The organism is Providencia sp. PROV040, assembly GCF_032706145.1.
Classification (GTDB): domain Bacteria; phylum Pseudomonadota; class Gammaproteobacteria; order Enterobacterales; family Enterobacteriaceae; genus Providencia; species Providencia hangzhouensis.
The window spans coordinates 1614802-1730144 of the sequence record NZ_CP120530.1; the positions used below are offsets into that span (position 1 = coordinate 1614802).

110 protein-coding genes, 1 other RNA gene and 1 pseudogene (1 of these 112 running past the window's edge) are annotated in these 115343 nt (G+C 39.4%); 72 read left to right on the plus strand and 40 right to left on the minus strand.

What is annotated here, in order from left to right; genetic code table 11:
* The 17 genes and pseudogenes from P3L40_RS07295 to acnB all read left to right on the plus strand — a co-directional run.
* Positions 1–934, plus strand: the 3' portion of a protein-coding gene (locus P3L40_RS07295) for a hypothetical protein (protein WP_210852413.1). Its footprint begins 401 nt before the window's first position; only the last 934 of its 1335 coding nucleotides appear in the window; its start codon lies off the left edge, out of view; its stop codon occupies positions 932–934.
* A 16-nt stretch (positions 935–950) separates the two neighbouring features.
* Complete coding sequence (locus P3L40_RS07300) at positions 951–1274, plus strand: hypothetical protein (RefSeq protein ID WP_036959259.1); 324 nt, start codon at positions 951–953, stop codon at positions 1272–1274.
* A 569-nt stretch (positions 1275–1843) separates the two neighbouring features.
* On the plus strand, positions 1844–2995 hold the full coding sequence (locus P3L40_RS07305; RefSeq protein ID WP_232062769.1) for a hypothetical protein: 1152 nt from the start codon (positions 1844–1846) through the stop codon (positions 2993–2995).
* A 1-nt stretch (position 2996) separates the two neighbouring features.
* Positions 2997–3251: a hypothetical protein gene (locus P3L40_RS07310; RefSeq protein ID WP_004265621.1), complete on the plus strand. Its 255-nt coding sequence runs from the start codon at positions 2997–2999 to the stop codon at positions 3249–3251.
* 300 nt (positions 3252–3551) lie between these two features.
* A complete protein-coding gene (locus P3L40_RS07315; RefSeq protein WP_210852415.1) occupies positions 3552–3797 on the plus strand; it encodes a hypothetical protein in 246 nt (81 codons plus the stop codon).
* Positions 3794–4030: a hypothetical protein gene (locus P3L40_RS07320; RefSeq protein ID WP_004265618.1), complete on the plus strand. Its 237-nt coding sequence runs from the start codon at positions 3794–3796 to the stop codon at positions 4028–4030. Before P3L40_RS07315 ends, P3L40_RS07320 begins: the two co-directional genes overlap by 4 nt.
* 134 nt (positions 4031–4164) lie before the next feature.
* Positions 4165–4236, plus strand: a pseudogene (locus tag P3L40_RS25115) (dihydrolipoamide dehydrogenase); the annotation flags it as partial.
* Between the two features lie 290 nt (positions 4237–4526).
* Positions 4527–5891: a hypothetical protein gene (locus P3L40_RS07325; RefSeq protein ID WP_316928031.1), complete on the plus strand. Its 1365-nt coding sequence runs from the start codon at positions 4527–4529 to the stop codon at positions 5889–5891.
* Between the two features lie 8 nt (positions 5892–5899).
* Positions 5900–6265, plus strand: coding sequence for a DUF596 domain-containing protein (locus tag P3L40_RS07330; RefSeq protein ID WP_094962980.1), 366 nt, complete (start codon positions 5900–5902; stop codon positions 6263–6265).
* A 24-nt stretch (positions 6266–6289) separates the two neighbouring features.
* Entirely contained in the window at positions 6290–6421 is a 132-nt protein-coding gene (locus P3L40_RS07335) for a hypothetical protein (protein WP_272515333.1), read from the plus strand.
* 34 nt (positions 6422–6455) lie between these two features.
* On the plus strand, positions 6456–6818 hold the full coding sequence (locus P3L40_RS07340) for a hypothetical protein (RefSeq protein ID WP_136135332.1): 363 nt from the start codon (positions 6456–6458) through the stop codon (positions 6816–6818).
* 613 nt (positions 6819–7431) lie between these two features.
* A complete protein-coding gene (locus tag P3L40_RS07345) occupies positions 7432–7902 on the plus strand; it encodes a hypothetical protein (protein ID WP_136135330.1) in 471 nt (156 codons plus the stop codon).
* Between the two features lie 29 nt (positions 7903–7931).
* Positions 7932–8156: a hypothetical protein gene (locus tag P3L40_RS07350; RefSeq protein WP_004261965.1), complete on the plus strand. Its 225-nt coding sequence runs from the start codon at positions 7932–7934 to the stop codon at positions 8154–8156.
* 99 nt (positions 8157–8255) lie between these two features.
* A complete protein-coding gene (locus P3L40_RS07355; protein WP_228676988.1) occupies positions 8256–8600 on the plus strand; it encodes a DUF3969 family protein in 345 nt (114 codons plus the stop codon).
* A gap of 155 nt (positions 8601–8755) precedes the next feature.
* Positions 8756–9040 carry a hypothetical protein gene (locus P3L40_RS07360; RefSeq protein WP_210853544.1) on the plus strand — a complete coding sequence of 95 codons (285 nt, stop codon included), beginning with the start codon at positions 8756–8758 and terminating at the stop codon, positions 9038–9040.
* A gap of 130 nt (positions 9041–9170) precedes the next feature.
* Positions 9171–9521 carry a VOC family protein gene (locus P3L40_RS07365; protein ID WP_196731659.1) on the plus strand — a complete coding sequence of 117 codons (351 nt, stop codon included), beginning with the start codon at positions 9171–9173 and terminating at the stop codon, positions 9519–9521.
* 444 nt (positions 9522–9965) lie between these two features.
* Complete coding sequence (gene acnB / locus P3L40_RS07370; protein ID WP_210853546.1) at positions 9966–12563, plus strand: bifunctional aconitate hydratase 2/2-methylisocitrate dehydratase; 2598 nt, start codon at positions 9966–9968, stop codon at positions 12561–12563.
* 62 nt (positions 12564–12625) lie between these two features.
* On the opposite strand, the gene P3L40_RS07375 is transcribed toward acnB, so the two are convergent.
* A complete protein-coding gene (locus tag P3L40_RS07375; RefSeq protein WP_004261953.1) occupies positions 12626–13003 on the minus strand; it encodes a VOC family protein in 378 nt (125 codons plus the stop codon).
* Between the two features lie 190 nt (positions 13004–13193).
* Here P3L40_RS07375 and P3L40_RS07380 point away from each other — a divergent pair, with 190 nt between their 5' ends.
* The 4 genes from P3L40_RS07380 (at position 13194) to P3L40_RS07395 (ending at position 16307) form a co-directional block, all read left to right on the plus strand.
* Positions 13194–13559 carry a YacL family protein gene (locus tag P3L40_RS07380; RefSeq protein WP_004261949.1) on the plus strand — a complete coding sequence of 122 codons (366 nt, stop codon included), beginning with the start codon at positions 13194–13196 and terminating at the stop codon, positions 13557–13559.
* Positions 13560–13701: 142 nt separating this feature from the next.
* Positions 13702–14574: a small-conductance mechanosensitive channel MscS gene (gene mscS / locus P3L40_RS07385; protein WP_004261945.1), complete on the plus strand. Its 873-nt coding sequence runs from the start codon at positions 13702–13704 to the stop codon at positions 14572–14574.
* Positions 14575–14784: 210 nt separating this feature from the next.
* Positions 14785–15420, plus strand: coding sequence for an arginine exporter ArgO (argO, locus tag P3L40_RS07390; protein WP_096863177.1), 636 nt, complete (start codon positions 14785–14787; stop codon positions 15418–15420).
* A 152-nt stretch (positions 15421–15572) separates the two neighbouring features.
* On the plus strand, positions 15573–16307 hold the full coding sequence (locus P3L40_RS07395) for an oxidative stress defense protein (RefSeq protein ID WP_210853547.1): 735 nt from the start codon (positions 15573–15575) through the stop codon (positions 16305–16307).
* On the opposite strand, the gene P3L40_RS07400 is transcribed toward P3L40_RS07395, so the two are convergent.
* Positions 16304–17215, minus strand: coding sequence for a LysR family transcriptional regulator ArgP (locus P3L40_RS07400; RefSeq protein ID WP_004261934.1), 912 nt, complete (start codon positions 17213–17215; stop codon positions 16304–16306). The two genes, P3L40_RS07395 and P3L40_RS07400, sit on opposite strands and share 4 nt — an antisense overlap.
* A 203-nt stretch (positions 17216–17418) precedes the next feature.
* On the opposite strand from P3L40_RS07400, the gene rpiA reads away from it, so the two are divergent.
* Both rpiA and serA read left to right on the plus strand, forming a co-directional pair.
* Entirely contained in the window at positions 17419–18081 is a 663-nt protein-coding gene (gene rpiA / locus P3L40_RS07405; RefSeq protein WP_136135327.1) for a ribose-5-phosphate isomerase RpiA, read from the plus strand.
* A gap of 444 nt (positions 18082–18525) precedes the next feature.
* A complete protein-coding gene (gene serA, locus P3L40_RS07410; RefSeq protein WP_210853549.1) occupies positions 18526–19776 on the plus strand; it encodes a phosphoglycerate dehydrogenase in 1251 nt (416 codons plus the stop codon).
* Between the two features lie 38 nt (positions 19777–19814).
* On the opposite strand, the gene P3L40_RS07415 is transcribed toward serA, so the two are convergent.
* From P3L40_RS07415 to zapA, 3 genes are all read right to left on the minus strand, one after another.
* A complete protein-coding gene (locus P3L40_RS07415; RefSeq protein ID WP_210853551.1) occupies positions 19815–20408 on the minus strand; it encodes a 5-formyltetrahydrofolate cyclo-ligase in 594 nt (197 codons plus the stop codon).
* 120 nt (positions 20409–20528) lie between these two features.
* Positions 20529–20710: non-coding RNA, 6S RNA (gene ssrS / locus P3L40_RS07420), on the minus strand.
* 111 nt (positions 20711–20821) lie between these two features.
* Positions 20822–21151 carry a cell division protein ZapA gene (zapA, locus tag P3L40_RS07425; RefSeq protein WP_004913067.1) on the minus strand — a complete coding sequence of 110 codons (330 nt, stop codon included), beginning with the start codon at positions 21149–21151 and terminating at the stop codon, positions 20822–20824.
* Between the two features lie 139 nt (positions 21152–21290).
* Between zapA and P3L40_RS07430 the strand changes: the two genes are divergently transcribed.
* The 7 genes from P3L40_RS07430 (at position 21291) to gcvP (ending at position 31095) form a co-directional block, all read left to right on the plus strand.
* The gene (locus tag P3L40_RS07430) at positions 21291–21875 is read left to right on the plus strand and encodes a YecA family protein (protein WP_094962992.1); all 585 of its coding nucleotides are present in this window, start codon (positions 21291–21293) and stop codon (positions 21873–21875) included.
* Positions 21876–22074: 199 nt separating this feature from the next.
* On the plus strand, positions 22075–23397 hold the full coding sequence (gene pepP, locus P3L40_RS07435; RefSeq protein WP_004261898.1) for a Xaa-Pro aminopeptidase: 1323 nt from the start codon (positions 22075–22077) through the stop codon (positions 23395–23397).
* 34 nt (positions 23398–23431) lie between these two features.
* A complete protein-coding gene (gene ubiH / locus P3L40_RS07440; protein ID WP_096863174.1) occupies positions 23432–24610 on the plus strand; it encodes a 2-octaprenyl-6-methoxyphenyl hydroxylase in 1179 nt (392 codons plus the stop codon).
* A 26-nt stretch (positions 24611–24636) separates the two neighbouring features.
* Positions 24637–25866, plus strand: a complete 1230-nt coding sequence (gene ubiI, locus P3L40_RS07445) for an FAD-dependent 2-octaprenylphenol hydroxylase (protein WP_136135324.1) — start codon at positions 24637–24639, stop codon at positions 25864–25866.
* 523 nt (positions 25867–26389) lie between these two features.
* Positions 26390–27484 (plus strand): glycine cleavage system aminomethyltransferase GcvT, encoded by a 1095-nt coding sequence (gene gcvT, locus P3L40_RS07450; protein ID WP_096863171.1) that lies wholly within the window; start codon positions 26390–26392, stop codon positions 27482–27484.
* A gap of 45 nt (positions 27485–27529) precedes the next feature.
* The gene (gcvH, locus tag P3L40_RS07455; RefSeq protein WP_036958523.1) at positions 27530–27922 is read left to right on the plus strand and encodes a glycine cleavage system protein GcvH; all 393 of its coding nucleotides are present in this window, start codon (positions 27530–27532) and stop codon (positions 27920–27922) included.
* Positions 27923–28218: 296 nt separating this feature from the next.
* Complete coding sequence (gcvP, locus tag P3L40_RS07460) at positions 28219–31095, plus strand: aminomethyl-transferring glycine dehydrogenase (protein ID WP_136135323.1); 2877 nt, start codon at positions 28219–28221, stop codon at positions 31093–31095.
* Positions 31096–31196: 101 nt separating this feature from the next.
* Here the strand turns inward: gcvP and P3L40_RS07465 are convergent, their stop codons facing one another.
* The 3 genes from P3L40_RS07465 to ygfZ all read right to left on the minus strand — a co-directional run bounded on the left by P3L40_RS07465 (position 31197) and on the right by ygfZ (position 33953).
* The gene (locus tag P3L40_RS07465) at positions 31197–32093 is read right to left on the minus strand and encodes a YncE family protein (RefSeq protein ID WP_168697689.1); all 897 of its coding nucleotides are present in this window, start codon (positions 32091–32093) and stop codon (positions 31197–31199) included.
* Positions 32094–32337: 244 nt separating this feature from the next.
* Positions 32338–32958 (minus strand): HD domain-containing protein, encoded by a 621-nt coding sequence (locus P3L40_RS07470; RefSeq protein ID WP_136135321.1) that lies wholly within the window; start codon positions 32956–32958, stop codon positions 32338–32340.
* 11 nt (positions 32959–32969) lie between these two features.
* Complete coding sequence (gene ygfZ / locus P3L40_RS07475) at positions 32970–33953, minus strand: tRNA-modifying protein YgfZ (protein ID WP_112307213.1); 984 nt, start codon at positions 33951–33953, stop codon at positions 32970–32972.
* Between the two features lie 247 nt (positions 33954–34200).
* Here ygfZ and sdhE point away from each other — a divergent pair, with 247 nt between their 5' ends.
* Together sdhE and P3L40_RS07485 are read left to right on the plus strand one after the other, a co-directional pair.
* Positions 34201–34467 (plus strand): FAD assembly factor SdhE, encoded by a 267-nt coding sequence (gene sdhE, locus P3L40_RS07480; protein WP_004261864.1) that lies wholly within the window; start codon positions 34201–34203, stop codon positions 34465–34467.
* A complete protein-coding gene (locus P3L40_RS07485; protein ID WP_036958456.1) occupies positions 34448–34858 on the plus strand; it encodes a protein YgfX in 411 nt (136 codons plus the stop codon). The genes sdhE and P3L40_RS07485 overlap by 20 nt, the downstream gene beginning before the upstream one ends.
* Before the next feature lie 99 nt (positions 34859–34957).
* On the opposite strand, the gene fldB is transcribed toward P3L40_RS07485, so the two are convergent.
* Entirely contained in the window at positions 34958–35476 is a 519-nt protein-coding gene (gene fldB / locus P3L40_RS07490) for a flavodoxin FldB (protein WP_136135320.1), read from the minus strand.
* A 117-nt stretch (positions 35477–35593) separates the two neighbouring features.
* Between fldB and xerD the strand changes: the two genes are divergently transcribed.
* The 8 genes from xerD to P3L40_RS07530 all read left to right on the plus strand — a co-directional run bounded on the left by xerD (position 35594) and on the right by P3L40_RS07530 (position 48143).
* Positions 35594–36496, plus strand: a complete 903-nt coding sequence (gene xerD / locus P3L40_RS07495; RefSeq protein WP_210853553.1) for a site-specific tyrosine recombinase XerD — start codon at positions 35594–35596, stop codon at positions 36494–36496.
* 21 nt (positions 36497–36517) lie between these two features.
* Entirely contained in the window at positions 36518–37222 is a 705-nt protein-coding gene (gene dsbC / locus P3L40_RS07500; RefSeq protein WP_096863312.1) for a bifunctional protein-disulfide isomerase/oxidoreductase DsbC, read from the plus strand.
* Between the two features lie 9 nt (positions 37223–37231).
* A complete protein-coding gene (gene recJ / locus P3L40_RS07505; RefSeq protein ID WP_210853555.1) occupies positions 37232–38965 on the plus strand; it encodes a single-stranded-DNA-specific exonuclease RecJ in 1734 nt (577 codons plus the stop codon).
* 128 nt (positions 38966–39093) lie between these two features.
* Positions 39094–40195 (plus strand): peptide chain release factor 2 gene (gene prfB / locus P3L40_RS07510; RefSeq protein WP_096863166.1). Its coding sequence is split into 2 segments (ribosomal slippage): positions 39094–39171 and positions 39173–40195, totalling 1101 coding nucleotides; the frame shifts between segments, so codons are not numbered across the junction.
* 7 nt (positions 40196–40202) lie between these two features.
* Positions 40203–41720 carry a lysine--tRNA ligase gene (lysS, locus tag P3L40_RS07515; protein WP_004261800.1) on the plus strand — a complete coding sequence of 506 codons (1518 nt, stop codon included), beginning with the start codon at positions 40203–40205 and terminating at the stop codon, positions 41718–41720.
* A gap of 845 nt (positions 41721–42565) precedes the next feature.
* Positions 42566–43120 (plus strand): hypothetical protein, encoded by a 555-nt coding sequence (locus P3L40_RS07520; protein WP_094963002.1) that lies wholly within the window; start codon positions 42566–42568, stop codon positions 43118–43120.
* Positions 43121–43140: 20 nt separating this feature from the next.
* The gene (locus tag P3L40_RS07525) at positions 43141–47244 is read left to right on the plus strand and encodes a hypothetical protein (RefSeq protein ID WP_316928032.1); all 4104 of its coding nucleotides are present in this window, start codon (positions 43141–43143) and stop codon (positions 47242–47244) included.
* A 29-nt stretch (positions 47245–47273) separates the two neighbouring features.
* The gene (locus P3L40_RS07530; RefSeq protein ID WP_272691971.1) at positions 47274–48143 is read left to right on the plus strand and encodes an FKBP-type peptidyl-prolyl cis-trans isomerase; all 870 of its coding nucleotides are present in this window, start codon (positions 47274–47276) and stop codon (positions 48141–48143) included.
* 240 nt (positions 48144–48383) lie between these two features.
* Here the strand turns inward: P3L40_RS07530 and P3L40_RS07535 are convergent, their stop codons facing one another.
* The 3 genes from P3L40_RS07535 to P3L40_RS07545 form a co-directional block, all read right to left on the minus strand.
* Positions 48384–49202: a helix-turn-helix transcriptional regulator gene (locus P3L40_RS07535; protein ID WP_094962080.1), complete on the minus strand. Its 819-nt coding sequence runs from the start codon at positions 49200–49202 to the stop codon at positions 48384–48386.
* A 732-nt stretch (positions 49203–49934) separates the two neighbouring features.
* Positions 49935–50297 (minus strand): nitrous oxide-stimulated promoter family protein, encoded by a 363-nt coding sequence (locus tag P3L40_RS07540; RefSeq protein WP_004261780.1) that lies wholly within the window; start codon positions 50295–50297, stop codon positions 49935–49937.
* Positions 50298–50571: 274 nt separating this feature from the next.
* Positions 50572–50784: a DUF465 domain-containing protein gene (locus tag P3L40_RS07545; RefSeq protein WP_004261774.1), complete on the minus strand. Its 213-nt coding sequence runs from the start codon at positions 50782–50784 to the stop codon at positions 50572–50574.
* Between the two features lie 267 nt (positions 50785–51051).
* Here P3L40_RS07545 and eco point away from each other — a divergent pair, with 267 nt between their 5' ends.
* Positions 51052–51528: a serine protease inhibitor ecotin gene (gene eco, locus P3L40_RS07550; protein WP_196731808.1), complete on the plus strand. Its 477-nt coding sequence runs from the start codon at positions 51052–51054 to the stop codon at positions 51526–51528.
* Between the two features lie 211 nt (positions 51529–51739).
* Here eco and P3L40_RS07555 read toward each other — a convergent pair whose 3' ends face one another.
* Positions 51740–52177, minus strand: a complete 438-nt coding sequence (locus tag P3L40_RS07555) for a universal stress protein (protein ID WP_004261767.1) — start codon at positions 52175–52177, stop codon at positions 51740–51742.
* Between the two features lie 299 nt (positions 52178–52476).
* Between P3L40_RS07555 and P3L40_RS07560 the strand changes: the two genes are divergently transcribed.
* Together P3L40_RS07560 and P3L40_RS07565 are read left to right on the plus strand one after the other, a co-directional pair.
* Positions 52477–53406, plus strand: a complete 930-nt coding sequence (locus tag P3L40_RS07560; RefSeq protein ID WP_004261765.1) for a cation diffusion facilitator family transporter — start codon at positions 52477–52479, stop codon at positions 53404–53406.
* A 234-nt stretch (positions 53407–53640) separates the two neighbouring features.
* Entirely contained in the window at positions 53641–54681 is a 1041-nt protein-coding gene (locus P3L40_RS07565) for a galactose-1-epimerase (RefSeq protein ID WP_210852233.1), read from the plus strand.
* 85 nt (positions 54682–54766) lie between these two features.
* On the opposite strand, the gene P3L40_RS07570 is transcribed toward P3L40_RS07565, so the two are convergent.
* From P3L40_RS07570 to prpB, 3 genes are all read right to left on the minus strand, one after another.
* Positions 54767–56221 carry a bifunctional 2-methylcitrate dehydratase/aconitate hydratase gene (locus P3L40_RS07570; RefSeq protein WP_096863323.1) on the minus strand — a complete coding sequence of 485 codons (1455 nt, stop codon included), beginning with the start codon at positions 56219–56221 and terminating at the stop codon, positions 54767–54769.
* An 11-nt stretch (positions 56222–56232) separates the two neighbouring features.
* Entirely contained in the window at positions 56233–57396 is a 1164-nt protein-coding gene (gene prpC, locus P3L40_RS07575) for a 2-methylcitrate synthase (protein ID WP_094962084.1), read from the minus strand.
* Positions 57397–57457: 61 nt separating this feature from the next.
* Positions 57458–58345 carry a methylisocitrate lyase gene (gene prpB / locus P3L40_RS07580; protein ID WP_210852235.1) on the minus strand — a complete coding sequence of 296 codons (888 nt, stop codon included), beginning with the start codon at positions 58343–58345 and terminating at the stop codon, positions 57458–57460.
* Between the two features lie 245 nt (positions 58346–58590).
* On the opposite strand from prpB, the gene prpR reads away from it, so the two are divergent.
* Together prpR and P3L40_RS07590 are read left to right on the plus strand one after the other, a co-directional pair.
* A complete protein-coding gene (gene prpR / locus P3L40_RS07585; protein WP_136135508.1) occupies positions 58591–60207 on the plus strand; it encodes a propionate catabolism operon regulatory protein PrpR in 1617 nt (538 codons plus the stop codon).
* 561 nt (positions 60208–60768) lie between these two features.
* Positions 60769–61911: an MFS transporter gene (locus tag P3L40_RS07590; RefSeq protein ID WP_004261743.1), complete on the plus strand. Its 1143-nt coding sequence runs from the start codon at positions 60769–60771 to the stop codon at positions 61909–61911.
* 71 nt (positions 61912–61982) lie between these two features.
* Here the strand turns inward: P3L40_RS07590 and P3L40_RS07595 are convergent, their stop codons facing one another.
* Together P3L40_RS07595 and P3L40_RS07600 are read right to left on the minus strand one after the other, a co-directional pair.
* Positions 61983–62927: an ATP-grasp fold amidoligase family protein gene (locus tag P3L40_RS07595; protein ID WP_136135507.1), complete on the minus strand. Its 945-nt coding sequence runs from the start codon at positions 62925–62927 to the stop codon at positions 61983–61985.
* 373 nt (positions 62928–63300) lie between these two features.
* Complete coding sequence (locus P3L40_RS07600) at positions 63301–64398, minus strand: fatty acid desaturase family protein (RefSeq protein WP_196731805.1); 1098 nt, start codon at positions 64396–64398, stop codon at positions 63301–63303.
* A 556-nt stretch (positions 64399–64954) separates the two neighbouring features.
* On the opposite strand from P3L40_RS07600, the gene P3L40_RS07605 reads away from it, so the two are divergent.
* The 5 genes from P3L40_RS07605 to fghA all read left to right on the plus strand — a co-directional run bounded on the left by P3L40_RS07605 (position 64955) and on the right by fghA (position 68828).
* Positions 64955–65281 (plus strand): DUF1090 family protein, encoded by a 327-nt coding sequence (locus P3L40_RS07605; RefSeq protein ID WP_004261735.1) that lies wholly within the window; start codon positions 64955–64957, stop codon positions 65279–65281.
* A gap of 187 nt (positions 65282–65468) precedes the next feature.
* Complete coding sequence (locus P3L40_RS07610; RefSeq protein WP_136134908.1) at positions 65469–66386, plus strand: bestrophin family protein; 918 nt, start codon at positions 65469–65471, stop codon at positions 66384–66386.
* A gap of 192 nt (positions 66387–66578) precedes the next feature.
* Positions 66579–66851, plus strand: a complete 273-nt coding sequence (gene frmR / locus P3L40_RS07615) for a formaldehyde-responsive transcriptional repressor FrmR (RefSeq protein ID WP_004261729.1) — start codon at positions 66579–66581, stop codon at positions 66849–66851.
* Positions 66852–66868: 17 nt separating this feature from the next.
* A complete protein-coding gene (locus tag P3L40_RS07620) occupies positions 66869–67981 on the plus strand; it encodes an S-(hydroxymethyl)glutathione dehydrogenase/class III alcohol dehydrogenase (protein ID WP_004261726.1) in 1113 nt (370 codons plus the stop codon).
* Positions 67982–67991: 10 nt separating this feature from the next.
* A complete protein-coding gene (gene fghA / locus P3L40_RS07625; protein ID WP_136134907.1) occupies positions 67992–68828 on the plus strand; it encodes an S-formylglutathione hydrolase in 837 nt (278 codons plus the stop codon).
* A gap of 104 nt (positions 68829–68932) precedes the next feature.
* On the opposite strand, the gene P3L40_RS07630 is transcribed toward fghA, so the two are convergent.
* The 9 genes from P3L40_RS07630 to hemP form a co-directional block, all read right to left on the minus strand.
* Entirely contained in the window at positions 68933–69151 is a 219-nt protein-coding gene (locus tag P3L40_RS07630; protein ID WP_004261720.1) for a HEAT repeat domain-containing protein, read from the minus strand.
* Positions 69152–69416: 265 nt separating this feature from the next.
* Positions 69417–69629, minus strand: a complete 213-nt coding sequence (locus tag P3L40_RS07635; protein ID WP_004261718.1) for a HEAT repeat domain-containing protein — start codon at positions 69627–69629, stop codon at positions 69417–69419.
* A gap of 304 nt (positions 69630–69933) precedes the next feature.
* The gene (locus tag P3L40_RS07640) at positions 69934–70722 is read right to left on the minus strand and encodes a heme ABC transporter ATP-binding protein (RefSeq protein ID WP_036958448.1); all 789 of its coding nucleotides are present in this window, start codon (positions 70720–70722) and stop codon (positions 69934–69936) included.
* A 2-nt stretch (positions 70723–70724) separates the two neighbouring features.
* Positions 70725–71726, minus strand: a complete 1002-nt coding sequence (locus P3L40_RS07645) for a FecCD family ABC transporter permease (protein WP_210852237.1) — start codon at positions 71724–71726, stop codon at positions 70725–70727.
* Positions 71723–72544, minus strand: a complete 822-nt coding sequence (locus P3L40_RS07650) for a hemin ABC transporter substrate-binding protein (protein ID WP_094962091.1) — start codon at positions 72542–72544, stop codon at positions 71723–71725. The genes P3L40_RS07645 and P3L40_RS07650 overlap by 4 nt, the downstream gene beginning before the upstream one ends.
* Before the next feature lie 16 nt (positions 72545–72560).
* Positions 72561–73610, minus strand: a complete 1050-nt coding sequence (locus tag P3L40_RS07655) for a hemin-degrading factor (RefSeq protein WP_094962092.1) — start codon at positions 73608–73610, stop codon at positions 72561–72563.
* Between the two features lie 25 nt (positions 73611–73635).
* The gene (locus P3L40_RS07660) at positions 73636–75648 is read right to left on the minus strand and encodes a TonB-dependent hemoglobin/transferrin/lactoferrin family receptor (RefSeq protein ID WP_210852239.1); all 2013 of its coding nucleotides are present in this window, start codon (positions 75646–75648) and stop codon (positions 73636–73638) included.
* 52 nt (positions 75649–75700) lie between these two features.
* Positions 75701–75979 (minus strand): hypothetical protein, encoded by a 279-nt coding sequence (locus P3L40_RS07665; RefSeq protein WP_136134904.1) that lies wholly within the window; start codon positions 75977–75979, stop codon positions 75701–75703.
* 99 nt (positions 75980–76078) lie between these two features.
* Positions 76079–76252 (minus strand): hemin uptake protein HemP, encoded by a 174-nt coding sequence (hemP, locus tag P3L40_RS07670; protein WP_226617232.1) that lies wholly within the window; start codon positions 76250–76252, stop codon positions 76079–76081.
* A gap of 209 nt (positions 76253–76461) precedes the next feature.
* On the opposite strand from hemP, the gene P3L40_RS07675 reads away from it, so the two are divergent.
* On the plus strand, positions 76462–77091 hold the full coding sequence (locus P3L40_RS07675; RefSeq protein WP_004261694.1) for an NAD(P)H-binding protein: 630 nt from the start codon (positions 76462–76464) through the stop codon (positions 77089–77091).
* Positions 77092–77292: 201 nt separating this feature from the next.
* Here P3L40_RS07675 and P3L40_RS07680 read toward each other — a convergent pair whose 3' ends face one another.
* The 5 genes from P3L40_RS07680 to P3L40_RS07700 form a co-directional block, all read right to left on the minus strand.
* Positions 77293–78237 (minus strand): DUF1177 domain-containing protein, encoded by a 945-nt coding sequence (locus P3L40_RS07680; RefSeq protein WP_210852240.1) that lies wholly within the window; start codon positions 78235–78237, stop codon positions 77293–77295.
* The gene (pepE, locus tag P3L40_RS07685; RefSeq protein WP_136134902.1) at positions 78237–78962 is read right to left on the minus strand and encodes a dipeptidase PepE; all 726 of its coding nucleotides are present in this window, start codon (positions 78960–78962) and stop codon (positions 78237–78239) included. Before pepE ends, P3L40_RS07680 begins: the two co-directional genes overlap by 1 nt.
* Positions 78955–80160: an aminotransferase class V-fold PLP-dependent enzyme gene (locus P3L40_RS07690; protein WP_136134901.1), complete on the minus strand. Its 1206-nt coding sequence runs from the start codon at positions 80158–80160 to the stop codon at positions 78955–78957. The genes pepE and P3L40_RS07690 overlap by 8 nt, the downstream gene beginning before the upstream one ends.
* 17 nt (positions 80161–80177) lie before the next feature.
* On the minus strand, positions 80178–81806 hold the full coding sequence (locus P3L40_RS07695; RefSeq protein ID WP_136134900.1) for an OPT/YSL family transporter: 1629 nt from the start codon (positions 81804–81806) through the stop codon (positions 80178–80180).
* A 63-nt stretch (positions 81807–81869) separates the two neighbouring features.
* Complete coding sequence (locus tag P3L40_RS07700) at positions 81870–82583, minus strand: IclR family transcriptional regulator (protein WP_136134899.1); 714 nt, start codon at positions 82581–82583, stop codon at positions 81870–81872.
* Between the two features lie 494 nt (positions 82584–83077).
* Here P3L40_RS07700 and galE point away from each other — a divergent pair, with 494 nt between their 5' ends.
* The 10 genes from galE (at position 83078) to fhuB (ending at position 96594) form a co-directional block, all read left to right on the plus strand.
* Positions 83078–84103: a UDP-glucose 4-epimerase GalE gene (gene galE / locus P3L40_RS07705; protein WP_210852243.1), complete on the plus strand. Its 1026-nt coding sequence runs from the start codon at positions 83078–83080 to the stop codon at positions 84101–84103.
* 12 nt (positions 84104–84115) lie between these two features.
* Positions 84116–85180 (plus strand): UDP-glucose--hexose-1-phosphate uridylyltransferase, encoded by a 1065-nt coding sequence (locus P3L40_RS07710; RefSeq protein ID WP_112307229.1) that lies wholly within the window; start codon positions 84116–84118, stop codon positions 85178–85180.
* 68 nt (positions 85181–85248) lie between these two features.
* Positions 85249–86403 (plus strand): galactokinase, encoded by a 1155-nt coding sequence (galK, locus tag P3L40_RS07715; protein WP_004261683.1) that lies wholly within the window; start codon positions 85249–85251, stop codon positions 86401–86403.
* A gap of 35 nt (positions 86404–86438) precedes the next feature.
* The gene (locus P3L40_RS07720; protein ID WP_272693272.1) at positions 86439–87470 is read left to right on the plus strand and encodes a galactose-1-epimerase; all 1032 of its coding nucleotides are present in this window, start codon (positions 86439–86441) and stop codon (positions 87468–87470) included.
* A 153-nt stretch (positions 87471–87623) separates the two neighbouring features.
* Entirely contained in the window at positions 87624–88628 is a 1005-nt protein-coding gene (locus P3L40_RS07725) for a substrate-binding domain-containing protein (protein ID WP_004261677.1), read from the plus strand.
* 263 nt (positions 88629–88891) lie between these two features.
* The gene (locus P3L40_RS07730; RefSeq protein WP_272693273.1) at positions 88892–90523 is read left to right on the plus strand and encodes a sodium/sugar symporter; all 1632 of its coding nucleotides are present in this window, start codon (positions 88892–88894) and stop codon (positions 90521–90523) included.
* Between the two features lie 287 nt (positions 90524–90810).
* Positions 90811–92886: a TonB-dependent siderophore receptor gene (locus tag P3L40_RS07735; RefSeq protein ID WP_210852245.1), complete on the plus strand. Its 2076-nt coding sequence runs from the start codon at positions 90811–90813 to the stop codon at positions 92884–92886.
* A 48-nt stretch (positions 92887–92934) separates the two neighbouring features.
* Positions 92935–93717: an ABC transporter ATP-binding protein gene (locus tag P3L40_RS07740; protein WP_004261670.1), complete on the plus strand. Its 783-nt coding sequence runs from the start codon at positions 92935–92937 to the stop codon at positions 93715–93717.
* Positions 93708–94634: an iron-siderophore ABC transporter substrate-binding protein gene (locus tag P3L40_RS07745; RefSeq protein ID WP_210852247.1), complete on the plus strand. Its 927-nt coding sequence runs from the start codon at positions 93708–93710 to the stop codon at positions 94632–94634. Before P3L40_RS07740 ends, P3L40_RS07745 begins: the two co-directional genes overlap by 10 nt.
* Entirely contained in the window at positions 94624–96594 is a 1971-nt protein-coding gene (gene fhuB / locus P3L40_RS07750) for a Fe(3+)-hydroxamate ABC transporter permease FhuB (RefSeq protein WP_210852249.1), read from the plus strand. The genes P3L40_RS07745 and fhuB overlap by 11 nt, the downstream gene beginning before the upstream one ends.
* Positions 96595–96828: 234 nt before the next feature.
* Here the strand turns inward: fhuB and P3L40_RS07755 are convergent, their stop codons facing one another.
* Positions 96829–97809 (minus strand): LacI family DNA-binding transcriptional regulator, encoded by a 981-nt coding sequence (locus P3L40_RS07755; RefSeq protein ID WP_210852251.1) that lies wholly within the window; start codon positions 97807–97809, stop codon positions 96829–96831.
* A gap of 269 nt (positions 97810–98078) precedes the next feature.
* Here P3L40_RS07755 and P3L40_RS07760 point away from each other — a divergent pair, with 269 nt between their 5' ends.
* Genes P3L40_RS07760 through P3L40_RS07780 form a run of 5 tightly spaced genes read left to right on the plus strand, consistent with a single transcriptional unit; the run spans position 98079 to position 103564 of the window.
* A complete protein-coding gene (locus P3L40_RS07760; RefSeq protein ID WP_210852252.1) occupies positions 98079–98996 on the plus strand; it encodes a GNAT family N-acetyltransferase in 918 nt (305 codons plus the stop codon).
* A 27-nt stretch (positions 98997–99023) separates the two neighbouring features.
* The gene (locus P3L40_RS07765; RefSeq protein WP_210852254.1) at positions 99024–100274 is read left to right on the plus strand and encodes an MFS transporter; all 1251 of its coding nucleotides are present in this window, start codon (positions 99024–99026) and stop codon (positions 100272–100274) included.
* Between the two features lies 1 nt (position 100275).
* A complete protein-coding gene (locus P3L40_RS07770; RefSeq protein ID WP_210852257.1) occupies positions 100276–101352 on the plus strand; it encodes a Gfo/Idh/MocA family protein in 1077 nt (358 codons plus the stop codon).
* Positions 101349–102413, plus strand: coding sequence for a sugar phosphate isomerase/epimerase family protein (locus tag P3L40_RS07775; protein WP_004261652.1), 1065 nt, complete (start codon positions 101349–101351; stop codon positions 102411–102413). Before P3L40_RS07770 ends, P3L40_RS07775 begins: the two co-directional genes overlap by 4 nt.
* A gap of 11 nt (positions 102414–102424) precedes the next feature.
* Positions 102425–103564: a Gfo/Idh/MocA family protein gene (locus P3L40_RS07780; protein WP_210852259.1), complete on the plus strand. Its 1140-nt coding sequence runs from the start codon at positions 102425–102427 to the stop codon at positions 103562–103564.
* A 182-nt stretch (positions 103565–103746) separates the two neighbouring features.
* Here P3L40_RS07780 and P3L40_RS07785 read toward each other — a convergent pair whose 3' ends face one another.
* The 6 genes from P3L40_RS07785 to P3L40_RS07810 all read right to left on the minus strand — a co-directional run bounded on the left by P3L40_RS07785 (position 103747) and on the right by P3L40_RS07810 (position 109966).
* Positions 103747–105351, minus strand: a complete 1605-nt coding sequence (locus P3L40_RS07785; protein ID WP_172766923.1) for a DUF6056 family protein — start codon at positions 105349–105351, stop codon at positions 103747–103749.
* Positions 105344–106282 (minus strand): glycosyltransferase family 2 protein, encoded by a 939-nt coding sequence (locus P3L40_RS07790; protein WP_136134889.1) that lies wholly within the window; start codon positions 106280–106282, stop codon positions 105344–105346. The genes P3L40_RS07785 and P3L40_RS07790 overlap by 8 nt, the downstream gene beginning before the upstream one ends.
* Entirely contained in the window at positions 106279–106644 is a 366-nt protein-coding gene (locus P3L40_RS07795; protein ID WP_110592608.1) for a GtrA family protein, read from the minus strand. Before P3L40_RS07795 ends, P3L40_RS07790 begins: the two co-directional genes overlap by 4 nt.
* 294 nt (positions 106645–106938) lie before the next feature.
* Positions 106939–107271 carry a DMT family transporter gene (locus tag P3L40_RS07800; RefSeq protein ID WP_371021498.1) on the minus strand — a complete coding sequence of 111 codons (333 nt, stop codon included), beginning with the start codon at positions 107269–107271 and terminating at the stop codon, positions 106939–106941.
* A gap of 91 nt (positions 107272–107362) precedes the next feature.
* The gene (locus P3L40_RS07805) at positions 107363–108664 is read right to left on the minus strand and encodes an HdeD family acid-resistance protein (RefSeq protein WP_210852260.1); all 1302 of its coding nucleotides are present in this window, start codon (positions 108662–108664) and stop codon (positions 107363–107365) included.
* A gap of 27 nt (positions 108665–108691) precedes the next feature.
* Entirely contained in the window at positions 108692–109966 is a 1275-nt protein-coding gene (locus P3L40_RS07810) for an MASE1 domain-containing protein (protein WP_136134887.1), read from the minus strand.
* Between the two features lie 393 nt (positions 109967–110359).
* On the opposite strand from P3L40_RS07810, the gene P3L40_RS07815 reads away from it, so the two are divergent.
* Together P3L40_RS07815 and P3L40_RS07820 are read left to right on the plus strand one after the other, a co-directional pair.
* Positions 110360–111124, plus strand: coding sequence for a phage baseplate protein (locus P3L40_RS07815; RefSeq protein WP_136134886.1), 765 nt, complete (start codon positions 110360–110362; stop codon positions 111122–111124).
* Positions 111125–111265: 141 nt separating this feature from the next.
* Positions 111266–112360 (plus strand): glycosyltransferase family 9 protein, encoded by a 1095-nt coding sequence (locus P3L40_RS07820; protein WP_136134885.1) that lies wholly within the window; start codon positions 111266–111268, stop codon positions 112358–112360.
* Positions 112361–112423: 63 nt separating this feature from the next.
* On the opposite strand, the gene P3L40_RS07825 is transcribed toward P3L40_RS07820, so the two are convergent.
* Positions 112424–112990: a serine acetyltransferase gene (locus P3L40_RS07825; RefSeq protein WP_136134884.1), complete on the minus strand. Its 567-nt coding sequence runs from the start codon at positions 112988–112990 to the stop codon at positions 112424–112426.
* 374 nt (positions 112991–113364) lie between these two features.
* Here P3L40_RS07825 and tssD point away from each other — a divergent pair, with 374 nt between their 5' ends.
* From tssD to P3L40_RS07835, 4 genes are all read left to right on the plus strand, one after another.
* Positions 113365–113703: a type VI secretion system tube protein TssD gene (gene tssD, locus P3L40_RS25120; RefSeq protein ID WP_136134883.1), complete on the plus strand. Its 339-nt coding sequence runs from the start codon at positions 113365–113367 to the stop codon at positions 113701–113703.
* Between the two features lie 23 nt (positions 113704–113726).
* Positions 113727–113918, plus strand: a complete 192-nt coding sequence (locus P3L40_RS25125) for a PAAR domain-containing protein (RefSeq protein ID WP_210852261.1) — start codon at positions 113727–113729, stop codon at positions 113916–113918.
* A gap of 117 nt (positions 113919–114035) precedes the next feature.
* Positions 114036–114779: a hypothetical protein gene (locus tag P3L40_RS07830; RefSeq protein ID WP_136134881.1), complete on the plus strand. Its 744-nt coding sequence runs from the start codon at positions 114036–114038 to the stop codon at positions 114777–114779.
* Complete coding sequence (locus tag P3L40_RS07835) at positions 114769–115035, plus strand: hypothetical protein (protein WP_136134880.1); 267 nt, start codon at positions 114769–114771, stop codon at positions 115033–115035. Before P3L40_RS07830 ends, P3L40_RS07835 begins: the two co-directional genes overlap by 11 nt.
* The last annotated feature ends 308 nt before the right edge of the window (positions 115036–115343 follow it).

Here is a 115343-nt window from a genome sequence, read left to right on the forward strand (position 1 = left end):
AAATTTAAAAATTTCAGCAATCTTTAAATTTCGCACAATTGAAGATAGGGACAGGCTCCTCGCAGAGGATTTTGACGATAATATACCCGGTATACCGAGATTTCCTTTTGATAATATAGATCTATATATAGATGCGGTTAATAAGCGAGCTGACCGTGATGCTAGAAATCAATTGCTCGAAATTAAGAGACAACATAAAAGTATCACGGATAAAATTCAGTTTAATATAAAAGAATTAAATAAGCTGCAAATAGCCCAAAGTAGTGTATTTTCCGTTCCCACACCGAATGTTCCTACATTATCTCATGGCGTTGGTTTAAATACGCAAGTCACACAAACGGCAAACAGCAACATAGTAAAAGGTGTCGAAAAGACATTAGGCAATATTCGCGATGGCTTAGCTGAAACGTTTGATTGCTCTTTTGGTATGAGCTGCTCAAATGATATAGATAAAGCAGCAAAAAATTCAAATGTTGGGAAACCTCATACTGGTGGCGACCAAATACCCGAACAAGGAAAAATTGATACGGGTGGAAACCAGATACCTGAGCAAGGGCGGACGGATACTGGCGGAGATCAAATACCTGAACATATAGATAATACGCATATAACCCCACTGCCTAATCAGATTACAGTAGAAGATATTGCCTATTTATCTGAAAACAAAAATAATATTAAAAATAAATGGCATCAGGGTAGTTTTAACTCTCCTGACGAATCATTACAGAAGCATTATGAAAAACATGGAAAAGAAGTTGGAGCGGGTAGTGTTGAGCAGTACAGAAACAAAGCTGAAGAATTTGTCAAAAACTTAAAAGGTGCTAGAACAGTGAAAGTAAGAGGTGCGACTGATAATGTGACTCGTTATTATAAAAACGGGAAATATTTAGATAGAACATCCGAAGGGAAAATAATATCTTTTGGAAAACAATAATATAGAGGGATATGTTATGTGGCATGATTTAAATATTACAAAAGTGAGCTGTATAGAGAAAACAGTTGCTGAATTCACAGTTACTATGATCCCTATTTTGCCTTATGCCAAAATGAAGATAAAAATTTATGAAGATCAGTCGGGTTTTTTTACAGGTATGACGGATTTAGCAATAAAAAGAAAATTTGATGGTTGCCCCGAGTGCGCCATTGGACGTGGAAGTACCATTGAAAAAGCGTTAGAAGATACTATCCTCTATTTTAAAGAAATGTTGAGTCAAGATGGTTTTACTGAATTAACCGAAGATGATATTAGCTACGCAGAGTGGTCTGATTTTTAAAAGTTAAAAGATCCCAGTTCGGTACTGGGATCTCTGCTAACAATTTTACTCATCCTCAGCTAACTGGATGATTAGCTGTCCGGTTTGGCTGCTGAGATTTACGAAGGTAGCATTACTGATTTACCAAACGCAAAAGCGAATTGAAGCCAATGTGGAAACTCATTGGCTTTTTTTGTTTTTGTGAATATAAACAATCAGCCACATGTTTCTGTTCTATTATTGATTAAAATAGATATTAATCATTTTATAAGTAATACACTTTTAATTTTAAATGGTCGAATCTTTATTAATGATAACGGTTAGTTGACTATAAAAATATTAAATTCTAATTTCTTTATTCTGTTTTTTATAACTAATAAGGAAGTTAGTTTATGGATGGTGTGACAGACCTAGGTACAATAACTGTATGGGGAACTCGATTACCTGTTTAGAATAATACCGATTTATATTTCGGTGATGGATATTATGAAGGATATAACAGTTATCTTGAAAGTTATAGATATGATATTTCACCTGAATGGTATCATGCCCTAAATGATTTTATGGATTACATGTCATATTGTGAATACATGGCTACTCCTATAGATATTGAGTCTTTATTAGATAAAAATGGAAAGGTTGATTTATCATCAAAAGAAAATATTGAGACTAAAAAGGAAATAATTAAAGAGCATATCGAGAAACAAAAATTATTTTTGGAAAAAGTTGAAGGATTTAATGAATGGAAATTTTTAAATAATCCAGAGAAATACCCTTTTGTACAAGAGATAATGATATCTGGCAGATTAATCAGCAAAGAGTATAAAACCTCAGCTGAGCTAGATAGCTTTTTAATTGGGTATAATGAGAATACCTATCTAGACAGTTTGAATGACAATTATAAAGATGGAGATGGAGATGAAGAGATACTTGATAAGTCGGCAAGAGAAAGTATTACTTCTGTTAAATATTTACATAGCAGATTAATTAATGCCATTGATGTTAATACAGAGAATTTGAATAAACTCAACTTTACTCAAAGTAGTATATTTGCTATTCCGTCTCCGAATGTTCCTACATTACCTCATGGTGTTGGTTCAAATTCACAAGTAACACAAACAGCAGATAGCAGTATTGCAAAAGGTATCGAAAAGGCATTAGGTAATATTCGTGATGGCCTAGCGGAAACGTTTGATTGCTCTTTTGGCATGAGTTGCTCAAATGATATAGATAAAGCAGCAAATAATTCAAATGTTGAGAAATTTCATACTGGTGGTGACCAAATACCTGAGCAAGGCCGGACGGATACAAGCGGAAACCAAATACCCGAACAAGGAAAAATTGATACGGGTGGAAACCAGCTTCCAGAACCGATCGAAAAACTGCCTGGAACATCTATTCCTGATACTCTATCTTTAGATAACCTCGCCTATTTAAACAAGATTACACAAGGTGAACATGCGGGAATCAGAAATAAAGAGGGGCGTCCAGTTAGTTCAGTCATTAATGATGTTCAAAAATCGAGGCCTTCAGATATCTTAATACAAGATGATGGTCGTTGGGTTGTAAAAGGTAATGACGGAAGAATACATCTAATTGAGCCTGATGGAGAAGTGGTCTCGTCATTTAAAAATAGTGATAGAAATACGGCTCAACGTACTAGAGATGGGCGATGGAATAGACCTAGTAATGAAAAACTAGATGAATTTAAAGAAAAATTTTCTGATTATGTGAGGTGGTAGGATGGATATACTAAAAATTAATTACATACCAGAAGCGGATGTAACTTTATTTGATATTCGTTTATCTGAATCGGAAGTTGTAATTTATACAGATTGCTTAAATTACGTTTTAACTCATTTATCTGATGAGCAAATATATGAAAAAACGGAATGTTCAAATAAACAAGAGTTATCACATTACTTGACAGATCTAAAAAATTTAATGAAATCAATGGAACATAGAAAATACCTTCCTGATAGGTACAAAGATCTATAAAAAATAATGGCATAGTGGCTATTTAAAGAGCCACTATGCCAACAAATTTTAGTCTCTTACCTCAATCATTTTACTCGCTCTCAGCCAACCGGATGATCAACTGTCCGGCTTGGTGAGTGAGGGTATGTGGTTACTCACCTTAAACCCAAACTCACTCAATCACTTGCCGCTTAACATGAGTTGTGGGCTGAGGTTTGGTTTACCTCGGTTGGGGGGGAACCCATTGTATACTTTCTGGTTTTGACCACTGCTTCTTTAGCCGTCAGTGTTTTTACACTACAATCGTGCTTATCCTCAACTGTGAGAGCATGGGACAAACATGCAGCTAGACCCGGTGGCGTTTTTGAACCCTTAAATGGTAATCCAGCGCAAAAAAATGCTGCTGCCGAAAATTTCATCCGAGAAATCTTTAAAGATCCTAAAGTAGTTCGAAACGATTTAGGTGGTGGTGCGTTTGAATATCGTTTGCCTAGTGGAAAAGGCGTTAGATATAATGCGGATGGCTCATTTAATACTGTGCTAGACCCAAAGAAGGCAATAAAATGAAAGATAATAAATTAGAACTATTTTTTTCAAGTCCAATGGAATATGAGAATCTAACGTTAGAGGTTCAATTAAATTGGGAGCGGGTTGCAGAAATTAATCAAGATAAAGGTGTAGATAATTTAGAAATTGAACTATTTGGTTCAGATTTATCCCACGGTTTTACAGCTAAAATGCCTTTAGATGATCTAATTTCAATATTGATTGAAGCCAGAGATACATTAAAGAAACAATGAATTTTTACTGAATGAGTAAAAATCCTTGCTCTACACAGGGATCTGAATTAACGGTCTTACTCGCTGTCAGCTAACGGGATGATTAGCTGCCCGGTTTGGCTCGTGAGGGGGAGTGCCTACCTTAGGCAATATTCGGTATGGCTGCTGAGATTTACGAAGGTAGCATTACTGATTTACCAAACGCAAAAGCGAAAAAGAAAAAATAATTTTCTTTAATCGCATAGATAAATAGTATCTCTAGTATGCTGTTTATCACTAAAGCGAATTGAAGCCAATGTGGAAACTCATTGGCTTTTTTTGTTTTTGTGAATATAAACAATTAGTCACATGTTTCTGTTCTATTATTGATTAAAATAGATATTAATCATTTTATAAGTAATACGCTTTTAATTTTAAATGGTCGAATCTTTATTAATGATAACGGTTAGTTGACTATAAAAATATTAAATTCTAATTTCTTTATTCTGTTTTTTATAACTAATAAGGAAGTTAGTTTATGGATGGTGTGACAGACCTAGGTACAATAACTGTATGGGGAAGTAACCCTAGACCGCATTTCAATGATTGTTTTAATAATTATGATAATGCTCATGAAGATATTGATTTAACTGGGAGGTATGAAAAATTAAAAAGTATTTTACATGAAAATCTTTATGATAATATAAAACTAGCTGATATCCATGATGATGTTAATAATCACAAAATCGATGCTTTTCAAGATTATTCTACTACAATTAAAAATGATTTAAAATCTAAACAAATATCAATTGAAAATAATTTAATTACCTTAAGAAAGGATATTGCGGAGATTGAAAAATCGCCTGGCTGGAAATTTATCATTGATCCACAAAAATATCCTTGTACATACAAATGGCATTTTCAATCTTCAGACTCCTCAAATTTAAAAATTTCAGCAATCTTTAAATTTCGCACAATTGAAGATAGGGATAGGCTCCTCGCAGAGGATTTTGACGATAATATACCCGGTATACCGAGATTTCCTTTTGATAATATAGATCTATATATAGATGCGGTTAATAAGCGAGCTGACCGTGATGCTAGAAATCAATTGCTCGAAATTAAGAGACAACATAAAAGTATCACGGATAAAATTCAGTTTAATTTAAATGAATTAAATAAGCTGAAAATAGCCCAAAGTAGTGTATTTGCCGTTCCCACACCGAATGTTCCTACATTATCTCATGGCGTTGGTTTAAATACGCAAGCTACACAAACGGCAAACAGCAACATAGTCAAAGGTGTCGAAAATACCTTAGGTAATATTCGCGATGGCCTAGCTGAAACGTTTGATTGCTCTTTTGGCATGAGTTGCTCAAATGATATAGATAAAGCAGCAAAAAATCCAAATATGGGAATGGAGTTATCTAATTCAGAAAAAGCACAATTAGGTGGTAGTACTTCTGGTATACCGGATGGTTGGGAGCCAGAGGATGAGGAACATGCTCGCCATAAGGATAAGGAACAGCAACAAAAGAATTTTGAAGAATTAACGAGGGTTTATGATAAAGACTCGCCTTCTCAGACTATAACTATTGACGGTCAAACAATTAAACAAGGTGTAGGAGGAAATCGTTATTCAACGAGGATTTATGATAGTCAAAACTTAACAGACCAACAGATATATAATTATGCTGAACAATTAGCTGCTCAACCCCTAACTAAGGTAAAAGATGGTATTTATACTGCCAAACTAACTGATGGTACAATGATAACCCTTAGGAGCGTATCTAGCTCGGCAGAACAAACAGGTGCTCGCTGGACAGTCCAAATAAGAAATAATCCAACTTTACGCCAAGTAGAGAACGGTTTTGGAAGAAACGCAGAGATCAAGTTTAGGTAATAAATAAGATGATATCAAATATTGAATATAAAACTATTGCTGAATACGCTGAAACCCAAGCCCTTGATGGGTTATGGGCGTATCTCACGCCAGATATGCTTCCTTCGCTCCATGCCATGTATGATAATTTTCCTTTTCAGGAAAGGAAAAAAATATTTTTTTGGTTCTTAGACAAGTTACTACGTGACGGAAAGTTAAAATTAGCTAAGTATGGTAAATTTTTAAGTGGTTCAATAGATGAACAATTACAGTGCTTCTATACTGCATTTCCAGAAACAGAAGAGCAATTAATTGATCAGTTTTGGTTTTTTGATGAAGAATGCCCTGGCGGAGCCGTTTGGATACTTAAAGATGGGACAGTAGAATGGACGTAGAACTATCAAGGGCAGATTCTATCTATGGAATGTTTAATTCCAGAACAGCTCCAAGCGAGCATTGATGAGTTAATACAGAAAAGCATCACCGTAATTTCTCAAAGTGAAACTTTTGGGCGGCTGGATGATGGTGAAATTAAAGTTATGGAGAGCTAGTTTTGAGACCGTAATTAACCGGTTATCCTTTAATATGGAAAAAGTTGTGCATTTTGATGAAATTATTAGTGATGCAAAAGGGCTATGGCTATCAGGGTTGTTTGGTTCAATCGTTGGTTGGAATCCAAACAAATCTTTCTATGAACATAGGATTATATTTTTCTCTATGATAAAAGCGTTATTAGATGAGCAAGTAATTAAATTTTGTTCTCCAGATGACCCTTTAGGTAGAGTTGTTCCGTATTGGAATGCTAATAGTCAAGAAATTGTTAATTATCTTGAACAGCACTGGCCTGAAAATGCTAAAGCAAAAGATGATGACGACTTGAGCTTCTATTTTTATGAAATGCCAGCGATTTTATGGAAAGATGAATCCGGAAAATATATGGGATCCTAAATTTTCTATCTGAGCTGGTTTAAGTTCGTTCCTCTCAATACAAAGAATTGCTTAATTATCCAGATAATCAACTGCCTGTAAGGCATCTTTAATTTATTTAAACTGAATAGCCACTGACTTGATAGACACCTTTAAGTTAGACGATATAGCTCTTCTTTCAGAAAAACCACAGGTACCTAAACCGGGAATTAGTGGTAAAGAAGGAGCTAAAGATGTACCTAGTTGAGCTAAAGGAGAAAAACTATTAGTGGGTGAAAATGGCAATAAATTTGCCGAAAGGTTACTAGATGCCAAATACGGAAAAGGTAATTCATTGGAATTTATTCAAGTTTTGAACTTGCTCAAAAGGCTCAAGACAAGGTATCTAATCAACCTGGATTCATAGATTACCCTGATGGGTTTAGTATTAGTGAAGAAGTTCTAGATAGAGATGGTTGGGTTGATGGTTTTGTAGTTTAAAGTAATTAAAGAGAGAGTCCAGTTCTGTGCAGGGATCTCCTTAGCCGCTTTACTCCCCCTCAGCTAGCCGTATAATCAACAGTCTGGAGGGGGGGAGTGGCTACCTTAGGCAATACGTGATGGCCTAGCGGAAACGTTTGATTGCTCTTTTGGTATGAGCTGCTCAAATGATTTAGATAAAGCAGCAAAAAATCCAAATGTTGGAAAAGAGTTATCAAATTCAGACAAAGTAGAGGTAGGGGGCTCTAGGGCAGGAGGACCGGAGGGGTGGGAACCTGATGAGTTCTCTATAAAAAATAATGGTCTTCCTTCTAAAGAAGAACTAAAGCAAGCAGCATCAGAAATCAATCGTAATGGTTTAACAAATGCTGGCAGATCGCTCCAAAAGCATGGAGGTAGGGAAGGATCTGCATACTCGTATTCCAACCAAAAAGCTTCAGTATTGAATCAGGAAGCTAGAGCATTAATCGATGAAATATTAGATAATCCAAATGTAATAATAAGACCTAGAACTATTTATGAAAATAGGAAAAGAATTGAAGTGATTGATGCTAAATCACCTGATGGTCGGGTATTAAGATTTAGTATAGATGGTAAGAAATTTATTGGTTTTAGAGAGCCATAATATTTGCAAATGATTGATGGAAGGATTTTATGTTGGAATATAGTGTTGGAAGTTCTTTAAGCCGAGATGATTTATATGCTGAGCTTTCCTTTAATGATGTTCAGTGGGGGGAAATTTCACTGTCTGAAGATAAAAAAGAGGTAAAAATTATTATTTATCCTGACTCAGATTTTTTAGAATTTAATTACAGTGAATTTTTATTATTGATAGAGAAAGCTAAAGATCATCTTTTACGTTTAGAACCTTTAGTTTAATTTCCGCATAAGTAGGTTGGTTCCTCCATTTTTTGCGTGGAGGAACCAAAGTGGTAGAGTCATTAATGTAAAAGTTAAACCGGGTTGGAGTAATATGTGATGAGGCTTAATTATAGTATTAGTGATAAACAGGCGAGCAAATTTATAAGCTTTTTAACTTTAGGTGTATTAACTGCATTAGATAAAAATTTGATATCGATTGATGAGGCAGAAGGATTTGTTTTCAAACCTTATTTGGCTAAATTCCTCGAGCAAATAGATTCTGATGAAAAATTAATAGAGATAATTAACCTAGGTTGCGAGTTGGAGGATGTTGAATGTTTAATTCCAGAACAACTTCAAGCTAGTATTGAGGAGTTAATACAGAAAACCATCACAGTAATTTCACAAAATGAAGATTTTGATCGGTTAATTGATAAAGAAATTAATATTGTTGATGACTAATTAAATGTTTAGAAAAAAATTAAAATACTTGATGAAAATATAAATATAAATATAAATATAAATATAAATATAAATATAAATATAAATATAAATAAATATAAATATAAATATAAATATAAATATAAATATAAATTAGGGGTGGTCAAGGTTTAACTATGAAAATAGAACTGAGTCTACTGGAAGAGGCAATAGTAGCCATTTTCAAAGAAATGAAAGTACAGGGAATGGATAATATAGACTTAGATGCAGATTTTTATTGGAATGTGCCTTCTGAATCTATTTATGATATTTACAATGAGCCGGCTCAGTTAGATATTGGGCAGTTAGAAGCTGATTATGAGATGCTATGTAAAGCTAAAGAAAATGAACTACTCGTAAAATATAACTTAAAAAATATATCAGGCATTCTTCGTTATTTATCAGAAAAACATGCAAAATGATCTGACTTGATGATGCTAAAGGCGTAAGCAATCGCTGGTTTGGCCACTGTTTACACCTTAACTACATCTATCCACTTTCAATTATTCGTGTAAGCTGTAGCAAAATAATTTATATCAATAAGAAAGCACTATGATACTGACCCCTTCAGCAATTTTAATCCACGTCCCCGATGTCCAAGCGGGATTGGCTTGGTACCAGCAAGCTTTTCCACAGGCAAAGGCGGAGTACCTGCCTGACTTTGATTTCACCTTGCTACATGTCGGAGACTTCACGATAGAAGTGGTGCAAGCGGATGAAAAAGTCAGTGAGGGTAAAAAAGGGACTGTATTGTATTGGCAAGTCGATGATTTTGATTTGGCTTTTGAGCATTTCACTCAACTAGGGGCAAAACTGTATCGCGGGCCAATGTTAATAGATGGTAACAATCGAATGTGCCAACTTGAAGACCCGTTTGGCAATTTAATTGGTTTAAAAGGGTAGTAAAACCCATTAAAACATTTAAAAAAATTAAAACCAATCGCAATGATTTACCTTATCAATTAGTAATATAAATAAAATTGCGATAAAAAATATAATTTGTGATAGCTGATGAAAAAAGGCACTAATTAGGGTGCTTTAAATTTTAAAATGCATTATAAAAAGTATGGTTTTTTCGGCGTTTTACGATGATTAATAGTATCTTAAGCTGAAAAATAACCAGTAATGAAGTGTTAAGGCGTAAAGTTAGTAGTTAAATGTTGCTTTCTTGTGAATGAATTAACATTACGTTTAAATTCTGCTATGCTGATCGCCCGAAGCTGGGCATAATTTTACCGCCATTGAGATTATGCGAGCAAATTCCTCTGACCTGGCACCGGATGATAATTTTGTCAGTATGGTGCAGAGAGCCGGGTATATAAATAACAAAGAAGCGAGGAGAACGTCGTGCTAGAAGAATACCGTAAGCACGTAGCCGAGCGTGCCGCTCAAGGGATTGTCCCTAAGCCATTAGATGCGTCACAAGTAGCTGCACTGGTAGAGTTACTCAAAAACCCACCCAAAGGTGAAGAAGATTTCCTGTTAGACCTGCTGACCAACCGCGTCCCCCCTGGTGTTGATGAAGCAGCGTACGTTAAAGCTGGATTTTTAGCCGCGGTAGCAAAAGGCGAAACTTCCTCTTCTCTTATCTCCCCTGAAAAAGCCATTGAACTGTTAGGTACTATGCAGGGTGGATATAACATTCACGCACTAATTGAAGCGTTGGATGACGAAAAACTGGCGCCAATCGCCGCTAAAGCACTTTCCCACACCTTACTGATGTTTGATAACTTCTACGACGTAGAAGAAAAAGCGAAAGCGGGAAATATTCACGCTAAACAAGTTATTGAATCATGGGCAGATGCCGAGTGGTTCAAAGAGCGTCCTGCGTTAGCTGAAAAAATGACCGTAACTGTGTTCAAAGTTACGGGTGAAACTAACACAGATGACTTATCGCCAGCGCCTGATGCATGGTCACGTCCAGATATCCCATTACACGCGTTAGCAATGCTGAAAAACGCACGCGATGGTATTGAACCAGACGATGCGGGTAATGTTGGTCCAATCAAGCAAATTGATGCATTAAATAAAAAAGGCTTCCCATTAGCTTACGTGGGTGACGTCGTCGGTACCGGTTCTTCTCGTAAATCAGCGACTAACTCCGTGCTGTGGTTTATGGGGGACGATATCCCATTTGTACCAAATAAACGTGGCGGTGGGGTGGTATTAGGCGGCAAAATTGCACCAATCTTCTTTAATACGATGGAAGATGCGGGCGCATTACCGATTGAAGTGGATGTTTCTAAACTGAATATGGGCGATGTGATCGACATCTATCCATTTAAAGGTGAAGTTCGTAACCACGAAACGGGCGAACTGCTAGAAACATTTGAATTAAAAACAGATGTGTTGATTGACGAAGTGCGTGCAGGTGGTCGTATTCCATTGATTATCGGCCGTGGCTTAACCAATAAAGCACGTGAATCACTGGGCTTAGAAGCGACAGATGTATTCCGTCACGCGAAATCCGTTGCACAAAGCAATCGTGGTTTCTCATTAGCACAAAAAATGGTTGGTCGTGCTTGCGGTCGCCCAGGTATTCGCCCTGGCGAATATTGTGAGCCAAAAATGACCTCTGTAGGTTCACAAGATACAACCGGGCCGATGACCCGTGATGAACTGAAAGACCTAGCTTGCCTTGGTTTCTCAGCAGATTTAGTCATGCAGTCATTCTGCCATACAGCAGCGTATCCAAAACCTGTTGATGTGACAACACACCATACCTTACCTGATTTCATCATGAACCGTGGCGGTGTTTCTCTTCGTCCAGGAGATGGTATTATCCACTCATGGTTAAACCGTATGTTACTGCCAGATACCGTTGGTACAGGTGGTGACTCACATACGCGTTTCCCAATTGGTATTTCATTCCCTGCGGGTTCAGGTTTAGTCGCATTTGCTGCGGCGACAGGTGTTATGCCACTGGATATGCCTGAGTCAGTATTGGTTCGCTTTAAAGGTGAAATGCAGCCGGGTATCACTTTACGTGACCTCGTTCATGCAATTCCACTATATGCAATCAAAGACGGCCTATTGACCGTAGAGAAAAAAGGTAAGAAAAACATTTTCTCTGGCCGTATCTTAGAAATTGAAGGCTTACCTGAGCTGAAAGTCGAACAAGCGTTTGAATTAGCGGATGCGTCAGCAGAGCGTTCAGCGGCGGGTTGTACTATCAAATTAGATAAAGCGCCAATTATCGAATACCTGCAATCGAATATCGTTCTATTAAAGTGGATGATAGCCGAAGGTTATGGTGATCGCCGTACTATTGAACGCCGTATCAAAGGAATGGAAAGCTGGTTAGCGGACCCACAACTGCTGGAAGGTGATGCAGATGCGGAATACGCGGCAGTGATTGAAATTGACCTCAATGATATCAAAGAGCCAATTCTGTGTGCACCAAATGACCCAGATGATGCACGTTTATTGTCTGATGTGCAAAACGAGAAAATTGATGAGGTCTTCATCGGTTCTTGTATGACAAACATTGGTCACTTCCGTGCAGCAGGTAAGTTATTGGATTCTCATAAAGGCCAATTACCAACACGTTTATGGGTTGCGCCGCCAACTAAGATGGACGCAGCGCAACTAACCGAAGAAGGTTACTACAGTGTGTTTGGTAAGAGTGGTGCGCGAATTGAAGTTCCAGGGTGTTCACTATGTATGGGTAACCAAGCACGTGTAGCTGATGGGGCGACAGTCGTTTCCACTTCAACGCGTAACTTCCCTAACCGTTTAGGAACAGGTGCGAATGTTTACCTCGCATCAGCAGAACTGGCAGCGGTAGCTTCTCTGTTAGGTCGTTTACCAACGCCAGCAGAATATCTGCAGTTTATGGATAAGGTCGATGAAACAGCGGCGGATACATACCGTTACCTGAACTTTGACCAGTTATCACAATATACCGAAAAAGCGGATGGCGTGATTTTCCAAACAGCGGTGTAATAAGGTAATATTAATAACGGAGGCTCCTAATGTTAGGGGCCTTTTTTAATTGGGTGTATTTGCTAAATATATTCAGAAATTTCGATTAAATTTAAATCGACATCACGTAAGTAAATAGATCTAATTGCTCCAGTTGCACCAGTCCGATTCACCGGCCCTTCAATAATTTTTACACCTTGTTGTTCAATATGCATTTGCACGTCACACAGCGGTATATCACTAATAAAACATAAATCGAGTGCACCCGGTACAGGCAAGTGGGCTTTGGGTTCAAATTCTTTTCCATATTGGTGAATATTGATTTTTTGCTTCCCAAAACATAACGCATAACGCTGTTCACCAAAGGTAATAACTTCCATTTTTAACACCCGTTGGTAAAAGTCAATGCAGGCATCAATGTTAGTTGTGGTTAGCACTATATGGTCTAAGCGATCGATCATTAGAGCTCCTATTGTTTTAATTATGACTATTTTAATTATTTTCTTATTTAATATTAAGTGAATTACGTGGCTTATGTGTTGAAATCGGTGCTTTACTCAATTTTATTTTTTCTGTTGGTAATACCTCTCAACAAAGCGGTTTGACTCGCGTTATACTAGGTTCAATAACGCAAGAGTAGAGGGACTGCATATGGACTACCAATTTTTCCAAGATATCACCGGAGCTATCTCCGCTAAATTCTCGATGGATCATGAGGCTATTGGATATTGGCTTAATGAAGAGGTTAAAAATAACCTTAGTCTGTTAGATGCTATTGAAGAAAACTATGAAAAAATCAAAGGAAGTGAAAAACAATGGGAGCTTATTGGCCACGAATATACATTGTTGCTTGATGATGAAGAAGTGATGATCCGCGCCAACCAATTATCATTTGAAACTGAAGGGTTGGAAGAAGGAATGAGTTATTATGATAATGAAAGTGTTGCATTTTGCGGCACTGATGACTTCTTATTAATGCTAAAAGATTATCGAATTTTTGTTATAGAAAATAGATAAAATAATTTTATTTAGTGATTTGTTTTGTGTTTTAATGAATCATCGCTATTATTTGCAATGTACGGCCAGCCATTAAACGTTTCGTTAAAGATTTATTGGTTGGGGTTAATATTGATAATTGGATCCTAAAGGGCATATATATATGAATACTGATGATGTTACAGGCGCGTTGAATGATGCAACGAATTGGTTTGTGGCGAACCAAGATCTGTTAGTTCAGTATGCTGTGAATATCGTGTCTGCTATCGTTATCTTGATTGTCGGGATGATGATTGCAAAATGGGTCGGGCGTGGTTTACATCGCGTGATGACCATGAAAGGCATTGATTCAACAGTGAGTGACTTTTTATCAGCGATAGCGCGCTATACCATTGTTGCATTCACCTTAATTGCTGTATTAGGGAAAGTTGGCGTACAAACAGCCTCTGTGATTGCGGTAATGGGGGCGGCCGGTTTAGCGGTTGGCTTAGCATTACAAAACTCGCTGGGTAACTTTGCCGCAGGTGTGTTGCTGGTGGTATTTAGGCCACTAAAAGCGGGGGAGTATGTCTCAATCGGTGCTGTTGAAGGTACAGTGCAAAATGTACAAATATTTTCAACTACGCTAAGAACCGCAGATGACCGTATTATTGTTATTCCTAATGGAAAGATCATTGCCGATAACATTATTAATACCAGTCGTGAGCCTAACCGTCGTCAAGATATTATTGTAGGTGTTGCTTACGATTCTGATATTGATGTGGTGAAAAAAGTATTAGGTGATATCGTCGCCGCAGATAGCCGTATTCAGCATGCTAAAGGCGTTACTATCCGTTTACATGATATGGCACCATCGTCATTAAATTATTTAGTGCGTTTTTGGACCACCAATGGTGATGCATGGCCTGTGTATTGGGACTTGCTAGAAGAGTTTAAGCGAGCATTGGATAAACATAATATTGGTATCCCATTCCCACAAATGGATGTTCATGTTCATAAACAAAATGCGCCTATCAAGCAAGATTCAGCCGAGTAATATTTAGAAAGTCATATTCAGCAGTTTCACTGAAAATAAGAGCCTGTCTTCGATGGGCTCTTATTCATTTCTCACTCCTATATTTTTCTTACCGAACCGTTTTTAGTTATAAGTCATACTTATGACCTATTAGACTTAATCATTTCCACTAATAATTTTTTCTCGTTAATATCCATGCATATTAATTGAATAAAAAGTTGGGATTAATGCATGTTTTCGATCTATTTACAGGGTGCACTGTTGGGTGCAGCAATGATATTACCTTTAGGGCCGCAGAATGCTTTTGTCTTACAACAAGGAAGCCGGAAGCAGTTTCATTTAATGAGTGCATTATTATGCGCTTTAAGTGATACCGTTTTAATTATCGCAGGTGTTTTTGGTGGGAGCGCTTTATTAAGCCAGTCTGAAATATTAATGCAATTGATTACATGGGCAGGCGTAGTATTTCTTCTATGGTATGGCTATGGTGCGTTTCGGACAGCACTCAGCCCTGATGAGGTCATACTTCAAACAGAAAGCCGTGCTATCACAAGATGGAAAGTGATTGTCACACTGTTTGCCGTCACTTGGCTGAATCCTCATGTTTATTTAGACACCTTCGTTGTATTGGGTAGTGTGGGAGGCCAATTAGAAAGCCAGCTGAGACCTTGGTTTACGGCTGGAGCATTAACGGCTTCTTTTGTTTGGTTTTTTGCGTTAGCGATACTTGCTGCTTGGTTTTCACCTGTGTTAAATAAACCGCGTTCACAGCGCATTATTAACATTTTTGTGGGGAGTGTGATGTGGTTTATTGCATTTCAACTTGCAATACAAGGGCTTAAGGGACTCGGTTTGATTTCTCAATAACAATATATCTTCAACAGACAAGCAATAAAGTTCAATTTCTCATTATTCTGACTGTACTTTTTGTTTCATGTGTTACTGTTAAATTGAGCTCAGGGATAGTTTATTACCAATTATCCCTTTTTTAGCGATAAATAATTGCCTTGGGAGGTTCTGTGAAATTAAAATCTTTAGTTTTAGCTGCGATGGTAGCAGGTGCTGCGGTTCCTACCATGTCATTGGCTGACCCGTTACCTAATGGTCCACACATTACGACTTCGGGTAATGCAATAGTGAAAGCGACACCCGATATGGCGACGCTGAATATTCAGGTGGAAGTGACTGCTAAAGATGCGGCGGCTGCGAAAGCTGGGGTCGATAAGCGAGTTGCGGAGTATTTTGAGTTTCTTAAGAAAAACGGTATTGAAAAAGAAGATATTAATGCAGCAAATGTGCGAACTCAGCCTAAATATGATTACAGTAGTGTGAAACAAAAATCAACCATCGAAGGCTACACGGCAACACGTTCTGTTGAAGTGAAAGTGAAGAAACTAGACCAACTTAATGTCTTGTTAGATGGTGCTTTAGCCGCAGGTCTCAATGAAATCAACTCAGTACAGTTTGGTGTGGCTAATCTGCAACAGTATCGTGATGAAGCACGGTCTCAAGCGATTAAAAATGCGACAGAACAAGCTAATCTCTTAGCGAAAGGCTTTAATGTTCAGTTAGGCCCAGTGTATAGCATTAACTATAATGCGCCAGCTGCGGTGCCATATCCAATGGCAACAAGAAATTATGGTGGGGCGATGAAAGCCTCTGTTGCTCAAGACCTCAAGATTGATGAGACTTATGAACAACAGAGTATTGATTTTAATGACCAAGTTGATGTGGTATTTGAATTAAAACGCTAGTTTTTTGCGGGTTCATCTTCTTGTTTTAACATCTGGCGCCCAGTTTTTAATAGGGCGTCAGTCACTTTTTTCATTGTACGGCTTTCAGGTGCGAAGCGGTGCCAATAAAGCATGCGTCGCTGACATAGCCCTGGTGTTAAATCAACCAACTCACCATTCGCTAATTCACTTGCTATCTGCAAATGTGGGATCATACAGCAGGTAGAGCCCTGTTTCGCTAACTGTACAAAGGCCTCTGAGGAGTTCACGATATGGCATGGAACACTGCCGGGCGACAACCCAAAGTTTTGTTGCACAAAGGCTTGGTGCATATCGTCTAAATGGTCGAAAGCAACCGCAGGCGCTTTTAATAACGAAGAGCGAGTCACCCCATCGGGGAAATATTTCGCTGCAAAGCCAGGTGATGCGACAAAAATATAGTCCAGCGCGCCAAGTTTATCGACCAAGCAACCCGGTAAGGCTTGGGGTTGAATACTGATAGCGCCTACCACTTCACCACGTCTTAAACGTTCTTGAGTTCGAGTTTCATCTTCTACCTGAATATTTAGCCGAATAGGGCTGTTGCCTAATACAGGGTTTAGGGCTGGAAGAAACCAAGTTGCCAAGCTGTCGGCGTTGACGGCAAGTGAGAGCAATAAAGGGGTGGAACCACTATTTTCATCACCTAACCATTGTTCTTCTAACAATTCGACTTGATGAAGCAATGCTAGCAGTTTTTGCCCTTGTTCAGTTGGGTGTGGCGGAACGGTACGCACAAGTAGTGGCTGCCCAAATAGGTTTTCTAACTGCTTTATACGTTGTGACACAGCAGATTGCGTGATGCAGAGCTTTTGAGCTGCGCGCTCAAAGCCGCGTTCACGGATAACGGCATCCAGTGCTTGTAATGCGCGATAGTCAGGGCGCTTCATCAAAAAGATCTCCTTGTTGTTATTCTACCAAGCACTATGCCATATTTTTACAAATAACACTTAAAAATATTATTGTTGTGGCCTAAATCCCAAGAACCGTGACACAAATACAGCGAACAAAGCTGCAACTTATTGGGTGTCCGGTATATACTAGTTATTAATAACCTTAATCACGACTCAATTAAATCTTAAAAGGCATGAGCATGACTCAGGACGAATTAAAAAAAGCGGTAGGTTGGGCAGCACTTGATTACGTAAAACCGGGCACTATTGTTGGTGTTGGAACGGGCTCGACGGCTTCACACTTCATTGATGCATTAGCAACAATGAAAGGTCAAATAGAAGGTGCGGTATCAAGTTCAGAAGCATCAACTCAAAAATTAAAATCATTGGGTATTACGGTATTTGATTGCAATGAAGTGGATTCCTTAGATGTTTATGTTGATGGCGCTGATGAAGTTGACCACCACATGAATATGATCAAAGGCGGTGGTGCGGCTTTAACACGTGAAAAAATTGTTTCTGCAATTGCAAAAACCTTTGTTTGTATCGTTGACGAATCTAAGTTAGTTGATGTGTTAGGTAAATTCCCTCTGCCTGTTGAAGTGATCCCAATGGCGCGTAGCTATGTGGCACGTGAATTGGTTAAACTGGGTGGCACGCCAGAGTACCGTCAAAATGTGATTACAGATAACGGTAATGTGATTTTAGATGTCCATAATTTAAATATTATTGACCCAGTGGCATTAGAAAATACCATTAATGGGATTGCAGGTGTTGTGACCGTTGGGTTATTCGCGAATCGTGGTGCAGACGTCGTCTTGATGGGAACTGCAAACGAAGGCGTTAAAACCATCAAGTTATAATCTATATCGTATTCAATTTTTTAATAAGCCAGTGGAGTTATACCCACTGGTTTTTTTGTCTTACTGGTATTTTGTCATTAGTTTATGATTTGATAGAAGCTAAATTAATTAACCAGTTTTATTAATATCACCAATTTGAAATTTATTTTATTTTTTTTAATATCTAGCTATTTTGGTGATATATCTCACACAAATAGGCATTGTGCAGGAAAAATCCTTATTTTGTGTTATCACCCCTGATTTTCTACCATTTAACTTCTTTTTCTTCGCGCTTTTTAGCATCCATTAAGCAAACGGTTGTATTGCTACTGCGCTATTTTTTGCTATGTTGGTATACGCTTCATAGCTCAAGGTAGATGGATGTCATCTCTCTTGAGCTATGTTAGGCAAACACATATGTTCATCTGTTATAAATCTTAAGTACGTTCACGATAGGGTAGGGAAATGGTTAAGGTATCTTTGCAAAAAGACAAAATTAAATTTTTACTGCTAGAAGGTGTGCACCAAAGTGCGGTTGATAACTTAAAAGCTGCGGGCTACACCAATATTGAATATCACAAAAGTGCGTTATCCGACGAAGAATTAAAAGAAGCGATTAAAGATGCACGTTTTGTAGGTATCCGTTCCCGTACTCATCTTACTGAAGAAATTTTTGCAGCAGCAGAAAAACTTGTTGCAGTGGGTTGCTTTTGTATCGGCACCAACCAAGTTGATTTAGATGCTGCGGCAAAACGTGGTATCCCTGTATTTAACGCACCATTTTCGAATACACGTTCCGTTGCAGAAATGGTATTAGGCCAATTATTACTTTTACTACGTCGTATTCCTGAAGCTAATATGCAAGCACACCGTGGTGTTTGGGAAAAACAAGCGAAAGGCTGTTTTGAAGCGCGTGGTAAGCGTCTTGGTATTGTTGGATATGGCCACATTGGTACTCAGTTGGGGATCTTAGCTGAGGGTATCGGTATGAATGTTTTCTTCTATGATATTGAAAACAAACTACCATTAGGTAATGCAACTCAAGTTCGTTCTTTAACTGAACTTTTGAATATGAGCGATGTGGTTAGCTTACATGTCCCTGAAACCCCAAGTACGAAGAATATGTTTGCTAAAGAACAATTCGACCGTATGAAGCCTGGTTCTATATTCATTAACGCATCACGTGGAACAGTTGTGGATATTCCTTCACTGGCAGCCGCATTGGAAAGCAAACATTTATCAGGTGCTGCAGTGGACGTATTCCCAAGTGAGCCAGCGGCAAATAATGACCCTAATGACCCATTTACCTCTGAATTAATTAAGTTCGATAATGTGATTTTAACGCCGCACATTGGGGGCTCTACAGAAGAAGCTCAAGAAAATATTGGGTTAGAAGTGGCTAGTAAGTTGGCGAAATACTCAGACAATGGTTCAACACTATCTGCGGTTAACTTCCCCGAAGTTTCCCTGCCTGTCCATACTGAAGATACCAACCGTTTCTTGCATATTCATGAAAACCGTCCAGGTATTTTGAACAGCATCAACCAAGTATTTACTGAAAATAACATTAACGTTGTTGGCCAGTATTTACGTACATCAGGCAACGTAGGTTATGTGGTTATTGATGTATTAATGCAAACGCCAAACCAAACAGATGAAGCACTCCAGAAATTAAAAGATTTGCCTGGAACCATTCGTGCGCGTTTACTGTTCTAAGTTACGCTAAAAATTGTGTGAAATAATGGCGCGGGTGTTTATGACCAGCGCCATATTTTTTGCGGCGTAATAATTTCGGGTAAAGGAACATCCCAGTGTGCGATGGGGAGTTTTTCTACTTGCTGGCAATTATGGGCAAGGCCAATTGGATAAAAACCGGTTTTTTGCCAATTTGCTAGAGTCCTATCATAGAACCCACCTCCCATACCTAACCGTTGCCCTTGAGTATCAAATGCCACTAATGGGATAAGCATGATATCCAGTTTCTCAAATGGTAGCACATCTCTAACATCAAGCGGTGGTTCATCAATATTAAATCGGTTTTTAACGAGTTGGCTATCGGGGCGATAGTGAAGAAATAATAAATGGTGACGACTAAAAGGATGTAAAACAGGGAGATAGACTTGTTTGCCTTCAGCCCAGAGCGCCTGAATAAGCGGTTTAGTATCAATTTCGCCATCAAAAGAAAGAAACAAAGCAATCGTGTTGGCTTGTGCTATTTTCGGGTGGTTTAATGCATTATGCATGAGTTGTTCCGCAGCGTCATATTGCTGCTGAGCGCTTAATTGACGACGTGCTTGGCGGATTGTTTGACGTACCTGCTGGCGTTGGGTCGAGAGGGAGTCTTGCATGTGATAACCTGTTATATATGCGATAAAAAACAGTTAACCAAGAAAGTAAATTACTTAAAGTATATCGCAAGATGAAAGGTTATGTAGAAAACAAATGAAAAATAAGCAGGAACTTAATTGAGGGTCTCCAAGATGCCGTTGTAGGCTGTAACCCTTGAACCCTTGGTTCAAGGTGAACGCAGTTTAGCAACCTTTAGGCTTCCTGAGCGAATCAGGCATGCTCACCAGCGCCATAACCACATTCTATTTAGTTGAAATATCGGCTCAGGGGACTCGCCCACTCACGCGCATCTCAGAGAAATTTGGTTTGAGAACTTATCGTTACTCAGTGATTTCATTGTACGAAACTAGATTTAAAATGCAACCTTAATTTTGTATATTTTTTTCTACTAGTGTCTGATTAATAAGCAGATTTACTCTAAGGGCAATACCTGCCTCTCAGTAATTTTCACCTGATCGTGCAACGCTTGTTCGATTGTGTGCTGCAACATTTTTATTTTCTCTTCCATATTATAAGCATAATCACGCGTTTTTGTCTTTTCTTGTGCTAATTCGTGACAGACGTTCAATGCTACGATAAAAATAAGTTGTTCCATATTGGTCACACCGCTTCTATCTTTCAGATTTTGCAAGCGTTGTTCTAATTCTTTAGCCGACTCAAGAAGGGCTTCTTTTTGTTCTGATGGGCAGTTAACTCGCATTGAACGCCCGAAAATCTGGATGTCGACAGGTTGTGCGGACATGATACCTCCATACTGAATAATACTCGCCATAAATACATCATATTTGGCGCAATTAATAGATAAGACAAAAGCATACTGGTCTAGCGGCTATCCTTGATGGTAGCATATCACGAATCATAAGCTAACATGACGAATTCAGATGTCTATACAAAAATCTTTACCAAACTATGAATCACTGGACAAACTACTGCAACAGCACTCAATCGCACTTACTGCCGCGGAGATCCATGGTCTAATAACCGGGTTGATCTGTGGTGGGGGACGTGATCAAAGCTGGCAAACGTTAGTCCATGACCTTGCTAACGATGGTTTAGCTTTTCCACAAACCGTTTCACAGCCACTGCGAGAACTTTTTGATACCACGTTTGAAGCACTTGATGATAGCGAGTTTGCATTTACTATGCTATTTCCTGACGAAGATGCTTCTGTTTTTGACCATGCTGATGCGCTAGCTGGCTGGGTAAATCACTTTTTATTAGGTGTTGGTGTTACACAACCGAAACTGGCTGATAAAAAAGAGATAAGCGAGGTTATCACAGATTTACGCAATATTGGTATGCTTGGTTATGATGAAGACGAAGACCAAGAAGAACTCGAGCAAGCGTTAGAAGAAGTGGTGGAGTATGTCAGGGTGGCGGTGCAATTATGTTACATTGCATTGATTGAGCCAACTAAAGGCCAAGGCCCAACCGCAGTAGAAAATGATAAGCCAGTTCTTCATTAGTTTCTTTTAACGTGTAACGTGAGTTTTCAAAGCCACTTAACTTTATCGGACGATATTATATTATTGATAAAATTAAGTGCTTGAAAACGGGGTGTATCCAGTTTTAAGTCATTTCGCCAGTGTATGTTGTTATGTGATTGGTTAAACACAAGCAATATATTCAGCAATCTAATTATTCTGATAATAAGGCAAAAACGGTATGAATAAACAGGAATTTATTTCTCGTCGCAATGCATTATTGGCTCAAATGCAACCAGGCAGTGCAGCAATTATTTTCTCAGCGCCTCCTGCGCAGCGTAATGCGGATTGCGAATACCCGTACCGTCAACACAGTGATTTCCTTTATTTGACGGGGTTTAGCGAACCTGAAGCCGTATTAGTGTTGATTAAGAGCGATGAAAAACATAGCCATTCTGTTCTTTTTAACCGTGTTCGTGATTTAACTGCTGAAATTTGGTTTGGTCGCCGCCTTGGCCAAGACGCCGCACCTGAAAAGTTAGGTATCGACAAAGCGTTACCTTTCAATGAAATAGAAGAACAACTTTATCAATTACTGAACGGCCTCGATGTGGTTTATCATGCACAGGGGGAGTTTGCCTATGCCGATAAATTAGTATTTGATGCCTTAGATATTTTACGTAAAGGCAGCCGCCGTCACTTACGAGCGCCACAAACATTGGTAGATTGGCGGCCGATTGTCCATGAAATGCGCTTATTTAAGTCAGAAGAAGAAATTAATACTCTGCGTATGGCTGGGCGAATTTCTGCTCTCGCACACGTTAGAGCCATGGAAACTTGCCGACCTAATATGTATGAATACCAACTTTGTGGTGAGTTAGAACACGAATTTACTCGCCATGGTGCACGTTTCCCTTCGTACAACTCCATTGTGGGTAGTGGTGAAAATGCCTGTATTTTGCATTACACCGAAAATGAGAGCCTAATGAAGGATGGCGAATTAGTCTTGATTGATGCAGGGGCAGAATTTGAAGGCTATGCAGGGGATATCACGCGTACTTTCCCAGTAAATGGCAAATTTAGCCAAGCGCAACGTGAAATTTACGATATCGTCCTTAAAGCGTTAAATACCGCGTTAGAGCTATACCGCCCGGGAACTAGTATTCATGAGGTGACTCGTGAAATTGTTCGTATCAAAACAGAAGGTCTCGTCGCACTTGGAATTTTACAAGGCGATGTGGATCAATTGATCGAAAACAAAGCATATCAGCCATTCTTTATGCATGGTTTAAGTCATTGGTTAGGGTTAGATGTACATGATGTAGGTTTTTATGGCACAGACCGCGACCGTACACTTGAAGTGGGGATGGTATTAACTGTTGAGCCTGGTTTATATATTGCTCCAGATGCCGATGTGCCACCACAATATCGCGGAATTGGTGTACGTATCGAAGATGATATTGTTATCACCGAAAACGGAAATGAAAACTTAACAGATTTAGTCGTGAAAGACCCTGATGAAATTGAAGCCCTAATGGCGGCAGCAACGCACAATTTAGGGTAGCTGTCAGTCATCATAGAAAGGTAATAAACAACGCATGAATGTGATCATCGTGGGGGGCGGTATGGCGGGTGCAACATTAGCACTGGCGATATCATCCCTTAGCCAAGGAAAATTATCGGTTTCATTAATCGAGGCAGCTTTGCCTGATGGCAAACATCCGGGATTCGACGCACGTGCGATTGCGCTAGCCCACGGTACTTGCCAGTCGTTAGCAAAAATAGGCATTTGGCCTGCTTTAGCGGATTGTGTGACCCCCATTAATCATGTTCATGTGTCTGATAGAGGCCATGCTGGTTTTGTGAATATCGCAGCCGATGATTATCATATCGATGCTCTAGGCAATGTTATTGAACTGCACGAAGCTGGTGCCCGCCTATTTTCATTGTTACGTAAAGCCCCCGGTGTAACCCTTTATTGCCCTGCAAAAGTAGAAAATGTTTATCGTGAACAAGAGATTGTGACGGTCACCTTGGATAATGGAGATAAGGTGACAGGGGAATTACTGATTGCTGCGGATGGCAGCCATTCCGCGATTGGTAAAGCCTGCCATATGCAATGGCAACAGGACGATTATGGGCAAGTGGCTATTATCGCGAATGTGAAAACCGCCATAGACCCACAAGGCCAAGCCTTTGAACGCTTTACGGAATTTGGCCCATTAGCCTTGCTGCCAATGTCACAAGGCCGTAGTTCATTGGTTTGGTGTCATCAGCAAGAACAAGCTGACACAATTAGGTCTTGGGATGATGAGACATTCAAGGATAAATTACAGCAAGCATTCGGCTGGCGGCTAGGCGAAATCGTCATGGCCGGTAAGCGTCATTGTTATCCATTGGTATTACGTAAGGCGCTTAACCCTGTTAGTCATCGAGTCGTGTTAGTGGGGAACGCTGCTCAGACCCTGCATCCTATTGCGGGGCAAGGCTTTAATTTAGGTATCCGTGATGTGATGCAACTGGCTCACATTGTGGTAGATGCAAACGCGAAAGGGCAAGACATTGGCCGTTATTCATTACTCAGCCAATACCAGCAAGCCAGAGCGTTAGATAGAGACAAAACGGTTACGATAACCGACGGTTTGGTTCGTTTATTTGCGAATCGCTGTTTACCGCTTATTGTCGGGCGTAACTTAGGTTTAATGGCAATGGAAATGTTACCGCCAGCTCGTGATGTTTTGGCTCGCCAAACATTGGGTTGGGTTGCACACCAATAACCACGAAATAAAGAGGAATAAAAAATATGCAATCATTTGATGTGGTTATCGCCGGTGGTGGTATGGTTGGGTTAGCAGTCGCTTGTGGGCTTGAAGGGAGTGGGCTTCGTGTTGCGGTAATTGAGACTCATCCACCCAAGCTGCCATTTAGTGTAGCAGAGCCGCATGCATTAAGGGTATCTGCTATTAATGCGGCAAGTGAAAAGTTACTGACCCACTTAGGTGTATGGTCAACTATTAAAGGAATGCGAGCTTCTGCATATAATGGCATGGAAGTTTGGGATAACGATAGCTTTGGGCGTATTTCTTTTACCGCTCAAGAACGTAACCTGACGCATTTAGGGCATATTGTTGAGAATAATGTTGTACGTGATGCACTATGGCAAAAGGCGTCTCAGCTTCGCGATGTGACATTATTAGCCCCCGCAACAATTAAAAAAGTGGTGTGGGGAGAAAATGATGTTTTCATTACGTTAGATGATGAAAACATGTTAACGGCACGGTTGATTGTGGGGGCTGATGGGGCAAACTCGTGGTTGCGTAGCCATGCTGATATCCCATTAACTTTTTGGGATTATGAACATACCGCGTTAGTTGCTACGGTCCGAACTGAAAAACCTCACGAAGGTGTTGCTCGCCAAGCTTTTGATGGTGAAGGTATTTTGGCGTTTTTACCATTAAGTGACCCACATCTTTGCTCGATTGTCTGGTCTCAATCTGCCACTGAAGCAGCTAGGCGTCAATCTTTAGAACCTGCTGATTTTAATAAAGAACTGGCGGTTGCATTTGATGTTCGTCTGGGTCTTTGCCAAGTGGAAAGTGAGCGATTAACCATTCCTCTCACAGGGCGTTATGCAAGGCAATTTGCAGCTCAACGCTTAGCTCTGTTGGGGGATGCGGCACATACCATCCATCCATTAGCAGGCCAAGGGGTTAACCTTGGTTTTATGGATGTAGCTATGTTGATTGGTGAAATTAAACGTTTGCACCGCGAAGGTAAAGACTTTGGTCAATATTTATACTTGCGTGATTACGAGCGCAGCCGTAAGCACAGTGCAGCGTTGATGTTAGCTGGTATGCAAGGCTTCCGTGAATTGTTTGATGGCAATAACCCTGCGAAGAAATTACTTCGTGATATCGGGCTAGTTTTAGCGGACAGCTTACCGGGTGTTAAACCGCAATTATTGAACCATGCGATGGGGCTGTTTGATATGCCGAAGTGGCTGGAACAGTTACAAGTCGAAGACACTCTCTAAATCCCTTTCTGCAAAGGCACTATCTTATAAATTGTGCCTTTTTCTTTTTTAATTTCAATATACAAAGTGTCATCACTGGTTTCTGTATACGAAATAACCCTGCCGATCTTGTTTTAGTATGAATAGCAGACTTTTCTCTTTTTATCATGACTGAAAAAAACTAATTACATTCATTTTTCGCATTAGTTTTATTTATATTGGTGTGATGAGTTTTATTGGCGAAGCTATCATTTAAATTCTTTAATTGATGATATTTTGAGCTTCTAGACGCTAAATGTAAGGGTTTTGAGTGATCATTCTCAATTATTTAACAAAAAGCACTGGCAAAATCAGAGCGCAATCAGTAATACAGATGGATAGTCGCCCTATTTTTTTTTATAGAATAGAACTGCAAACAGTGGTAGGTTTTTTAAAAGTTATCGTTTGCGTCGGGTTAAAATTATCTCGCGACTTTGTTGCAGATGGATAATTTTCACTACGCAATCACCCTGTCATATTAATTAATAATGTAAAGAGGGTATTCATGGTAAAGCAAACAACGCTATATGATGAACATATAGCCTGCGGTGCAAAAATGGTCGATTTTCATGGTTGGATGATGCCGTTGCATTATGGTTCGCAGATCAATGAACATAATTTTGTCAGAACCGAAGCAGGGATGTTTGATGTTTCCCATATGACTATTGTCGATTTACACGGGGAAGGCTGTCGTGATTTTCTTCGTTATCTTCTCGCCAACGATATCAATAAACTTACAGAGCAAGGTAAAGCCTTATATACAGGCATGCTGAATGCTTCAGGTGGTGTTATTGATGACCTGATTGTGTATTACCTCGCTGATGACTTTTATCGTCTCGTCGTCAACTCAGCAACACGCGATAAAGACCTCGCTTGGATTGAACAACATGCTAAAGGTTATGCCGTTGAAATTCGTGTTCGCGATGACTTAGCGTTATTAGCTGTCCAAGGGCCGCAAGCACCAGAAAAGGTTCATTCATTACTGAGTTCGGAACAAAATAGCGCCATTGAAGGAATGAAACCATTTTATGGTATTCAAACTGGAGATTTGTTCATCGCAACCACGGGCTATACCGGCGAAAAAGGTTATGAAATTGCTATGCCTAAAGAGCAGGTCGTTGAATTTTGGCATAAACTGCTTAAGGCAGGGGTACACCCAGCGGGCTTAGGGGCGCGGGATACTTTGCGCCTTGAAGCCGGTATGAACCTATATGGGCAAGATATGGATGAAACGATTTCACCATTAGCCGCGAATATGGGATGGACGATCTCTTGGAAACCAGAAGATCGCCAATTTATTGGCCGTGAAGCATTGGAAAAATTACGCGAACAAGGTACTGAAAAACTTGTCGGTATTGTGATGCGTGAAAAAGGTATACTGCGTGCAGGGCAAGTTGTTCGCTTTACTGATGAACTGGGGAAACTACAAGAAGGGGTAATAACCAGTGGCTCTTTCTCGCCAACCCTTGGCTTCAGTATTGCGTTAGCGCGTGTCCCGAACGGAATTCAAGACAAAGCAATTGTTGAAATCAGACAAAGAGAAATGCCAGTTGAAGTTGTTAAACCGGGCTTTGTCCGTGAAGGTAACTGCTTAGTGTAATTTGGGCGAATCTGATTAATAAATTTAAAAATTGAGAGGCTAATGATGAGCAATACACCTAAAGAATTAATGTACACCCGTGAACATGAGTGGCTGCGCGATGAAGGTAATGGTGAATTTACAGTTGGTATCACCGAACATGCGCAAGAAACGTTGGGTGACATGGTGTTTGTTGATTTACCCGAAGTGGGAACGGCGGTAAGTGCAGGTGATGACGTTGCAGTCGTCGAATCAGTTAAAGCAGCATCTGATATTTACGCACCACTGAGTGGCGAAATTGTGGCGGTTAATAGTGAGTTGAATGACGCGCCAGAACTCGTAAATGAACAGCCGTATCAAGAAGGTTGGATTTTCCGCATTAAAGCATCTGATACCGCAGAGCTGGCGGATTTGATTGATGCGGCGGGGTATACTTCTATGATTGAAGCCGAAGAATAGTTTATTCGTCATATTTTGTGTTGTGGCGGTGTTGGCTGCACTCGACAACTCGGGTCACATACTTGTGTATGTTCCCCAAGATTGTCTACGTTTGCCGCCTAGCCACAACGCAAACTATTTAGAATAAACACTTTTTAGTGATAGCCATAAGATGAGCTATTTAGAGGATTGATAAAATCTAATTAGTTAGAAACAAGAAACAACCGCAATATCATTGATTTTAAGCGTTATCTCGCAAGTTCCGTAATAACCGCCCTACAACTTATGCATAGCAGACAAAGGATGGGAACACAGATATGTCGATGTCACTGAGTCAATTAGAAAATCGTTCAGAATTCATTTCGCGCCACATTGGTTCATCAGAACAACAATTAAAAACCATGTTAGACACCGTGGGTGCAACGTCATTAGATGCCCTGATGGACAAAATTGTCCCCAAAGCCATTTTGCTTGCAGAACCGCCAAGAGTGGGGGGGGGAGCAACTGAACAAGAAGCTTTAGCGGAATTAAAAGCAATAGCGTCACTCAATAAACGCTACAAAAGTTATATTGGTATGGGCTATGCCCCTGCTGTGCTTCCGCCAGTTATCTTACGTAATTTATTAGAAAACCCAGGTTGGTATACCGCTTATACGCCATATCAACCGGAGGTGTCACAAGGCCGTTTAGAATCATTACTGAATTTTCAACAGTTAACTATCGACCTTACGGGGTTAGACCTCGCTTCTGCATCGTTATTGGACGAAGCCACCGCTGCGGCAGAAGCTATGGCGATGGCAAAACGGATCAGCAAACTGAAAGATGCAGATCGTTTCTTTGTGGCGGATGATGTTCATCCGCAAACTCTGGATGTTGTTCGCACACGTGCGGGGACTTTTGGTTTTGAAGTGATTGTGGATAGCGCAGAGAAAGCACTGGAACACGAAGGTATTTTTGGTGTGTTACTTCAACAGGTTGGCACGACAGGTAATGTCCATGACTACAGTTCGCTATTTGCCCAATTAAAAGAGCGTAAAATTGTCAGTTGCGTTGCAGCAGATATGATGGCGCTAGTATTGCTCACTGCACCGGGTAAGCAAGGGGCGGATATTGTCTTCGGTTCAGCGCAGCGTTTTGGCGTCCCGATGGGGTATGGTGGGCCACATGCGGCCTTCTTTGCTTGTCGTGACGAATTTAAACGGGCAATGCCGGGACGTATTATCGGTGTGTCACGGGATGCAGCAGGTAATACCGCACTGCGTATGGCGATGCAAACCCGTGAACAACATATTCGCCGTGAAAAAGCGAACTCGAATATTTGTACATCCCAAGTGCTGTTAGCCAATATCGCAGCCATGTATGCGGTTTATCATGGGTCAAAAGGGCTGAAAATAATTGCAGAGCGTATTCATCGCTTCAGCACTATTTTTGCCAAGGCATTAGCAGACGCAGGTTTTACATCACGCCATAAAACTTGGTTTGATACGTTATGTATTGAAGTCGCTGACAAAACAGCGGTGCTAGCTCGTGCTGAAAAAGCCAAAGTGAATTTACGTACTGATATTCGTGGTGCAGTTGGCGTGACTTTTAGTGAAATCACGACTCGCCAAGATTTAAATGAATTGTTTGCGGTGATCACAGGTGTTGAAACTAAGTTAGATTTTGAAAAACTAGACCAATCTGTTTCAGCGACAGAGCAAGCGATCCCAAGCTCTATGTTACGTGATGATGAAATTTTAGCTCATCCAAATTTTCATCGTTACCATAGTGAAACCGAAATGATGCGCTATATGCATAGTTTAGAGCGTAAAGATTTAGCCTTAAACCAAGCTATGATCCCTCTGGGTTCTTGTACGATGAAGCTTAATGCGGCTGCGGAAATGATCCCAATTACTTGGCCTGAATTTGGCGAGCTACACCCATTCTGCCCACCTGAGCAGGCTCAAGGTTATCACCAAATGATAGAGCAACTTTCCCATTGGTTAGTGCAATTGACTGGTTATGATGCAGTTTGTATGCAACCTAACTCAGGGGCTCAAGGTGAATATGCCGGTTTATTGGCTATTCGTCGCTATCATGAGAGTCGCAATGAAGGGGAGCGAAATATTTGTTTGATCCCGGCTTCTGCTCACGGTACCAATCCTGCCTCTGCGCATATGGCAGGTATGGAGGTGGTGGTAGTGCGTTGTGATGATGAAGGTAATATCGATTTAACGGATTTACGTGAAAAAGCTCAGCAACATAGCGAAGCACTTTCTTGTGTGATGGTAACTTATCCATCAACCCACGGGGTATATGAAGAAAGTATTCGTGAAGTGTGTGAAATTATTCACCAATATGGTGGGCAAGTATATCTTGATGGTGCAAATATGAATGCTCAGGTTGGGTTAACAACACCGGGCTTTATTGGTGCGGATGTTTCTCACTTGAATTTGCATAAAACATTCTGTATCCCTCACGGCGGTGGCGGCCCAGGTATGGGGCCTATCGGTGTGAAAAAACACTTGGCACCGTTCGTACCGGGGCATTCTGTGGTTGAGCAAGAAATGTTAACTGACCAAGGTGCGGTATCTGCAGCCCCATTTGGCAGTGCATCAATTTTGCCAATTAGCTGGATGTATATTCGGATGATGGGCTCTTATGGTCTACGTAAAGCTAGCCAAGTTGCTATTTTAAATGCGAATTATATTGCCAAGCGTCTTTCTGGCCGTTATGACATTTTATATACAGGGCAAGAAGGCTATGTTGCCCATGAATGTATTGTCGATTTACGCCCAATTAAAAGAGATACGGGTATCAGTGAGCTCGATATTGCTAAGCGCTTAATTGATTATGGTTTTCATGCGCCAACCATGTCTTTCCCTGTAGCAGGGACATTAATGATTGAACCGACAGAGTCTGAAAGCATAACTGAAATTGATCGGTTTATTGACGCCATGTTAGCGATACGCGATGAAATTGACCAAGTCGTGAAAGGGCAGTGGACACTAGAAGATAACCCTCTCGTGAATTCGCCTCATGTGCAAACGGAGCTAGCCGGGGAGTGGCCTCATAGTTATAGCCGTGAACTCGCAGCATTCCCAACAGCACAAACGAAAGCGAATAAATACTGGCCAGCAGTAAAACGGCTTGATGATGTGTATGGGGATCGTCATTTACACTGTTCATGTGTGCCGATTGAAGATTATATGTAGGAATATATCGCACACTTCCATTATATAATGTGAATTAAATACTCTTTAGGCTTGATTTCGGTGAGTTACTGAATTCAAGCCTTTATTTATTTAGGATTTATTTAACCTAAATATTGTGAGATACCCGTATAATTTTTACCTTGGTGTAGCTTTTCCACATCACCTGTTTCTATAATGACTCGGTAAATCCCTCCATTAAGGTCAGCCACATACATCAGTTGTGCAGGCTTATCATATGTGAGTCCAATAGCCTCTTTAAAACCACGGCTTATCACCTTGTAATGGCTTAATCCATCAGCAGAAATATTGGCACAATTTAAGCTATTACCATCGGGCTCAGCGCCTCTATCTGTCCAATATAAAATATGGTTTTCTTTATCAAGCAATAAATCAATAGGTTCGGGGAGGTCTTGAAGGAGTAATTGAATATCGTTTCGTTGATTGGCCGATTGTTGGATTTTAGGCGTTAATGGCACCCTAAAAATACGACCTAAATTACCTTTAGGGGTCCCTTTCTGAGTCCAGTAAATCCAATTATTTGTGACATCAACAGTAATGCCAACACATTGGTCTAATATATCTACTTTATTGTGTTTATCTCGGGGTCTTGCTACATGGACGAATAAATCAGAACCATCAATATTACATGATGAAACCATACCACCTTCACGGTCACACCAATATAATCGTTGATTTACTAAATCAAGATGCAATTGTTTTGGCGTTCTTATCTTTCCGTTGCCTACTAGTATTTTTCTGCCAGTACCATCAAAATTCATCACATTAATGGAACCATCGTCAGCCTCATAATCTTCACCCATATTACTCCAATAAATTAATCGGTTAGCAGGGTCAACGGCAATACCATCAGGAGTCCCACCGAGTCCTTCGATAATTGGAATTGTTTGATGTGTTGATTTATTGAATTGAATTATAGCGGGTGAATGGACATCTAGAAGTAAAAGATAAGGATTTGAATATTCATTGAATTTTTCCATTTTAAACCTCTCTGGTAAATGTTCAATGATAAAGATAGGAGCGATATTAATAATTGGCAAGTTATTAATATTGATATTTCTATATAAGTCGAGATTAATAATTATTAAAAAATATAAAGTAGTTCATTATTTAAATCAAAATAATAAATTAGTGAAAAGTATATCTTGCTGTGGGTAATACACATTAGATTAGATGAGTGTAACACGTTAAATAAAGCGGCTTTGTAGCCGCTTCTGACATAAATTACAGTAACCAGCCTTTTTGCTGAGCGAGTTCCAATTGTAATTTAAGTTGTTGATAAAATTCAGGTAGGATCTGCTGAATATAATCACATTTACTGAGGACTTGTTCCAGACGAATGTGGTTTTCGACCCAACTTTGGCCTTGATTATGCAGGTTCATCAGCATCGGCATCGCTCGGTCAATGGCATTCGCATACACAGATTCCGGGGTTTCTAATGCATCATATTCATTCCACAGAGCTAATAGCGTTTCATTTTGCGGGTTAGGCAGTAAGTTAAAAATACGCTTAGCCGCTTTAACTTCTTCTTCATGAATAGCATCACGAGCGGCATTATCAAATACCAATACATCACCTGCATCAATTTCAACAATGTCATGAACAAGGGCAAGTTTTATCGCATGTTCGATATTAATGCCTTGAACATAAGGTGCAAAACTCATTGCTGCAACGGCAAATTGCCAACTGTGTTCTGCTGTATTTTCTTGGCGTTCACGGTTCAATAACTTATTTTTACGATAAACACTTTTGAGTTTATCTAATTCCATCAAAAATTGGACGACTTCGGTAAAAGCCCCAAAATTAACCACCTCTACGGGCTTGTTACCTAATGCAGATGACATAAAAACTCCAATTAATTCTCTTCTAATGAATAAGGTAATGGTGCGATAGTTAGATGACTTTGCTCATCCCCCATAACACGGAAAACGCTATCCGCTTCCATATCGTTATTCATAATGACTTGCACATAAATTTCGCCGCTACCTAAGCGAATAGCAGCTAAAACAGTTCCTGTACGGCGCCATTTATCACCAAGCTGCCATTCCACACCTTCACCAACGACAGGAATAGTGGTACCTGTACCTTTTAAGGTGTACATCGCACGTTTATTTGCACCACGGAATTTTGCACGGGCAACCATTTCTTGACCGGTATAACAGCCTTTTTTAAAGCTAATACCATCAGGTAGGGCTTGTAAGTTGGTTGCTTGAGGTAAATGTTGGGCACTATTTTGTTGATCGATAACCGCAAAACCGGCTTCGATATCAAGGGCTAACCATTGTTCATCGTTGACCTGAATAGCACCTAAGGTTTGGGCCATTTTTTGTGCCGTTTCTTCGTTAGTGATCACTAAAAAACGCTCTGTGGGTAATGCAAAATGTAATATTGTGGAGGCGTCGTCTGTAACTACTTGGTTTTGAGCGTCAGGTAATGCAGTAAATAATGTTGCCAGTGCTTCTCTAGCGCCTTTACCCGCGACTCCGACTAATTTCAGTTCTGGTTTTTTTTCAAAGGTGACTTTCGAAAAAACAGCATATTTTTTCAGTTCGGCGAGTTGTGAGTCGGCAACGCTGGTTCTTAATAAATATGAGTAGCCATCTAAATGATGGAATAAGCGGAGGTCGCTCCACATCTTACCTTTAGGATCACAATGTGCTGTTAATGCATGTGATTGCTTGAGTGTGGCGATATCTGCGGTTACTTGGCCTTGCAGGTATTTTTCTGCATCGGCGCCGTGGAGGTGAATAAGTTCCCAGTTTTCCAGTGAAATCAAAACGAGTGGTAAAGACTGAGATCCGAGAGGGAATTGCTGTGTACTATCAATTTGGTTAGTCATGATTTCACCTGTTGTTCTTTGATAGATAAAGGTGCCTAATGGTAAAATAGCTAGATAACATTGCAAGTAGTTATTATGATGAAGCTGTATTATCTAATAGTTTTTTATCATCTGTTTGTAGAAAAACGGTATTTTACTACTAAAATTACAACAATGTAGTCTATAACATGTTTTCTTAGCGGATAATCTGTTAGAGTATGGAAAATAATCAATCTAATCAGTTAACTGCAAAAAAGGCCGTAGTAGAATGGATATTGAGAATAAAGCGCGAATTCATTGGGCATGCCGCCGTGGTATGCGTGAATTAGATATTTCAATCATGCCGTTTTTTGAGTATGAATATGATGACCTAACAACTCACGATAAGCAGGTATTTGTCCGTTTATTAGAATGTGCGGACCCTGATTTATTCAATTGGCTAATGAATCACGGTCGTCCAGATGATGACGAACTTTTTCGTATGATTAAACTGATTCAGGAAAAAAATAAAAATCGTGGTCCTGTGGAAATCTAATCTCTCCATTTCATGGAAAACCCAACTGTTCTCAACCTGTGTTCATGGGGTCATTGGGATGTTTTTACTATTGGCTCCATGGTCCCCTGGTAACTCAATGATATGGTTGCCGCTATTAGTGGTTGTCGTTGCGAGTTGGGCAAAGAGCCAGAAAAATATCAGTAAAATAAAAGGGGTTGCTGTACTGGTTAATGGCAATAAGGTTCAGTGGAAGAAAAATGAATGGAGAATACTGAAAGCACCTTGGCTTACCCGCTATGGTATATTACTGACACTAGAAGCGTTACAAGGTAAACCACAAAAGCTCCATTTGTGGGTTGCAAAAGACGCATTGTCGGAAGAGAATTGGCGTAATTTAAACCAATTATTGCTGCAATACCCTGATATTTAGGCTACCAAAATCATAGGTGATAAATCAAATTGGTAGCCTAGTGTAGGGTAGGTAACCCTCACTTTGGGGGTTCGATGAGCAAGTACATATAAACTTGCATCATAACAGCGCTTCAATTTCCTGAAAAATCTGCACACACCACTGCGCAATACGTTCATCGGTCTGTTCAAACTGGTGGACTTCATCTAATGCCAGCCCAACAAACATATCACCAGTTTCATTGAGTGGTTTAGGGCTATCAAAGGTATAGCCTTCAGTTGGCCAGAAACCGACAAATTTAGCGCCAGTTGGTTTTAGTTGATGATAGAGCATGCCAAGGGCATCAAGAAACCACTCGCCATAATCTATTTGGTCACCCAGTCCATACATCGCAATGATTTTATTTGCGAGGTTAAGATTGGGAAGCACTTCCCAAATTTCAAGCCAATCTTCCTGTATTTCACCAAAATCCCACGTAGGTATTCCCAAAATAAGAACATCATACTGTTCCATTTCTGTTGGCGGTGTATCGTTAACGTTATGCAATGTGACTAAATCATCGCCGAGAATATCACGTATTTTTTCTGCAACCATTTCGGTATAACAGGTACTAGAACCGTAAAAAAGACCTATTTTCATATATATTATTACTATGTCCAGCTATGGTTTTCATCATAAGAGAGATATTGTAACAGAAGCAGCCACATTCAGGCATAATAGAATCGTGTGGTATTATCTAAAGGAAGCTTATCTGTCGTGGAAACAAAACAACTTAATCCATTAATTGAACAATTTCTTGATACAATTTGGCTTGAACAAGATCTAGCCGAAAATACATTGGCTTCTTATCGTAATGACCTTCAACTATTAGATAAATGGCTTGATGCGCATCAGTTGCATTTAGAAAGTGTTCAATCCATTGACTTACAATCTTTTTTTGCGGAACGTATTGATTGTGGATATAAAGCAACCAGTTCAGCACGTTTATTAAGTGCGATGCATAGGTTATTTCAATATTTGTATCGGGAGAAAATCCGTCTGGATGACCCTTCTGCGGTGATTGCTGCCCCCAAAATTCCGCAGCGTTTACCCAAAGATTTAAGTGAAAAACAAGTTGAAGATTTATTAAATGCCCCTGCTACCGAAGATGCTTTAGAACTACGTGATAAGGCCATGTTGGAAGTGCTATATGCTTGTGGTTTGCGTGTTTCTGAATTAATCGGCTTAACTTTTTCAGATATTAGCTTGCGGCAGGGGGTTATTCGCGTTGTTGGTAAAGGCGATAAAGAAAGATTGATTCCGTTGGGGGAAGAGGCAATATATTGGCTAGAGAAATACATTGATGAAGGTCGCCCAGATTTATTAAATGGCAAAACTAGCGATATTCTATTCCCGAGTAAGCGTGGCACGAAAATGACTCGGCAAACGTTTTGGCATCGAATAAAATATTATGCAGTACTTGCACATATTGATAGCGAGCTACTCTCACCGCATGTTCTTAGACACGCATTTGCAACCCATTTACTCAATCATGGGGCAGATTTACGCGTGGTACAAATGTTGTTAGGTCATAGTGATCTTTCAACCACCCAAATTTATACTCATGTTGCTACTGAACGGTTACGAGTATTGCATGAGCAGCATCATCCAAGGGGGTGATGCATGATTAAAGGACTATCTATGAAACGCAAATTGTTATTATTGGCTGCTGCATGTATTGCAACGGTGACTTCCACGGTCTATGGGGCAACAGAAGAAAAAGTTATCCGTGATACTTTGGAAAAATACAACATGGTTGTTGAGGTAATTAAACCTTCGCCAATCGTTGGGCTGAATGTTGTTGAAACCACAACAGGGGTTGTTTATATCACTGATGATGGCAAATATTTATTGCAAGGGCCAATTTATGATATGAGCGGTAAAAATCCAGTCAATATCAGTAATCAGCCATTAATGAAAAAAGTAGAAGCGCTCAAAGATGAAATGATTATCTTCAAAGCCCCTCAGGAAAAGCATGTTGTGACAGTTTTTACCGATATTAGCTGTGGTTATTGTAAAAAATTACATGAATCTGTTGGTGAATTAAACAGCCAAGGTGTTACGGTGCGTTATCTGGCTTATCCACGCCAAGGTGCAGATAGCGATGTAGGAAAGAAAATGGCATCTATTTGGTGCAATGGCCTACAACAAAAAGCATTAACTCAAGCGTTTAAAGGTGAAGAAGTTGCCATGATTGAAGATTGCAAAATTGACCTAAGTAAACATATGAGTGTGGGTAATTTATTCAAAGTGACGGGAACACCAGCAATCATCCTACCGGATGGGCAATTACTGCCTGGCTACATGAAACCGGATGCCCTTGTTCAATTACTCAACGAAAAATAGTTAATTATTGTGAATGTAGAAACACTCTTACAACAAAGACAGCAGCAAAGTTCTGCCGCTCAACTTCCTGGCTTGCCTGAGCTATTACAACGAATTTACCAGCATCGGGGCATCACGGATATCAATCAGTTAGAGCGCAAAGCAGCTAATTTATTGGATTATCGGACATTATCGGGTGTTGATAAGGCATTGCCCCTACTTTATCGTGCGTTAAATGAACATGAAGCTATTACTATTGTTGGGGATTTCGATGCGGATGGAGCAACCAGTACGGCATTAGCTATTAGAGCTCTAAAATCAATGGGATATAAAAATATCAATTATATAGTTCCGAACCGTTTTGAAAATGGTTATGGATTAACGCCATTGGTTGTTGAAGAAGCCCGTAAACGTGGAACGAATCTCATTATTACCGTTGATAATGGCATCTCATCCCATGAAGGGGTTGCAGTAGCTAATCAATATGGAATGAATGTAATTATTACCGATCACCATCTGCCGGGGGAAACTTTGCCTGCTGCGGATGCGATAATCAACCCGAACTTAAATGAATGTTGCTTTGCATCTAAATCATTAGCTGGGGTTGGTGTCACATTTTATTTAATGTCTGCCTTACGTGCATATCTACGTCAGCAAGGGTGGTTTGTGCAGCAAGGGCTAGCAGAGCCTAATTTAGCCGAGTACCTTGATTTGGTTGCATTAGGAACTGTTGCAGACGTAGTTCCTCTTGATACAAATAACCGCATTTTAGTTCACCAAGGGCTAAATCGTGTTAGAGCTGGGCGCTGTTGCGCGGGTATTAAAGCCCTCATTGAGGTTTCCAAACGTGATTTACCAAGACTAGTGGCAAATGATTTTGGGTTTGCGCTTGGCCCTAGGCTAAATGCGGCAGGCAGATTAGATGATATGTCAGTGAGCATTGAATTATTACTGACAGACGATATGGCGTATGCAAGGGAACTGGCAAATGAGTTAGATGGGCTGAATCAAACTCGCCGTGAGATTGAAGCGGGTATGCAGCAAGAAGCGCTCGTGCTTTTTAATCAATTCGAATACGGTGAAAGCCAGTTACCAAATGGCTTAGCCATTTATCATCCTGAATGGCATCAGGGGGTTGTCGGTATACTCGCCTCAAGGATCAAAGAACAATATCATCGTCCTGTTATCGCTTTTGCTCCTGCGGGTGATGGTTTATTAAAAGGTTCTGGGCGTTCCATTCAGGGTGTCCATATGCGGGATGCATTAGAACGGTTAAATACATTACAACCCGGGATTATGCAAAAATTTGGTGGCCATGCAATGGCAGCAGGCTTAACTTTGCATGTTGATCAATTTGACGCTTTTAAACATCACTTTGAATTATTGATGGGTGAATTAGTTCAACCTGAGCAATTGGCTGGAGTAATCTGGAGTGATGGCGAACTTTCACGCAATGAGTTTTGTTTAGAAACTGCAGAACTTATTCGAGAAAGTGGCCCATGGGGACAAGCATTTCCGGAACCTATATTTGATGGTGAATTCCAATTATTACAGCAAAGGCTTGTTGGTGAGCGCCATTTGAAACTTATGCTGGAACCCATAAATGGTGGGCCAATGTTAGATGCAATTATGTTTAATATTGATGTTCGTCGATGGCCAGATAACAGCATCAAAAAAGCGAAAATAGCCTTTAAATTAGATGTGAACGAATATCGTGGACAAAAAAACGTCCAGCTAATGATTGAGCATATTTGGCCTGATTAAGCCTATCATAAACGGCGGAATAACCAGCAAATAGCGTTTGATGGCGCTATAAACATCAGATAAATTCCGCTATACTAAGCGGTTTGTGAATAAAAAATTATTTTTGACTAACCATAAGATATTGAAAAATGACGTTTGAAATAAACCCAGTAAAAAATAAGATTCAGGACCTGTCTGAACGGACAGTGGTTCTGAGGGGGTATCTTTGACTATGATGCCAAGAAAGAACGCTTAGAAGAAGTCAATGCTGAGCTTGAACAGCCTGATGTGTGGAATGAACCCGAGAGAGCGCAAGCCCTTGGTAAAGAACGCTCATCTCTTGAAGCAATTGTTGAAACGATTGACCAGATGACGCAAGGCCTTGAAGATGTTGAAGGTTTATTAGAGCTTGCGGTTGAAGCTGATGACGAAGACACATTCAATGAAGCTGAAGCTGAACTAGAGCAATTAGAAGGCAAATTAGAGCAACTTGAATTTCGCCGTATGTTCTCTGGCGAATACGATAGTGCAGATTGCTACATTGATTTACAAGCGGGTTCTGGCGGTACTGAAGCTCAAGATTGGGCAAGTATGTTATTGCGTATGTACTTGCGTTGGGCCGAGTCAAAGGGCTTTAAAACCGAGATTATCGAAGAGTCTGATGGTGATGTTGCTGGGCTAAAATCGGCAACAGTCAAAATTATTGGTGACTATGCCTACGGGTGGTTAAGAACGGAAACTGGTGTTCACCGTTTGGTTCGTAAGAGTCCGTTTGACTCAGGTGGGCGTCGCCATACTTCTTTTAGTTCTGCGTTTATTTATCCTGAAGTTGATGATGATATTGATATCGAAATCAATCCAGCGGATTTGCGTATTGATGTATACCGTGCATCTGGTGCGGGTGGTCAGCACGTAAACAAAACGGAATCAGCGGTACGTATCACACATATTCCAACCAATATTGTGACGCAATGCCAGAATGACCGTTCGCAGCATAAAAATAAAGACCAAGCTATGCGCCAGTTAAAAGCGAAGCTATACGAACTGGAAATGCAAAAGAAAAATGCAGACAAGCAAGCGATGGAAGAGAACAAATCTGATATTGGCTGGGGAAGCCAGATTCGTTCTTATGTCCTTGATGATGCAAGAATTAAAGATTTACGTACTGGTGTGGAAACGCGTAACACGCAAGCCGTACTGGATGGTGATTTGGATAAATTCATTGAAGCTAGTTTAAAAGCTGGCCTGTGAGGAAAAAATGTCTCAGGAACAACAAGGTGTTGAACAAGCACCTGATTTGAATAACGAACTTAAAGCTCGTAAAGAAAAATTAGCGGCACTGCGTGAAAAGGGTATTCCATTTCCAAACGATTTTCGTCGTGAAGATATTTCTGATAAAATTCATGCGCAATATGATGATAAAACCTCAGAAGAGCTTGAAGACCTAAATATTGAAGTGTCGATTGCTGGCCGTATGATGACTCGTCGTATTATGGGTAAAGCTTCGTTTGCGACGTTACAGGACGTTGGTGGACGCATTCAAATTTATGTATCGCGTGATGATTTAGCGGAAGGCATCTATAACGAACAGTTTAAAAAATGGGACTTAGGCGATATTTTAGGTGCTAAAGGCCGTTTATTTAAAACCAAAACGGGTGAGTTAACTGTTCATTGTCATGAAGTTCGTTTATTAACCAAAGCGTTGCGTCCATTGCCTGACAAATTCCACGGTTTATCAGACCAAGAAACACGTTATCGTCAGCGTTACCTTGACTTAATTGCGAATGATGAATCTCGTCATACTTTTATTGTTCGTTCTAAGATCCTAGCTGAAGTACGTAACTTTATGGTTAGCTACGGTTTTATGGAAGTGGAAACACCAATGATGCAGGTTATCCCTGGTGGTGCTTCTGCACGTCCATTTGTGACTCACCATAATGCATTAGATATCGATATGTATTTGCGTATTGCGCCTGAATTGTACCTCAAGCGCTTAGTTGTGGGTGGTTTTGAACGTGTATTTGAAATCAACCGTAACTTCCGTAACGAGGGGTTATCCCCACGTCATAATCCAGAGTTCACAATGATGGAGCTCTATATGGCTTATGCTGATTACCGTGATCTAATCGCATTAACAGAAGATTTGTTCCGTACACTGACACAAAAAGTGTTAGGTAATACTGTTGTTCAGTATGGCGAACAAGAGTTCGATTTTGGTAAGCCATTTACTAAAATGACGATGAAAGAAGCTATTTGCAAATATCGCCCAGAAACGAATGTTGCTGATTTGGATGATATGGATAAAGCGGTGGCAATTGCTCAGTCTATCGGTATTAAGATTGAAAAGAGCTGGGGCTTAGGCCGCGTACAGTGTGAAATCTTCGAAGAAGTTGCAGAAAGCCACTTGATTCAGCCAACATTTATTACTGAGTACCCAGCTGAAGTTTCACCGTTAGCGCGTCGTAATGATGACAACCCATTTATTACCGACCGTTTTGAATTCTTCATTGGTGGTCGTGAAATCGGTAACGGTTTCTCGGAATTAAATGACGCAGAAGATCAAGCTGAGCGTTTTGCTGAGCAAGTACGTCAAAAAGATGAAGGTGATGACGAAGCAATGTTCTATGATGAAGACTATGTCACCGCATTAGAACATGGTTTACCGCCAACAGCAGGTTTAGGCATCGGTATTGACCGTATGGTGATGTTATTCACTAACAGCCATACTATTCGCGATGTTATTTTATTCCCCGCTTTACGTCCTAGCAAAGCTTAAATACCATTATGCCCGGTTAATTCCGGGCATATATTTACATTTATAAGCAATCAATATTACTCTCCTCATGTTTTATTCAAGTGCTTCATTTTAGGTTGAAGATAAAACACCATTTACTAGACGTTAAATGAGTAACGTGGAATAAAATCACTGAATAGTGTTTTTTTAGTGATTATGGCTATGTGAACACTATATTTTTATTAAAAATAAATTTGAGTTACGAATCGTATCAATTTAATATAAGTAATTCCGACAGATAACTGCTATGCTTTGTTACGTAGTTGGAAATTATGTAGCTGAAATGTCGATAAATTCGTTTTTTATAAATTATTGATTTTAAATGTAATTTTTAATTGCTGTTAGTTTTTAGAATTGAATTAAGTAGGTTACCCATATTTTGAATGATGATGGTTATTGCCATGTCACAGGTTTAAAGTGTGTCAGCAGCTTGATAAATGAAAAGTAGGTGTGTTTATTGTTAGCCATCATTTTATTTGTTAACAATTGTTACAGGGACAGAACTAAAATGAGAATTTACTTGAAAGGTATCTAATTGTTAGCAAGGTTTATTGAGCAACCTAATCGTTATCTGACATAAAATAATAAAAAATTCCGGTAAAGGTGTTAATTTATCTCTTTATAAGGACTGCTAGCGGAAATTAGCTCATAAATTTAATAGAAATGTAGCAATAAAATAATTTTAAAACTAAAGTTAAGTTAATCTAAATTTATGAGATGACTCTATTTCTACATTCGGGCTTATAGAAAATAGCTAATTTTTAGCTTACACTAAGTTTTTTGGACATCATTATAATAGCGAAGAAAAGTGCTGGTAAGGTAACCATATGTTTTTAAAAAATAAATTTCATGTTGCATTTTTGCTTATAGCAGGTACAGCTCTTCTTTCAGGTTGTACATTTGGTTCAGACACATACAATACAGCAACACCGAATACCCCAAGTAAACAAACAGTCAATACGAGTACCACTCAGCCGGTAACACAATCGACTGTTGCTACCAATCCAGATCAGGTTGATAACTCTTATCCTGAATCTCAAAAAGTTTTAAACAGCGCAATTAACCGTACACCAGTTGCTTCTACAACTTATGGTGAAGCGGGTGCTGACCAGCAAACATTTGCTCATTTGAATACGTGTGTTAAAGAATTAAACGCGCTCAAAACACTATCACCAAAAGATTACAATCGCTTAGTAGGTTCATTTAAAGAAGTTAGCGAAATCAACCGTCTATATCGACAAGTTGAAGGGACTGCTAGCCCTGACACAATTGAACTCTTACAAATGGCAATAGAGTCTAAAACTAAAGTGTTGTGTGCAAAAGTTCGTTATAACTCAGTATTGTCTACCGAATCAACATTGAAGAAAATTAGTGGATTATGAGAATAAACCTTAGGCTTTGTGTGTCACTGGCACTTGTTACGACTTTTTTTAGTCATGCTCCAAAAGCAGAGCGCTTTAACAATGTAATTGATGATTTTGATACCTACCTTCAAATGGAAAAAGAAGGCAAAGTACAAGAGCAAAAACAACAATTGCCAGTTAATACACAAAACCAAGGTTATGATATCTTTTCTTCGCTATCTACCGTTCCTGCGCCAAAAGAGAAGCAAAAATCTGCGGCAGCGAATAAAGGAACTAAAGGCAAAACTACAGGGAAAAGTAAATCTGCTGCTACATCAACGAAGAAAGCAGATGTAGCGAAAGCAGACCCTGTAGAGCCAGAAAAAACGACTTTTCCTGAAGTGTGTGCGGTGGCGACAGAAAATGGCGTAGCGCCTATTTTATTGTCGTCTTACCCTTATTTTTTTCAAAGCAACCAATGGGATCCAGCTTATCTAGCAAAAGATTTTGCAAAGTATCAATTGGTTCTTGACCCACTCGGCTTATATTCATCTAAATTTGCTAAGCCAACAGGTATTAATACCTCTGCTTATCTTGAGCAACTGGCGCAATTAATTGAACGCCAGCAATTAACACATCTATATAAGTTTGGTATTGCTCAAGGAGTAGGCCAGCTTATTGCCTATAATCATTTACTCAATGATGACCAACTCGTTTCTGAACTTATCAATCATAATAAGAGTATTGCGCAATTAACGCAGACAATTACCGAGAAACAATTTGAGATTGATAAACTAAACGATGAAGTTCTGAAGAGTAAAGAGCATATAGCCCAGCTACAGGCGGTTGTAAATTCATCAGATGATCAGTCTTTAATTGACACATTAAAGGCTAAATTGGCGGATGCACAAAAAACAATTGAGCAAAAGCAAAATAGTCTTGAGCAATTAAGTCAAGAAAATCAGCAAACCCAAGAAACGATTGCCCAGCTTGAGAAACAATTAAATGAAAGTGTTGTTGAACAAGCTCAACTTAAACAGCAATTAGCAGATAAAGAACAACAATTTGCTACCGCAAATTTGAAAATTGAGCAATTAACCGCTGATATTGCAAAATTGGAGTCAGAGGCTAAAAATCAACTGCAACTTGTTGGTAATACTGATGAACAAATGAAGTCAGTGACAGCTCAACTTTTACAGCAAAAAGAGTTGTTAAAACAGAAAGAAAATGAATTAGCTACGGCTAAAAGTGAAAAAGATGATGTCCAATCTTCTTTGGTCGCTCAGCAAGAAAAAAGTAAATCATTAGAGTCACAAAACCAGCAACTACAAGCCCAGTTAGTCGAAAAAGAACAATTAGCGAAAAGCATTCAAACTTCTCTGGCGGAAAAAACTGAACAAGCTGAGCAAAAAGTTGCATTAGAAAATGCCTTAAAAGTTGCTCAAGAACAGCTGAATTCATATCAAAGTACGCAAAATACGTTAGAAAAACAGTTAGCTCAAAGTGAAAAACAGCAAGCTGAGTTGCAGGCGAAGCTCAACCAGCAAGAGCACGATTACGTTACGGCACAGGCGCAACTGAAACAAGCGAACGCAGATCTACAAAAGCTCCAAGGGGAGATGGAAAAACAGACCGCCTTGATGAGCCAAGCCAGCGACCAACAAGTTAAAGCGTTGACCGCGGATTTAAACAAACAACTCGCTTTGTTGAAGCAAAAAGAAGATGGGTTGAAGAAAGCTGAAACGGAGAGCCAAACCACCCGTGAGGCGCTCGCCAAACAGCAAGCGGATGCAAAAGCGTTAGCGGAGAAAAACCAGCAGCTTGCTGCCGAATTGCAACAAAAAGCGCAACAAGCGGAAAAAATTCAAGCGTCCTTAGCCGAGCAGACGGCGAAGGCTGCCGAGAAGGTGGCGTTAGAAGCCGAACTGGCTGAGGCGAAAAAACAGTTAGCCGAGCACCAAACGGCGCAAAATGCGTTGTCCAAACAGTTTGCGAACAGTGAAAAACAGCAAGCCGAGTTGCAGGCGAAACTCCGCCAACAAGAGCAAAATTACGTTACGGCACAGGCGCAACTGAAACAAGCGAACGCAGATCTACAAAAGCTCCAAGGGGAGATGGAAAAACAGACCGCCTTGATGAGCCAAGCCAGCGACCAACAAGTTAAAGCGTTGACGGCGGATTTAAACAAACAACTCGCTTTGCTGAAGCAAAAAGAAGACGGGTTGAAGAAAGCTGAAACGGAGAGCCAAACCACCCGTGAGGCGCTCGCCAAACAGCAAGCGGACGCAAAAGCGTTAGCGGAGAAAAACCAGCAGCTTGCTGCCGAATTGCAACAAAAAGCGCAACAAGCGGAAAAAATTCAAGCGTCCTTAGCCGAGCAGACGGCGAAGGCTGCCGAGAAGGTGGCGTTAGAAGCCGAGCTGGCTGAGGCGAAAAAACAGTTAGCCGAGCACCAAACGGCGCAAAATGCGTTGTCCAAACAGTTTGCGAACAGTGAAAAACAGCAAACTGAGTTGCAGGCGAAACTCCGCCAACAAGAGCACGATTACGTTACGGCACAGGCGCAACTGAAACAAGCGAACGCAGATCTACAAAAGCTCCAAGGGGAGATGGAAAAACAGACCACCTTGATGAGCCAAGCCAGCGACCAACAAGTTAAAGCGTTGACGGCGGATTTAAACAAACAACTCGCTTTGTTGAAGCAAAAAGAAGACGGGTTGAAGAAAGCTGAAACGGAGAGCCAAACCACCCGTGAGGCGCTCGCCAAACAGCAAGCGGAGGCAAAAGCCTTAGCCGAGAAAAACCAGCAGCTTGCTGCCGAATTGCAACAAAAAGCACAACAAGCGGAAAAAATTCAAGCGTCCTTAGCCGAGCAGACGGCGAAGGCTGCCGAGAAGGTGGCGTTAGAAGCCGAACTGGCTGAGGCGAAAAAACAGTTAGCCGAGCACCAAACGGCGCAAAATGCGTTGTCCAAACAGTTTGCGAACAGTGAAAAACAGCAAGCCGAGTTGCAGGCGAAGCTCAACCAGCAAGAGCAAAATTACGTTACGGCACAGGCGCAACTGAAACAAGCGAACGCAGATCTACAAAAGCTCCAAGGGGAGATGGAAAAACAGACCACCTTGATGAGCCAAGCCAGCGACCAACAAGTTAAAGCGTTGACGGCGGATTTAAACAAACAACTCGCTTTGTTGAAGCAAAAAGAAGACGGGTTGAAGAAAGCTGAAACGGAGAGCCAAACCACCCGTGAGGCGCTCGCCAAACAGCAAGCGGAGGCAAAAGCCTTAGCCGAGAAAAACCAGCAGCTTGCTGCCGAATTGCAACAAAAAGCACAACAAGCGGAAAAAATTCAAGCGTCCTTAGCCGAGCAGACGGCGAAGGCTGCCGAGAAGGTGGCGTTAGAAGCCGAACTGGCTGAGGCGAAAAAACAGTTAGCCGAGCACCAAACGGCGCAAAATGCGTTGTCCAAACAGTTTGCGAACAGTGAAAAACAGCAAGCCGAGTTGCAGGCGAAGCTCAACCAGCAAGAGCAAAATTACGTTACGGCACAGGTGCAACTGAAACAAGCGAACACGGATTTGCAGAAGCTGAAGAATGAAGTTGAAACAAAAACAGCTTTAATGAATCAAGCCAGTGACCAACAGATTAAAGCGCTGACGGCAGATTTAAACAAACAACTCGCTTTGCTGAAGCAAAAAGAAGACGGGTTGAAGAAAGCTGAAGCGGAAAGTAAAGTAACTCGTGAGGCGCTCGCCAAACAGCAAGCAGATGCAAAAGCGTTAGCGGAGAAAAACCAGCAGCTTGTTACGCAACTGAAACAGAAAGCGCAGCAAGCGGATAAGATCCAAGCATCTTTAGCAGAGCAAACTGCCAAATTGGCACAAAAAATTACGTTAGAGTCTGAATTAGCAATAGCAAAAAAACAGTTGGCTGAGCAGCAAACAGCACAGAATACTTTATCAAAACAATATGTTGAGAGCCAAAAGCAACAGCAACAATTGCAAGAAAACTTAAAACAAAACGAACAAAATTTTGTTAATGCTCAAAAACAATTGGAACAGGCTAATGCAGAACTGCTGAAATTACAAAAAGATGTTGAAAAACAAAAAGCGCTAGTAGGTCAAGCAAGTGACAAGCAAGTGACAAGCAAGTTAAAGCGTTAACTGCGGACTTAAATAAACAAGTTACATTATTGAAAGAAAAAGAAAGCGCTATTGCCAAGTTAGAATCTGAGAAAAAATCAATTAGTGACGCTCTTGCTGCCCAAGAAAGTGAGAAGAAAAAACTTGACCAGCAAAACCAGCAATTTACTAAGCAGACTAAGGCTCAAGAAGACAAAATCAGCAAACTTGAAAGTGATATTGCGGCTAAAACAAAGAAACAGTCTGAAATTGAGCAAAAACTGACAGACACGAATAAACTTCTTGGTGATTTAAAAGCGAACTCTCAAAAAGAGTTGGCATTAGCACAAGAAAAATTGAAAAAACTACAAACGGAATTGGATTCAAGTAAATCCATTTCGAGTGATGAAGCTTTAAAATCACAAATTATGGCGTTAAATCGACAGATAACTCAATTACAAAATGAAAATGATGCATTAAAAGCAAGAGGTGGTTCGAAATCGAGTACTGGTCTGGCTGGGCGAATTCCTCCTAGCAAAGATGCAAAAGTGATTGCCGCAGAAAATGCGAAGAAAAACCAAAAAATTATTGAGCAAATTACCGCTCAAAAATACAGTAAGCTCGATAGCAATACTTACTATAAAATCATTCAAGTTGGCTCACCGATAAAAGACGTGAAAAATAAAGACGTGACTTTTATTATGAGAGAGCAATTAACTGACGGTAAGGTTACGGTGTTGTATACCGATCAAAACCCTGTCACATTACCTTATAATCAGTTACCTGCACCATTAAACTCCTTTGTCGAACGAGCAGGGGAAGGGGGAATGGTTAAAGTCTATATTAAACCTGAAGGTGGGTATGGCGTTGAAGGCATACCAGGTGAGGTACCACCAAACTCCATGTCAATTATTGATTTAAAAATAATCAAAGCGAAATAGCATAGCTTTTATTTAAGGTTATCTTAAAGGTAATTTGTCACTGAAAGGCAAATTACCTTTTTTGTGATGTATCAATCTGAAAGAAGTATAAGAAGTATAAGAAGTATAAGAAGTATAAGAAGTATAAGAAGTGAATGTGAATATTTAAAGGAAGGATTTGATGTTTGCCTTTCTGCCAGATTATAGTGAAGTTTAAACTTCTATAACTGACAGGGCATGAGTTAGAGTCTTACTGAGCGGTTAAGCTGCTATTCTTGACCGACTCGGTGTGTAGCCAAACCGTTTTCGATAAGTTTGGGTGAAGTAAGATTGACTTGAAAAGCCTGCTTCCATAGAAACCTCTACAATACTCATTGTAGTATTAATTAACAACTGGTGTGCATACATAATACGTTTTTCACTGATCCATGCGCGTGGTGACGTTGCATAAACGGTATTGAACAGTTCTTTAAATGTTGTTAATCCCATACCAAAAGTACGTGCGAACTCACTTAATTTCCACTCTTTAAGATAATTATTTTCCATAAACATTTGTAGACGTTCTATTTGGCGACTACTTAGCTGTCTAAAATTAGATAGCAATAAAGCACCTTGTTCACTGTAGCTTAGTAATAACAGTAATTCACTTACTCGGAGTGAGAAAATGACGTCAGGGTATTCGTTATTAACAAATGTATTTAAGCTTGATTTGATTTCTTCAATGAGAGGGGATGAATTAAATTTAATAATATCAGAGGGTAAGCCTTCATTGCGGTCTATTTCGCTTAATTCAGTGCCATGGTTAGCGATGAAACTACGCAAAAAGTTATCATCCAAGGATATCCAAAGTAATTTGCAACTTGTTGTTTCAGTGAGCTGTAGTGAGTAAGCTCCCTGTTTGTGATATAAGATATCGCCTTCATTTAAAGATTGTGAGTTAGCTGGGGTTTCTAGTAACACAGAGCCTTGTTCTATGATTAAAAGCCCTTTAGTTTCTAAGTCAATAATGTTATGGGCCGCGTTACTATCAATGTTTATCTGTTTAATGAAGTGTCGATTTGGTGAGTTTATTGCTTGCATGACTATACCTTTTTAATCGTATTTAAATATAAATTCAAAATAAAATATTCAACTATTCCTATCTGGTGATATAAAGCATGGATGTTATTAGTATGATTGAAATTATATAAATCGATTAATTTTGTGTCACATTATAATTCTAAATATAAATAAATGTTTCTAAATATACTTTTTCCGATTTGTTTGTGTGAATTACTCGGTATTTTTTGTGTCATTGGTGGGGTAATTTAATTATTATACTTATAATTTTAATTAGTTTGGATTTTTAATCTGAATTGATAAAATTAGTCGTATGTTAATATGTTATCGTTTTTTACACCTAAACCGTGTTTTTTTTCTACTTTCTTCTTACTTATCATTTTTAGCATAGTAATATGAATTTTAGCTATGCTAATGATGATTCTAGATTTCGGCAAAACTATCATTTATTAATTTTATTAATGTAATTAATGGTTATTAATCTAAGTTATTTATTTTTTCAATCGATATGATTGATTTTGTTTGTTAAAATGTGAGGGGATTGCTGTTTATTTGTGACTTTAGTCTCATTTTTTAATTGATAGGTTTCTGTAATTGCTTTAATAGGTATTTTAAATATATATTTTTATAAATAGTTCCTTAGAGTTACTACTTGTTGTTCGCCATTTTTCAACATCTTTGTGCTTTATTATTTCTCCTCATGTTGTACTTTGCTTTAAATAGAGGACTAAGCTTGAGCTATAGGCTCACTAATTATGGCTCTTGTTTCTGAGTTGCTCGCTTGCTTACTTTAGCTGGTAAATCAGGGACTGGTTTACGATCATCAAGTAAATGACGTATAGCGAGAATTGGGTGATGGATTAACATCTTCGGGCCAGCCCAGCGCATAACTAGCTTCATCTGCTCTCTCATTTTGGGTTGGTAACAATGGATTGGACATTGTTTACATGCTGGTTTTTCTTCTCCATATCGGCATTTTTCTAATCTATTAACGGCATAGGAAAATAGTTTTTGATAAAAATCAGGTGATTCTGCTGGTGCTGGATAGGCTTTCTCATAGATTTTTATCATTTTTTCAATCGTTTTAATTTCACGGTGAATGCGTTTGCCAACCATAGAAACTTCTCTATAAAAACAAAACATATATTTAATATACAACTTATAACTGATTAATGATAATTTTTTTGTATTTTTATTGATGGGACTCAATAAAGTGGTGAGTTCTCGACGTAACAAAAGAGGGTAATAAAAAATTACCCTCTTATATTAGTGTGAAACAACACTAGCTAACGTTAAATGATCGATAAAATATCATTATCTTTTAGGATGTTAGCCCAGTTTTTGAATTTCATTATGTGTGAAAAACAACTAATACTATTATCGTGATAACTTATTGACTCGAGAGCATTATTTTTTGCATTTCATCTTTAAGATGTAATTTTTCTTTTTTTAGCTTAGCGACATGCTCATTGTAACCAGCACCAGAAGGCCCTTCTAATTTGCTGATTTCTTTGTCGAGTTGATGATGTTTTTCATAAAGAGTTTGAAAACGGGGATGTGTAGAGATTAATTTTGAAACTAAATCTTGATCTGCTGATAACATACTACCTCCTCAGAATATATTAAGCCTCAGTTTCAGTATAAACAGTGCATGCATTTTGTACATCCAAATAGCTTGTAATTTACATAATTTTTATTAGTTTTATGATCCTTCTACTAGAATTAAGTAGTATTACATGGTTTTTACCTGAGTTATCTATATTTTTGTAATTAAGAATCATCTATAGTGATAATTACGGTGTAAATGACTTAACATGGATAAAAGACTGGTTTTAAAAATTAGTTTTGTGTTCTTAAATAGGAATAAATAATGAAAAAAGCGATTTTATCTGTAATGGCGGCGGCACTAATTTCATCATGTGCAGTAGCAACGGAAGATTTGGAAAAGATCGCGCCATACCCAAAAGCAGAATCGGGTATGACTCGTCATGTGATTGAATTAACCAAGCAACAAAATGAAAATGACTTTATGGTTGAGTTAGTTATTGGAAAAACGATCAAAGCAGATTGTAACCGCCAATGGTTTATGGGTGACCTAGACAGAAAGACGTTGGAAGGTTGGGGCTATGATTATTATAAACTCGACGAAGTAAAAGGCCCTGCATCTACTATGATGGGATGCTCTGAGCCTGCAAAAGAACGTTTTGTGACGACTCAATTAGGCGATGATGCATTTGTGCGTTATAACAGCAAATTACCGATTGTGGTTTATGCTCCGAAAGATATGCAAGTAAAATATCGTATCTGGTCTACAGACGATAAATTAATTGATTCAGTTACAAAATAAATATTAATGAAAATGCCGCATTTAGCGGCATTCAGACTGCTGACAAACATATTATGTTTGGCGGTAAGTCTAATAGGTTTTGAAAATAAATCAGGAAAATCAATTTATTGATTTTCGGCTGATAACACAAAGCGGGAAAAACCACGCTTTTATCCCGCTTTGTCAACAACCTCAAATGCCGCATTTAGCGGCATTTTTTATAGAAACCAATTTAGCGAATAACGAAGACAGATGTTTTCGCATGGCGCACGATTGCAGAGGCTGTTGAACCTAATAAATAGGTTGAAGTGCTTGGGTGATGGGAGCCAACAACAATGAGATCTGCGCTAATTTCTTGCGCATAATCTAAGATTTCATCTTTAGCTGAACCAATACCAATTTTGCAGTTAATCCGTTCATCAGCAACTTTGATATCTTTAATGACTTCTTCTAACGCACGCATTGCAAGGATTGAGCGTTCCGCAGAATCTTTGTTGCTTTCTGGTAATGCGGCAATTTCAATACCAAAAAATAACTCAAGGCTCGGAATAACGGATAGAAAATGAATTTCAGCTGAGCTTAGTTGCGCTAGTGCCTCAACGTGTTTGATGATCTCTTGGTTTAATTCATCTTCTAACAAATCAATAGGGACTAGGATTTTTTTATACATAGCTACCTCATTTTCGTATTATTTAAAATTAATTACAAAAGGTTATCTACAATATACTATAAGTTAAATGAAAAGTAATAAATGCTATAACGTGCGCATTTATAGCGATAATCTAAAAATGACATAGCTTCTTCTTTGAAAAGAAAGAATAATTATTATCAACTCTCAGTGTTATTTACAAATCACACAGAGACTTTTAACAAAATATATGCGAAGATTGCGGTAATTTTCTTAACTAATTGATTTAAATGTATTATTTGAATGATAATTGTTTTGTTTTTCATTAAAGAACCCATTTTATGACTATGAATAATGCTTCAACACAGAAAAAAAGTGATTTTGAAATCCAACAAATAAAATTTAAAGCCGCAAAAAAAAGTACCTTAGTCAGTGTTGTCGTAAATATTTTCTTATCGATTTGGCAGATAATTGTTGGTATTTTTTCTCATTCTTCCGGGTTAGTCGCTGATGGTATTCATACATTATCGGATTTGGTCGCTGATTTTGTGGTGTTGATAGCCAACAAGAAAAGCCACAAGAAGCCAGATGAAGACCATCCATATGGTCATTTTCGTTATGAAAATGGCGCTTCATTAATATTAGGTATTATTTTATTAATTGTGGGCGTGGGAATGGTTTGGTCAGCGATTGAAAAATTACTGAAACCTGAGTTAATTCCTGAAGTTCACTCAATTGCATTGATTGTTGCACTGATTGCTTTAGTCGCAAAAGAGGGGCTGTTTCGCTATATGTTGCATGTCGCGAAAAAAGTAAACTCCAGTATGTTAGTGGCGAATGCATGGCATGCTCGTTCCGATGCGGCTTCCTCCCTAGTGGTGGCCATTGGTATTGTTGGTAGCTTGTGTGGGTTTAAAATTTTTGACCCACTGGCCGCGTTGATTGTAGGGACATTTGTTTTTCGGATGGGGTTTAAATTCACCAATCAATCCATGCAAGATTTAATGGATAAAGGCGCAGACGAAGAAACTTTGCAGGAAATCCGTTCTGTTTTGGATAATATTAGTGAGTTATCAGGATATCATGATTTAAAAACACGTAAATCGGGTGACTTTTTATTGGTGGATGTGCATTTAGAGCTTGATGGAAATATGAGTATTACTGTTGGCCATGAAATTGCGGTAAATGTGCGTAAAAAATTGATGGAAAACCCATTAATTTTGGATGTTATGACCCACCTTGACCCGTATGACAAAGACGCTAAGCATTAATCATACATTTATTTTATTTTTCGATAAAAACCGAGCTTTAAAGTGGCTCGGTTTTTTATTGCAAGCTATTATGTAAAATCAACACATTAATTATTGCACCAGATTGATAACAAGGCGAAAATTAATAAGCAGTTTCAAGATGGCACAATAAGGTATTTGTTTCAAAATATAGGGCAAATGTAGCAAACCCCACAAAATGCTCTCTATAGTGATTATTGAATGATTGAGGAAAAAATGCGGTTAACTCAAGAACAATGTCAGACATTTCGCGCCCCAAAGGTTATTGCCCTTACTAATCAAAATGGTATGAAGGTTATTCTCAGTAGCCTAGGAGCTAGTTGGGTTAGCTGTATACTTCCGCTAGCAACAGGAAAACGAGATGTTGTTTTAGGTTCACCCAATATGGCTAAACAAATGGAACAGGGGGTATACCTTGGTTCAATCGTTGGGCGAGTCGCTAACCGCATAAATAATTCACGATTCACGCTAAATGAACAGCATTATCAACTTTCGAATAACCAAGGTGTACATTGCTTGAATGGTGGAAAACACAGTTTTAGCCATCGCATATGGGGTATTTTTCAACCAACACCTCAAAAAGCTGTTTTTTCTTTGACGTCGCCTGTTGGTGATCAAGGCTTTCCGGGGCAGTTAGACGTTGAAGTGAGCTATGAACTCACAGAAGATAATCAAGTCGTTATTCACCATACTTATCAATCGACAGAAGCTTGCCCTGTTAATCTTGCGAATCACATCTACTTTAACTTAGCGGGGGAGGATTCGGTCAGAACGGCTTTGGAACATGATTTATATATTGATGCAGACCAATATTTGCCGACAGATATGGACGGTATCCCAACGGGAGAGTGGTATAACGTTGCAGATACAAATTTTGATTTTCGCCAAAGTAAACGGATTGGCCGAGATTTCTTACAAGATGATGACCAACGTCGAGTTGGGGGGTATGACCATACGTTTATATTAAACAATACATTAACCGATGGTCTGCAGACGGTGGCAACCCTCGGGGCACCAAGTGGTGATGTGCGGCTAAATATCGCAACCACGCAGCCTGCATTACATGTGTACAGTGGAAATAACCTGCTTGCAACGTCGGGGAAAACACGAACGTATGTCCCTTATTCAGGGGTAGTGATAGCAACTCAGTTTCCAGCAGATGCAATCAATCACCCTGAGTGGGGAGAACAATACAGTTCGATTGCATTTCCTCAACAAATGTACCAAAACCAAACGCGTTACCAATTTGTTTTCTAATACAATAGTGAATATTCAGCGCCTCTATATTAAGGCGCTGAATTACTCGCCAGTTAATGCTCGCCAGTTAATAATTTCCTTAGTCTTAAATAACGAATAGATCCATATATTCATTGACGGGCATTTTTTCTAGCATTGGCTTATCGAGAGAGGCTTTTAAAATTCGAATTTGTTGAGCCTCTGGGAATTGCCTTGCTAAATTAATTCTAAATTTATTTAATAACAATGGCATCCCTTCTTTACGGCGGCGTTTATGGCCAACAGGATATTCGATAACAACTTCATCAAGCACTTGCCCATCCTTCAATGTAATGGTTAACCCATTGCTAATCGAACGTTTTTCAGGGTCATGATAGTCTCGGGTAAACTGTGCATCTTCAGTGCAATGCATTTTTGCACGTAATGCATCAATACGCTCATCTTTGGCAATATTATCTTCATAATCAGCAGCCGTTAAACGACCAAAAATTAATGGGATAGCGACCATATATTGAATGCAATGGTCACGATCTGCCGGATTATGTAATGGGCCTTTTTTATCAATGATACGAATACAAGCTTCATGAGTGCGTATGGCAATAGACTCAATATCTTGAGCCGTTTTTCCTAATTTTTCGAGGGTTTGGTGGAGTTGTAACGCTGCCTCTACTGCTGTTTGGGAATGAAACTCAGCAGGGAAAGAAATCTTAAACAACACATTTTCCATAACATAGGAGCCATAAGGACGTTGAAAACACAGGGGTTGTCCATTAAATAAAACATCGTAGAAGCCCCAGGTTTTAGCCGTTAGCGCCGTTGGATAGCCCATTTCCCCTTTTTGAGCCATTAAAGCCAGCCGTACAGCACGGGAGGTGGCGTCACCTGCCGCCCATGACTTGCGAGACCCTGTATTGGGGCTATGGCGGTAGGTACGTAAGCTGTGGCCATCAATCCACGCTTGGGAAACAGCATTGAGAATTTGTTCTCTTTCCAGCCCCAATAGATGAGAAACAACCGCAGTTGATGCCACTTTGACTAAAATAACATGGTCGAGCCCGACTTGGTTAAAGGCATTTTCTAGTGCGATGCAGCCTTGAATTTCATGCGCTTTAATTAATGCGGTCAAAACATCTCTAATAACTAGCGGGGGCTTGCCTTTCGCAATGTTTTCACGAGAAAGCCAATCCGCAGTGGCTAAAATACCACCAAGGTTATCCGACGGGTGGCCCCATTCGGCAGCCAGCCAAGTGTCATTAAAGTCGAGCCAACGGCACATTGTGCCAAGATTAAATGCGCCTTGCACTGGGTCTAATTGAAATTGGGTGCCTGGGATTTTTGTGCCATTTGGCACAATCGTACCCGGAACGATAGGCCCTAATAATTTTTTACATGCAGGGTATTCAAGGGATTCCATACCGCAACCAAGGGTATCGAGCAGGCAATGATAAGCCGTATCATAGGCGAGGTCAGAAATAATTGGGTAATCCATTACATAATCAACAATATCGCTGATCACTTTATCAAATTCAATTTGTTGCGAACGCACGGTTTGTGTTGTCATTAGGTTACCTTTTAACGCTGTTCTATAGGAGTAAATAATTGATTTTCAGGACCAATATAGTTGGCTGAAGGACGAATAATTTTATTATCTTGTCGTTGCTCAATAATATGTGCTGACCAGCCAGCGGTACGTGCCATAACAAATAATGGGGTAAACATGGCGGTGGGAATGCCCATAAGGTGATAAGCCACAGCAGAAAACCAATCTAAATTTGGAAACATGTTTTTTTCACGTTTCATTACGGATTCAATTCGATCCGCAACGGTATAAAGATGTCGATTTAGGCTCTGTTCTGATAACTGTAAAGCGACAGACTTGATAATAGGGTGGCGGGGGTCTGCGAGGGTATAAACGGGGTGGCCAAACCCAATGATAACCTCACTATTTTTAACGCGCGCTGTAATATCTTGTTCTGCTTCCTCCATTGAGGCATAACGTTGCTGAATTTCTAATGAAACTTCATTTGCTCCCCCGTGTTTTGGGCCACGCAAAGCGGCAATTGCACCTGTCATCGCAGAGTAAAAATCCGTGCCTGTTCCCGCAATAACCCTTGCTGCGAATGTCGATGCGTTAAATTCATGTTCTGCGTATAAAATTGCCGCAATATGCATAAATTTTTCCCATTGAGCAGGGGGCTTTTTACCGTGTAATAGGTGCAAGAAATGCGCACCAATTGAATCATCATCAGTTTGGGTTTCAATACGTCTTCCATGGTGGCTAAAGTGATACCAATATAACAACATCGAACCCAGTGACGCTAATAAGCGATCAGCAATATCCCTAGCACCGGAAAAAGGGTGAGATTCTTTTTCTGGTAACACGCAGCCCATCATTGATACGCCTGTGCGCATGACGTCCATTGGGTGCGCGTTCGCGGGTATGGATTCTAACGTTTGTTTAACACTTGCCGGTAACCCCCGAAGAGATTGCAGCTTTTCTTTATATGCAACGAGTTCGGTTGCTGTCGGCAGCCTTTCATGGATGAGCAAATGCGCGATTTCTTCAAATTCACATTGTGTGGCTAAGTCGTGAATGTCAAACCCGCGATAATGCAGGTCATTACCATTACGCCCAACGGTACAAAGTGCGGTATTTCCGGCAGTAATACCTGAAAGTGCAACGGATTTTTTAGGTTTAAATTGAGGTGTTTCAGTACGACTAAGTTGTTCATTCATCATTTATTCCTTGTAGGGGACAGAGGCGATGCAACTTTTAGTAATGATAAGTGCTTAAAAATTAGGATTTATTCTTGGAAAATAACGCATCCAGTTTTTGTTCATAATCGTAATAATGAATACTTTGATACAGCTCTTCTCGAGTCTGCATAAGTGGAATGACACTTTTTTGAGTGCCCTCTTTGCGTAATGTTGTATAAACCTGTTCAGCGGCTTTATTCATGGCTCGAAACGCAGACAGTGGATACAGCGCAATGGCAATGTCAACACTGCGTAGTTCATCAAGAGTAAATAAAGGGGTTTGACCAAATTCAGTTAAATTGGCCAGTACGAGAGCTGAGGTATTACTTGTAAACTGTTGATACATAGAAAGCTCAGTAATTGCCTCTGGAAAAAGCATGTCCGCACCGGCTTCTAAGTAGGCTTGTGCACGTTCCAGTGCGGCATCAATGCCTTCGACCGCTAATGCATCGGTTCGAGCCATAATGACAAAGCTGTCATCGGTTCGTGCATCAACAGCCGCCTTGATGCGGTCGACCATCTCTTGTGTCGAAACAATTTCTTTATTAGGACGATGGCCACAACGTTTTGCACCCACTTGGTCTTCAATATGCAACCCTGCCGCACCGGCTTTACAAAAGGATTTCACCGTGCGGGCGACATTAAAAGCAGAAGGGCCAAAGCCAATATCGGCATCGACCATAAGTGGTAAGTCACATACATCAGTAATGCGTCGAATATCAATTAAAACATCATCTAACGTTGAAATACCTAAGTCCGGCATGCCCAGTGACCCCGCAGCGACGCCACCTCCAGATAAGTAAATAGCTTTATAGCCAGCTTGTTTTGCAAGGAGCGCGTGGTTGGCATTGATAGTTCCAACGAGCTGCAATGGAGATTCTTGCTTGATAGCCTCACGAAATTTTTGTCCTGCACTAAATGACGACATAATAGCCTCATATGATGTTAATTAATTGTAATGAAATTGAGATAACTATAGTCATATAGCAATTGACGTGCCAATCTGGCTCTAAATTACATGGGTATGCAAATGTGTTTAAAATCAAACTGATATTGTTTTTTTTGATTTGTGACGGGAAAAACAATTTTAAAATAATCGGTTGGTGTGTTTCGTTGAAACAAGATATTGTCAATTGAAACATAAATGAAACATGGTAAGAAGGTATGGCGATGATGGAAAAACCGATTATTTGGACTGTTTCAGTGTCTCGGTTATTTACACTGTTTCGAGATATCAGCCCTGAATTTAGTGAACAAGCGGAAATCACCCCACTAAACCTTGGTTTTGAGCAGGCGGTAGAGGCCGTGCATCAACGATTACAGGGTGGACATTGTGATGCCATCATTAGTGCAGGTTCAAATGGTGCTTATTTAAAAAGCCATGTTTCAGTTCCTGTTATTATCGTGAAAATTAGCGGGTTCGATGTCATGCAAGCATTGGCCAAAGCCCGAGAGATTAGCGATAAAGTCGGGATCATTAATTATAAAAAAACACTTTCCTCATTAGATGAATTTCAGCAACGTTTTGGTTTGCAAATTGAACAGCGTAGTTATGTCACCGCAGAAGATGCAAGATCTCAGCTTAAAGCATTAAAAGCAATGGGAATTTCCGTTGTTGTAGGGGCTGGGCTCATCATGGATTTAGCTGATGAAATGGGGATGACAGGGGTTTTTGTCTATTCCACACAAACCATACGACAAGCATTCTCAGACGCTATCGAATTAAGCCGAATGTCGAGGCGTGAAAACCATTCGCAAGACAAATATCTCCTTCCTAATCCCGCAAAAGTCCGTTATACCATTAATGACCTGATTGGTTCGTCATTACCGATGGAACGTGTTAGGCAAACTATTATGTTGTACGCACGTTCTGATGCAACAGTATTGATTCAAGGTGCGAGTGGAACTGGGAAAGAGATGGTGGCACAAGCGATTCATCACGAATATACCTTATTTAATCAACATAAGCGCAGTAAACAGCAAATGCCTTTTGTGGCCGTGAATTGCGGGGCGATCCCTGAAACATTATTAGAAGCCGAATTATTTGGCTATGAAGAAGGTGCCTTTACTGGCTCTCGCCGGGGTGGCCGAGCAGGGCTATTTGAACTGGCGAATGGGGGAACACTGTTCTTAGATGAAATTGGTGAAATGCCGATTGCATTACAAACAAAATTATTGCGAGTGCTCGAAGAGCGTTCTGTCGTGCGTGTTGGGGGGTATAAACCGTTAAAAGTCAATGTACGAGTCATTTGTGCGACTCATTGCGATTTAGATCGTTGGGTAAGAGAAGGGCATTTTCGTGCCGATCTATTTTATCGGCTCGGGGTATTGAGAATGCGAGTTCCAGCACTCAATGAACGTGGCGATGATATTTTTGTATTAGCGGAGCGGTTACTTAAGTTAGCCTTTGCAGGCTTAATGCTGCCGTTGCCTTCTTTTCGTGTACAGCAGTTAATTGCGTGTAAACGCTTTTTTGTTGAGTATTCATGGCCCGGTAATGTGCGAGAACTCAGAAACTTAATGGAGCGAGTTGCACTTTATTGTAGCGCATACCCCGAAAAGGCCATTAGTGAGGAAATGTTGGCGAGTCTATCTCCTGAGCGCAAATGGGATGCAATAAGCCATGAGGTTGTTATTGATAAAAAAAAGGAACCGCTTACTGACGTGATGAATAGGTTTGGTGGTGATCGTAAAGCCGTAGCTCAGTACTTAGGTATTAGCAGAACAACCCTATGGCGACGTCTTTCTTTATTAGAGAAAGCAAATCAGGTAAATCATGATACTAAATAATAATTAATTTGTATTTATTCAGGGGGGATTTTGATTAAAAGGTAATGGATTAGTGAGAGTGCCATTAAGGAGATAATTAGGTTGTTTTTATTCATGGAATCATTGAATACTACTTGTTGAATTAAATTCATTCAGTCGTGTTCAGTGACAAATAAATTATTTTGTTATTAAGTGCTTTTAGGATTTTTTCCATATGACTTAAGTTGTATCAAATCGTAACGAAAAACAGAGATGTTTATATTTATCTATTACTTTGATTTTTAAGTGTTATTTTTGTTTTTCTTGTTGTTCTTTCACTAAATTCACCATCGTAAAAAACGTGATTTTTCTCACATAAATTATTTTGCTAGTCACCATTAGATTTTCTCATTTTAACTTCATGATTGAACGTTCTATATTGCGCTCAAATTAGTCCTATCTTTGTTTTTTTACTACTGCACTAATCGCCGAAATGTGTTCTTTCTTGGGAACACAATGCTGTCGTATTCAACGATGTAGTTGCAGCGCATATTATTTATTTTGTTAGTTGGAGAGTGGGGCGTGAATCAGTCCACTACTATCATGCGCAAACGCGACAATGCATTCGTTCCTGTTGCAGGGTTAACGATTTTTGCTATTGCATCGGGTTATTTAATGAGCTTAATCCCATTATCGATGGGAAGTTTTGGTATTGATACGCAATATGCGGGTTGGTTAGCGAGTGCGTATTATATTGGTTTATTAATTGGCTCAATGTTAATTGAACCAATTATTGCCAAAATAGGCCATCGTCTTGCCTTTATTGGCTTTTTATTGATGCTTGCCGCGACAGTTATTGTATTGCCGTGGACCCCGACCATTGAAGCTTGGTTGCCAAACCGCTTAGTTGCAGGGGTTGCAGTGGCGGGGATTTTTGTGGTTGTCGAATCTTGGTTATTGATTGGCGATAATCCGAAAGAGCGTGCTAAACGTTTAAGTTTTTATATGACGTCATTGTATGGCGGAACCACTCTTGGCCAGCTTGCTATTGGTGTTATTGGAACCCATGGTGCTTATCCGTTTATGGTGGTATTAGGGTTATTATTATTAGCGGTAATGCCACCGTTATTAGTACGTCAAGGCCAGCCAGAAAGTGGTTCGCATCAAAAACTGTCATTGAAAAAAATTGCTCGTTTAAGTAAACCTGCAATTATCGGTTGTATGGTTTCTGGTATTACCATGGGGACTATCTATGGGTTAATGCCGTTATCATTGAAAAAAGACCAATTCACCACCGACCAAGTCGGTGTGTTGATGGCTTCAATTATTCTTGGTGGGATGTTAATACAGCCAGTTGTTAGCAAATTATCTGTCTTAATGAGTAAAACCTTATTACTTGCGATGGTTTCATTATTAGGTGTTTTTGCTATGGGTGTTATTTATATTTCGAGTGACTACTTAGTTATGATTGTCGCTTTAGCGCTACTCGGTATGTCAACTTTTGCCTTATATCCTGTGGCGATAACGTTGGCATGTGATAACTTAGATTCCTCCTATATCGTCGCAGCAACACAAGTGATGCTGTTTAGTTACAGTATAGGTTCAGCAATGGGGCCTATCGCAGCAGGGACGTTTTTAGGCCAACATAATGGTTTAGTGAATTTCTTCTTTATTGTGCTGTTAGTGACTGCGATTTATATGTTAATTGCGAGCTTACGTCGTAAAGCCAGTGTGTTAGCAAATTAATTTTATCGACAAATAAAACTGCTAAATAAAAGGCTCTGTGAATTACTTACAGGGCCTTTTTGTCGTTCTAATTATTTCTTTTTATTGACGGTTGAAGGTGACAGTTGTGCTTCAATGGGTGAATGCTTTGTATTACGTACAATGCGTTGCTCCCAAAGCTCCCCTAATTTGAAATCCCATGATAGCGGTGATATTTCTGTTCTACCTGCATTTGGGGCAAATGTAAGTTCGCTGAAATACAAGGTATTTTCATCAGACATCAAAAAATCCGCACGGCAATAATCAAAAGGTGTGACGAGTATTTCCGCTAACCGTAACATTTCTTTGAATAGTGGTGGCTCAGATACGGGTTCCAGCATGTTTGGATAACCAAAAGTCACGGGTTGTAACTGCCAGTTGATATCATAAATATTAATAAATTCATTGCCAAATTCGTCTGAGTAATCAATCTCTGCATAGGCAGGCTTACCAGAGAAGCAATGGATCCTGCATGTTTCTGGTACTAACTTCCGGTTTTTATTAGCGAATAAATCAATATATTCTTCACACATAATTTGTGCGGGAATAGTTTTATAATGACGTTCTCGAGTAATATAGTAAAGGTTTTTAGTTAAATGAAAATCTAATTTATTTTTAGCTTTTAGCCAGTCAAAGTATGCTTTATCGCGACAAATAATGCTACTACCACTGTCGTGATTGCATTTTAAAACGAAACGCTCTGGCAGTTTGTTTAGATCAATTTCATCGACACTTTTATAAGTGGCGATGATAGGTACTAAATATTCATTTCCTATTGTTCGTGAGATATATTCCCTTACCGCGAGTTTATCTGCAAATTGTGAATATAATGGATTTTTATCTCGCAACATTCTAAAATTTACTTTCTCATTAAAGCTTTTTGGGGCTTTAAAATCAGGGCGATAATTGAGTTTTTTAGTAAATTTATTAGTGAGATATGTTTTGTCACTCACTATAAGTGTGCGTAATTTTTTTATAAAATACTCTGCTTTTTTCATGCGAGCACCAACCATTCTAAAATTGTAGTGTGTAATTAAAATCTAATTTTTATTTGATTATATTTTTTATAACTTAAATAAAGCATCAATAAATGTAACGGTCAATTTAATAATTTCTTAATAAATAAATATTAAACAAAAGATAAATAATGTTCATTTTGTTAATAATAGCCGGATATCCGTACACTTTTATATCAATAATTCAATCGATCGTTTTAATTATTCGTCATTAATAATAAGGGTATTGTTTATTTAAACTGTAACAAAAGTAAAGAAGATAGACCTTAAGGATTTATTTAGATAATGTCCCTCCTAAAATAAGGGAATAGAGGGGACATTTGAGAGAATTGTTATTTATAACTTACTAAGATAACTATTTTAATGGCGGCTGCCCCATCTTTTTTAGGAATCGTATTTGAGCCGCAACGAGTTGTTTGTAATCAATACAACGATATGGCATATCATATTGCTGCGCCAATTGGGCTAAGATGTGAGCTAAAGCAGGGTAATGGCGGTGATGCCAATGAGGAAAAATATGATGTGTAAGGTGGTAGTTTAGTCCCCCAGTTAAACGCCATAAATAATGGGGGGTCGGTAGCCAGTCACAAGCCGTGACAAAATTATGATGGTACCAACCATGCTTGATCTGTTTATCTTCAGGCGCAGTGAAAAACTGCGTCTCTGCCCAATGTGTACCGAGTAATAAATAAATGACAAAAATGGATGCAATCATTTGGCTCAATAAGTAAGTGATAAGTATTGTTGTTAAGCTGATCCCATGGCTGTGAGCCACTATCAGTGGGGTGCCAATCATTAATATTAAGTGACATACTTTGCTACCTAAAAATAGCGTCCAACCCAGTTTACCCTGTAAAACTTTCTGTGTTTTTAAGCGTGTTTTCCCAGTTCTGTCCGACCAATCAAAAACCAGTGCAATCCATGTGAGTGATAATGATGCAACGAAAGGCCAATAAATATGTTGATATTTCATGAAAGGCCGCCAGCGTTGAAATGGCGTTTGGCGGAATATACCATTTTCTTCAGTATCTAAATCATAATGCTCAATGTTGGCATAGTGATGGTGATAATGAACATGGCGTGTACGCCAAAACTCTGGCTCTAAACCTAAAGGTAATGTCACTAAACGGCCAAATAACCGATTTTTCCAGCTTGATTTAAATAAGGTATTATGACAGGCATCGTGCTGGCCAATCACATTCAATAGCATGATGAGTAAAACAAATACAAAATAGGATAATATGTAAATTGAGGTAGATGTTGTTATGAGTGTTGGCAGGTAACTCAGAAGAGCAAAAATAAACAAGATAGCAATTGCAGTAAGATCATATCGGCTGGCAAATACGTGATCTTGCTTAGTTTGCAGATATTCTTGACTAGCTTGTTTTAATGCAGCATGAAATTGTTGTTCGTTAGCATTTGCGAACGTGAGTTCGAAGTCAGTGTGATGCATGCTACTCTCATTTGAGGTTATCTTCTTTTAATTAAAGAGTATATCTTCACTAAGTAAAGCGTCGCAAAATAAATATGAAGGGGGAGAAATATTTCGACTTATTCTGAATCAATTTTTATCAAGAATAATAATTTTTGGTATTTTGGATGAATATTTTTGAGAAATATCGATATAAATTGAGAATTTGTGCAAAGTAAACAATTAAATACGAGTTAACCATTAATTAAACTGATATATATTCTATAAAGTATTTGGTCAAAACACGTACTTATTAACTTTCTGAAATATAAAAACTAGCTACATCCTTGTAGAGTGATCCTTTAATATTAAGGTATCAGGGAAAAATGTGTCTGTCTGTAATAAATTATGTGAAAAAAATACTCAATCTAATTTAAGTTGTTAATAATAAAATATAGTTATCATTTTAGATGGGTTTGTTTTAATTATCCATTATATTTGTTTTACCTAAGCTAAATTAGGAGCTTGCCTATATGAATAATGCGTCAACATGATGAAATAGCCACAGATAAATTATTTTTCGAATAAGGAATGTTATATGAAAAAAATACTGTTAATAATTTTATCAACACTGATTATTCCTGTGTCCGCTCAAGCAGGTTATCAATATTATGGTTGTGATAAAAAAATCTATCAACTAGAGAAACAGCTAAAATACGCCAAAATGCATGGTAACCGAAATAGAGTTGCGGGGTTAGAGCGCGCTATTTCAAATGTACAAAATAACTGTTACGACCATTATTCGGGGGCGACTGGGCCAACAAAATTAAATCATCGTTATAGCTTTACTGAAGCAGATCGTTTAGAGCAGCAGATAGAAGCATTACAAGATGAAATAGAACGCTTAAAAGCGGCTAAAAATTAACTCAATACGTAATATTAAAATCAAATATTATTTATAAGCTAAAAACCGTGTTGGATGAATTTAGCGCTATTGCTGCTTGTCGTAATTATTGTCATATTCACTTTAATTTTTGTCTAGCTATAGCGCATTGAATTAATCAGTGAAATAATAAGTTAACGTCGTTTTTTAATATTGTATACTTTTTATTATGGTTATTCGTCCTCATCAACACTGGTTTTTTCGGTTATTCGACTGGCATGGCTCTGTACTGTCAAAAATAACATTTCGGCTTTCTCTAAATATAATGATATCAATCGTAGCAGTACTAAGTTTCCAATGGTATGAGCGATTAGGTATACACTTAACAATAGCCCCCTTTAGCTTACTAGGGATTGCCATCGCAATATTCCTAGGTTTTCGCAATAATGCATGTTACAGCCGCTTGATTGAGGCTCGCACACTCTGGGCTTCGTTATTAATTAACCAAAGAAATATTCTAAGAAATATTAAAGGGTTATTACCTAATGATCAGGCAGCCCAAAAGGAATTTGCTAATTTGCTGATTGCTTTTGGTTGGAGCCTTAAACATGAATTAAGGAAAACCAGCCCAATCATTGATATGTATAGGCTATTACCCCGTACTATTTTTGATGAGGTTATCCGAAGTTCGTTTCCCACTAGCCGAATATTATTGCAGATTGGCCTAAAGGTGGGGGAATTACGCGATAAAAAAGTCATCAGTGATGTACTCTTTCAAGCTATTAATAAAGATATTAATGCGCTATCGGAAGTTCTTGGTGGCTGCGAACGTATTGCGAACACGCCGATCCCGTTTGCTTATACACTAATTTTGCAGCGAACTGTTTACTTATTTTGTTCGTTACTTCCATTTGCATTGGTTGTTGACCTACATTATATGACGCCATTTGTTTCTGTTTTTATTTCTTACACTTTTTTAGCGTGGGATGCACTAGCCGAGGAACTTGAAGATCCTTTTGGGACTGCTGCAAATGATTTACCGCTGAATGCCATTTGTAATAGTATTGAACGCAATGCATTGGATATGTTGGATATTCAACCACTTCCCCCTCAGTACCAGCCAGATAAATATTTTAACTTGTTGTAGTGCTAATCTATTCATTCTTGAAGACAGTAGAGCGTGATATTCACGTTTTACTGTTTCTCCTTATTTCTCTTTCCTCTTTTTTCTTTTCTATCGAATATTATTTTGTCTTTTTGGGTCATACAAATCAGGAATTCTGTACAGATAATCTTATCAATACTATACTCCCCCTATGTATACTAAAGGGGCTTAAATATGCCACATTCCCCAAAAGAAAAAAAAGCAGTTCTTACGCGGGTCAGAAAGTTGAAAGGGCAATTGCTTGCCTTAGAGTCAGCCTTGGAAGATGAGGTTGAATGCGCCGCCATTTTACAACAAATTGCTGCTATTCGTGGGGCAGTTAATGGTTTGATGGCCGGGGTATTAGAGAGTCATTTGCGGGAAGGGCTTCAAGAGTCAGCAACAACACAGTTGCAAAAAGACTCAGTAGACGATGCCATCTCATTAATTCGTACCTATTTGCGGTAAATAAAGAAGGAATAACGATGAAATCACGTGCAGCAGTTGCATTTGGCCCTGGTGAGCCATTAAAAATTGTCGAAATTGATGTCATGCCACCAAAGGCTGGGGAAGTGTTAGTCAAAATTAGCCATACGGGTGTTTGCCATACTGATGCATTTACATTGTCAGGTGATGACCCTGAAGGGTTATTTCCTGTGGTATTAGGGCATGAAGGCGCGGGTGTTGTTGTTGAAGTCGGTGAAGGTGTAACTAGCGTTAGCGTTGGTGACCATGTCATCCCACTTTATACGGCAGAATGTGGAAAATGTGTTTTTTGTGAGTCAGGTAAAACAAACTTATGTGTCTCTGTTAGGGAAACACAAGGTAAAGGTGTGATGCCTGATGGGACCACACGTTTTTCTTACAATGGCCAGCCTGTTTACCATTATATGGGCTGTTCAACATTCAGTGAATATACCGTTGTTGCCGAAGTCTCTTTGGCTAAAATTAACCCTCAAGCCAACCATGAAGAAGTGTGTTTATTAGGTTGTGGCGTGACCACGGGTATCGGTGCTGTACATAATACGGCTAAAGTACAAGAAGGTGACTCAGTTGCAGTTTTTGGCCTCGGTGGGATTGGTCTTGCGGTTATTCAAGGGGCAAGGCAAGCAAAGGCTGGCCGTATTATTGCCATTGATACTAACCCGTCTAAGTTTGAACTAGCGCGCCAATTTGGTGCGACAGAATGTTTGAATCCTAATGATTTTGATAAGCCGATTCAGCAAGTGTTGATTGAGAAAACCCAGTGGGGAGTTGATCATACCTTTGAATGTATTGGTAATGTTAATGTTATGCGTGCAGCACTTGAAAGTGCACACCGAGGATGGGGCCAATCAATTATCATTGGTGTCGCAGGGGCAGGGCAAGAAATTTCAACTCGTCCATTCCAATTAGTAACAGGGCGGTCATGGCGTGGTACGGCTTTTGGTGGTGTGAAAGGCCGTAGCCAGTTGCCAAAAATGGTTGAAGATGCCATGAAGGGTGATATTGAGCTGTCTCCATTTGTGACGCACACATTGCCATTAGAGCGTATTAATGACGCATTTGATTTAATGCATGAAGGCAAATCAATCCGCACCGTTATTCACTATGATTAAGGAGTCTTTGATGGAGAGAATTGAACGCCATGCGTGTTTTGGGGGCTGGCAGGATGTTTATCAACATCAATCCACCGTGCTCGGCTGTGAAATGAAGTTCGCAGCTTTTCTACCACCACAAGCGAAAACAACCGTCTGCCCAGTGATTTATTGGTTATCAGGGTTAACCTGTAATGAACAAAATTTTATTACTAAGGCGGGAGCCCAACAATTTGCGGCAGAACATGGCGTGGTTATAATCGCACCAGATACTAGCCCTCGAGGGGCTGAGGTTGCTGATGACGAGGCTTATGATTTAGGGCAAGGCGCAGGTTTTTATGTGAATGCTCTGCAAGCTCCGTGGAGTCATCATTACAGAATGTATGATTATATTGTGTCTGAACTACCTGATTTAATCGAAACACATTTGCCTGTATCTGATAAACGTTCTATTTTTGGCCATTCTATGGGTGGACACGGGGCTTTAATGATTGGCTTACGAAATGCAGGCCGATATTCTAGTTTATCTGCATTTTCTCCTATTGTTGCTCCAACCCAAGTTCCATGGGGGCGCAAAGCCTTTATGGCTTATCTGGGGGAAGAAACAGCTAGCTGGTCTCAATATGACACTGTTGAATTAATCGGAAAAGCGGAGGCTATTCCACCTATTTTAGTGGATGTAGGCACTGCGGATCCTTTCTATCAAGAACAATTAAAACCCGAGTTATTTGTAGATATTTGTGACAAAAAGCAATTTGAATATCGTTTGAATTTACGTGATGGATATGACCACAGTTACTATTTTATTAGTAGCTTTATTGGTGAACATATTGCATTTCATGCACGCTATTTAAACGATAATAGCTGAGTATGGTAGTGTTAGGTATATTGAAGTTTTAGGTATATTGTAGGGTGAGGCCAATAGTTGGTTTCACCTTGCTATTCCTTAACGTTTTAATCATGCCTAAATCGCTACTCTAACCCTCCATGGGAGAGCTTGCTGATTGCTTTAATCGCACTGATTGCGACATCTTTATTTGGGTCATTACATAATTCAAGTAGTCGATTAATCGTATTATGTTGTTTCAGTCGTATTTTACAATCACCTAAAGCGGATATGGCAGCTATTTTTACATCATCATTTTTTCTTTTCGTTAAATCAAGTAATGTATTTATGACTTTGTTATCCATCTTTTATCCTAATCAGGGTATTAAGAAATAAAGTTAATTAAAATCCATTTGTTTCAAAATATTAATTTCAATGTAGAGATGCTACTAAATGAAAGAATTTGTTAATATCAAAAAACACAACTAATATGGATATAGTATGATTAGGTTTGTGTATGAATAGGTAGCAAAAATCATACCTATTCATATATAGGGATTAGAAAGATTAAATAAGATTAATTAAAAAACCTGTGCTTTAACGGATTGATATAAAAATATTATTTGTATACTAAAAATGGTGGGAGAGTTTACTCAGTGCCTTTATTGCAGACACCGCAACATCCTTATTGGGATCTCTACAGAGTTCAATTAAACGGTTGATCGCATTTTGTTGTTCAACGGTCGCTTTATAATCACCTAATGCGGAAATAGCTGCAATTTTAACATCATCATTTCCACGATGTGTTAATTCAATTAATGTTTCAATTATGTTATTTTCCATGTAAACCCTTTGAAATACCTATGCGATACCAAGGTATTCTAAGTGAATTTACTTGAGATTTATTTTTGAAATTTAATGCTTTATTAATACATTATATAGATTTTACGCATTTTCAGGCTATTAACTATCTTATTAACTAGGGTGCATTAAGAGAGTAAGGATTATTGATATAAAAAATTTAAAATATTAAAAGACATTAGTTATCTATTAAAATAGATATGACTAAATAATTCTTTATTAAGGTAAAAATAATAAAGCACTTTACCTTTAAAATGAGTTAAATAAAGTGCTTATTAAGCCTGAGTTAGTGACGTAAATAAACGTGAGGCGTGTTATTTTCAGGGTGTTGAGTAACTCCTAAGTCAGCTTGATACCAACGAGTTAAGTTTTCAGTCGTTAAAACATCGGTAGGGGAACCTTGAGCGACAAGCTTTCCATTATGAATTAATAACACTTTATCTGCATATAATGCGGTTAGATTAAGGTCATGTAATACACAGCAAACACCTAACGGTCGTTGACGTGTAAGTTGATGTAGTAACCGTAAGCTATGCTGTTGATGATATAGGTCAAGCGCAGAAGTGGGTTCATCGAGAAACAAGCATGCGGGTTGAGCTGTTGGTTGCCATAATTGTGCTAATACTCGAGCTAATTGAACGCGTTGCTGCTCACCCCCTGAAAGTTGGCGGTAATCCCGCTGCCGCAATGATTGGCAACTGGTTTGTGCTAACGCTTCATTGATGGCGGTGTGTTTATATTCTGAACCATAGGGGGTTCTGCCCATTGCAACCACATCTTCAACAGTAAAAGCAAATTGCAAATGGCTATGCTGTTTCATCACAGCACGTTTTCGGGCTAACGCATTATGGTCCCAGTCAGTCATTGCTCGGCCTTCAATAAAGCATGTGCCATGAGTCGGGGTATTATAGCCTGTTAGTAATTTTAATAAACTGGATTTCCCTGCGCCATTTGGCCCAATGATCACCACAAATTCCCCTTGATCAATCGATAAACTCACATTATCTATAAGCGTCTTTTCACTGATTTTATATGATAAATTTTGTGCTTCTAACAAGAGCGATTTTGTTTGCATTTTTAGATCCTCCCCGAAGGCTGCCGTAAAATTAGCCATAAGAAGTAGGGGCCACCAATTAACCCTGTCAGTAAACCAACAGGAATTTCAGCAGGTGCAACCACAGTCCTTGCTACAGTATCGGCAATAAGTAATAAGCCCGCACCTACGATAGCGGAACCAGGAATTAACCAACGATGGTCTGGCCCGAGAGTCATGCGAATGAGATGGGGAACAACGAGACCGACAAAACCAATAACACCGCTCATGGCAACCGCACAACCAACTAACATGGCGCTAAGGAATAATAAAATAAACTTGGTACGCTCAACATTGAGCCCAAGGTAATGGGCGTCTTCGTCCCCTAATTGTAGGATATTAAGCTTACTTCCTTGTGTTAAACAGATAATACAAATAGGAAGAATAACTGAAGCGGCGATGGCCAATGATGCCCAGTCAACATTACCGAGCGTGCCCATCATCCATAAGCTAAATGTTCTGAGTTGTTGGTCATTGCTGATATAACTAAGAACACCGATGAATGACATACACAGCGCATTGATAGCGATACCCGCGAGAAGTAGTTTTGCGAGGTTACCATTTGATGAACGATTTAAGCTAAAAATAATAAAAGATACGGCTAGGCTACCCATAAAAGCAGCCGCGACATGGCCATAACCTTGCATCACGGTGGGTAATGAAACAGAGAAAACAATAAATGCGGCAACGGATAAAGCCGCGCCACTACTGATACCGAGTAAGCTAGGATCAGCGAGGGGGTTACGGAATAACCCTTGCATAATGGCGCCAGATACTGCTAAGGCAAGGCCAACTAAAATGGCAATTAACACGCGAGGAAGGCGGATATTTAACCATATTTGCCAATCCGAGTCTGTGGCAGATGCCTGCCACAGTGCTTTTAATGAGAAGTTCATTGCGCCGGCATTCGACGCGATGAGAACTAAACCGCCAAGTGCTAACAATAATACGATAATCACCAAAAATGGGTTTTTAAAGCGACTCATTGGGATTTTTCTAATGCCTCACGTAGTTGTTGCATGACTTTAGGCGTACCTAAACTGAAAGTGAGCATACCGACGTCATCGACAACCAGAAGCGCTTTATTTTTTCCTGCGGGAGTCATTGACATTCCTTGTAATTTCCACACTTTTTCTATTCCACCTAATGATTTAATACCTTCTTTGGTAAAAATGATTAAGTCAGGTTGGCTTGATAGCAAGCCTTCTTGGGATAGAGGGCGATAGCTGTCGAAGCTACTCATGGCATTTTTTGCCCCAACCGCGTTAATGACACTGTCTGCCGCAGTGTGCCGTCCTGCCGCTAAAGGCATAACACCACCGTGACTCATGATAAATAAGACTTTTTTGTCAATAGGAGCCGTATTTACTTGGCTGAGCTGTTGGTTAAATTGATTAACTAATTGCTTTCCTTGCTCTGTTTTACCGACCACATTAGCGATGGTGGTAATTTTTTCTGGAATGGCTTCTAAACTCGGTTTCCCTGTCACTTTAATAATTTTTACGCCGCTTTTTTCGATTTGCGAAAGAGCCATTGAGGGTTTAGCTAACTCACTCGCAAGGACTAAAGTCGGGCGCATTGACAACACGCCTTCTGCGTTAAGCATACGCATATAGCCCACATCTGGGAGCTTGGTGGCTTGCTCTGGATGAAGGCTGGTGCTGTCACGGGCGACGAGCTGTTCCTGTGCTCCAAGTTCATACACAATTTCAGTCACATCACCCCCTAAGGTGACGATGCGTTCTGTTGCATAAGAACAAAAAGAGATAAACAGCGTTGATAAGATTAGAAGCCATTGTTTCATAATAAGTTACCTAATTTTAAATGCGTGGTAATGCGGTGACTTGTTGGCGCCATTGCTCTTGCTCTGGAGTCCCTTCCGTACGCTGCCCATACATTTGTGCGATTTGATTTCCTTGGTTATCGAAGACTTCAAGGCTAGTCACATGGCCATCTTGTGTTGGCTTGCGTGTGACCCAGCATTCGGCAATACCATTTTCAATCATGTGCAAGGTGAAATCAGGATTGAAAATATTTAGCCACTTTAAGTCTGAACCTTCACTTTGATATGGCATGATTTTTTTGATTTCACCAGTAAAAATTTGCACACATCCGCGGTTGCCCACAAAAATCATAATTTCGTTTTGATCTTTGAACGCAGTGTTAATCAGCTGATTGAAGGAATCATTAGGCACTTTCCAAGCCAAATCATCGCTAACCGCAGCGAAAACTTGCTGGCGGCTGAGGTTGTTTTTCTTGAGTAGAACAAAAAATTGGTGAACGTCTGTCATGTTGCGCCATTCTTGTTCTAATTGTTGTTTTAGCTCTTCACTAACGGGCTGATTGGTAAATGCAGTTGCTGTTTCATGGATGAGCTCCGGGTTATCTTGGGTAGCATATTTTTCAATCAATGCCTGCCATGCCGCCATATCCGTTTCATCGGTGGTGTAAACTTTATGTAGTGCGTCACCTTGTTTATCAAAAAATTGGATACTATGACGCTCACCGTGTTTGCTGTCTTCCGTCAAAGCAAAGATAGTGTCCCAATGGCTGAAAAACATCCGTAAATCAAGGGCGCGAGGGTTTAAAATTAACCCACCGTGTGGGCTAAAGGTTGCATTGTCATAACGACCAACTTGCTCATGAACCACATATTCGTTACGGGTAATCGCTTTCACTTTCCCAACAGTGGCTAATTCTGTCAACAAAGTGGGGGCATCGACATTTAAACGAACAGCTTTGTCGTGACCAACTCGACTATGCAGTAGCTGAGCTTCAGATACATTTAAATAGGCGGCGAGATCGCGAGCGTATTTGGCTTTGTTATCTGTTTTTGCTTGTTGGTAACGCTCGTAAAGTGCTGAATTCACGTTTATCTCCTTAATATTGTGTGAATTACCATTGGAAGCTGACAAGCAGCTTGGCATTACGTCCATCTTGAGGAATACCTTGTGATGAGTAGTATTCTTTATCAAATGCATTGCCTAACACGACACTGGTTCCTAACCCTTTGAGTTGTCCTTCACCTTGATAACTCACATAGAAGTCATGTACGGCATAGCCGGCTTGTTGTTCTGCTTTAGAGGCTTTATTGAATTCTGTATGGCGCGTAAACTCCCCTAGCCAGCCCACTGAAAAACCGCTGTCTGCAATAGGTACGGCCAGATTACTGGTGACAGAATCAGGTTTAATTGATGTTATTGATTTTCCATTAGATTCATCTTTTCCTTCAGTATGGTTATAAGCCAAACTCCAATTGAAATAGTCTGTTTTATAATCCATTGAGGCATCCCATCCCCAAATTTTGGCACGTTTAGTATTGATTGATGTGGTGTAGTTATTTTGCAAAATATATCTATCAACATTCACATATGTGTTGATGTAATCTTTCGCTTTGGTATCAAAATAACTGGCTTTAAATTGTAGGTTGTCACGATCCATCAATAGGTCATCGAAACGCAGGCCAAAACCATATTCTGCGGTACGGGTTGATTCAGGTTTCAGATTAGGGTTTGGTTTCCATCTATTAACGATTGGCCCCATTTGGAAGTGGACCTCGTCGTTATACATTTCCATCATAGAAGGGGCTCGGAAGGCTTCTGAATATGACGCAAATAGCATTGACCACTCTGTTGGTGTGATGCTAACGGCACCTTTAGATGACCATTTACCTTTTTTCACATCTTCATTGCCATCAGATGTCGCTTTATAGTGGTCATAGCGCGTACCGACAATAAAGGAAACAGGCAAATCTTTTAGGCTAATTTCATCTTGTAAAAAGCCGGATGCAAAGGTGATGTCCGCATCGGGGAATTGGGTGGTGTTTGCATAAGGAGTTTGTTTTTGCTTATAAGCTTCACTGCCGTAAGTCAGGTTATGTGATGCTAATGGCAAGTCATAAAAGTTAGAGCGGTTATCAGCTTTTATGCCATAAGTTTTTTGTGTACGACCTTCATAGGGGGTTCCTTGGCCTTTTGCCGTGATATTAATATCGGAGTAATAAGGCGAGACTTTAAAATTTAGCCATTCCTGTGAGCCCGGTTTAATTTGATAAGTTATCTGTGCATCACGTTGGCGAGTGGTACGGTTAACTTTTAGATTGTCACTCCCTACATTAATTTCTTGCGGGTTTTTCGGCTCATTGGCATCATTATTATAATAACGCACTTGGCCAGAAAGCTTTTGTGTATCATCGATTTGCCATGTTCCTTTTGCCAGCAGGTTACCAATGGTTTCCTTGTTTTTCATGTCATCGCCATTACTCATGCGGACATTACCGGTTTCTTTCGTGACAAAGCTGAATAGCCCATCAAGGTTATCACTACGGCCAAACGCAGTGCCGCCGAAACCGAAGCTATGATCGCCAGTAGCGGCTTCGGTAAAGACACGGAAACCGTGGTCTTGGCCTTCACGTAATAAGTCTTTGGCATCAACGGTTTCCCAAGCAATCACACCGCCCATGGCACCACTGCCGTAGAGTAGGGCAGAAGGGCCACGGATAATTTCAACTTGCTTAATCAGAGCAGGGTCGATAAAGGTGCCATTGACATGGCCTGTATCTGTGCCTTGGCGAATACCATCCACTAAGGTCAAAATGCCGCGTCGATCAAACCCGCGCATATAAATATCTTGCCCATTTGCACGGCTAGTACCGGTGACACCAATCCCGGGAACTTTACGTAAAATGTCATTGACGGTGCTGGCCGTTTGCGTTTCAGGTGAATTATTTTTGATCACCGTGACCATCATCGGGGTTTCGAAGCTGTCACGTTCGCTACCTGTCGCATAGACAGTCATCACATCATGATGATTTTTTTTTGGTGTTGGTTCTGTTGTTTGTGCTTGAGCACTTGCTATCACGCCTAAGATGGCACTGGCTAGGACTGACATTCGCAAAACAGGGGACATAATTGTGATACTCCATATAGTTTTTATCTGTATTAAGCAGAGTGAATTCGTATTAATTGATAGCGATGTATTGGTCTGGAGGACCTGAATTCGGTATGACACAGGAAAAATTGCATGTAAGCGGTGTCTGAACATAGCAAGAGGAGTAAACAACTAATGAAGGTATAAAGCTGAGGTAATAGTCAGTAACTGGTTGGTGTTCAGCAGGACTATTTGGGATGTGGCACATTAACGCTACCGCTGCGAGATAGTCAGGTATCGAGTGGCTATCCTTGCTGATTCGATATTTAGCGGCACAAATGTGAAATACAGACGTCAGTTTAAACTCCATAAGAAACCTTTTCCTATGTTTAGATTAAGCTGGCTGCCTGGATAATTAACCTAGGTGGCTTGCGAATTAAGTTTTGGTACGACTTACTTTGGGTATGGCTTACTTAGTTAAGATCAACTTACCTGTACGAGTTTGTCTCAATTGATAAAGCTCGCCATTATGTTGAATTGAGACCTTACCGGCAGGGCCCAATAATTGTTGGCTTTCTATCACGTCAGTTTTAACGGGTTGTTTCGCCGTTTCGACGGTATTTTCTGCAACTGGGGCTGTCATATTATTTACCATACTAAGTTTGTTGATAATCGAAATGATATTGAGAATGATTATCTTTAGAATGATTGCCAATATCAAGTAATTTTCACAATCAAACAACAAAAGAGCCACAAAAAACTAAGTTCGTACGAAAAAACAGCATTAATCTAGTGGTTCCCCACTTACAAGGCTATAATTGAGTTTCTCTATTCATTGCATGGGTGAATAAAATGAAAATATTACTGTTAGGAGCGACAGGGCTTGTGGGAAGTCATGTTTTATCATTGGCACTTGCAGACTCTCGTGTGACTCAGGTGATAGCGCCAACACGACATGCATTAGCAGAACATGAGAAATTACAAGCACCTATTGTTGATTTTAACCATTTACCTGACGAGGCTGCGTTATGGGAAGTCGATGCTGTGATTTGCGCGCTCGGTTCAACCCTCAAAGCCGCTGGTTCAAAGGCGGCATTTCGTCAAGTGGACTACACCTATCCTTTAACCTGTGCAAGGCTAGCCAAAAAATGGGGTTGCTCGACATTTGTATTGACTTCTGCTTTGGGGTCAAATGCTAAGTCACCTTTTTTTTATAGCCGAGTAAAAGGGCAGCTTGAACAAGATTTAAGATTACTGGGTTTTGATTCTTTAACTTTAGTTCGCCCGAATGTGATTCATGGTGACCGCCAAAAAGTGCGTTTGGGTGAAGTTGTTGTGATTCGTATTATTTCCTGTCTATCATCTATATTGCCCGCGAGCTGCCAAGTTAGCCCCGCAACAAATATTGCGAAGGCATTATTTGAGGCTGCAATAAATCCCACGAAAGGGGTTCGTGTTATTTCATCTAAACAGCTTATATAACACTGGCTAGTTCATTTTTGTTGGTTATGTTGTTTTTTTGTTTCACACACAAAAGCTTCAATTTTATGATGCCTGAAATGCTAACCGATTTAGGAATTACAAAAGTTAATGTAGGGTTGGTAAACATACTGATTGATGACAAACATATTATGTTTGTCATCAACCTAAAGCCCACAAATGTGGGCTTTTACTCTTCGAAGGTTACCCCTGAATCTGTGCTAATGAACCGTATAAATCATAAAGTGTTTCATATTCATCTTGCTGATAAAATCGAATTTTATCCCAACAAAATTGCTTAGCGACTTCCACGGTAAAGCGTGTGGCATCGATTAACTCACTTTCATAACTTGCACCTGTTTCACTACCGGGGATAATCGATTTAGCCGTAATGGCAAGGCCAACAACAGGTGCCTGTGTTGCAATATGCGGTTGCATTATAGAATTAAAGTGATAAACACCGTTATCATAAGGAGAAATGTCTTGTGTGGTGATAGGAAACGTCTTTGCCACATCTCCTGTTGCATACTCCAGTAAGCGAACTAAATCAGGTGCGACGCGTAAAATATAGCCTTGCATAGCCGTGGGAGAAATCGCAATCCCTCGTTGCTTAATGATGCTGTTTCCCTTTGATGTATCGATGGATAAAATAGCATCCATCTGTTTATCGACTTCATATTGATTCATGGTATTAGATGAAACTGGCATTCCCATAAAATCGACAGGGTCATGAGGAGTAATCGAAACATGCGTGGCGATATGAGAGCTAATTATTACGTCCCCTTTGAGGCTCTGCCCCTTTGCCGCCATATCCAACAACTTCATCGCGCTGGCAAAAGCGACAATTGACCCATCAGCATCAGAAACTATTCCAATACGATTCGGTTGTGCCTGTTGTGCACCTAAACGACCGATAATGCCTAAAGTCGGGTAAGTGCCTCCACGGTGTTTGCCCTCAGAGCCTGGGATTAATACTTTTATAAAATGGCATAACTGACTTGTATCCTCTGGGGATTCATAAGGAATAGAAGTAACAGTGATGATGGCATCATTTGAGCCAACAGAATGAAGTAGCGCTGCCATTTTTTCGCCATCAACATCAGGGGTGTCTAATAAGTCATAAACTTGGCTTAGATAATTCAAAGACATTATTGCACTCCTTTAATAATATTTAATTTGAATGGCTTGTTGGTAGCAATTTCTTCAATCTTATTAGGTTCCCGTAACCATAGGGCATTTTGCTCACCTAAAATGGTGCCATGGTCGTTTTCAATAAATAATGCTGTTCCTTCATATAGTGCGATCAATTCTTCCATGGGGTTAATCGTTAAAAACTCATTTAATCTCTCTTCACGACTTTCCCCATTATGGCCAATTGGTTTACCAGAAATAAAATGCGGGTTAATTTGAAATGGGCAAATATTCAGCGCACTAAATGTAGGGGGTTGGACAATTGGCATATCATTGGTAGTGCGAATACTCGGTGTTGCAACATTACTGCCTGCACTCCATCCCATATAGGGAATGCTTTCATATTTAACTCGTTGTGAAATCAGCTCCACTATGTTGGCATCATATAGGCGTTTTAATAAGGCAAAGGTATTTCCGCCGCCAATAGCAATCGCTTGTGCTTGTTTAACTGCCGCAACAGGGTCGCTAAAGTGATGAATTGATGTTAATTCATAACCTAAAGCATTAAATACCGGTTTTACAATTGCTTCAAAATCATCAAAACTGAATGTAACTGCGGCATAAGGAATAAATAGAATATTTTGTTTTTTATGTTGTAATAAACGATGGATTTGTTCGCCCGCATGTTGTAAATAATTCATATTCCCCATGCGTGAACTACTCATTAATAACGCATTAGTCATTGCTATATTCCTTTTTGATTTTATTTATTGAATTAATTAATAAATCGATTTCTTTTTCACTATTAAAATAATGAAGTGATAAGCGGGCCATTTTTTCTATTTGATAGAACTTTAAAATAGCGGTTGCCATAAAGTGACCTGATTCAATAATGATATTTTTAGCTTCTAATTTTTGCATTAATACATCAGAGGGGATTCCGTTAATATTAAATGGAATTATTCCTATTCGCTGGTGGCTATTATTAGGGCCATAAATTTCGACACCAGAAAGTTGAGATAATTGCTGCATCGCATATTGAGTGAGTGTTTGGTTGCGATTCTCAATTTGTTCAATACCGATATTTACAGCATAGTCTAAAGCCGAATCTAAACTAATAATGGCCGGAACATTTGGGCAGCCCGCTTCAAAGCGTTTTGCTGTTTGAGGCAGAATAACGTCTCCTGTTTGTGGGTCAATTGAGCTATTCCACCAACCGACCAGTGTGGGGGTTAATGATGGTACCAATGATTCACGAACAAACAGAATTCCACTGCCTTCTATCGCTCTTAACCCTTTTCGGCCACATGATGACATAAAGTCACATTGCCATTTTTGAACATTAACGTTATACATTCCAATGGCTTGTGAAGCACTAATATGGCTAAGTACACCATGCTTTCTGGCTATCTCACAAATAGCCTGCACAGGTTGAATTACCCCAGTTATGTTAGATAGCGCAACGAAACTGATGAGCTTTGTCTTAGAGGTTATCGCTTGCTCGATAGATTCAGGTGAAAGGACACCATAGCTATCCGCACTCACCTTAATAATTTTTATTCCTTTTTCATGCGCTAACAGTTGCCAAATTGCAATATTGCTGAGCATCTCAGTATCAGGAATTATCACTTCATCGCCAGCTTGCCAAGAAATACCTCTAGCAATCAAGCTGATAGATTCTGTGCCATTTTTGGTAAATGCAATTTCACTGGGCTTTGCTCCGATAAATGCGGCCAATTTTTGTCGACAAATTTCAACTTGCTCATAAGTTTGCTTGCGGAAGTTCGGTAAATAAGTCCCTTGCTCTGCGGTTTTATCAAGATAGCGCTTTACTGCGTCTATTACCGGTTTTGGCGGTGGCGCAGCGGCTCCCGTATCAAAATAAGCGTAATGTTGTGAAACTAGAGTGTCTTTTTGCACTTGCGACCAGATATTCGTCATTATTATTCCCTATAAAGTTATTTAGCCCAGAAGGAAAGCAGTTTCGCTTTGAGGGTTGGCAGGAATGCTTTAGCCGTGGAGTAAAGAGCATCGCCAGCAATAAGCCCACCAGCGAAAGTTGAAATTTTATCGGAACTGATATTGAAGAAACGCTCAATGATAATTCGAACCGCGAGTGCAGTAAGAACCGTCCAACCTGCAATAGGGTAGTTAATCATCAAGCCAGTTGAGAAGAGTACGCCAATCTGGTTTTTAGCACCGCCAATTAACTGAATGATGGCACCCGGTATGGCCCACAATAACAACATCATTGCCACATCTGAGGAGCTTCCTGCTTGGATCGTAGCGGCATAAAGCCTTGATGCAGGAACGATTTTGTCTTGTTCGAAATAAAAATCGTAGGTAAGTGCAACCACCACCAAGGCGCAGCAAAAACCGATAATAGCGGCAAAATATTGTTGTTTTCTCCCATAATGTTCTGCAGATTGGTTTTTACCATAACCGCGGATCATAAACCCCGTTTTTAGGTCAAAACCCATATCGGCAAAAGCAGGGCCTGTCGCGGCACAAAACCCAACTAAAACGGCCAATGCTTCGGGGGGAAACCCCAGTAAAATACCAATCATCAATGAGATAAGAGCTGCTGCAGTTGCAGGAAACCAGCCAGAATGCATCGCAGCCATACCTACAATCATCTCTTGGATTAAAGCGGCTAAGGTCGCAAAAATGAGGAATCCAATAAGTTGTGGCAATGTCATGGTGACAAATATTTGGCTAATAAATGTGAGTGCTAATGCGGTTAAAAAGTAGAACGTTGCCCCTTTGATTAAGGTTGACTTGATACGTTTGCTACTTTGGCGTAATTCATCACTATCTTCGCTTTGTTGCTGACTATCTTTCTTGTTGCGAAATACAATGGCTCCGATTTGGATTAATGCGACGATACCTGCACCAATCATCACACCGTGTGGGACATAGTTTTCATATAAATTATAAGTAATTAGCCCTGACTCAGAAAAACCGCGAATGAGAAGTCCAACAGCAAACATGAATAACGCGAAAATACTGCCAATCAACGCGATCCCTGCGGATGCCATTGGGATACCAAAACCTGCACCGATGGCTCCAGCAGCAAAGCCTGTCAGCAATGCGCCAAGCCGCTTTCCACCTTTATTTCCTGCCCACAAAGTTTCTGCGGTGGCAACACCGGCAGGCCAAGATGCACTGGCAGGATAGGCGCGGGTATTAAACAAGCCATATAAAATCGTGCCATCAATGATAATCGCAACGAAAGCTCCAGCCATCATCGGATAAATTAATTCAGGCATACCCAATACCCAAGGCACACCAATGGCTACTATTAAACCATTTGCTGCAGCAAAGGTTGCTGCAGAGATGCTAGTTTGAATTAAATTTTGCGCATCGATAAATTTAAATGATGCGAAAATAGAAAGTGGGACACGAGATAATAAAATGGCGAGAACAGCACCGATAATTGATGTGTTTGCGGAGATACCTAGTGTGACAATAATCTGAATACCAATAATAGCACCAACAAAAGATAATATAATTATTGCGATGAGTAGTGCTGGAGAAAAAATAGATACACGTACCTCAGTATCATTTTTATCATGAGATATATTCATAGAGTTACCTATTTTATTTTAATAATTAATAACTGCTTTTTATCTTATTATTTCACCATGGATTTAAAATATGGTAGATAATTTACTGGCTGTGGATTTTAATAATGGATAATACTCGGTTAAATTTTTACTTTGGCTTGATGCTGCAATGCATAACGAGCCTAATACCCCTTTTTCAAAAGAAAATATAGGAACGGATAACCCTTGTGTTCCTGCTAAATAAGCTTCTTTTGAATATGCATATCCTTCTTCAGCATAGAGACTTAATTGCTTTTTTAATAAGGTGTTATTTTGCAAATTATGTTTAGAAAGATATTCATCAATATATGAAATATCCATTGAGCTTAAAATGATTTGTGTAAATGGGGCTTCATGCAAGCTCAACGCTTCTCCTTCTTTAGATGTAAAGCGGATAAGATGGTCACTTTCTAAAATGAAATTACAAATAGCGATATCATTGTAACGGCGATAAATAAATATGGTTTCATGTGTTTTATCAGCGAGAGGGCGTAAGTAGTCACTCGCTAATTGTGAAAACTGGCGTGTGTTATTGGCTAAATGACCGATTTCAATACACCGCAAGCCTAATAAATATTCTTTATTTTTATTTTTTTGTAAGAAACCTTGCTCTTCTAGAATATTAAAACCCCGCTGTACGACGGAAGGGCTCTTATCAAGATGACGAGCTAACTCACGTACTCCCCATATGGGCTTGTTGATTGAAAAGTAATCTAACAAGGCTAATACGAAACCAGCAGATTGTAGTCGGTTATTCATAGCTTCCCCTGTTTATAATTAATTGAATTAGCACTATTGTTATATTTTTGTTCCTTATGCGGGAACAGTGTGCCGTTTGGTAATACAAACATATTTAGATGAAACAATATGCAAAGTAAATGGTTTGTTGCGTCTGTGTTAAGTAGGTCACTAAAACAGTTCTTATCATTTATCTTTTTTTTCTTACTTTCTCTATAACTATTTGAAGTTAATCTATTTTTTTTAGTCTTTAGCTGTTCCTACTAGCGAAACAATCAAAAGGACGCAAATGGATAAATGAGTTATTGGTGAAAACAGGAGAATTTGTTTACCTTGAATGATCTTTTCCTGATGCGATTTATTTATGTGAGAAATAGATTATTTTATATTTTTGTGTAAACGTTTACACTAAGTCGAGGTTGATCACAGAATCTTATCTAAACTCGTTGTTATACTCGGTAGCAATGACAAGTTGGAAGACAGAATGCAATTTAAGCAGTATTGGGGGAAGAGAGATGCAACAGGTTGAAATTCTCGTTACAGGCGGGCTCGGGTATATCGGTAGTCATACTTGTGTTCAATTGATAAAGGCTGGGCTATCACCAGTTATTATTGATAATTTGTGTAATGCAAAGCTAGAAGTGCTTAATCGTATTGAAAGATTAACCGGTGTGCGCCCAGTATTTTATCAGTGTGATGTTCGAAATGAGCAACAGCTAGCTCACATTTTTTCTTCTCATCAATTTCATTCAGTTATTCATTTTGCAGGGCTAAAAGCGGTTGGTGAATCAGTAGAAAACCCGCTTAGATACTATGATGTTAATTTCAATGGGACATCGGTATTAATGCGCTGTATGCAGGAAGCGAACGTGAAAAGTTTGATTTTTAGTTCGTCAGCAACAGTATATGGCGAGCCCAGTCGTTTACCTATCACCGAAGAGTTCCCAACGGGTAATACGCAAAGCCCTTATGGCACCAGCAAGTATATGGTTGAGCGTTGTTTATCTGATTTATTTCACTCAGACCCGTCATGGTCATTAACATTATTACGTTATTTCAACCCTGTAGGTGCTCATCCATCGGGTTTGATGGGAGAAGACCCACAAGGGATCCCCAATAATTTAACACCTTATATTACCCAAGTTGCAGTAGGGAAAAGAGAAAAATTGGTGATTTATGGAAACGATTACCCTACGGTGGATGGGACGGGGGTTCGGGATTATATTCATGTCATGGATTTAGCTGATGGCCATGTTGCTGCTCTACAAAAGGTTGGTAATCAAGCAGGGTTACATTGCTACAATTTGGGTACGGGGAACGGCACCAGTGTTTTGCAAATGTTACATGCATTTGAAAAAGCAGTTGGAAAAGCCATTCCTTATGTGATTGAACCACGTCGTGCTGGGGATATTGCGGAATACTGGTCAACACCAGAAAAAGCGCACCATGAACTAGGATGGCAAGCGGAGCGAACTCTTGAGGATATGGCGACTGACAGTTGGCGTTGGCAATCAAATAATCCCAATGGTTATGAAGTTTAGGAGATGCATGAGATGAATATTTTGCCTTTTAACCCTTCGGATTGCCCTCATCGTCGCTATAACCCATTAACAGGCCAGTGGGTGTTAGTGTCCCCTCATCGAGCAAAACGCCCGTGGAGCGGTAAAGATGAAAAACCATCAATAGAAAATTTACCTCAATATGATGAGCATTGCTTCTTGTGCCCTGGCAATACAAGGGTCTCCGGGGAAGTGAATCCTAACTACCAAGGGACTTATGTATTCCAAAATGACCATGGTGCGTTATTAGCACAACCCTGCGCCCAACCTGATAATCAATCTGAATTGTTTCAATCACAATCGGTGAGTGGGGTTAGTCGAGTGATTTGCTTTTCGCCTGATCACAGTAAAACACTGCCAGAGCTGTCTGTACCTGAAATTGAAGGTGTTATCGAAACATGGCAGCAACAAGTTGCTGAGTTAAGTGAACGTTATGCTTGGGTTCAGGTTTTTGAAAATAAAGGGGAAATAATGGGGTGTTCTCAACCGCATCCTCATGGACAAATTTGGGCAAGTGATTTTTTACCGAATGAAATTGCACGTAAGGACCATTTTCTCACGCAATATTATCAACGTCATGGCAGCAACTTATTAATTGACTATATTAAAGCTGAGCAACAAGATGGCTCACGAATTGTTGTTGAAACTGAAGAATGGATTGCACTTGTTCCTTATTGGGCAGCTTGGCCATTTGAAACCCTGTTATTGCCAAAACAGCATATTCGCCGTATGGATGAAATGAATGAAGCCATTCGTGCAGACCTTGCTGTTGCGCTAAAAAAACTCACAAGCCGTTACGATAATCTATTTCATTGCTCTTTCCCATATTCAATGGGATGGCACTTTGCACCTTTTATTAATGAAAGCCAAAGTATCGAGCATTGGCAACTACATGCCTTATTTTATCCGCCATTACTGCGCTCAGCGACGGTGAAAAAATTCATGGTGGGGTATGAAATGTTAGCTGAAACTCAGCGAGACCTGACACCAGAACAGGCCGCACAACGTTTACGTGATGTGAGTGACTGCCATTATAAACAAAGTCAAACTACTAAATAATTCATCAAATTATAATTAACTTAGCTGTTTGCTGGGTTAACCAAATTACGCATTAAGGATAATTAAAAATGGAAACGTTAAAGCAAACTGTTGCCTCGTCGTTTGAAAAAACCTTTGGTTATCAACCTGAAATTTATGTTCAAGCGCCGGGGCGAGTGAATATTATCGGTGAACATACGGATTATAATGATGGCTTTGTTTTGCCTTGTGCGATTGATTACCAAACGATGACCGCGGCGGCTAAACGTGATGATCGTATCATCCGAGTCGTTGCGGCTGACTACCATAATGAATGTGACGAATTCAGTTTGGATAGCGAAATTGCATTTTTGCCTGAAAAAATGTGGGCAAACTATATTCGCGGTGTCGTGAAGTTTCTCTTACAAAGAGGGCTTTTATTCAATGGTTGCGATATTGCAGTCAGTGGTAATGTGCCGCAAGGCGCGGGGTTAAGTTCTTCAGCCTCACTCGAAGTTGTGATTGGACAAACACTTAAGGCTTTGTATCAATTAGATATTAGCCAGCAAGATATCGCGCTTAATGGCCAACAAGCTGAGAACCAATTTGTTGGTTGTAACTGCGGTATTATGGACCAACTGATTTCAGCGTGTGGTGATGAAGGCCATGCTCTATTGATTGATTGCCGCAGTTTGGCGCTATTTCCTATTTCCATACCTGATGATCTGGTTGTGATGATAATCAACTCAAATAAGCAACGGGGTTTGGTTGGAAGTGAATACAATACACGCCGCCAACAATGTGAAGAAGCCGCTAATTTGTTTGGGGTGAAAGCGTTACGTGACATCACATTTGATGAGTTTTTACAGAAGCAACATCTATTATCGCCTATCGTTGCTAAGCGAGCCAAACACGTGATCAGTGAAAATGAACGTACTTTAGCGGCAGCAAAAGCATTAACACAAAATGATTTATTGCAGTTAAGTGAGTTAATGGCGCAATCCCATATTTCTATGCGTGATGATTTCGAAATCACCGTCAAAGAAATTGATACCTTAGTGGATATCGTTAAGTCCGTTTTAGGTGTTCAGGGCGGGGTACGAATGACAGGAGGAGGCTTTGGCGGCTGTGTGGTTGCATTGATGCAGCAGCAATGTGTTCAACCGGTGATTGACGCGGTAGAAGCGCAATACCAGAAAATGACAGGCCTACAAGCCGATATTTATGTTTGCCAGCCAAGCTCAGGTGCGAGTGTGGTAAGTTAAAACCAAATTAATAAATTGAAAAAAGTTGATATAACATGCTGTTTAATCAAGAAAAAAATCAGACGCCCAAAGTTGTAGAGTTAACCAATAAAAATGACATGAAAATTGTCCTGACAAGTTTAGGGGCAAGCTGGGTAAGTTGTATTTTGCCGCTAATACATGGGAGACGAGATGTTGTTCTAGGTTCACCAAATATGGATAAACAAAAGGAACAAGACGTGTATTTGGGCGCGACAGTCGGGCGCGTAGCTAACCGTATAGCGAATGCACGTTTTTCTATTCATGGTGAAAATTATTCAGTGTCAGCCAATCATGAGCCGCATTGTTTACATGGTGGGCAGGACAATTTTAGTTATCGGATTTGGGCCGTTTCACAACCTAGTACCCAACAGGCTATTTTTTCACTCATTTCACCCGATGGTGACCAAGGTTTTCCCGGGGAATTGAAAGTTGAGGTAAGTTATGAATTAACGGATGAAAATCAAGTGATTATCCGTTATAAGCACCAAACTACAAAGGCCTGCCCTGTAAACCTAACCAACCATACTTATTTTAATTTGGCGGGTGAAGGTAGTGAAAAGACAGCGCTAGATCATGCTCTTACGATTTACAGTGACTGTTATTTACCCACAGATAAAGCAGGGATCCCTAGCGGAGAGTGGTGTAATGTCACTGGTAGTTATTTTGATTTTCGCCAAAGCAAACTCATTGGCCGTGACTTTCTACAAGATCACGACCAAATTTCTGCTGGGGGATATGACCACACTTTTATGCTAGATACAGCCCGTATTGATGGGCGGCAAACGGTGGCATCGTTGAGTGCTCCTGAGGGAGACGTAAAGATGAATATTTCTACAACGATGCCCTCTATGCAGTTGTATACAGGGAATTATTTAATTTCAGTTGCGGGTAAAACAAAATCTTATACGCCTTTTTCTGGGGTTGCATTTGAAACACAGTTTCCACCTGATGCTGTTAATCACCCTGAATGGGGAGAACGATACAGCCCGATTTCACAGCCTAATCAAATTTATTGTAGTGAAACCTGCTATCAATTTATTTTCTAAATCTATATATGATTAACACCGCATCTAAGCGGTGTTTTCTTTTTTGCACGATAACCCCATTATTTTAATTTAAATAATTTTAATATGCGTTATGCCATTGTTTTTAATTCTAGCTCATTGTTTAATAAGCCATCCTAATTGTAGAGGTGCACAATGGCGACAATCAAAGATGTGGCAAAAGAAGCAGGTGTTTCGGTTGCAACTGTTTCTCGAGTGATTAACCAATCACCGAAGGCAAGCCAAGCTTCTATTGCATCAGTAAAGAGTGCAATGAATAAGCTAGGTTATCGTCCCAATGCCGCTGCGCGAGCTCTTGTGAACCAAAGTTCAAATACCATTGGGGTGTTAGTTAACGATGTTTCCGACCCTTTTTTTGGCGTTATGGTCAAGGCCGTTGATGCTGTAGCGCATAAAAATGGTAAACATATTCTGATTTGTAATGGTTACCATAATGCCAAGGAAGAGCGCCAATCGATTGAGTTGTTGATTAATAACCGCTGTGATGCTTTGGTTATCCACTCTAAAGCCCTGGATGATGCTGAACTGCTTCAATATGCAAAAGAAGTCCCAAGTATGGTACTGATCAACCGCCATATTGATGAAATTGCAACCCGTTGTATTTCTTTAAATAACTACAAGGGCGCATATTTAGCGACAGAACATCTTATTCGACATGGGCATACTAAAATTGCGTACATTTCATCAAATCACCAAATTGAGGATGCGGTACAGCGTTTACAGGGTTATCGAGATGCGTTAAAAAATAATGGTATTCAACTGTCTGATAGTTATATTGAATATGGCGCTCCTTATGGGGAAGGTGGGGAGCAAGCGATGACTAACTTACTGATAAAATCACTCGAAATCACAGCGGTCGTGGGTTACAACGATTTTATGGCCGCGGGAGCCATCGCGGTATTAGATGAAAATGAAATTCACTCACCAGAACAGGTCTCGGTTATTGGTTTTGATGATGTGTTGATTGCCCGCTACATCCATCCACGCTTAACAACAATTCGTTATCCTATCCAAATGATGGCAGAAAAAGCCACACAACTAGCACTTTCTTTAGCGAGAGGGGAAAAAACGACAGGTGAAAGTTTGATTTACTCTCCGACATTGGTTCAACGTAATTCAGTTAGGCCTTTGCACGCCTAAGTATTTTATAGCCCATAGCGTTACGAAAATAAGTGTAAACGTTCTCATTAATATTTGATGAACTTCACGAATTTATTAAAATCTAGATTACTTCCTGGTACCTTCTCTTCTATCACCTATGAAAATTTACATTAATTTCTGCTATTTAGTCCATTAAGTTAATTCTTTAGAGGATATTGTGAAAATATGTGATTCATCTAACGGTGATATTTTGTGGTAACGTTTACACTTGCTTTGTTATCACTTGGCGAAGGAATTTGATTATGCAAACTGAAGGGGTTGGGTTAAGCACATTAGATTACGGAATATTCATTCTGTATGTGCTTATCATTATTAGTGTTGGTCTTTGGGTTTCTCGAGATAAAAAAGGGCAAAAGAAAGGTACAAAAGACTATTTTCTAGCAGGAAAAACATTACCTTGGTGGGCGATAGGTTCTTCATTGATTGCGGCAAATATATCAGCAGAGCAATTTATTGGTATGTCGGGCTCTGGTTTTTCAATAGGTTTGGCTATCGCATCCTATGAATGGATGGCAGCACTAACACTGATCATTGTCGCAAAATACTTCATGCCCGTGTTTATTGATAAAGGTATTTTTACCATTCCAGAGTTTGTTGAAAAACGCTTTAATAAAACGTTAAAAACGATCTTAGCCGTGTTCTGGTTGGCATTATTTATCTTTGTTAATTTAACTTCAGTTCTCTATTTAGGGTCGTTAGCATTACAAACAATCCTAGGTATCCCAATGCATTATGCTATTTTCGGCTTAGCATTATTTGCAGTGATTTACTCTCTTTATGGCGGGCTATCTGCGGTTGCGTGGACGGATGTTGTACAAGTTTTCTTCTTAATTTTAGGCGGCTTTTTAACCACGATAATGGCGGTGAGCTATATTGGCGGTGATGCGGGGTTATTCGCAGGTATGAGCCGTATGGCAAGTGAAGCGCCTGCGCATTTTGAAATGATTTTAAGCCAAGACAACCCACAGTTTAGTAATTTACCCGGTATTGCAGTGTTAATTGGCGGTTTATGGGTTGCCAATTTATATTACTGGGGCTTCAACCAATATATTATTCAACGTGCATTAGCCGCTAAGTCTATTAATGAAGCGCAAAAAGGCTTGGTTTTCGCAGCATTTCTCAAACTTATTGTCCCAACCCTTGTTGTCGTACCGGGTATTGCGGCATTTGTGATAGTTTCTGACCCTGCATTACTGGCGGGATTAGGAACGATGGCACAAGAACATATGCCAACATTGGCCCAAGCGGACAAAGCTTACCCATGGTTAACACAATTCTTACCCGTAGGCGCTAAAGGGGTTGTGTTTGCGGCATTAGCTGCGGCTATCGTTTCTTCTTTAGCTTCCATGTTGAACTCAGTGGCAACTATTTTCACCATGGATATCTACAAAGAATACATTGCTCCATCAACCGCGGACCATAAATTAGTGAATGTCGGGCGGATTAGTGCAGTTGTTGCGTTAATCGTCGCATGCTTCATCGCCCCATTACTGGGTAACATTGGACAAGCTTTCCAATATATTCAGGAATATACCGGGTTAGTTAGCCCAGGTATCTTAGCGGTATTCTTATTAGGTCTATTTTGGAAGAAAACCAATGCGAAAGGCGCGATTATCGGTGTGCTGCTCTCAATTCCGTTTGCATTATTCTTAAAACTAATGCCGTTAGGTATGCCATTCCTTGACCAAATGATGTACACCTTCTTCTTTACTGCGGTGGTGATTGGTTTAATTAGCCTGACAACGGCAAAAGAAGATGACTGTGAAGGGGCTATTATCCTAACGTCGGAGACCTTTAAAACATCGACAGGCTTCAATATCGCATCATACGCAATTATGGTTATCTTATGTGTGCTATATGCGCTGTTCTGGTAATCCAAAACTTCTAACAAGCTGATAAGTAAAATGATAGCACGAGGCGGGAAAGGTCATTCCCGCCTTATTTTTTGCGTTTGTTAACTTAAATAATGACCTAATATTCGCATCGAGATCATTTTCGTTATTCTTGACTAATAATCTCCCTTCCTTATGTATGGTTAATTGTTTTAATTTTATTTTTTTAATAACTATTTGTTATAAGCAAATATGCCAAATTGATTTTAATTTGACTTATTTTTAGGAATAATACTGAGACTTATTATTATTATCATTGGAACTATTTTGTGAAAAATTTAGGTTTATTTCGTTTACATCAGGTTGCCATTTTCACTCTGTTAGCGCTGGCTGTTCAAAACCAATCCATGGCAAATGAACAAAATAGCGACAAAAAAGACTCTTTCGTTGTTAGTGCACAAGCACTCAAAGTGAATACTGCGCTGCAAGAAACGCCAAAATCTGTTTCGATCATTACGGAACAAGATTTGACCATACATGCTCCGCAAAAAATTGATGAAGCACTTCGTTATACCTCGGGGGTTGTTGCACAACCTTATGGGGCTGATAATGATACGGATTGGTTCAAAGTTCGCGGTTTTGATGCCGCAACTTATTTAGATAATAGCCGGTTATATCGAGATGGCTACTACACTTGGCTACTTGAACCTTATGGATTGGAAAGTATTGAAGTCGTGAAGGGGTCATCAGCCGTTCTCTTTGGCGAATCCACTCCTGGAGGCGCTGTTAACTTAGTAACGAAAAAGCCATCTATTAATGCTAAAAATGAAATATTTTTAGAAGCGGGTAATAACGATCATCAAGCGCTAGGTTTTGATCTTTCTACAGCATCAGCCGATGCAGGTGCCCGCTACCGTTTAGTGGGAACGATGAAAAAATCGGATGGGGAACTCAAAGGCACGGATAATAAACGTATTTATCTGGCGCCAAGTGCGGCATTTGACTTGTCTGATCAGACTGTACTTACGTTAATGGGGACGTATCTGCACGATGATGGTACGCCCACGAATCCTTTTTTCCCAGCGGCGGGAACATTAATTCACTCTAATTACGGTAAAATTAAGCCATCAACCAATTTAGGTAAGCCTGATTACGATAAATACAAGCGGACTCAGTTCTCAGTGGGTTATTTATTAGAACATCAATTTAATGATGAGTGGCGTTTTGCGCAGCGTGTAAATTATGGTTACAACGACCTAACACTCAGAAGTGTTTATGCTTTCTTTAATGCAGACCCTACCGTGCAGGAATTGGGGCAAGGTATTGTTTTTCGCGATGGTAAAAACCAAAGTTTTAGTTTTGATAACAATATCGTCGGTGAATGGGATAGTGAGCGGTTCGAAAATACCTTACTTGCGGGTATTGAATTCCAATATCATCAAACCAAAGGCGATGAACAGGATAATTATGCTTTTGGTAAAATTAACCCGTGGAAGCCAGTTTATGGGCACTATACCCCACTTGACCCATCAAATAACATTCATCGCACTATTGATAAAACACAAGCTAGTATTTATTCACAATACCAAACAAAGCTTGATAGCAAATGGATTGGGGTCGTTGGTGCACGTTATGATTGGGTAAAAACTGAAAATAAAGCACATAAAAAAGCAGAAGATGAGTCTAGAAATGATGGGCAGATGAGTTTAAATGCGGGTTTAATGTATATTGCTGACAATGGCATTTCACCTTATTTAAATTACTCTCAATCTTTTGAAGTTCAATCGACAATCGACCCAACAACCCAAAAACTATATAAACCACTTAAAGGTGAGCAATTTGAAGCAGGTATCAAATATACACCTTATTTTATGGATGGTTATTGGAATATTGCTTGGTTCGATATCGAACAAAAAAATGCGTTAGTCACAACTCCTGAACACCCTGTTGCAACACAAACAGGTAAAGTCACTTCACAAGGTATAGAAACAGAACTATTTGCAAGTGTTACTGATAATTGGGATATTAAAGCGACATACACTTATACCAATGCGAAAACAGATCAAACAGGTGGTAAGGGACGTAAACAGGCTGGTATGATCCCCAAACATATGGCGACTGTCTGGACTGACTACGAAATTCCAATCGTGAGTAACCAGTCGTTAAAACTCGGAACTGGTATTCGCTATTATGGTCAATCAAAGGATAACCCAGCAAGCAGCAACCTTTCTGTTCCTAGTGCGACGCTCTGGGATATGGCCGCGATATATCAATTATCGAACAATTGGCAGTTCCAGTTCAATATGAATAACATCCTCAATAAAGAGTATGTTTCATCCTGTGATACCTGGTGCTATTACGGCCAATCGCGCTCATTTGTGTTACAAACAAAGTACACTTGGTAATTTTAAAAAAGGCATGCTAATAATGTTGGCATGCCTTGAGTCCTTTCTATGTTTCGATTAGCAAATATTAATATCGTTCGCGATCATCGTTCTATTTTATCTATAGATTCGTTAAATATACCCACAACAGAACTCACAGTGGTTCTTGGTCATAATGGTTCAGGAAAATCTACACTGGTTAATCTCCTTTCTGGGCAGATGGCACCGGATAGCGGGCAAATTGATTTAAATGGCACGAGTCTTTCTCAATATAAAACGAAAGAATTAGCGCAAAAAATCGCATATTTACCACAAAAACTGCCAGCCTCAGCGGGGCTGTCTGTGAAAGAACTTGTGCGGTTAGGGCGTTTTCCGTGGCGAGGTGCACTTGGTCGCTGGCAAGCTGACGATGAAATTATTATCCAACAAGCGATGGAGAAAGCTGGGGTTGAGGGGTTTTCCGCGAACTTAGCAGACAACTTGTCTGGTGGAGAGCGCCAGCGCGCATGGGTTGCCATGTTACTTGCTCAACAATCACCAGTTTTAATACTGGATGAACCGACTTCTGCATTAGATATTCACCATCAATACCAGTTAATGAATTTATTGAGTGAGCTTAATAAAGTTCATGGAATTGGTGTGATTGTGATCCTTCATGACCTCAACCTTTCTTTACGGTATGCAACACACATCGTGGCATTAAAAAAAGGGAAAATAGAATTTGAGGGAAAAAGCGTTCTTCTCCATGATGAAGCAAGGCTATCGTCACTCTACGATACTCCGATTAAATTAATACCACACCCTAGTTTTCCAGAGTCAGAACATCATAGGGTTGCTATCGTATGCGCTTAAGAATCAATTTGCTTGGCCTTATTTTATTAACAAGTACATTATTATGCTCATTTTATACACGGGCTTATTCTGTTACGGACAGTCGTGGTATTGTCGAGTTCAATTCGCCGCCTCAGCGCGTTGTGGTTTTAGATTGGGATTTGCTGGAACAGCTATTAACGCTTGAAATTACGCCTGTTGGGGCCACGGAATTAGAGAGTTACAAGCAATGGGTTGTTGACCCTGTTGTTCCTTCTTCGGTCAAAGAGGTGGGTACGCGAGCTGAGCCTAATTTAGAGCAAATTGCCGCATTGAAACCTGATGTTATTATTGCAAGTAGCGCGCAAGAAGATTTACTGCCTTTATTGGAAAAAATAGCGCCAGTCGTTTATTTATCAAATTTTGCACGCCAAGATGATTCAGGGCTTGTAGCCATTGCTCATTTTAAAACGTTGGCTCGCTTATTTGAGAAGACGTCTTTTGCCGATGAATATTTAGTGAAAATGGATAAACGTTTTGCTGAATTAAGATCACAACTTGAACGTGCTTTTACAACGAAGCCAAGTGTTGCTGTTATCCGGTTTTCAAGTTTAAGCACTATTTTTCTTTATACTGAGAATTCAACACTCAATTATGTTCTTGAACAGCTTGCATTAAAGCCCGCTATTTTAGTCCCTGCACGTCCTTGGGGAATAGAGCAGAGACGAATAAATTCATTGCAGTTTATAAATGATGGGTACGTGTTATACATCAAACCATTTGTAGAAGAAAAAAAACTGAATGACTCCATTTTATGGCAGTCTATGCCTTTTGTTAAACAAGGGCGGATAAATAGTGTTCGTCCCGTTTGGAATTATGGTGGTGTCTTTTCCTTGCAATTAATGGCGGAAGCATTAACAGAAAGCTTATTACAGGTTGCTCCTCATAATGACAACTAAACAGCACTCAATACTATTTTTTGTATTAATGGTGATCGCGCTGATTAACCTTCAGCTCGAACCTGGGGTTACACTCAGTCAGCAATTATTTTTAGTTATCCATCCAGCTTCAGCCGATACATTTGCTGATTATTTTTATTTATATGGCCAATTACCACGCCTTGCTATGGCATTATTAGTGGGAGCAACTTTTGGTTTATTGGGCAGTTTGATGCAGCAATTAACACAAAATAATCTTACTTCACCACTAACGTTAGGTTCATCATCCGGTGCTTGGTTAGCATTAGTGGTAGTCAATATTTGGTTTAGTAACGAGATTGGGTTATATCAAACGCTAGCTGCGATGGTGGGAGCATTACTTGCATTTGGTTTAGTAATATTAATTGCAGGTATTCGTAATATGACAGGCATTCCGTTAGTTGTTTCAGGAATGGTCATAAATATTTTGTTTGGTGCTATAGCGACTGCATTAATTACATTAAATTCGCAATTTGCACAAAATATTTTTATGTGGGGAGCAGGAAATTTAGCGCAAGATGGTTGGCAAAAAGTGGTTGGTTTATTACCTTTATTGTTCCCTGTTATTATTATTATCTGTTTCGCCCCACGTATTTTGACATTATTGAAATTAGGCCATGAGGGGGCTAAAGCTCGAGGCTTATCCGTTTTACCAACTTTTTTACTTTTTATTGTTTTAGCATCTTGGTTAGTAGCGGCGACTATTTCAACTGTAGGGGTTATTAGTTTTATTGGTTTATTAGCTCCAAATATAGTACGGCGAATGGGTAATATGAGTACAAGGCAAGAGTTATTAAATAGTGCAGTTGTAGGGGCTATTTTATTGCTTCTTGCAGACAGCGGGGCAATCGCACTAACAAATTACCTTAATATTGTGGTTCCTACGGGTGTAATGACAGCTGCTATTGGTGCTCCTTTATTGATCTGGTTTAGCCGCCGAACAATGACAGCCCAAGATCAATTATCGATAGGGTTATTACCAACAAAAATAATACTTTCTAAAACCACGGTATCTATTCTTATTTTATTGTTAGTAAGTGGAGTTGTATTTTCCCTTTGCTTACAAACGAATGGTGAACAATATTATTGGCAACTGCCGTCAAGCTTTCAATGGGATATTAAATGGCCTCGTTTATTAGCGGCTATATTTTCTGGCTTAGCATTGAGTATTGCGGGGGTTTTATTACAAAGGATTATTTATAACCCGTTGGCCAGCCCAGATATTTTAGGAGTTTCTTCAGGGGCTACAGCGGCACTCGTTCTATTTAGCCTACTATTAGGCACGGCTATTCAAACCTCATTTTGGGGTGTTGCTTTAATCGGGAGCCTGATTGTATTAGGAATATTGTTATACCTAGGTAAACGGCACCAATACGCACCAGCAAGTTTAATTTTGACAGGGATCTGCCTAACGGCAACGTTAGAGGCTTTTGTTCAGTTCTTTTTAGCTCAAGGGACATTGAGTAGCTATCGGATATTATTATGGCTTTCAGGCTCAACTTATCGTGTGGAAGGGCAACAGGCCATTATTTTTTCAATCAGTGTTGTTGTGTTAACTATATTAGCGATCACGTTAAATCGTTGGCTAGTTTTATTATCAATTAGTCGAACATTTGCACAGGGAAGAGGACTAAATTCACAATTAGCGACTATATTGCTATTAATCTTAGTTGCATTATTGTGTGCCTTTGTCACTTCCACTGTTGGCCCCATTGCATTTCTTGGTTTAGTTGCACCCCATATGGCTTTTTTAGTTGGCGCTAAAAAGGCGAAACAACAACTTATTATTAGTGGGTTGATCGGCAGTATATTAATGGTTTGGGCAGATTGGCTAGGCCAAATTATTATTTATCCAACACAGATTGCGGCTGGAATTTTTGTCGCTATTTTAGGTGGTGGATATTTTTTATTGCTGATGGCGATGAATAAAATCAAGTCATAATTTATGGTGTAAATGTGGTTAGTTAAAGCCTTACTCAAGGCGAGCTAACTAACACTAAACAATGAATTTTGGGTAGTGTTGCATTGAAGGTTGTTAACGAAGGTACGACTTCTGTATTGATCAAAATATGGGTTGATACAGGAGACAAAACCGCTTCACTAGAAAAATTATAGCGTCGTTTCTTATCCGTATTATTTCAATATCACAGCCCCAGAATGGAAGTAAAAAAGTGAGTTAAGTTGAGCCGCGTTCAATTAATTGCCATTCGAGGATTTCATGGCTGTCATCGAGCTGCGGGTGCTTAATTTTATTGAGTAGCAGTTGAACGCTACGGATGCCAAATTGATGCATCGGCTGCACAATGGTACTTAATGGCGGTGTGGTTACTTCACCGAAGGGCACACCATCAAACCCTAACACAGCAATATCATTCGGAATATGCAATCCCTGCTGATGCAAAACACTCATTGCACCGCCTGCGATGACATCAGAAATCGCGAATACAGCATCGGGTTTGGGCGCATTTTGCAGTAACTTTTCCATGGCCTTCGCCCCCGCGGTGTAATCTAATTCTTCTACATACTCGATTTTACAATATTCAAAGCCAAGTTCAGTGAGTGCTTTTCGGTACCCTTGTTCCCGTTGTTGCGAATAGAGGTAACGCATATCACTGTTAATTAATGCAATGCGTTGGCGATTTTTCGCTGCTAAATGATAAACGCCTGCGCTAGCAGCTTGTGAATTATCAATAGTAACCGAAGAAGCACGAAATTCTGGATCCCCTTCACCACACTGCACCCACGGAAAATCCCCAATCATATCAGTAAGCCCCGGTAAACAACTCACAGCATCCATAGTGATGACGCCATCAACAACCTTACCTCTGAGTAAACTTAGATAAGCGGATTCACGCGTTGGATTGGATTCAGAATTACATAACAAAATATGATAGCCGTGGCGTTCCGCTTCTTCTTCAATACCACGTACAACCAATGAACAAAAGGGGTTAGTGATATTAGACACCAGCACCAATAGCATGCGACTACGCGAGGTACGTAGCTGGCGCGCTAATAAATTAGGTTGATAATTACACTGAGCGATGGCGGCGAGAACTTTATCTCGAGTTGCGGGTTTTACAATATGTTGATCATTCAATACCCGTGAAACCGTTGCGGCAGAGACTCCTGCAATTTTCGCCACTTTTTCTATCGACATTGTTCACTTTTCCTTTTGTCTATTGCCATGCACAGTATGCAACATCGCGATGAAAAGTACGATTGATACAATCAACTTGTGATGCAGATTGCAAATTTATCTTTTAGATCATTATTGAACCATTCAGCTAGTTGCTGAAAGAAACAATTTGGCTATATTTTATAAATGAAATCGATTTCAGTAAAAATGTAATCGATTTCATTTTTGGATTTAGCTGCCATTTAGTGAAAAGCCTCATTTTATAAACAATAAAACATGAGAGGTAATGAATGGATATACAACTACAGCTTGCGAAATGCGCTGATCGGAGTGAAGTCGCGCATTTGATTTATCACTCAACGAATGTCTGGTATCAACAACATGGTTTAGGCGCAATATTTCAGTCTGCGCCTGAAGAGTGCCATTTATTTGTTGATGTATACCAACAACTTGATCCTGACTACCACTGGTTAGCCCGTGATTCACAACTCAATATTCTTGGCTCGTGTTTTTTTCACCCACGAGAAACACATTTGAGCCTTGGGATTATGAATGTCCATCCCGACGCATTTGGACAGGGTATTGCAAAGAAATTACTGTCCAAAGCGGATGAATTAGCCGGAAATTTACCCATTCGCTTAATTTCAAGTGCCCTGAATTTAGACTCTTATTCTCTTTATCGCCGCGGCGGTTTTACACCTTATGCAATTTACCAAGACATGGTGATTTCAGTACCAGAGCAAGGCGTGAATCTCCCTCGCTTGACTGAAGGAATTGTGCGAGATGCTCGAACCGAAGACTTACCGGCTATTTTACAATTGGAAGCGGATTTATTAGGTATTAGTCGTCAGCGGGATATTGAATATTTTTTAAATGACACCAGCGGGTTATGGCGAATTGCAGTCTGGGAACATAACCAGCGCATCGAAGGTTATCTTGCCTCTATCGCACACCCCGCATCGAGGATGTTAGGGCCCGGCTGCAGCTATCGTGATGAGATAGCGCTGGATTTACTCGGTTGGATGCTAGACAAACATCATCGTGGTGCGAAGCCAGTCGTTTTAGTTCCCACAGAGCGAAGCGCACTGTGCCAAGCGCTATTACGATGGGGCGGTAGAATTTGTGAATTGCATCTTGCACAAGTCAAAGGTGCTGCGCAGAAACCAAGCGGCGTGGTTATGCCGTCCTTTTTACCTGAAAGTGGCTAATAAAAAATAGAAATTATTGGGGGTCTTATGGGTACGAATAGTCTTACTCAAGGTGGTAAAAATACTGCCCATGTATGGGTAGTACCGCGATTGGCGTTAATGATGTTCCTTCAATTTTTTGTGTGGGGGGCATGGTATGTCACGCTAGGGGTTGTCATGGGGAAATATGGTTTATCAGCAATTATTGGTGATGCCTATTCGACAGGACCCATCGCCTCTATTTTATCTCCTTTTGTACTAGGGATGGTGGTTGACCGTTTTTTTGCATCACAAAAAGTGCTTGGCGTGCTGCATCTCATCGGTGCCGCTTTATTATGGATGATCCCAAGTTACTTTACGGGGGGTCATAGCGGTCTGTTATGGATAATCTTTGGTTATATGCTTTGCTATATGCCAACTATTGCTCTTAGTAACAACGTTGCCTTTTATAGTTTACCGAACAGTGAGAAAGCGTTCCCAGTTGTGCGTGCATTCGGTACATTTGGTTGGATTGTTGCGGGGCTGATTGTCGGTTCAACAGGGTTATCAGATAGTACAGAAATTTTCACCTTGGCGGCAGTAGCTTCGTTGGTACTAGCGATTTACAGCTTTACATTACCACACACGCCAGCACCAGAGCGTGGTAAACCTGTTGCGATGCGCGACTTGTTATGCGCAGATGCGTTTGCCATGCTCAAGCAACGTCATTTCTTAGTTTTCATCATTTGTGCAATGCTGATCTCTATCCCATTGGCGGCTTACTATGCCTATGCGGCGCCATTTGTTGCGGCGACAGGATTTACTAACGTTGGTGGCGTGATGTCTTTAGGGCAGATGTCAGAACTGTTCTTTATGTTATTGATACCATTCTTCTTTGCTCGTCTTGGTATCAAAGTGATGTTGCTGATTGGGATGCTATCTTGGTGCTTACGTTATGTCATGTTTGCCTTAGGGATTGCTGAAGAACTGCGCTGGATGATTTATATCGGTATTTTCTTACATGGTATGTGTTATGACTTCTTCTTTGTTATTGGTTTTATCTATACAGACAAAGTTGCTGGCGAGAAAGTAAAAGGGCAGGCGCAGAGCTTGCTGGTCTTATTTACCTATGGCGTGGGGATGTTAATTGGTTCACAAATCAGTGGAATGCTGTTCAATAGCATTGTCACAACGGAAGGCGCAGCGGCTCTGCCACAATGGCAAAGTTTTTGGTGGTACCCAGCGATTGGTGCGTTACTGATTGCCGCATTGTTCTTCTTCACGTTCAACTATAAAGAAAAGCCAGTGGAGGAGAAATAAGATGGCAAATTTACGCGTCTTAGTCGTTGGTTGCGGCAATATGGGAGCCTCTCATGCAGAGGCTTACCACCGAATGGAGGGCGTTGATATATGCGGGCTGGTGGCTCGTGGTCATTCAAAAGATGCTCTCAATGAACATTTAGGTGGTGAATATGCCACGTTTGATAATTACGAACAGGCATTAAAAGCAACGCAACCAGATGCGGTTTGCTTAACGACATACCCTGATACGCATGAAGCTTATGCATTGTTAGCACTCAAGGCTGGCTGTCATGTGTTTATTGAAAAGCCGTTATCCACTACGGTTGAAGGGGCTAAGCGCGTCATTGCTGCTGCTAAACAAGCCCATCGACAAGTGGTGGTGGGTTATATCTTGCGTCATCACCCATCATGGCAACAATTCATTCATCTAGCGCATGAGCTGGGTAAGCCATTAGTGATGAGAATGAATTTGAATCAACAAAGCCATGGGCAGATGTGGAATGTACACCGTAACCTGATGCAATCACTGTCACCGATAGTTGACTGTGGCGTTCATTATTTAGATGTGATGTGCCAAATGACCCAAGCTCAGCCAGTGAGTGTCAGCGCTATTGGCGCAAGATTGACCGATGAATTACCAGACAATATGTATAACTATGGTCAATTACAGGTTCGTTTTGATGATGGCTCAGTGGGTTGGTATGAAGCGGGTTGGGGACCAATGATCAGCGAAACGGGGTATTTTATCAAAGATGTTATAGGCCCTCGCGGTGCGGTTTCGATAATGGCTCGGCATGGAGAAGGAAATAGCGACAATGTTGATGGGCACACACGCACTGACTCTTTACGTATTCATTATGCAGAGCTTGATAAAAACAATGCTTTTAAACATCCCGACCGTTGGGTTGACTGCCAAGATGAGCCAGACCATTTGGCGCTGTGCCTAAGTGAACAACGTTATTTTATTCAATCGATTACGGAACAATTTTCATTAGAACAGCATTTACAAGACGCACTCAATAGCTTGCGAATTGTTCTTGCTGCGGATGAAGCTGTGCGTACACAGCGCACTGTGATTTTAGGGAGTGAGTCATGAAAACAATCCAAGGTCCAGGTATTTTTCTAGCACAATTTATTGGTGAGAAAGCCCCTTTTAACTCATTAGAAAGCCTTGCTGAATGGGCATCAAGCCTAGGTTTTACATATATTCAAGTGCCAACGATCGACCCACGTATCTTTGATTTAGACTTGGCAGCCACAAGCCAAACTTATTGCGATGAGTTGGTTGCCATGTTACAGCAATATGGTATTCAGATCAGTGAGTTATCGACTCATATACAAGGCCAATTGATTGCGGTACATCCAGCGTATGACACTGTTTTTGATGGTTTTGCCCCAGTGAGTGTCAGAGGTAATCCTCTAAAGCGCCAACAGTGGGCGGTGGAGCAACTCATCAAAGCGGCAAAAGCCTCGCAGCGCCTAGGGTTAGTTACGCATGTAACTTTCTCAGGCGCACTGGCGTGGCCTTATTTTTACCCTTGGCCCCCTCACAATGCGCAACTATTTAACGAAGCATTTGCTGAACTTGCGCTGCGTTGGTTGCCTATTCTGAATGTGTTTGACGAGTGTGGCGTCGATGTATGTTACGAGTTGCATCCAGGGGAGGACTTACACGACGGCGTGACATTTGAGCGTTTTCTTGGGCTTGTGGATAACCACCCGCGTTGCCATATTCTCTACGATCCAAGTCATTTATTGCTCCAGCAAATGGATTATCTTGCGTTTATTGATTGCTATCATCAACGCATTCGCGCATTTCATGTCAAAGATGCGGAATATTCACCAAATGGCCGTAGCGGTATCTATGGCGGTTATCAATCATGGGTTGAGCGTGCAGGGCGTTTTCGCTCATTAGGGGATGGTCAGATTGATTTTGTATCTATTTTCAGCAAATTAACTCAGTACGGTTTTTCCGGTGTCGCTACAATGGAATGGGAGTGTTGCCTTAAATCCCCAGATGCCGGGGCGAAAGAGGGAGCCGACTTTATCGCCAATCATATTATTCCAGTGGTTGATCATGCCTTTGATGATTTTGCAGTGGTAGATACTAATCTTCAACAAATCAGAGCATTACTTGGGATCGTAAGTGATAAATAAAGGATAAGGCGATGAGACTAAAGCTGGGAATGGTTGGGGGCGGGGAAGGTGCATTTATTGGTGCAGTGCATCGATTAGCGGCTCGTATGGATGATGAGTTTGAGTTAGTTGCAGGTGCATTTTCTTCAGACGAGCAAAATTGTCAACGCACAGGGCAACGGCTGCATCTTGCTCCTGAACGTTGTTACGCCAGTTATCAGCAAATGGCGCAAAGTGAAGCCGCACGTGATGATGGCATTGATGTTGTTGCGATTGTCACGCCTAATCACCTGCATGCCCCTATTGCCGTTGAATTTTTGCGCTCAGGTATTGACGTTATCTGTGATAAACCATTGTGTACATCATACTCAGAAGCTTTGCAGCTTGCTGATGTTGTGCGAGAAACGGGTAGGCAACTGATTCTCACGCATAATTACAGTGCTTATCCGTTAATTCGTGAAGCGCGCAGCCGGATATTAGCAGGGGAACTAGGAGAAATTCGTTATATTGAAGTGGAGTATTTGCAGCAGTGGTTAGCAACACGATTAGAGGAAACTGAAAACAAGCAGGCGAATTGGCGTACCGATCCAAAAAAAGCGGGGGTGGGCTGTATCGGCGATATCGGTACTCATGCGTGGCAGTTAGCTTCATTCGTCACAGGGATGTTACCAGAGTCCATTCGTGCTGAACTCACATCAATGATCCCAGGAAGAGTGCTAGATGACGATGTGCGTGTGCAAATGCGTTATCACAACGGAGCAAAAGGGCGTCTATGGGCGAGCCAAGTGGCTTGCGGTGAAGAAAATGGGTTGCGACTACGCATATATGGCAGCCAAGGGAGTCTTTCATTTTCCCAAGAAAATCCTAATCAATTATGGTTAAAACCATTTGATTCGCCCATGTACTGTGTGTCTCGGGGATCAATGTCTCAATGGGAGGAAAACCGTGCGATGATAAGGGTTCCAGCCGGGCATCCCGAAGGATATTTAGAAGGTTTTGCACAAATTTACCGTGAGGCAGCAACTCGTTTACGCGAGGGAGGTGGCGCATCACCGCTATTACCGGGTATTGAAATTGGCCTACAGGGGATGGCTTTTATTGATGCTGCAAAACGTAGCGATGATAACTGTGGTCAATGGATTGATTTTACGCAATATCGTTGCTCATCATAATCTCTGTGATGGATGGTATGAGGCTAATGTGAAATTGAGAGTACTATCACCGAGTTAAAAAAGAAACCCAGCCAGAAAATATGAAGTTTGCTGACATATTATCATATTAATGAGTTGGTAGAATCCCGTTAATTACAGTTATAACCTCTGTGTAATATATTACCACACAGAGGCTGTAATAATTATATTTTGATAGTTACATCAGTTTCGTTATATATTTTGTAAGAAATCGAATATATATCGGATGGCACTACCGGAATGATAAATCCTACAACATTCATACCGTACAGTGTATCAGCTTTTAAGTTTTTATATTCATAGTATTTACCGTTTTTTGTCTTGACTATAAATTTTGTGTCAGGAGTAAATTTATTTACACTATCAAATTCTATTGCTATAGATGTATCCCTTAATAAGGTGTCTTTTCCTATGTAAATATTACTGATACCGGTGTTTTCACTATCAGGTAATGGAATTTTTTTACCATTAATAATTACAGAGTAATTGTAATTAATAGGGTATACGTTAACTGAATTTGATAAGTTATAATATTTTCCTGTTGCATTAGGGTCATTATAAAGGTCTATTGAGTCACCTGCTCTTAAAGACTTAGGATAATAGAAGTTAGGTATTTTATCTATTTTTTGATTTTCAATTATACTTTTTGATATTTGATATTTTCTTATTTTTTGTTGAGCATTAACTGAGTTGTACGAAAAGACAATTTGTGAATATGAATAAATAAAGCTAACTAAAGATAATGTACTTATTACTGATAGGGTTGATAGAGATATTATACTTTTATTTTTTGTATTTAGGATATGGCTAATAGAGAAAGAGCAAGAAATAATATAAAAAAGATGTGGGCCACTAAGTGCTCTAGTCGGAAATGTTGGCGACACCACCATCGATAACGTACTTAACAATCCTAATATAATGAAAAGTAAAGAAAGATAAAAGTTATTGCATTTTTTGTTTTTAATATATGAGGTTAATAGTACTAAGGAAACTAGTATAGGTATCCATGTTTTACTTAATGCATATGGCAATTTATCAGATAAAAATAACCATATTTTACTCACCAAGCTTAATTCATAAAATTCAGTAGATAAAGCCGCTCTATTGAGATTACCAGGACTAAAAATTAGCACTGAGAACCCTATAAAAACAAGTAATGTAGATAAAAATAATATTTTATTTTTTTCTTTATAATAAAGAAATGAAGAGGTTATTAAGGATGTAAGTAGTACAATCCAAGTAGTATTTTCATTGCTACAGCCTGCAAAGAATGAGACGAGAAGAAGTAAAGTAATGCCTTTTCTTTCTTTAAAGTATCTTATTAATGCATAAATGAAAGTAACAACAAATAGATTGGTTAAAAGATAGTTAGCAGCGCCAACAATCCAGAAAACAATTTGTCCAATATTTGGAATTGTAATCCAGTAAATAAAGAATAAAGTTAAAAACTGGAGGTTGAAATATCGATTTGACTTATTGAGGCTATTGCCAATTTTTGTAATTAAAAATAAAAGAATAGTTACAATAATTGCAATGGTTGTTGATTTTAGTATTTGAGAATCCGTACTAAGTAGTAAGGTACTAAAATAATCAGAGACAAAACGGCCACTCCATGAAAAGTAATGGTTTAAATGAACGGCGATTGAATTCCCTTTGATATAATAAACAAAGTCATCTGACTGCATTGGAGTTAGGTATTCAATTATAAAAATAAATATAAAAGGTATTAGTATAATTAAATTACTTAAGTTAAAAATACGATTATTCATCAGAATTTTCCATTTTTTTTATGTTTTTCAATATATATTTAGGTCGTTGTTTACTTTCAATATAGATACGCCCGATGTATTCACCTAATACACCAATACCAATAAGCTGTACACCACCTAAAAATAGAATAGAAACAAGTAAAGAAGGATACCCAGGAACAGGGTTGCCCCAAATTAATTTATCTACCATCATCCAACCACCATAGATAAAAGATACAAGAGCGACAAATAAACCAATATAAGTCCAAACGCGTAATGGAAAAGTAGAAAAGCTAGTGACACCTTCTAACGCTAAATTCCATAATTTCCAGCCATTAAATTTACTTTCGCCAGCAGATCTCTCAGCTCTGTTATATTCAACAACATCAATTTTTCCACCTACCCATGAAAGAATCCCTTTCATAAATAAATTACGCTCAGGTAATAATTTTATATATTCGACGCTCTGGCGAGATATTAATCTAAAATCGCCGACATTTTCTTCAATCTCAGGTGAGCTAATCTTATTATGTAGCTTGTAAAACCACTCGGCTGTTTTGCGTTTTAACCATGTATCGCTAGAACGATCAGCTCTTTTTGCGAGAACAATATCTGCGCCTTGTTGCCATTTTTCTATAAGTAATGGAATCACATCGATAGGATCTTGAAGGTCTACATCAATGGGAATTACAGCTTCTCCAGTTGCATGCTCAAGGCCCGCAAATAAAGCGGGTTCCTTACCAAAATTTCGCGTGAAGTTTAAAGGGAGCACTAAAGGGTCAGCAATAGCTAATGCATTGATAATATTTTCAGTGCTGTCTTTACTTCCATCATTTATGAAGACTATTTCGATATCATATTGATTAAGAATCGGGTGTTCTCTTACTGACTTATAAAATATAGGGATAGCTTCTTCTTCGTTATAAACTGGTACTACTAATGATATTTTCATTGTGGAGTATCTCTGAAAACAAAGATTTTGGAGTAAAGGAAACCTAATACGAGGCTAATGGAAGAAAAAATTATTAAGGTTGCGATAGGTGGTAATCGTAGTTGGTCAGCGGCATAGCCTGTTAGGTAGCTTAGAAGCCCCATAAATAAGGTAAATGATATGTACCGTGTTGCTGTAGCTTTGGCTTTAAAAGTGAATTTTGCATTAGCAAAAAAGGAAAAACTGACCGCGGCGATAAAGCCTATTAAGTTAGCTATAGCTTGAGAGGTTGAAAGAAATACTGTCAGTAGTCCAAAAATAGACCAATGTATAAGAGTGTTTAAAATTCCAACCGAAAAGTATTTAGTAAATAACTTAATCATTTCAATCATTCGTATTGAGAAGAGAATAAGTAATTTAGTATACCTGAATATACTTATTGATGCAGCATACCAATAAGAAGAGTTTATGTGGAACGCTGTGTTAATCTTACTTTTCGAAACGCTATTTTTCTGGGCTCGATCAGAAAATTGCCACCAATATATTAGTTGAATTAGGGTTTTTACCTCAAGCGTCAGTGGTGAGTAAGCGGTTAACCGGTAGCGAAGTTTCCTATATCCACTCTTGTTGAATAATTTCGACCGGTTAAAAAGAAAAAGAGTATTAAATTTATTAACTCAATGAGTAATTGATTTAGAGAACAGCTGGATAATAACAATTCCCAGCGCAATACATGCCAGACCAATTAATGCTGGAAAATCAAGTTTCTGTTTATAAACAAAAAATGATAATGCTGAAACAAGAAATATTCCTGCTCCAGCCCATATCGCATAGGCGATACCAATATTCATACTTTTTACAACTTGGGATAAGCCATAAAAAGAAATGGCATAACCAATAACGACAATAATGCTGGGCACCAACTTGGTAAACCCATCAGACGCCTTCATCATGGTTGTCGCGGTTGTTTCAGCTATGATAGACACCATTAAGATTGCGTACACTTTCAGCATAAAAACCTCTTTAACTTATTTAGCAAACATTCCAAAATGACAATTCTAAACTATGTTTGAGATAAAAATGTCATCATAGCTATGAAACTCAACGCTTAAGTAAGCGTTTATACCAAGGGACAGGAACAGGGTGTACAATAGCCCGCAAAGCACGTGCATAATCCATAATTAATCCTGGGGTCCATGCCATCATCAGCGCACGCCGACGAATTTGAGCCGCAATCCATAACTCTGGCATACAAAGTACATTTAAAATCCCGATAAAATCACTTCTCTTTTGCATAGACAAAACGCCATCCAACGCAGCTTCCAAACCATATGCAACACTGCTGGAACAGTTTTGATATGTTAGGTTATAAATAGGATATTGGCGATATTTTTCCCAAAAACTCAATAAAGAAGCATAGTTATAAACATTGAAAACAATCTGTCTGTCAGATTCACACCATTCGGATGCTTCAGCTTGATAATTAGGCAAGAAACGCCCCGGAACGTTATTATCAGCGGTTGCTTTTAGTAGCCTGAAAAATTCTGAAGGAGAGCGATCAATATCTTCTTCAGGGTATAAGCTGATATAGAGGTGCGGATAGAGTTCTAGAGATGCATGCCCCGTAGAGATTACCCCCTCAGAATCAACAGCCGCAATATAACGATTAATAATTGGCCGTGGTACAGGACGTTGGTTTGCGGAGCCTTCGGGGGTCCAGATATGAACAGTCAAAATAGTACCTTGTTCAGTTGATCTATTTAAAGTAGGGGACTGTAGGTTTTCCGTTATTGGTCGCGTAGCCCCTTTTTTCTTAAACGATACAGGTAAAGGACGCATCAGTTCAAATATGGATGTTCCTCGTTGGATATGACGGGCTCGAAATGCTAACTTCAGGCATCCAAATCCACTTCCTATCATCAAAAAGCCGATGAAAAAAGAAATTGTTGCTTGGTGATGGGTAAACAGAAAAAAGGCAAACAGCATTTCAATTACGCCCCATAACAGGATTAATTGCCATCCAGGAAAACGTACGATCCAAGCTGATGCAACAACAAACAATCCGGTAATAAAAAAAACAAAACCGAACATCGCTGACAGTAATACATTGCTATATGTTTGATTAATTAAGATAACCAATGCACAGAATAAAAACAAACCACCTTTAAAGAAGAGTATCGTTTTTTGTGTCCCAATTCCACTTGAAGCGACACTTAATGTGATCAGACTTTCAAGTAACAATAGAAAACCAAACAAATGTATTGGAAAAAAAAGAATACCATCAATACCATCAATAAAAATAAAGATACCAATAAAACACCAAAGGAGCCCAATCCCCCAGAGGTAATGTGCTTTTCCTCTGATAAATTCGGCACCGAAAAGTAATAATGCAATTTGTAGCATCACTTATCCTTTGTTATTACATCAATTTTAGGATACTTCACCCAAAATAAACCAATTCCCAACAATCATTACTGGCTTGTTATGACTAAAAATAACACTTCCACGATCTTCTATATTCCACCAACGACCTTCTTTATCTTTCAAACAAAAGGTTATTATTGGAAGAGTGGTCTGAGCTTGCTCTTGTTCCCAATGTCGAGCGAGTTTTTCTCGGTCGTCAGGGTGAATAGATTCCATAATTTGTCTTAGAGCGGAAAGGGTTATTAAATCAGCCTTCGGATATGAACAATCTGTATTTCCCCATTCTATAGCACCATTATCTAGATTAAGTTGATATACTAGGTGCTGCGGTTTATAAGCCCCTTGTGTGTCATCAATTCTATGAGTACTTCGAGCGACAACCCGCAAAAAAACCATTAATAATGATATTACGGTCAAATATCCCTGTATTAACCACAGTGATTCATGGCGAAATAGGCCATGAAGGTAAAAAGGACCTTGCTGATTACGAGTGTAATAGATTGTAATAGTGGCAAGTATTAATAGTGCGATTGATCCTCCTCTGTTTCCCCATAGCATAGACAGGGTAACAGCAAGCAAAATAGGGATGCAGAGTAGTGATAATTTAGCAGTATTACGATGCTGATGAAAATAGGAATAGTATATCTGTATCGCAGTATCATTGAATATTAATATTGTGCTAATAATAAGAAGAATAAAAACAATACTTCCCCAAATTATATTAATTTTGAAAGAAGGCACCACCCTTTTGAAATGGGTATTAATTAGCCCCATAATCACTGTTGTCGCAAATATGTTGCCAGTAATATCAGCAATAAAACCATCCCAGAAAATATCATTAAGTGATGTATTATCAAACCAATACAAACTGATAGAAAATAAAACTGCATCTGCAAAACTGACAATTATTACTGCCGATAGCCATAACAATATTAGTTGCAGATCATCTCCTCTCTGAGCATACCTACGGACAATCCAAGCAATAGCAATACAAGAAAGTACAGCTAGAGCGGCGTATATAAGTGAAAGGGTGATTTGCTCATTATCGAAGCCATTCAGAATCAAGTTTAATACAACGAAGCCAATCAGTAATGGTAACCATTGGCGCTTGTGCATACATAAAAAAGCGGTTGTTGCGACTCCCGCAGGAAACCAGACAACAGAAATATCTGAATTCTCTGGTGTAAGTATTTCGGAGATTTCACCTGTTACGTAATAAAGTAATAGCCATCCTATTATTACGATTAGCGTGGTCTTATTTGATAGCAAGGATGTTTTCATAGTTTATTTCAGGTTATACATCATAAAGTTATGTTTGGCCTTATCTTAACGCAAAAAGGTCTACATCATTTCTCTTTTCAAAAAATATCAAAATGATATCTTGAGGTATAGCTATTATTATATTTTTTCCTGTATTTTTAGACACTTTTTATTTCTTATTTTAGTATGAGTTCGGCTCTGTAGGTACTTCAATGAACATTACGCTCCCAGTCAAAGCTAATAGCACCCCAAATCTGAATTTTTTAAAATATAAAACATGGCTTGTTGTTTTCATAGACAGCTATTCGTGAAAGATACCCAACGTCATATAAAGCAATACTCGAGCAATAATGGCAAAAATTGAACGTGTTCACCACAATTAAAAATAGCTAACTATGCCCCGCAGGGAATTATGTGCTCAAAGGCGAGAGTTATACCAAAGCGGAAGGGGATATGCGGAGCCAAGCTAAGGCGAGTTATCAGCCATCGGGGGATTATGCAATAAACACAGCACTCAATAACGGGCTTAATACTAAGCTAAACACGAGTAGTGTTGACCAATCAACGGGCGAATCAACAACGAGTGTGATGAGCGAGAAGGCCGTCAGCGATGTATTACAAAACGCGGTTAACCTGAATACGGTCTATCCCGTTGGTATTGTTGTGAGGTTCGCGCAAAACAAGAACCCCAATACGTTATTCCCTGGTACAAAATGGCAGTATATTGATGAAAACAAAACCATTAGTTTAGCCGCGTCAAGTGGCTCGAATGTCTTCACACCAGGTGGTTCGGATTTAGTGACCATTGGTAAAGGCCATCTACCCGTAGTGCCATTAAAGTATTTAGGAACAACTGTAAGTAGCAGAGGGCATACTCATACCCGAGGAACGATGAATATCACGTGTGAGATTGGATATATCCGGAGTGATAATGCTATTCACTCTATGGCAACAGGCGCTTTTAGTCTTGCTAACGGGGGAACTAGCTATAATAGTAATAACACAACTAGCGGCTATAAATATGTATTTAACGCATCTAAAACATGGTCAGGTGAAACGTCTAATAGTGGAGCACACACGCATACCTATTCAGGTAACACGGAAAACCTCGGTTCAGGAACGGCCTTAACAGTTACCAACGCCTATATCATGTTGATGGGGTGGTATCGAGTCAGTTAGTATCAGCATATTAATGCACAATATTCAACTCAATGTGAAGCATATATGGAAAAATAAAAGTAAGTAAATCTAATGAAATCACTGTATAATTTAGATTAGACTCTGTAGATTATACAGTTAAATAATTATGATGATAGCACTATGGAAATTTTAAAAAAAATCAATAGATATAGAAACATACAAACAAAAAAAATCAAACTAAAATTAAAATTATTATTTATGAACTTTTGTTATCGGGAGAGAGATTCAACGATAGCTGAGTATAATAATGTATGCTTTTTTATGCATACGCAGGCTATTGGTGATTCTATTATTACATCTGGATTAATTGAAAGAATCAGACGTAGTGGTAGAAAAGTATTTATTGTAGGACCAGAAAAAATAAGATTTTTATTTAATAGCATAATAGTAGTTGATGGATTTTACTCATTTAATAAGAAAAAAATACCGGAGCTTATCATTGAATTGAGTAAAGTAGATATTGATTTGGTTATTGATACATTTGATTTCGATCATTCTGTTTCATATAGACTAAAAACACTTTTTTTATTAAAGCCCAAGAAATCAATTGGTTTTGGTCACCCTAAAGGAACAATTTTTGATGTAAATATAGTAAATGATAATAGTGATGCTCACTTGTCTGAAAGGATGAAGAAAATACTTAAAATTATTGGGTTGAATGATAATAGCTATGGGTATTCTTTATCATTTTTAAGTGATGAATTTAAAGTTGCGCATGATTATGCTAATGCTATAAAGAAAACTGATAAATTAGTAGTTTTCAATCCTTTTGGTTCTCACCCTGCTCGTTCACTTTCAATGGAGCAAATAAATAAAATTATTATTTATTTAAATGTGCTTGAAGGATATAAAACAGTTTTCTTTAATTTGGATTGTGATTTTTCATGTGATTATTTAAATAATGTTATCTTGAACCCATTCAGAAATGCAGGAGAATCTTTTGCTCTAGCTAGTAATGCAGATATTATAATTACTGTTGATACTTCAATGGTTCACTTAGCAAGTGCATTTAATATTAAACAATATTGTATTTATAATAATAGGCTAAATAATGGTACGCAAAATAATAATATCATGTTTGGTCCAAACAATGATAAGGCAGTTCAATTGACAACAAATGAGTATCTCCAAACTGAGGATGGTGATGATATTCATAATTTTGATATTTCATTACTTATTGATGCAATCAATGATGATTTAAATTCCTTAAAGTGATAAAAGGATGTCTAGATAGATTAACATTTAATAAATCATCTAGACATGACTTTTTTGTTATGGTTATGTATGAAAAATAATTTTAGTTTTCATATCTGTAATATATGTGCAATTTTCAGGGATATTTGTCAGAACTAGTGACATTGCACCTATTTTTGCATTATTACCAATTATTATGTTCCCCCCTAAAATAGTGGAGCCACAACCTATAACGACATTATTCCCTATTACTATGCTGTAAGGATTTTTTCTCCATCCGATTGTTATATTTTGATAACAAGTAAAATTATCACCAATTATAGCGTGTTTTGTTATTATAATTGATGAGAAGTGATGTATTTTCAATCCGATTCCAATGGTTGCACCTAGTTCTATTTCAGTATTGTATTTATGTATTAGTTTATTTTGAATTTTACTAGCGGTACGTCTATAATGCTTATTGGTTGATGAATGCATACAGTTTGCCAATCTCCACCAAAAAATAAAATTAGCTCTATTTCCTTTAGCTATGCGCTTGAGTAATCTAATCCACGAAAACGATTTATTATTCAAAAATTCAACTTCCCAGAATTTCTTGAGCTCCTTTGTGTCTGAAGTGATAATAAAAAATAGTATAATCATATAGTTCATGAAACATAACCTTCTAAATTGATTTGCTAATACCGGTGAATTGGATTCATATTATGTATATTATCAGTCATTAAGTCTTTCTAAAAGTATGCTCCATTATAAACCTGATTTAGTGGAGCATTGGTAGAGGATTGTGGCCTTAAAGGATTATAAATAACTTATGCGTAAGAATAAGAATTTCTCACTATAGTAGAGAAACACTACTATCTAATTAATTTTATTATATATTTATTCCTGCTTATAGTGAGAGTGTTATAACTGATGGTAAATAGATTTATCACAATGAATTTAAAACTCTCAGGGCCGTTAGGTTGTGTGGGTTCAAGTTCCGAACTGGCTACCAAAAAAATTTTACTTATTCAACTAATTATAGTATGAGTCGTCACCAAAATGTTTCACACTCACCCTTTTCATTCACAAAATTAGATGATAAATCGACTCCTCTCTTGATGAATAGCATTAATAATAACGAGTTACTTGATTGTGAATTTAGCTTTTATAGAACCGATAGAAGCGGTAAGTTGATAGTCTATAAAACAATCAAATTGACTAATGCATCAATCGTAAGCATTAGTAATCACCATCCAAATGCCCTAGACAATAATGATGCACAAGCTTATGAAACAGTATCGATGAAGTATGAAAGTATCACCTGTGAACATAAAGCTGCAAATACCTCAAGTTATAGTATTACACAAAACCTAGTTAATTAATTTTATTGAGGTGATTTATGGTGATGTCATTCAAAGTGCTAGAGGGGGATAGGACTACATGCGGTGGAAGAGTATTAGAGGGGAGTGCATTAGCACATCGGGGTGGTATTAATTTTAAGCGACAAGCCGTTCAAGGTAATAAAGTTACATGTGGTGTTCATGCAGGAAGGTATGAAATAGTAGGGGGAGATTTTACTCATTTAATTGGGGGGTAACCAGCTGCTGATACCCGCAAAAGTTATTCAACGTGTCCGTGTCACGCCGCTTTTATTCTTTCTAATATCATAGGTGAATGCACGGCTTTAGATAATCTCATTCCTGATGGGGTTTATGTGTGGACAGAAAGAGTAGGCTCTGGGCACTCGTATGTTTCATTACATAAAAATAACCAAATAACAGTTTATACTTATGGTAGATTTGGTCGGACTGGTACACTTGGCATTGTGGGGGATGGTATCTTAATTCGCCTTATAGGTGAGGATGCACGAAATTACTACCGACACGAGTTATACAAAATGAATGCTCGGGTTTTTGCTATAAATGATGCCAATATACAGCAAGTAGAAGCTCACTTTATGGTGTTGTGGAGGGACGGATCTTCCCCTGTTGGATTATCTCCTAATGTGGGCGATGCAACTAAAAAGTATGGGCACACAATAAACATTTATGATTTATCAACGAGTAATTGTACAACACAAACAGTAAATGCAATAAAAGCAGGTGGCTCGAAGGTTTTTGAAAAAGAATTATCATCTGTTCGTTCGGGTTATTCGTTAGCCAGATATATTGTGACTGGTCAGGAATCTTTTGTGGTTCCCGCATCTTTAGAGGATTACATGGTTGGTAAGAAACAAGATTTATCTTCTCTTGTTGTCGTAGAAGTAACTGGGTTATTCAAAGAGCAGTATCCAAATGTCACAGGTGTTACACCTATGGAAAAAAGTAAATCGAGAACATTGTTTGAAGCCGCATCTGGTGCAGCATCTATGGTTGGATATCATACCGATTTTTCTGGAGAAGAAACAATGGGGATAATTGGACAATTACTTTACGGGGACGAAATTAATGGGAATTAAATTATTCGTAAAGTGGGGATTAACGCTTGGTATTATTGTAGCAAATTACGTTATATTATTTTTATTGAATGCAGGAATGGCTATTAACCAAAAATATCAAATGGGGCAGCCATGGTCAGATAATATGACTACAATACAATTAAGAGCAGTTATTAATGAACTACTGGATACCAGTGTGTTAATTTCATTTGTAACATTGTTTTCGTTTCCAGCTAGTCTATTATTAATAGTGATAATACATAAAATACTAAAATGAGATTTTGATAATTCAACTAAGGATTGGTGTGGATAATGCTCGTATCTGTTTTAACACATGATGCCTTTTCTAGTGAGTTTGATAAGTGGTACAAATTATTTTTTTGTAGCTTTATCTTACCTATTTTCATGGAATAGCCTAACCGTGGAAGTATTGTTGAATTTATATTTCCAATAGTTTTACTTAACATTTTACTAGTCAGAACAATCAAACTTAAATTATGAACCCTAAGGGAAATACTTATTTATAATTGTTAATTGGGTCTCCTGAGAATAGCAATATCCTTATTTTAAATAAGTTATGTTAGT

Excerpts from the sequence above, each read along its gene's own strand:
- tssD (WP_136134883.1), top strand. The coding sequence starts at position 113,365 with ATGAGTCGTCACCAAAATGTTTCACACTCACCCTTTTCATTCACAAAA.
- P3L40_RS07730 (WP_272693273.1), top strand. The coding sequence starts at position 88,892 with ATGCAAACTGAAGGGGTTGGGTTAAGCACATTAGATTACGGAATATTC.
- zapA (WP_004913067.1), bottom strand. The coding sequence starts at position 21,151 with ATGTCCGCACAACCTGTCGACATCCAGATTTTCGGGCGTTCAATGCGA.
- hemP (WP_226617232.1), bottom strand. The coding sequence starts at position 76,252 with ATGACAGCCCCAGTTGCAGAAAATACCGTCGAAACGGCGAAACAACCC.
- P3L40_RS07825 (WP_136134884.1), bottom strand. The coding sequence starts at position 112,990 with ATGAACTATATGATTATACTATTTTTTATTATCACTTCAGACACAAAG.
- P3L40_RS07430 (WP_094962992.1), top strand. The coding sequence starts at position 21,291 with ATGTCTATACAAAAATCTTTACCAAACTATGAATCACTGGACAAACTA.
- ygfZ (WP_112307213.1), bottom strand. The coding sequence starts at position 33,953 with ATGACTAACCAAATTGATAGTACACAGCAATTCCCTCTCGGATCTCAG.
- P3L40_RS07340 (WP_136135332.1), top strand. The coding sequence starts at position 6,456 with ATGGAAAAAGTTGTGCATTTTGATGAAATTATTAGTGATGCAAAAGGG.
- fhuB (WP_210852249.1), top strand. The coding sequence starts at position 94,624 with ATGACAACTAAACAGCACTCAATACTATTTTTTGTATTAATGGTGATC.
- lysS (WP_004261800.1), top strand. The coding sequence starts at position 40,203 with ATGTCTCAGGAACAACAAGGTGTTGAACAAGCACCTGATTTGAATAAC.
- P3L40_RS25125 (WP_210852261.1), top strand. The coding sequence starts at position 113,727 with ATGTCATTCAAAGTGCTAGAGGGGGATAGGACTACATGCGGTGGAAGA.
- P3L40_RS07365 (WP_196731659.1), top strand. The coding sequence starts at position 9,171 with ATGATACTGACCCCTTCAGCAATTTTAATCCACGTCCCCGATGTCCAA.
- P3L40_RS07680 (WP_210852240.1), bottom strand. The coding sequence starts at position 78,237 with ATGTCTTTGAATTATCTAAGCCAAGTTTATGACTTATTAGACACCCCT.
- P3L40_RS07350 (WP_004261965.1), top strand. The coding sequence starts at position 7,932 with ATGTTGGAATATAGTGTTGGAAGTTCTTTAAGCCGAGATGATTTATAT.
- P3L40_RS07345 (WP_136135330.1), top strand. The coding sequence starts at position 7,432 with ATGAGCTGCTCAAATGATTTAGATAAAGCAGCAAAAAATCCAAATGTT.
- P3L40_RS07645 (WP_210852237.1), bottom strand. The coding sequence starts at position 71,726 with ATGAGTCGCTTTAAAAACCCATTTTTGGTGATTATCGTATTATTGTTA.
- P3L40_RS07605 (WP_004261735.1), top strand. The coding sequence starts at position 64,955 with ATGAAAAAAATACTGTTAATAATTTTATCAACACTGATTATTCCTGTG.
- gcvP (WP_136135323.1), top strand. The coding sequence starts at position 28,219 with ATGTCGATGTCACTGAGTCAATTAGAAAATCGTTCAGAATTCATTTCG.
- P3L40_RS07400 (WP_004261934.1), bottom strand. The coding sequence starts at position 17,215 with ATGAAGCGCCCTGACTATCGCGCATTACAAGCACTGGATGCCGTTATC.
- serA (WP_210853549.1), top strand. The coding sequence starts at position 18,526 with ATGGTTAAGGTATCTTTGCAAAAAGACAAAATTAAATTTTTACTGCTA.
- P3L40_RS07770 (WP_210852257.1), top strand. The coding sequence starts at position 100,276 with ATGGCAAATTTACGCGTCTTAGTCGTTGGTTGCGGCAATATGGGAGCC.
- P3L40_RS07325 (WP_316928031.1), top strand. The coding sequence starts at position 4,527 with ATGGATGGTGTGACAGACCTAGGTACAATAACTGTATGGGGAAGTAAC.
- P3L40_RS07305 (WP_232062769.1), top strand. The coding sequence starts at position 1,844 with ATGGCTACTCCTATAGATATTGAGTCTTTATTAGATAAAAATGGAAAG.
- P3L40_RS07320 (WP_004265618.1), top strand. The coding sequence starts at position 3,794 with ATGAAAGATAATAAATTAGAACTATTTTTTTCAAGTCCAATGGAATAT.
- sdhE (WP_004261864.1), top strand. The coding sequence starts at position 34,201 with ATGGATATTGAGAATAAAGCGCGAATTCATTGGGCATGCCGCCGTGGT.
- P3L40_RS07710 (WP_112307229.1), top strand. The coding sequence starts at position 84,116 with ATGAATATTTTGCCTTTTAACCCTTCGGATTGCCCTCATCGTCGCTAT.
- prpC (WP_094962084.1), bottom strand. The coding sequence starts at position 57,396 with ATGAATGAACAACTTAGTCGTACTGAAACACCTCAATTTAAACCTAAA.
- P3L40_RS07600 (WP_196731805.1), bottom strand. The coding sequence starts at position 64,398 with ATGCATCACACTGACTTCGAACTCACGTTCGCAAATGCTAACGAACAA.
- P3L40_RS07740 (WP_004261670.1), top strand. The coding sequence starts at position 92,935 with ATGTTTCGATTAGCAAATATTAATATCGTTCGCGATCATCGTTCTATT.
- P3L40_RS07630 (WP_004261720.1), bottom strand. The coding sequence starts at position 69,151 with ATGGATAACAAAGTCATAAATACATTACTTGATTTAACGAAAAGAAAA.
- gcvT (WP_096863171.1), top strand. The coding sequence starts at position 26,390 with ATGGTAAAGCAAACAACGCTATATGATGAACATATAGCCTGCGGTGCA.
- P3L40_RS07355 (WP_228676988.1), top strand. The coding sequence starts at position 8,256 with ATGAGGCTTAATTATAGTATTAGTGATAAACAGGCGAGCAAATTTATA.
- P3L40_RS07620 (WP_004261726.1), top strand. The coding sequence starts at position 66,869 with ATGAAATCACGTGCAGCAGTTGCATTTGGCCCTGGTGAGCCATTAAAA.
- P3L40_RS07745 (WP_210852247.1), top strand. The coding sequence starts at position 93,708 with ATGCGCTTAAGAATCAATTTGCTTGGCCTTATTTTATTAACAAGTACA.
- eco (WP_196731808.1), top strand. The coding sequence starts at position 51,052 with ATGAAAAAAGCGATTTTATCTGTAATGGCGGCGGCACTAATTTCATCA.
- P3L40_RS07560 (WP_004261765.1), top strand. The coding sequence starts at position 52,477 with ATGACTATGAATAATGCTTCAACACAGAAAAAAAGTGATTTTGAAATC.
- galE (WP_210852243.1), top strand. The coding sequence starts at position 83,078 with ATGCAACAGGTTGAAATTCTCGTTACAGGCGGGCTCGGGTATATCGGT.
- P3L40_RS07570 (WP_096863323.1), bottom strand. The coding sequence starts at position 56,221 with ATGACAACACAAACCGTGCGTTCGCAACAAATTGAATTTGATAAAGTG.
- P3L40_RS07820 (WP_136134885.1), top strand. The coding sequence starts at position 111,266 with ATGGAAATTTTAAAAAAAATCAATAGATATAGAAACATACAAACAAAA.
- P3L40_RS07695 (WP_136134900.1), bottom strand. The coding sequence starts at position 81,806 with ATGAATATATCTCATGATAAAAATGATACTGAGGTACGTGTATCTATT.
- P3L40_RS07700 (WP_136134899.1), bottom strand. The coding sequence starts at position 82,583 with ATGAATAACCGACTACAATCTGCTGGTTTCGTATTAGCCTTGTTAGAT.
- P3L40_RS07690 (WP_136134901.1), bottom strand. The coding sequence starts at position 80,160 with ATGACGAATATCTGGTCGCAAGTGCAAAAAGACACTCTAGTTTCACAA.
- P3L40_RS07555 (WP_004261767.1), bottom strand. The coding sequence starts at position 52,177 with ATGTATAAAAAAATCCTAGTCCCTATTGATTTGTTAGAAGATGAATTA.
- P3L40_RS07415 (WP_210853551.1), bottom strand. The coding sequence starts at position 20,408 with ATGCAAGACTCCCTCTCGACCCAACGCCAGCAGGTACGTCAAACAATC.
- frmR (WP_004261729.1), top strand. The coding sequence starts at position 66,579 with ATGCCACATTCCCCAAAAGAAAAAAAAGCAGTTCTTACGCGGGTCAGA.
- P3L40_RS07375 (WP_004261953.1), bottom strand. The coding sequence starts at position 13,003 with ATGATCGATCGCTTAGACCATATAGTGCTAACCACAACTAACATTGAT.
- P3L40_RS07535 (WP_094962080.1), bottom strand. The coding sequence starts at position 49,202 with ATGCAAGCAATAAACTCACCAAATCGACACTTCATTAAACAGATAAAC.
- gcvH (WP_036958523.1), top strand. The coding sequence starts at position 27,530 with ATGAGCAATACACCTAAAGAATTAATGTACACCCGTGAACATGAGTGG.
- galK (WP_004261683.1), top strand. The coding sequence starts at position 85,249 with ATGGAAACGTTAAAGCAAACTGTTGCCTCGTCGTTTGAAAAAACCTTT.
- P3L40_RS07590 (WP_004261743.1), top strand. The coding sequence starts at position 60,769 with ATGCGCAAACGCGACAATGCATTCGTTCCTGTTGCAGGGTTAACGATT.
- P3L40_RS07470 (WP_136135321.1), bottom strand. The coding sequence starts at position 32,958 with ATGTCATCTGCATTAGGTAACAAGCCCGTAGAGGTGGTTAATTTTGGG.
- fghA (WP_136134907.1), top strand. The coding sequence starts at position 67,992 with ATGGAGAGAATTGAACGCCATGCGTGTTTTGGGGGCTGGCAGGATGTT.
- P3L40_RS07565 (WP_210852233.1), top strand. The coding sequence starts at position 53,641 with ATGCGGTTAACTCAAGAACAATGTCAGACATTTCGCGCCCCAAAGGTT.
- P3L40_RS07790 (WP_136134889.1), bottom strand. The coding sequence starts at position 106,282 with ATGAAAATATCATTAGTAGTACCAGTTTATAACGAAGAAGAAGCTATC.
- P3L40_RS07520 (WP_094963002.1), top strand. The coding sequence starts at position 42,566 with ATGTTTTTAAAAAATAAATTTCATGTTGCATTTTTGCTTATAGCAGGT.
- P3L40_RS07780 (WP_210852259.1), top strand. The coding sequence starts at position 102,425 with ATGAGACTAAAGCTGGGAATGGTTGGGGGCGGGGAAGGTGCATTTATT.
- P3L40_RS07300 (WP_036959259.1), top strand. The coding sequence starts at position 951 with ATGTGGCATGATTTAAATATTACAAAAGTGAGCTGTATAGAGAAAACA.
- pepP (WP_004261898.1), top strand. The coding sequence starts at position 22,075 with ATGAATAAACAGGAATTTATTTCTCGTCGCAATGCATTATTGGCTCAA.
- argO (WP_096863177.1), top strand. The coding sequence starts at position 14,785 with ATGTTTTCGATCTATTTACAGGGTGCACTGTTGGGTGCAGCAATGATA.
- ubiH (WP_096863174.1), top strand. The coding sequence starts at position 23,432 with ATGAATGTGATCATCGTGGGGGGCGGTATGGCGGGTGCAACATTAGCA.
- P3L40_RS07380 (WP_004261949.1), top strand. The coding sequence starts at position 13,194 with ATGGACTACCAATTTTTCCAAGATATCACCGGAGCTATCTCCGCTAAA.
- P3L40_RS07540 (WP_004261780.1), bottom strand. The coding sequence starts at position 50,297 with ATGGTTGGCAAACGCATTCACCGTGAAATTAAAACGATTGAAAAAATG.
- P3L40_RS07835 (WP_136134880.1), top strand. The coding sequence starts at position 114,769 with ATGGGAATTAAATTATTCGTAAAGTGGGGATTAACGCTTGGTATTATT.
- P3L40_RS07775 (WP_004261652.1), top strand. The coding sequence starts at position 101,349 with ATGAAAACAATCCAAGGTCCAGGTATTTTTCTAGCACAATTTATTGGT.
- P3L40_RS07765 (WP_210852254.1), top strand. The coding sequence starts at position 99,024 with ATGGGTACGAATAGTCTTACTCAAGGTGGTAAAAATACTGCCCATGTA.
- P3L40_RS07360 (WP_210853544.1), top strand. The coding sequence starts at position 8,756 with ATGAAAATAGAACTGAGTCTACTGGAAGAGGCAATAGTAGCCATTTTC.
- P3L40_RS07675 (WP_004261694.1), top strand. The coding sequence starts at position 76,462 with ATGAAAATATTACTGTTAGGAGCGACAGGGCTTGTGGGAAGTCATGTT.
- P3L40_RS07760 (WP_210852252.1), top strand. The coding sequence starts at position 98,079 with ATGGATATACAACTACAGCTTGCGAAATGCGCTGATCGGAGTGAAGTC.
- P3L40_RS07810 (WP_136134887.1), bottom strand. The coding sequence starts at position 109,966 with ATGAAAACATCCTTGCTATCAAATAAGACCACGCTAATCGTAATAATA.
- P3L40_RS07465 (WP_168697689.1), bottom strand. The coding sequence starts at position 32,093 with ATGGAAAAATTCAATGAATATTCAAATCCTTATCTTTTACTTCTAGAT.
- P3L40_RS07330 (WP_094962980.1), top strand. The coding sequence starts at position 5,900 with ATGATATCAAATATTGAATATAAAACTATTGCTGAATACGCTGAAACC.
- ubiI (WP_136135324.1), top strand. The coding sequence starts at position 24,637 with ATGCAATCATTTGATGTGGTTATCGCCGGTGGTGGTATGGTTGGGTTA.
- pepE (WP_136134902.1), bottom strand. The coding sequence starts at position 78,962 with ATGACTAATGCGTTATTAATGAGTAGTTCACGCATGGGGAATATGAAT.
- P3L40_RS07650 (WP_094962091.1), bottom strand. The coding sequence starts at position 72,544 with ATGAAACAATGGCTTCTAATCTTATCAACGCTGTTTATCTCTTTTTGT.
- P3L40_RS07595 (WP_136135507.1), bottom strand. The coding sequence starts at position 62,927 with ATGAAAAAAGCAGAGTATTTTATAAAAAAATTACGCACACTTATAGTG.
- P3L40_RS07310 (WP_004265621.1), top strand. The coding sequence starts at position 2,997 with ATGGATATACTAAAAATTAATTACATACCAGAAGCGGATGTAACTTTA.
- P3L40_RS07335 (WP_272515333.1), top strand. The coding sequence starts at position 6,290 with ATGGAATGTTTAATTCCAGAACAGCTCCAAGCGAGCATTGATGAGTTA.
- P3L40_RS07795 (WP_110592608.1), bottom strand. The coding sequence starts at position 106,644 with ATGATTAAGTTATTTACTAAATACTTTTCGGTTGGAATTTTAAACACT.
- P3L40_RS07755 (WP_210852251.1), bottom strand. The coding sequence starts at position 97,809 with ATGTCGATAGAAAAAGTGGCGAAAATTGCAGGAGTCTCTGCCGCAACG.
- fldB (WP_136135320.1), bottom strand. The coding sequence starts at position 35,476 with ATGAAAATAGGTCTTTTTTACGGTTCTAGTACCTGTTATACCGAAATG.
- P3L40_RS07785 (WP_172766923.1), bottom strand. The coding sequence starts at position 105,351 with ATGAATAATCGTATTTTTAACTTAAGTAATTTAATTATACTAATACCT.
- P3L40_RS07725 (WP_004261677.1), top strand. The coding sequence starts at position 87,624 with ATGGCGACAATCAAAGATGTGGCAAAAGAAGCAGGTGTTTCGGTTGCA.
- P3L40_RS07545 (WP_004261774.1), bottom strand. The coding sequence starts at position 50,784 with ATGTTATCAGCAGATCAAGATTTAGTTTCAAAATTAATCTCTACACAT.
- dsbC (WP_096863312.1), top strand. The coding sequence starts at position 36,518 with ATGAAACGCAAATTGTTATTATTGGCTGCTGCATGTATTGCAACGGTG.
- mscS (WP_004261945.1), top strand. The coding sequence starts at position 13,702 with ATGAATACTGATGATGTTACAGGCGCGTTGAATGATGCAACGAATTGG.
- prpR (WP_136135508.1), top strand. The coding sequence starts at position 58,591 with ATGGAAAAACCGATTATTTGGACTGTTTCAGTGTCTCGGTTATTTACA.
- P3L40_RS07720 (WP_272693272.1), top strand. The coding sequence starts at position 86,439 with ATGCTGTTTAATCAAGAAAAAAATCAGACGCCCAAAGTTGTAGAGTTA.
- P3L40_RS07640 (WP_036958448.1), bottom strand. The coding sequence starts at position 70,722 with ATGCAAACAAAATCGCTCTTGTTAGAAGCACAAAATTTATCATATAAA.
- rpiA (WP_136135327.1), top strand. The coding sequence starts at position 17,419 with ATGACTCAGGACGAATTAAAAAAAGCGGTAGGTTGGGCAGCACTTGAT.
- prpB (WP_210852235.1), bottom strand. The coding sequence starts at position 58,345 with ATGTCGTCATTTAGTGCAGGACAAAAATTTCGTGAGGCTATCAAGCAA.
- P3L40_RS07635 (WP_004261718.1), bottom strand. The coding sequence starts at position 69,629 with ATGGAAAATAACATAATTGAAACATTAATTGAATTAACACATCGTGGA.
- P3L40_RS07660 (WP_210852239.1), bottom strand. The coding sequence starts at position 75,648 with ATGTCCCCTGTTTTGCGAATGTCAGTCCTAGCCAGTGCCATCTTAGGC.
- P3L40_RS07665 (WP_136134904.1), bottom strand. The coding sequence starts at position 75,979 with ATGGAGTTTAAACTGACGTCTGTATTTCACATTTGTGCCGCTAAATAT.
- P3L40_RS07805 (WP_210852260.1), bottom strand. The coding sequence starts at position 108,664 with ATGCTACAAATTGCATTATTACTTTTCGGTGCCGAATTTATCAGAGGA.
- P3L40_RS07610 (WP_136134908.1), top strand. The coding sequence starts at position 65,469 with ATGGTTATTCGTCCTCATCAACACTGGTTTTTTCGGTTATTCGACTGG.